The 115,343-nt window shown below is 52.4% G+C and carries 87 protein-coding genes, 1 other RNA gene and 1 pseudogene (1 of these 89 only partly in view); 61 read left to right on the top strand and 28 right to left on the bottom strand.

The annotated features are described in order from the left end of the window. From eno to PCH01S_RS19895, 8 genes are all read left to right on the top strand, one after another. A protein-coding gene (gene eno / locus PCH01S_RS19925; protein ID WP_009674533.1) for a phosphopyruvate hydratase crosses the window boundary here: on the top strand, positions 1-1,121 show its 3' portion. It extends 172 nt beyond the left edge of the window; the window shows 1,121 of its 1,293 coding nt (coding positions 173-1,293); its start codon lies off the left edge, out of view; the stop codon is at positions 1,119-1,121. 58 nt (positions 1,122-1,179) lie between these two features. Next, positions 1,180-1,905 (top strand): M50 family metallopeptidase, encoded by a 726-nt coding sequence (locus PCH01S_RS19920; RefSeq protein ID WP_042232290.1) that lies wholly within the window; start codon positions 1,180-1,182, stop codon positions 1,903-1,905. A gap of 184 nt (positions 1,906-2,089) precedes the next feature. Next, positions 2,090-2,326 (top strand): preprotein translocase subunit SecG, encoded by a 237-nt coding sequence (secG, locus tag PCH01S_RS19915; protein WP_009674538.1) that lies wholly within the window; start codon positions 2,090-2,092, stop codon positions 2,324-2,326. Positions 2,327-2,837: 511 nt separating this feature from the next. Continuing rightward, positions 2,838-5,762 carry a ribonuclease R gene (gene rnr, locus PCH01S_RS19910; RefSeq protein WP_241688877.1) on the top strand — a complete coding sequence of 975 codons (2,925 nt, stop codon included), beginning with the start codon at positions 2,838-2,840 and terminating at the stop codon, positions 5,760-5,762. A gap of 391 nt (positions 5,763-6,153) precedes the next feature. Continuing rightward, positions 6,154-6,633 carry an SsrA-binding protein SmpB gene (gene smpB, locus PCH01S_RS19905; protein ID WP_009674535.1) on the top strand — a complete coding sequence of 160 codons (480 nt, stop codon included), beginning with the start codon at positions 6,154-6,156 and terminating at the stop codon, positions 6,631-6,633. A 162-nt stretch (positions 6,634-6,795) separates the two neighbouring features. Beyond that, positions 6,796-7,161, top strand: a transfer-messenger RNA (tmRNA) gene (gene ssrA / locus PCH01S_RS29930). 358 nt (positions 7,162-7,519) lie between these two features. Beyond that, on the top strand, positions 7,520-8,335 hold the full coding sequence (locus PCH01S_RS19900; protein WP_042232286.1) for a helix-turn-helix domain-containing protein: 816 nt from the start codon (positions 7,520-7,522) through the stop codon (positions 8,333-8,335). Between the two features lie 70 nt (positions 8,336-8,405). Then, on the top strand, positions 8,406-8,795 hold the full coding sequence (locus tag PCH01S_RS19895) for a hypothetical protein (RefSeq protein WP_053228758.1): 390 nt from the start codon (positions 8,406-8,408) through the stop codon (positions 8,793-8,795). Positions 8,796-9,013: 218 nt separating this feature from the next. Here the strand turns inward: PCH01S_RS19895 and PCH01S_RS19890 are convergent, their stop codons facing one another. Continuing rightward, the gene (locus PCH01S_RS19890) at positions 9,014-9,574 is read right to left on the bottom strand and encodes a recombinase zinc ribbon domain-containing protein (RefSeq protein WP_241688781.1); all 561 of its coding nucleotides are present in this window, start codon (positions 9,572-9,574) and stop codon (positions 9,014-9,016) included. A gap of 794 nt (positions 9,575-10,368) precedes the next feature. Here PCH01S_RS19890 and PCH01S_RS19885 point away from each other — a divergent pair. From PCH01S_RS19885 to PCH01S_RS19875, 3 genes are read left to right on the top strand one after another with little or no spacing between them, the layout of a single operon-like run. After that, entirely contained in the window at positions 10,369-13,641 is a 3,273-nt protein-coding gene (locus PCH01S_RS19885; RefSeq protein ID WP_272509853.1) for a non-ribosomal peptide synthetase, read from the top strand. Then, positions 13,628-16,345 carry a type I polyketide synthase gene (locus tag PCH01S_RS19880; RefSeq protein WP_129112449.1) on the top strand — a complete coding sequence of 906 codons (2,718 nt, stop codon included), beginning with the start codon at positions 13,628-13,630 and terminating at the stop codon, positions 16,343-16,345. The genes PCH01S_RS19885 and PCH01S_RS19880 overlap by 14 nt, the downstream gene beginning before the upstream one ends. A 7-nt stretch (positions 16,346-16,352) precedes the next feature. Beyond that, positions 16,353-21,077: a non-ribosomal peptide synthetase gene (locus PCH01S_RS19875; RefSeq protein ID WP_042232284.1), complete on the top strand. Its 4,725-nt coding sequence runs from the start codon at positions 16,353-16,355 to the stop codon at positions 21,075-21,077. Positions 21,078-21,506: 429 nt separating this feature from the next. Here the strand turns inward: PCH01S_RS19875 and PCH01S_RS19870 are convergent, their stop codons facing one another. Continuing rightward, positions 21,507-22,025, bottom strand: a complete 519-nt coding sequence (locus PCH01S_RS19870) for a hypothetical protein (protein ID WP_042232282.1) — start codon at positions 22,023-22,025, stop codon at positions 21,507-21,509. A 496-nt stretch (positions 22,026-22,521) separates the two neighbouring features. On the opposite strand from PCH01S_RS19870, the gene PCH01S_RS19865 reads away from it, so the two are divergent. After that, positions 22,522-22,719, top strand: coding sequence for a hypothetical protein (locus PCH01S_RS19865; protein ID WP_042232280.1), 198 nt, complete (start codon positions 22,522-22,524; stop codon positions 22,717-22,719). A gap of 677 nt (positions 22,720-23,396) precedes the next feature. Beyond that, positions 23,397-25,142 (top strand): GmrSD restriction endonuclease domain-containing protein, encoded by a 1,746-nt coding sequence (locus tag PCH01S_RS19855; RefSeq protein WP_042232278.1) that lies wholly within the window; start codon positions 23,397-23,399, stop codon positions 25,140-25,142. Between the two features lie 579 nt (positions 25,143-25,721). Here the strand turns inward: PCH01S_RS19855 and rbsK are convergent. From rbsK to PCH01S_RS19840, 3 genes are all read right to left on the bottom strand, one after another. After that, positions 25,722-26,651 carry a ribokinase gene (gene rbsK, locus PCH01S_RS19850; RefSeq protein WP_042232275.1) on the bottom strand — a complete coding sequence of 310 codons (930 nt, stop codon included), beginning with the start codon at positions 26,649-26,651 and terminating at the stop codon, positions 25,722-25,724. A gap of 117 nt (positions 26,652-26,768) precedes the next feature. After that, entirely contained in the window at positions 26,769-27,698 is a 930-nt protein-coding gene (locus PCH01S_RS19845) for a nucleoside hydrolase (protein WP_042232274.1), read from the bottom strand. Between the two features lie 22 nt (positions 27,699-27,720). Then, the gene (locus PCH01S_RS19840; protein ID WP_042232271.1) at positions 27,721-28,902 is read right to left on the bottom strand and encodes a NupC/NupG family nucleoside CNT transporter; all 1,182 of its coding nucleotides are present in this window, start codon (positions 28,900-28,902) and stop codon (positions 27,721-27,723) included. A 325-nt stretch (positions 28,903-29,227) separates the two neighbouring features. Here PCH01S_RS19840 and PCH01S_RS19835 point away from each other — a divergent pair, with 325 nt between their 5' ends. Beyond that, entirely contained in the window at positions 29,228-30,322 is a 1,095-nt protein-coding gene (locus tag PCH01S_RS19835; protein WP_042232268.1) for a carbohydrate kinase, read from the top strand. A gap of 458 nt (positions 30,323-30,780) precedes the next feature. Here the strand turns inward: PCH01S_RS19835 and PCH01S_RS30595 are convergent, their stop codons facing one another. Then, complete coding sequence (locus PCH01S_RS30595) at positions 30,781-30,918, bottom strand: hypothetical protein (protein WP_156972847.1); 138 nt, start codon at positions 30,916-30,918, stop codon at positions 30,781-30,783. Positions 30,919-31,247: 329 nt separating this feature from the next. Here PCH01S_RS30595 and PCH01S_RS19830 point away from each other — a divergent pair, with 329 nt between their 5' ends. The 3 genes from PCH01S_RS19830 to PCH01S_RS19820 are packed head-to-tail and all read left to right on the top strand — an operon-like array spanning position 31,248 to position 36,782. Beyond that, positions 31,248-33,206, top strand: a complete 1,959-nt coding sequence (locus PCH01S_RS19830) for a putative thiazole-containing bacteriocin maturation protein (protein ID WP_042232266.1) — start codon at positions 31,248-31,250, stop codon at positions 33,204-33,206. Then, on the top strand, positions 33,203-35,146 hold the full coding sequence (locus PCH01S_RS19825) for a TOMM precursor leader peptide-binding protein (protein ID WP_042232264.1): 1,944 nt from the start codon (positions 33,203-33,205) through the stop codon (positions 35,144-35,146). The genes PCH01S_RS19830 and PCH01S_RS19825 overlap by 4 nt, the downstream gene beginning before the upstream one ends. Positions 35,147-35,201: 55 nt before the next feature. Continuing rightward, complete coding sequence (locus PCH01S_RS19820; protein ID WP_042232262.1) at positions 35,202-36,782, top strand: SagB/ThcOx family dehydrogenase; 1,581 nt, start codon at positions 35,202-35,204, stop codon at positions 36,780-36,782. Between the two features lie 184 nt (positions 36,783-36,966). On the opposite strand, the gene PCH01S_RS19815 is transcribed toward PCH01S_RS19820, so the two are convergent. From PCH01S_RS19815 to PCH01S_RS19805, 3 genes are all read right to left on the bottom strand, one after another. Next, positions 36,967-37,362 (bottom strand): VOC family protein, encoded by a 396-nt coding sequence (locus tag PCH01S_RS19815; protein WP_042232258.1) that lies wholly within the window; start codon positions 37,360-37,362, stop codon positions 36,967-36,969. Between the two features lie 206 nt (positions 37,363-37,568). Further along, positions 37,569-38,210 (bottom strand): NAD(P)H-dependent oxidoreductase, encoded by a 642-nt coding sequence (locus tag PCH01S_RS19810; protein ID WP_042232256.1) that lies wholly within the window; start codon positions 38,208-38,210, stop codon positions 37,569-37,571. A 100-nt stretch (positions 38,211-38,310) separates the two neighbouring features. Continuing rightward, positions 38,311-38,784, bottom strand: a complete 474-nt coding sequence (locus PCH01S_RS19805) for a carboxymuconolactone decarboxylase family protein (RefSeq protein WP_042232255.1) — start codon at positions 38,782-38,784, stop codon at positions 38,311-38,313. 191 nt (positions 38,785-38,975) lie between these two features. On the opposite strand from PCH01S_RS19805, the gene PCH01S_RS19800 reads away from it, so the two are divergent. The 9 genes from PCH01S_RS19800 (at position 38,976) to PCH01S_RS19760 (ending at position 45,853) form a co-directional block, all read left to right on the top strand. Beyond that, positions 38,976-39,866, top strand: coding sequence for a sigma-70 family RNA polymerase sigma factor (locus PCH01S_RS19800; RefSeq protein WP_042232252.1), 891 nt, complete (start codon positions 38,976-38,978; stop codon positions 39,864-39,866). A 266-nt stretch (positions 39,867-40,132) separates the two neighbouring features. Beyond that, positions 40,133-40,672: an RNA polymerase sigma factor gene (locus tag PCH01S_RS19795; RefSeq protein ID WP_042232250.1), complete on the top strand. Its 540-nt coding sequence runs from the start codon at positions 40,133-40,135 to the stop codon at positions 40,670-40,672. After that, positions 40,662-41,588: a hypothetical protein gene (locus PCH01S_RS19790; RefSeq protein ID WP_241688782.1), complete on the top strand. Its 927-nt coding sequence runs from the start codon at positions 40,662-40,664 to the stop codon at positions 41,586-41,588. The genes PCH01S_RS19795 and PCH01S_RS19790 overlap by 11 nt, the downstream gene beginning before the upstream one ends. A 301-nt stretch (positions 41,589-41,889) precedes the next feature. Then, positions 41,890-42,252 (top strand): hypothetical protein, encoded by a 363-nt coding sequence (locus PCH01S_RS19785; RefSeq protein WP_042232248.1) that lies wholly within the window; start codon positions 41,890-41,892, stop codon positions 42,250-42,252. A gap of 155 nt (positions 42,253-42,407) precedes the next feature. After that, positions 42,408-42,767 (top strand): BlaI/MecI/CopY family transcriptional regulator, encoded by a 360-nt coding sequence (locus tag PCH01S_RS19780; protein ID WP_042232246.1) that lies wholly within the window; start codon positions 42,408-42,410, stop codon positions 42,765-42,767. Next, positions 42,764-44,227, top strand: coding sequence for a M56 family metallopeptidase (locus tag PCH01S_RS19775; RefSeq protein WP_042232243.1), 1,464 nt, complete (start codon positions 42,764-42,766; stop codon positions 44,225-44,227). The genes PCH01S_RS19780 and PCH01S_RS19775 overlap by 4 nt, the downstream gene beginning before the upstream one ends. Before the next feature lie 195 nt (positions 44,228-44,422). Beyond that, the gene (locus PCH01S_RS19770) at positions 44,423-45,184 is read left to right on the top strand and encodes a MerR family transcriptional regulator (protein WP_042232240.1); all 762 of its coding nucleotides are present in this window, start codon (positions 44,423-44,425) and stop codon (positions 45,182-45,184) included. A gap of 4 nt (positions 45,185-45,188) precedes the next feature. Further along, positions 45,189-45,539, top strand: coding sequence for a DMT family transporter (locus PCH01S_RS19765; RefSeq protein WP_042232238.1), 351 nt, complete (start codon positions 45,189-45,191; stop codon positions 45,537-45,539). Next, complete coding sequence (locus PCH01S_RS19760) at positions 45,539-45,853, top strand: DMT family transporter (protein ID WP_042232236.1); 315 nt, start codon at positions 45,539-45,541, stop codon at positions 45,851-45,853. The genes PCH01S_RS19765 and PCH01S_RS19760 overlap by 1 nt, the downstream gene beginning before the upstream one ends. Here the strand turns inward: PCH01S_RS19760 and PCH01S_RS19755 are convergent. Beyond that, complete coding sequence (locus PCH01S_RS19755) at positions 45,850-46,203, bottom strand: hypothetical protein (RefSeq protein WP_042232378.1); 354 nt, start codon at positions 46,201-46,203, stop codon at positions 45,850-45,852. The two genes, PCH01S_RS19760 and PCH01S_RS19755, sit on opposite strands and share 4 nt — an antisense overlap. Before the next feature lie 233 nt (positions 46,204-46,436). Here PCH01S_RS19755 and PCH01S_RS19750 point away from each other — a divergent pair, with 233 nt between their 5' ends. From PCH01S_RS19750 to PCH01S_RS19725, 6 genes and pseudogenes are all read left to right on the top strand, one after another. Next, positions 46,437-46,661 carry a MerR family transcriptional regulator gene (locus tag PCH01S_RS19750; protein WP_042232234.1) on the top strand — a complete coding sequence of 75 codons (225 nt, stop codon included), beginning with the start codon at positions 46,437-46,439 and terminating at the stop codon, positions 46,659-46,661. A gap of 93 nt (positions 46,662-46,754) precedes the next feature. Continuing rightward, positions 46,755-47,432 (top strand): peptide-methionine (S)-S-oxide reductase MsrA, encoded by a 678-nt coding sequence (gene msrA, locus PCH01S_RS19745; RefSeq protein WP_042232233.1) that lies wholly within the window; start codon positions 46,755-46,757, stop codon positions 47,430-47,432. A 222-nt stretch (positions 47,433-47,654) separates the two neighbouring features. Continuing rightward, positions 47,655-48,954 (top strand): annotated as a pseudogene (locus PCH01S_RS19740) (arsenic transporter). Between the two features lie 59 nt (positions 48,955-49,013). Next, on the top strand, positions 49,014-49,325 hold the full coding sequence (locus tag PCH01S_RS19735) for an ArsR/SmtB family transcription factor (RefSeq protein WP_042232231.1): 312 nt from the start codon (positions 49,014-49,016) through the stop codon (positions 49,323-49,325). 138 nt (positions 49,326-49,463) lie between these two features. Continuing rightward, entirely contained in the window at positions 49,464-50,651 is a 1,188-nt protein-coding gene (locus tag PCH01S_RS19730) for an MFS transporter (RefSeq protein ID WP_042232229.1), read from the top strand. Positions 50,652-50,856: 205 nt separating this feature from the next. After that, positions 50,857-51,507, top strand: coding sequence for a hypothetical protein (locus tag PCH01S_RS19725; RefSeq protein WP_042232228.1), 651 nt, complete (start codon positions 50,857-50,859; stop codon positions 51,505-51,507). A gap of 135 nt (positions 51,508-51,642) precedes the next feature. On the opposite strand, the gene PCH01S_RS19720 is transcribed toward PCH01S_RS19725, so the two are convergent. Next, entirely contained in the window at positions 51,643-52,617 is a 975-nt protein-coding gene (locus tag PCH01S_RS19720) for a hypothetical protein (RefSeq protein WP_042232225.1), read from the bottom strand. A gap of 435 nt (positions 52,618-53,052) precedes the next feature. On the opposite strand from PCH01S_RS19720, the gene PCH01S_RS19715 reads away from it, so the two are divergent. From PCH01S_RS19715 to PCH01S_RS19700, 4 genes are all read left to right on the top strand, one after another. Then, the gene (locus tag PCH01S_RS19715) at positions 53,053-53,460 is read left to right on the top strand and encodes a GNAT family N-acetyltransferase (protein ID WP_042232223.1); all 408 of its coding nucleotides are present in this window, start codon (positions 53,053-53,055) and stop codon (positions 53,458-53,460) included. Positions 53,461-53,735: 275 nt separating this feature from the next. Then, positions 53,736-56,336, top strand: a complete 2,601-nt coding sequence (locus PCH01S_RS19710; protein WP_042232221.1) for a metallophosphoesterase — start codon at positions 53,736-53,738, stop codon at positions 56,334-56,336. Positions 56,337-56,711: 375 nt separating this feature from the next. Next, complete coding sequence (gene thrS, locus PCH01S_RS19705) at positions 56,712-58,625, top strand: threonine--tRNA ligase (protein WP_042232219.1); 1,914 nt, start codon at positions 56,712-56,714, stop codon at positions 58,623-58,625. A 122-nt stretch (positions 58,626-58,747) separates the two neighbouring features. After that, a complete protein-coding gene (locus PCH01S_RS19700; protein ID WP_042232217.1) occupies positions 58,748-60,028 on the top strand; it encodes a hypothetical protein in 1,281 nt (426 codons plus the stop codon). Between the two features lie 358 nt (positions 60,029-60,386). Here PCH01S_RS19700 and PCH01S_RS19695 read toward each other — a convergent pair whose 3' ends face one another. Together PCH01S_RS19695 and PCH01S_RS19690 are read right to left on the bottom strand one after the other, a co-directional pair. After that, a complete protein-coding gene (locus tag PCH01S_RS19695) occupies positions 60,387-60,815 on the bottom strand; it encodes a hypothetical protein (protein ID WP_042232215.1) in 429 nt (142 codons plus the stop codon). A gap of 488 nt (positions 60,816-61,303) precedes the next feature. Beyond that, on the bottom strand, positions 61,304-63,913 hold the full coding sequence (locus PCH01S_RS19690; protein WP_042232213.1) for a LuxR C-terminal-related transcriptional regulator: 2,610 nt from the start codon (positions 63,911-63,913) through the stop codon (positions 61,304-61,306). Positions 63,914-64,105: 192 nt separating this feature from the next. On the opposite strand from PCH01S_RS19690, the gene PCH01S_RS19685 reads away from it, so the two are divergent. After that, entirely contained in the window at positions 64,106-64,720 is a 615-nt protein-coding gene (locus PCH01S_RS19685; RefSeq protein ID WP_042232208.1) for a hypothetical protein, read from the top strand. A 376-nt stretch (positions 64,721-65,096) separates the two neighbouring features. Here the strand turns inward: PCH01S_RS19685 and PCH01S_RS19680 are convergent, their stop codons facing one another. From PCH01S_RS19680 to PCH01S_RS19670, 3 genes are all read right to left on the bottom strand, one after another. Continuing rightward, positions 65,097-66,410, bottom strand: coding sequence for a GNAT family N-acetyltransferase (locus PCH01S_RS19680; protein ID WP_042232205.1), 1,314 nt, complete (start codon positions 66,408-66,410; stop codon positions 65,097-65,099). A 32-nt stretch (positions 66,411-66,442) separates the two neighbouring features. Beyond that, positions 66,443-67,357 carry an N-acetylmuramic acid 6-phosphate etherase gene (murQ, locus tag PCH01S_RS19675; protein ID WP_009675332.1) on the bottom strand — a complete coding sequence of 305 codons (915 nt, stop codon included), beginning with the start codon at positions 67,355-67,357 and terminating at the stop codon, positions 66,443-66,445. Positions 67,358-67,422: 65 nt separating this feature from the next. Next, entirely contained in the window at positions 67,423-68,364 is a 942-nt protein-coding gene (locus tag PCH01S_RS19670; protein ID WP_042232201.1) for an N-acetylglucosamine kinase, read from the bottom strand. A 513-nt stretch (positions 68,365-68,877) separates the two neighbouring features. On the opposite strand from PCH01S_RS19670, the gene PCH01S_RS19665 reads away from it, so the two are divergent. From PCH01S_RS19665 to PCH01S_RS19630, 8 genes are all read left to right on the top strand, one after another. Beyond that, a complete protein-coding gene (locus PCH01S_RS19665) occupies positions 68,878-70,098 on the top strand; it encodes an exo-beta-N-acetylmuramidase NamZ family protein (protein ID WP_042232199.1) in 1,221 nt (406 codons plus the stop codon). Then, complete coding sequence (locus PCH01S_RS19660) at positions 70,088-71,254, top strand: serine hydrolase domain-containing protein (protein WP_042232197.1); 1,167 nt, start codon at positions 70,088-70,090, stop codon at positions 71,252-71,254. Before PCH01S_RS19665 ends, PCH01S_RS19660 begins: the two co-directional genes overlap by 11 nt. Before the next feature lie 44 nt (positions 71,255-71,298). Then, positions 71,299-72,003, top strand: a complete 705-nt coding sequence (locus PCH01S_RS19655; protein ID WP_009675323.1) for a PIG-L deacetylase family protein — start codon at positions 71,299-71,301, stop codon at positions 72,001-72,003. Positions 72,004-72,033: 30 nt separating this feature from the next. Further along, positions 72,034-72,882 (top strand): MurR/RpiR family transcriptional regulator, encoded by an 849-nt coding sequence (locus tag PCH01S_RS19650; RefSeq protein ID WP_042232194.1) that lies wholly within the window; start codon positions 72,034-72,036, stop codon positions 72,880-72,882. A gap of 117 nt (positions 72,883-72,999) precedes the next feature. Continuing rightward, a complete protein-coding gene (locus tag PCH01S_RS31045; RefSeq protein ID WP_042232191.1) occupies positions 73,000-73,188 on the top strand; it encodes a hypothetical protein in 189 nt (62 codons plus the stop codon). 314 nt (positions 73,189-73,502) lie between these two features. Beyond that, on the top strand, positions 73,503-73,997 hold the full coding sequence (locus tag PCH01S_RS19640) for an RNA polymerase sigma factor (protein ID WP_042232189.1): 495 nt from the start codon (positions 73,503-73,505) through the stop codon (positions 73,995-73,997). Then, complete coding sequence (locus PCH01S_RS19635; protein WP_042232187.1) at positions 73,987-74,574, top strand: anti-sigma factor; 588 nt, start codon at positions 73,987-73,989, stop codon at positions 74,572-74,574. The genes PCH01S_RS19640 and PCH01S_RS19635 overlap by 11 nt, the downstream gene beginning before the upstream one ends. Then, the gene (locus PCH01S_RS19630) at positions 74,571-75,317 is read left to right on the top strand and encodes a YfjL-like protein (protein ID WP_042232185.1); all 747 of its coding nucleotides are present in this window, start codon (positions 74,571-74,573) and stop codon (positions 75,315-75,317) included. The genes PCH01S_RS19635 and PCH01S_RS19630 overlap by 4 nt, the downstream gene beginning before the upstream one ends. 373 nt (positions 75,318-75,690) lie before the next feature. Here the strand turns inward: PCH01S_RS19630 and PCH01S_RS30590 are convergent, their stop codons facing one another. The 4 genes from PCH01S_RS30590 to PCH01S_RS19615 form a co-directional block, all read right to left on the bottom strand. Then, complete coding sequence (locus PCH01S_RS30590; RefSeq protein WP_129112450.1) at positions 75,691-76,032, bottom strand: hypothetical protein; 342 nt, start codon at positions 76,030-76,032, stop codon at positions 75,691-75,693. Between the two features lie 281 nt (positions 76,033-76,313). After that, entirely contained in the window at positions 76,314-77,177 is an 864-nt protein-coding gene (locus PCH01S_RS19625; RefSeq protein WP_009675348.1) for a carbohydrate ABC transporter permease, read from the bottom strand. Positions 77,178-77,197: 20 nt separating this feature from the next. Beyond that, positions 77,198-78,085, bottom strand: coding sequence for a carbohydrate ABC transporter permease (locus tag PCH01S_RS19620; RefSeq protein ID WP_042232183.1), 888 nt, complete (start codon positions 78,083-78,085; stop codon positions 77,198-77,200). 109 nt (positions 78,086-78,194) lie between these two features. Continuing rightward, positions 78,195-79,457: a sugar ABC transporter substrate-binding protein gene (locus PCH01S_RS19615; RefSeq protein WP_042232181.1), complete on the bottom strand. Its 1,263-nt coding sequence runs from the start codon at positions 79,455-79,457 to the stop codon at positions 78,195-78,197. A gap of 348 nt (positions 79,458-79,805) precedes the next feature. Between PCH01S_RS19615 and bglX the strand changes: the two genes are divergently transcribed. The 5 genes from bglX (at position 79,806) to PCH01S_RS19590 (ending at position 89,093) form a co-directional block, all read left to right on the top strand. Beyond that, positions 79,806-81,965, top strand: a complete 2,160-nt coding sequence (gene bglX / locus PCH01S_RS19610; protein WP_042232179.1) for a beta-glucosidase BglX — start codon at positions 79,806-79,808, stop codon at positions 81,963-81,965. Between the two features lie 21 nt (positions 81,966-81,986). After that, the gene (locus PCH01S_RS19605) at positions 81,987-85,418 is read left to right on the top strand and encodes a GH36-type glycosyl hydrolase domain-containing protein (RefSeq protein ID WP_042232177.1); all 3,432 of its coding nucleotides are present in this window, start codon (positions 81,987-81,989) and stop codon (positions 85,416-85,418) included. 160 nt (positions 85,419-85,578) lie between these two features. Continuing rightward, positions 85,579-86,544, top strand: coding sequence for a LacI family DNA-binding transcriptional regulator (locus PCH01S_RS19600; protein ID WP_042232175.1), 966 nt, complete (start codon positions 85,579-85,581; stop codon positions 86,542-86,544). Between the two features lie 160 nt (positions 86,545-86,704). Beyond that, positions 86,705-88,330, top strand: a complete 1,626-nt coding sequence (locus PCH01S_RS19595; protein ID WP_042232172.1) for a copper amine oxidase N-terminal domain-containing protein — start codon at positions 86,705-86,707, stop codon at positions 88,328-88,330. A 184-nt stretch (positions 88,331-88,514) separates the two neighbouring features. Next, positions 88,515-89,093: a TetR/AcrR family transcriptional regulator gene (locus tag PCH01S_RS19590; RefSeq protein WP_042232170.1), complete on the top strand. Its 579-nt coding sequence runs from the start codon at positions 88,515-88,517 to the stop codon at positions 89,091-89,093. Between the two features lie 249 nt (positions 89,094-89,342). Here PCH01S_RS19590 and PCH01S_RS31615 read toward each other — a convergent pair whose 3' ends face one another. Next, a complete protein-coding gene (locus PCH01S_RS31615) occupies positions 89,343-92,615 on the bottom strand; it encodes a S8 family serine peptidase (protein ID WP_042232168.1) in 3,273 nt (1,090 codons plus the stop codon). Between the two features lie 278 nt (positions 92,616-92,893). On the opposite strand from PCH01S_RS31615, the gene PCH01S_RS19580 reads away from it, so the two are divergent. Continuing rightward, a complete protein-coding gene (locus PCH01S_RS19580; protein ID WP_042232166.1) occupies positions 92,894-93,763 on the top strand; it encodes a helix-turn-helix domain-containing protein in 870 nt (289 codons plus the stop codon). A gap of 62 nt (positions 93,764-93,825) precedes the next feature. Next, a complete protein-coding gene (locus PCH01S_RS19575) occupies positions 93,826-94,314 on the top strand; it encodes a DinB family protein (protein ID WP_042232164.1) in 489 nt (162 codons plus the stop codon). Between the two features lie 134 nt (positions 94,315-94,448). Here the strand turns inward: PCH01S_RS19575 and PCH01S_RS30585 are convergent, their stop codons facing one another. Continuing rightward, positions 94,449-94,586, bottom strand: coding sequence for a hypothetical protein (locus tag PCH01S_RS30585; protein WP_241688783.1), 138 nt, complete (start codon positions 94,584-94,586; stop codon positions 94,449-94,451). A gap of 219 nt (positions 94,587-94,805) precedes the next feature. Here PCH01S_RS30585 and PCH01S_RS19570 point away from each other — a divergent pair, with 219 nt between their 5' ends. From PCH01S_RS19570 to PCH01S_RS19560, 3 genes are all read left to right on the top strand, one after another. Next, positions 94,806-100,232, top strand: a complete 5,427-nt coding sequence (locus PCH01S_RS19570) for a glycerophosphodiester phosphodiesterase family protein (protein WP_042232162.1) — start codon at positions 94,806-94,808, stop codon at positions 100,230-100,232. Positions 100,233-100,510: 278 nt separating this feature from the next. Continuing rightward, a complete protein-coding gene (locus PCH01S_RS19565) occupies positions 100,511-101,257 on the top strand; it encodes a hypothetical protein (protein WP_042232160.1) in 747 nt (248 codons plus the stop codon). Positions 101,258-101,300: 43 nt separating this feature from the next. Then, on the top strand, positions 101,301-101,672 hold the full coding sequence (locus PCH01S_RS19560; RefSeq protein ID WP_042232158.1) for a DUF898 family protein: 372 nt from the start codon (positions 101,301-101,303) through the stop codon (positions 101,670-101,672). 174 nt (positions 101,673-101,846) lie between these two features. Here PCH01S_RS19560 and PCH01S_RS19555 read toward each other — a convergent pair whose 3' ends face one another. Further along, positions 101,847-103,424 carry a M4 family metallopeptidase gene (locus tag PCH01S_RS19555; RefSeq protein ID WP_042232156.1) on the bottom strand — a complete coding sequence of 526 codons (1,578 nt, stop codon included), beginning with the start codon at positions 103,422-103,424 and terminating at the stop codon, positions 101,847-101,849. 585 nt (positions 103,425-104,009) lie between these two features. Between PCH01S_RS19555 and PCH01S_RS19550 the strand changes: the two genes are divergently transcribed. Further along, entirely contained in the window at positions 104,010-105,629 is a 1,620-nt protein-coding gene (locus PCH01S_RS19550; protein WP_042232155.1) for a glycoside hydrolase family 13 protein, read from the top strand. 157 nt (positions 105,630-105,786) lie between these two features. After that, positions 105,787-106,650 (top strand): NAD-dependent epimerase/dehydratase family protein, encoded by an 864-nt coding sequence (locus PCH01S_RS19545; protein ID WP_042232153.1) that lies wholly within the window; start codon positions 105,787-105,789, stop codon positions 106,648-106,650. Here PCH01S_RS19545 and PCH01S_RS19540 read toward each other — a convergent pair. Beyond that, complete coding sequence (locus PCH01S_RS19540; RefSeq protein ID WP_129112451.1) at positions 106,647-107,075, bottom strand: hypothetical protein; 429 nt, start codon at positions 107,073-107,075, stop codon at positions 106,647-106,649. The two genes, PCH01S_RS19545 and PCH01S_RS19540, sit on opposite strands and share 4 nt — an antisense overlap. Continuing rightward, a complete protein-coding gene (locus PCH01S_RS19535) occupies positions 107,063-107,479 on the bottom strand; it encodes a hypothetical protein (protein ID WP_042232148.1) in 417 nt (138 codons plus the stop codon). Before PCH01S_RS19535 ends, PCH01S_RS19540 begins: the two co-directional genes overlap by 13 nt. 209 nt (positions 107,480-107,688) lie before the next feature. Here PCH01S_RS19535 and PCH01S_RS19530 point away from each other — a divergent pair, with 209 nt between their 5' ends. After that, the gene (locus tag PCH01S_RS19530) at positions 107,689-108,651 is read left to right on the top strand and encodes a DUF4097 family beta strand repeat-containing protein (protein WP_042232146.1); all 963 of its coding nucleotides are present in this window, start codon (positions 107,689-107,691) and stop codon (positions 108,649-108,651) included. Between the two features lie 63 nt (positions 108,652-108,714). On the opposite strand, the gene PCH01S_RS19525 is transcribed toward PCH01S_RS19530, so the two are convergent. Then, positions 108,715-109,164 (bottom strand): GNAT family N-acetyltransferase, encoded by a 450-nt coding sequence (locus PCH01S_RS19525; protein WP_042232143.1) that lies wholly within the window; start codon positions 109,162-109,164, stop codon positions 108,715-108,717. 108 nt (positions 109,165-109,272) lie between these two features. Between PCH01S_RS19525 and PCH01S_RS19520 the strand changes: the two genes are divergently transcribed. The 3 genes from PCH01S_RS19520 to PCH01S_RS19510 all read left to right on the top strand — a co-directional run bounded on the left by PCH01S_RS19520 (position 109,273) and on the right by PCH01S_RS19510 (position 113,953). Next, entirely contained in the window at positions 109,273-109,557 is a 285-nt protein-coding gene (locus tag PCH01S_RS19520) for a GNAT family N-acetyltransferase (RefSeq protein WP_042232142.1), read from the top strand. 356 nt (positions 109,558-109,913) lie between these two features. Then, positions 109,914-111,671: a fibronectin type III domain-containing protein gene (locus PCH01S_RS19515; RefSeq protein ID WP_042232139.1), complete on the top strand. Its 1,758-nt coding sequence runs from the start codon at positions 109,914-109,916 to the stop codon at positions 111,669-111,671. Between the two features lie 230 nt (positions 111,672-111,901). Next, positions 111,902-113,953 carry a glycerophosphodiester phosphodiesterase family protein gene (locus PCH01S_RS19510; protein WP_241688784.1) on the top strand — a complete coding sequence of 684 codons (2,052 nt, stop codon included), beginning with the start codon at positions 111,902-111,904 and terminating at the stop codon, positions 113,951-113,953. 161 nt (positions 113,954-114,114) lie between these two features. Here PCH01S_RS19510 and PCH01S_RS19505 read toward each other — a convergent pair whose 3' ends face one another. Next, entirely contained in the window at positions 114,115-114,564 is a 450-nt protein-coding gene (locus PCH01S_RS19505; RefSeq protein WP_042232136.1) for a hypothetical protein, read from the bottom strand. A 19-nt stretch (positions 114,565-114,583) separates the two neighbouring features. Then, positions 114,584-115,225 (bottom strand): iron-containing redox enzyme family protein, encoded by a 642-nt coding sequence (locus PCH01S_RS19500; protein WP_042232135.1) that lies wholly within the window; start codon positions 115,223-115,225, stop codon positions 114,584-114,586. Positions 115,226-115,343: the final 118 nt, after the last annotated feature.

Raw genomic sequence — 115,343 nt, 5'->3', positions numbered from 1 at the left:
GTTACCTGGGTAAAGGTGTACTGAAAGCCGTTGACAACGTCAATTCGATCATCGCGCCTGAAATTATCGGTCTGAACTCCTTGGATCAAGTATCCATCGACAAGAAAATGATCGAGCTGGACGGCACGCATAACAAAGGCAAGCTTGGCGCCAACGCGATCCTCGCGGTATCCATGGCTGTTGCCCGCGCTGCGGCTGAAGCAATGGAACTGCCTTTGTACGTATACCTGGGCGGATTCAACGCTAAGACTCTTCCGGTTCCAATGATGAACATCATCAACGGCGGCGAGCATGCCGACAACAACGTTGACGTTCAAGAATTCATGGTACTTCCGGTAGGCGCTCCTACATTCAAAGAAGCTCTCCGCATGGGCGCAGAGATTTTCCATAACCTTAAATCCGTACTTAAAGATAAAGGCCTGAACACGGCTGTCGGCGACGAAGGCGGTTTTGCACCGAACCTGAGCTCCAACGAAGAAGCGATCCAAACGATCATCACCGCTATCGAGCGCGCTGGCTACAAGCCGGGCGTAGACGTATTCCTGGGTATGGACGTAGCTTCCACCGAGTTCTTCAAGAACGGCAAATACGAGCTCGAAGGCGAAGGCAAATCCTTCACACCGGCTGAATTCGTTGACCTGCTCGCTTCCTGGGTAGACAAATACCCGATCCTTACCATCGAAGACGGTTGTTCCGAAGACGATTGGGAAGGTTGGAAGCTGCTGACCGAGAAGCTGGGCGGTAAAGTACAACTCGTTGGCGACGACCTGTTCGTAACGAACACCGAGCGTCTGTCCAAAGGCATCAACGAGAACATCGGTAACTCCATCCTGATCAAAGTAAACCAAATCGGTACGCTGACCGAAACATTCGATGCGATCGAAATGGCGAAACGCGCAGGCTACACGGCTGTTATTTCCCACCGTTCCGGCGAGAGCGAAGACAGCACGATTGCCGACATCTCCGTGGCAACCAACGCAGGCCAAATCAAAACAGGCGCGCCGTCCCGTACGGACCGCGTAGCGAAATACAACCAACTGCTTCGCATCGAAGACCAACTGGAAGGCATTGCTCAATACGCCGGCAAAGAAGCTTTCTATAACTTGAAAAAATTCAAGTAAGAAAACCTTTCACAAAGTTAATGATTTAGCTTTTTAAACGTCGGGGAGGGTCATGAATATGAGTGCTTGGGTAAAAACGATTTTGTTGTTAATCGGGTCGGCCTTATTAACTCAGTTCATCCCTTTCTCGGCCTATTTCCGCAACCTGGACACCATGGTTCATGAGTTCGGGCACGCAGCCGTGACGATGATCCTGTCGGGCAAAGTCATGGCTATCGTGCTCAATGCCGATCACAGCGGGGTTACTTACTCGTCGGTCAGCGGCTCGTGGAAACTCCTGCCGATTTCGATCGCAGGCTATGTGACGGCGTCCTTGTTTGCGGTTTTTCTTTTCTGGGCGAATGCCCGGGGGAAGCAAAGACTGGGACTCCAGGTAACGACGGTGGTCGCCGTGCTGTCTCTGGTGCTGTTCGTACGCAATGAATTCGGCGTCGGGTGGCTGATCGGCTTCATCGCGCTGAACATCATTGTGCTCGCTTTTACGAGCGGGTTTATCCGCAACGCCTATTATTTGCTCGTCGCCTTCCTGTGTCTGGAGGAGTCGGTCTACGGGCCGCTGACGCTAGCTCTCCTGGCGGCTGGTAATCCGAACAAAGCGGGAGACGCAACGAACCTGGCATCCATCACGCCTATACCGGCTCTGATCTGGGGCGTTGTTTTCCTGGTTTTCTCTCTCTGGTGCGCCAAAGCGGCCATTCAGTATTTTCTGGGTGGAGATGCAAACAGACGAAAGAAAGCCCGGAGGTCCGAAAGAGCCTACCCGATGGGACCGGGGGAACGGTAATCCTGTCGTTAAATCGCAATAAACGACCCGCTGGATGGAAGCTCTGTTCCGTCGGCGGGTTTTCTTTTATAAATCGGGGGAAAATAAGTGAGGTTGTTCAACCAGAATCTTGCAGAAAAAGGCCTTTTATGATAGACTTTTTATGCACATTCTAAAAATAAGAACATGCTAATGAGGTGTCGAATTGGTTATCCTGTTAAAAGTTTTGTTGGTTATCGCCTCGCTGGGCTTAATTGTAACGGTATTACTACAAAAGGGTAAAAGTGCGGGACTTTCCGGTGCGATCAGCGGCGGTGCCGAGCATCTGTTCGGCAAAACGAAAGCTAGAGGCATGGACCTGGTTCTGGCCCGGATTACCGTGGTTTTGGCGGCTATTTTTATTGTATTGACGGTCATCGTGGCCTACGTAGTGAAGTATTAACAACTGAACAGACGGTGCACATAAATTGCAAACAGCAGGGGGATGCTACTCCTGCTGTTTTTTCATGGCGTTTTGCCGTTTGCGAATAACGAGGGGCTCGGCGGCTGATGCAATTGATTGGTTTATGTTTTTGTCTTTTCAGGATATACTGGTTAGTAACTTGCACCTGCTTGTCAACCGGTTAATTGTGGGTCTCGCCGGGAACCGTGAGGAATGATAAAGCAGAAGCTTAAACGAATCAACGACCGGAAAGCTGCAAGAAGACCCAACGAAGGCACACCCGTTACCCTTGGCCGTACAGGCCGATAGGGACACTCGCACACAATCATACACCGCCAGACCGAGATGCCCCGGAGGCAGGGGGAAAAGCGGAAGAACAGGACCTGGAGATCCCCTTGATGGCCCGACAACGGGTAGAGGATGCGATTTGCAGCAGCGGCTAAGCCTGTTCAAAGAAATGGTTATCGGGTATGAATACGGAGAAGCTCAACCTAATAAGAAGGTGACAACTATGGTGACAGAGCAGGATATATTAAATTTTATGCACGAGAATGCGTACAAGCCGATGACGTACCAGGAGCTTGAAAAGCATTTCGGCATTGAGAGCGCTTCGGAATTCAAAGATTTCGTCAAGCTGCTTAACGACTTGGAGCAATCTGGACACGTACTGCGCACGCGCAACGACCGTTACGGAGTGCCGGAGCGGATGAATCTCATCCGTGGCCGGCTGCAGGCTCACCCCAAAGGATTCGGATTCTTGATTCCGGACGACAGGGATCACCCCGACGTGTACATTCATGCCAATGACATGAATACGGCGATGAATAATGACATTATTCTCGTCCGCGTTACGAGCAAAGGCGCCGCCGGAGGCAAGCTCGAGGGGGAAGTGGACCGCGTCGTCACACGCGCCAATACGAGAATCGTGGGAACGTTCCAGAATCACGAAAGCTACGGATTCGTCGTTCCGGACGACAAGCGCGTGCAGCGGGATATTTTTATTCCGAAAAACGCTTTCCTCGGTGCGGCAGACGGACAAAAGGTCGTCGTTAACATTGTCCAATATCCCGAGGGCCGTGCGGCTGCCCAAGGCGAAGTGATCGAAATTCTCGGCCACAAGGACGACCCCGGTGTGGACATTTTGTCCATCATCCGCAAGTTCCAGCTTCCGGAAGCGTTCAGCGAAGAAGTGATCGGGGAGGCGGAAAGTGTCCCGGACTCCATCACGGAAGAAGAAATCGTCAGCCAGAAGCGCCGGGATCTGCGCGGCAAACGCATCGTGACCATCGACGGCGAGGATGCGAAGGATCTTGATGATGCCGTAAACGTGGAACGGCTGCCGAACGGCAATTATCTGCTGGGCGTTCACATTGCGGACGTAAGTTACTATGTGACGGAAAATTCCGCACTGGATCGCGAAGCCTACAACCGCGGCTGTTCGGTGTATCTGGTGGACCGGGTCATACCGATGCTGCCGCACCGGTTGTCCAACGGGATCTGCTCGCTCAACCCGCAGGTCGACCGCCTGACTATGTCCTGCGAGATGGAGTTCGATGCCGAGCTTAACGTGGTGAGGCACGACGTTTTTACGAGCGTGATCAAAACAAGTGAAAGAATGACCTACAACAACGTCCGCAAGCTGCTCACCGAGGAAGAACCCGATGCGGACCTTCTGGAGCGTTACGGTTACCTTGTGGACGATTTCAAGCTGATGGAAGAGCTCGCCATGAAGCTGCGCAACCGCCGTATTCAGCGCGGCGCGATTGATTTCGATTTCCAGGAATCGAAAATCATTGTCGACAAGGACGGAACCCCGGTCGATATCGTCAAGCGCGAGCGTTCCATCGCGGAAATGATTATCGAAGAGTTTATGCTCGCGGCCAACGAAACGGTTGCCGAGCACTTCCATTGGTTGAAGGTGCCGTTCCTGTACCGGATTCACGAAGATCCGGATGCGGAGAAGCTGGCTCATTTCATGGAGTTCATTACGAATTTCGGTTACGTGGTACGCGGACGCGGCAACACCGTGCACCCGCGCGCGCTCCAGTCTCTTCTTGAAGAGATCAAAGGGACGAAGGAGGAGACCGTCATCAGTACGGTGATGCTCCGTTCCATGAAGCAGGCCCGTTACGATTCCAACAGCATCGGGCATTTCGGTCTGGCGGCGGAGTTCTACTCCCACTTTACGTCTCCGATCCGGCGTTATCCGGATTTGATCATTCACCGTGTGATCCGGGAAGTGCTTGAGAACGGCGGGGCACTGACCGATAAGCGCAGCGAATATTTGCGCGGCCGGATGGACGATATCGCCGAGCAGTCTTCCCAGCGTGAGCGTGTGGCCGTTGATGCGGAGCGAGAAACCGATGCGCTGAAAAAAGCGGAGTTCATGCTGGATAAAGTCGGCGAGGAATTCGAGGGCATTATTTCGAGCGTGACGAGCTTTGGGATATTCGTGGAGCTGGAGAATACGGTCGAGGGCCTGATCCGCCTGAGCGATATGACGGACGATTACTATCACTATCACGAGATGCAGCATGCCCTTATCGGGGAACGCACGTCGAAAATTTACCGGATCGGCGACGAAGTTAAAGTTCGTGTAGGCCGGGTCAATATGGACGAGAAAACGATTGACTTCGAAATGGTGGATATGAAGCCTCGTTCCAATAAGTTCAGCATGCTCGACCGCAGCAAGTCCGGCGGCCGCGGGGGCCAGAAGAAGCGCGTTGCAGGCGGGCGTCCTGTCAAAGACGGACGCGGTAAAGACCGCGGCCGTGTGCGGGATGTCATCGTGAAACCTGGTTCGCCGGGTGGAGCAGCAGGTGCTGCCGATGCGGCAGGAGCATCCGAAGGCGGCGGAACGAAGCGCCGCAGACGGAAGAAGAAAGGCGCATCGGGTGAAGCGCCGCTCGGAATCACGCCGGCAGCGGCACCGGGCGGTACGCCGTCTGAGGGCGGCAGCTTGTCCCAGGAGGCTCCGGGAGCCGGCAGAGGACGTAAGCGCCGCAAGGGAGGCAATCCGGCTGCAAAGCCCGATACAGGCCGTGAGAACGGACTTGTGACAGAGTCCGGCGAGAATGGCGGCGGGCGTCGCCGGAAGCGCAAGGGCGGCGGAGCCGAAGGAGAAGCGGCCGTAACACCGGCTGCAGGCACCGACGGTGGCGGCAAGCGCCGCAAAGGCGCCGCTCCGGCCCGCGGTGTCTCGCTGCGCGGTGAGTCCGGCGAAGGCGGCGGCCAAGGCGGCCGCGGCCGGAGGGGACGCGATGCGGGCGAGGGAGCGGGCCGCGAGAGCGGAGGCGCGCGGAAGGAGTCGACGTACTCCGGCAACTGGGCGTCGTCCGTGAACGCGCTGACGAAGACGGTCCGCGGCGACCGGCACACGCCGGACGGCCGCGACCCGTTCGAGCCGGGCGGCCGGCGTGGACGTCCGCGCCGGTAGCGGGCGCGGGCGGCAGGGGGTAAGCGGTTTGAAGCCCGCTGATTTGCGATAGGCTTATGGTTCGTGATGATCCGTGGGAATCCCGCGCGCTGACGGCTGCTGTCTGGCATACATTCCGATGGTGGGTCGTACGGAGACAGTGAGGCGTTTATCCTTTGCATAAACAGAGCTTACATGCCTAAAAGTTAAGCCTGTTGAATTTTTACAGCGGCAAATAAATACATGAGAATTAAATAAACGGCCCGACCGTGCGCGCGTCTTTTTAACGGACATGCCATGGTTCGGGCGTTTCTTGATTTTTGGCAGGGAAATTGCTACAATAAAGAACACTCCGCCTTTTCAAAAAGGCACGGATGGGGTATTAATAGCATGGACGACTGGAGGGATGACCGTGACCAAGAAAGCGGACGGCAAGGTGCTGGCACAGAATAAGAAAGCTTCGCATGACTATTTTATTGAAGACACTTACGAGTGCGGGCTTGTGCTGACGGGTACGGAAATCAAATCCCTGCGGAACGGCCGGGCGAATCTTTCGGATTCGTTCGCAACCATCCGCAATGCCGAAGCGTTCGTGCATAATATGCACATCAGTCCTTTTGAACAGGGAAATCGGAACAATCCGACCGATCCGACGAGAGCGAGAAAGCTGCTCTTGAAGAAAGCGGAAATCAACAAGCTGATCGGCGCTTCCAAGCAGGAAGGCTACACGCTGGTCCCGCTTAAGATTTATATCCGCAACGGCTATGCGAAACTGCTGATCGGACTCGGTAAAGGTAAGAAGCAGTACGACAAGCGCGATACAGCGGCTAAACGCGATGCTCAGCGTGATATTCAGCGGGCTCTGCGTGAGAAGCAGAAGGTCGCCAGGTAATGTGGTTTATTAGCTGCTCCTTGCGGGAGCGGGTGGGAAACCGATCCTGGACTTCCATGGATCAGCACCTGCTTTTGGCGGGAAATGTGGTATAATAAATGAGTAAGAAGAACACAGCATCCGGCTCGATGAGCCGTTGCATCCGAGTTCCTTTTCTATTACGGGGGCGTTTTTGGATTCGACGGGGGTAGTTCGAGCATGGGTAGCGGGTAGTGGGGACGCGTCCGCTTCATCAACGCTAAAGCCTATTAAACGGCAAACAACAACAAAACTACGCTTTCGCAGCTTAATAACCTGTGAGCGTGCTCCTCTCCTGTATCGCCCATGTGCCGGATGTAGGGGCTAACCTTTAGTGGGATACGCTGTCACATCTCCGCCTGGGGTGTGCTGAAGAAGACAATCAGGCTGACCTTAGTGAGAGCCGGTTACGGGGCGCTTGCTTGGGTGACATCAAACCCGTGACTACACCCGTAGAAGCTTATGTGTCGTTATCTTCGGACAGGGGTTCGACTCCCCTCGCCTCCATACAACAACAGAAAGGTCCCAGCCGAGAGGCTGGGGCTTTTTTGTTGTTCCGTGGAGGCTGGAGGAGAAGCCTGCGGGTTCAGTCCGCGCGGACGGAGGGAAGCGGAGGAGCACGGGATTGCAATCAACCGCTGGGGTTGTCGACGGAGGGTGCTGCGTGAGCAGGTTAGATGGGAATTGCGATACTCCCCTCGCCACCATCAGAAAAGCGACCTAGTGAGGTCGCTTTTTTGCTTTTCATATTCATGTTATAAAGAGGGTATGACATATTAGACGGAATGGAAGGAGTTATTGGAAGAACGCCTTCAATCGCTAATCACTCTGATGCGTGTGAAACCTGATGTTTAAGGAGATGCTTACGATGATTCGAACTTTTGAACCTGACAATGTCTTACATAAACTTGTGGACTACATCTGGATCGTAGATTTTAACTTTCTTGCCGATGGAAATAGAGGAGATATTATTATGCCGCTGGGGCATATCAATATTATTTTCAATTATGGGTCCGCTTACAGGTTGGTAGGAGAAAAGGAGGAAATGGTGATCCCTGATGTGGCAGTGATTGGTCAAATGAAAGAGGCTAAACATGTTCAATATGGACAACATTTGTATCAAATCGGGATTTCATTAACTCCGTTAGGGTTTATAAAATTGTTTCATGAGCCCGGCCTCGAGTTGACAGAGCGAATTGTAGAGGCCATCGATGTGGACCCCGATCTGGATGAATTGTACTTAATGATGATGATTTCTAAAGATGTGGAGCAGTGTACGAAGGCAATCAATCAATTTTTGATGCATAAATTAGCGTTGAATGAAAAGGATACTGGACGCATAGAGGAAATGCTGACCTATGTGGAGCGAGAGTATGAGAGCCTAAATATTGTGAGTATGGCTAATTTTTTTGGTGTTTCGGTCAGTTCATTGGAGCGTTTTTTCAAAAAATATATCGGGCTGACACCAAAGACCTATGGAAATATTGTGAAATTCAGAAAGCATGTTGAGGATGAAGGGCTGAGGAGGGATATGCAGTATCATTACTATGATCAGTCCCACCTGATCAAAACATCCAAGAAATTTGCAGGTAAAACGATTAAGGAGTTGGAAGAGCTGCCGGATGAATTAACCCTTGGTTACTTATGGCATGGCCAACAACAAGCATCTGAACATAGGTGCTGATTTTTTACAATACCATTTTTCTCCTTCCTGCTAAGCTTGAGACACTACTAGAGGAGAGGAAGGGTTAACGATGCAGGACATGATGATTATTGCAAGTTTGCTGGTATTTTTAAATGTAACATTACTCACGATACTGGTTCCGGGAGGACCGATTGAAAATAGAGATTTTTCAAAATTAACAGGAGTTGTGTTTTGGGGCTTTAATCTGTTTCTGATCTCGCTGGGGGTCGTTTCGTTTATCGCGTGCTATCTCTTATTGATTTCCCATTCTAATGCCATTCTCATCACGCAAATGATCGCCGTTTTATATTTCATCGTATACACCATTGACTTAGCGGGGATGTTTCCAAAATCACCTACTAAGATGTCTAAGCCGCTCATGCTTTTCGAAATTATAAATACAACCATGGCTGTATTTCTCTTCCTCTTCGTAACAGCGATAGGCCATGCTGGATCATGAGGGCGTTGACATCAAACCCGTGACTACACCCGTAGAAGCTTATGTGGGGGTTGTCTTCGGACAGGGGTTCGACTCCCCTCGGCTCCATATGTTAAATCCACAATTTGGAGTTTAAAGATTACCTCTAATGCTCTTTGTAGACGATTACCTTTTCCACGTAACTGCCAATGAACTTTTTGATCTCAGAGAGGTTGTGCTTAGCAACGTGGCACCCGAACTTAAAAAAGCAGTTGTCGCAGAGTATCCTCTGTGATGGCTGCTTTTTCTGTTACACCCTTAGCTTCGAGCAGCTTCTGCCCAAGCTGTAGTTTCTGCTGCTTCAATTCCCAAATCTTACTAGACAAAGCAATGTTGAAAGTGCCACTAGCAATGGCATTTACTATATTTGTAATCTGACGTTCAATACCCTCTAGGCTCTTAGCTAGGCGTTCACGCTTGCCTTTTACGTTTGATTGCTTGGAGTTATGGTAGTCATTCAGTTGCTTGGCAAGCAGTGGGATGGCCTCTTCATTAAAAGTCTTCTCTTGCAATTGAGAAATAATATAGCTCTCGATGTATTCTCGGCGTATCTCGGGGTTATTCCATTCCTTCGTCCGATCACGATTACCACAGCGGTAGGTGACGTATTTGAGCTTGTTACTTCCGCTGAACTTTATATTACCCATCATAGAATACGGGGTGCCAATTTTTTTCGGACACTTACCACAGACGATGAGGCCGCTTAACAGGTAAACTTCTTTAGCCTTATACGCTCCAGACTGACGTTTGTTGTTGTCCATCTTTTCTTGAACCTGTTGGAAGACTTCCTTCGAGATGAGCGCTGGCATGCCACCGAAATTACTCGGAACCAACGATCAGAAGTAATGATACAGCGGGGAAATGGGCATAGCGGAGATAAAAACTGCTATGGCAAGGAACTATATCTACTAAAAATATGAAATAAAACAGAAATCCCCCTTTACCCCTGTATTTTATTTTATTGGGAGGATATAACACTATTTTTGTCGAATAGCTTCAGAAATAGTGTTTGAGCAAGGGGAGGTTGACTGTTGAGCAGAAGTTATCTGATCATCTAAGAAAATCCAATCGGACTCATTCATTTTCATTAGATCGGGCTTTTCGAGAGGATATATTCACTTATAAGATTGGCCGGGACTTCTTCATAAGTCGCTAGTTTTAGCGAAACGGAATATGAGTATTATGCTTCATCGGCTCACGGAGAACTAGATGAAGTTGCCACTAACCAGGTAGAAGCAAACAACTACGCCCCGGTATACAATGCCCTAGCACATTTTAAACGTAAGTATCTTGCAAAAGTTTTGAGAAAAATGAAAGATCGGATTTACGAATTAATTCTGAATAATAAATCTAAAGGGCAACTTCATTCAATGGGATTAAAAAGATGACAAAGCGGTTGAAATTTGACACAGGAAATTCAACGCCGACACCTTAACAGGTTGTTTTCATTTGACGGATCTGACGGCAGGTTCTTCAGTCATAAGGTTTTTGTTTTAAATAACAATATATTACAAAATTATATAACATACTTAAATTTAGTTGGGAGTGAACTGTTCTGAGTAATGATTCCATCCAATGCTATCCTTTAACTGATGCGCAGCGAAGCGTATGGTACACGGACCTGCTGTATCCGAGTACAAAAGTGTCTATCCTTTCCGTGACCGTGAAGATGAAGGGTAAGGTTTACCCCGATCTCTTGGAGGAATCCATTCAATGGGTGATCCAGGAAAACGATGCATTTCGAGTAAAGATCGATTCGAAGGATGGGGAGCCGAGGCAATGCGTCGAACCCTATAAGAAAAAAGAAATTAGAATGATTGATTTCTCCGATTATACAGATTCATCCCATGCAGAGGAATGGTTGAAAAGTCATAACAGAATGCCGGGCGAACAGTTTGCTTCGGAATTATATCAATTTGTCATTCTTAAAATTAGCAATGAGGAGCTCTGGTACAGCCTCCAAATTCATCATATCGTATGCGACGGCATAGCGATAAATTTGACGATTAATCAAATTGACCGGAATTATGCTGCCTTACTAAAAGGAACGAGTTCTTCGGAGCATGTAACGAACGCTTACCTGAATTGTATTCTTGACGAGCTCGACTATGAGAAGTCGGAACGGTACAGCAAAGATCAAGCATTCTGGATGGAAAAATACCGCAATCTTCCAAATATAACAGGGATCAAAAACTATAATCCCTTACTGACAAGCATAGCAGCGGAAAGAAAGAGCTTTACCTTATCCGATGAGCTCTATCGTAATCTGAAGCTATTTTGTCAAAATCATCAGGTCAGCATGTTTACTTTTTTTATGGCTGCTCTGTACATTTACATATATAAAGTAACCAACGAGAGTGACGTCGTCATCGGAGCGCTCTATGGGAACCGGACATCAAAGAAAGTAAAAGAGACGATCGGTATGTTCGCCAGTACGGTTGCAATCAGACTGGACGTGGAGCCGGATTTGAAGCTGAATGCCTTTCTGCAAAAGGTATCGAAAGAGCAGAGCGTCATGCTGCGCCACCAAAAATATCCCTACACTAAGTTGATTCAAGACGTAAGAAGGATGCATCCCAGCAAAGACATTCAACGGCTGTTCGGCATTGCGGTAGAGTATCAGCCGTACAATATATTGAAGTTTGAACACTCTGACATGGAAATTGAAGCTGACTTTTGCGGGGATGAAGTGAACGATTTTATTATTCATATCAAAGATTGTTTGGATACTCAAGAGTTGGTGCTGTTCGTTGATTACCGAAGCCAGTTATATGATGAAAATGAAATTCAAACGATGTTTCAACAGATCGTAACGGTTATAGAACAGATGATTCGGTGTCCTAATGATAAAATAGCGGACGTTTCTCTTGCCGACGAGGACGTAAAAAATACGCTACTTACTTTATTTACCGAAACTCGGGTAGCTTATCCGCAGGAAAAAACAATTCATCGGCTGTTCGAGGAACAGGCGGCGAAGACGCCGGAGCAGATCGCACTCATCTGTGGCGGAGAACGGGTGACGTACGAGGAATTGAACCGAAAGGCAGACCAGCTGGCAGACGTTCTCCGGATGAATGGCGTCGCTCGCGAGGAGATCGTCGCTCTGCTTGCAGACCGCTCGGTTCTACTCGTTGTGGGAATGCTTGCCGTGAACAAGGCTGGAGCAGCGTATCTTCCGCTCGATCCCGATTTTCCGGAAGAGCGGATTCAAGGCATGCTTGAGGAAGGCGGGTGCAGGTTCGTCATAACCGAGTCGGCCTATGCAGGGAAGGGAACGACAGGAAGAAAGACGGTGCTGCTGGACCGGGAAGAGGAATGGCCGCTCCTTTCCTCGCTCTTGCCGGCTGTGGAGGGCGCTTGTCCATCAGATCTTGCTTATGTCATCTACACCTCGGGATCAACGGGGAAGCCCAAAGGAGTCATGGTCGAGCACAGGTCCGTGCATAATTTCCTTCTGGGCATGCTGCAGGAGACTCCAATCGATAGGGTACGTACGGTATTGTCTCTAACGACCGTAACCTTCGATCCGTTCGTGCTCGAAACCTTGCTGCCGTTAATGCTCGGCTGCACGGTGGTCATGGCTACGCGAGGGGAGCAAACGGATCCAGATCAGCTGGCCGATTTGTGCCGGAAGCACGGGGTCGAACTGCTACAAGCGACGCCAGCCCGGTTGCAGATGCTGCTTGGCAGCCAGAAGATGGCAGAAGCAATGGCTGGTCTGAGCTACGTGCTGTTCGGGGGAGAGGTGTTGACCAAGAAGCTGCTTTACCGATTGCGGCAGGCGACACAGGCCCGGCTGTTCAACTTGTACGGCCCGACTGAAGCGACCGTCTGGGCAACGGTAAAAGATGTGACGGACGATACGCGTCTGACGATCGGCCGTCCTATCGTAAACACTAGGATTTACATTGTGGACGTGAGAGGTAGGCTCCAACCTGTCGGGGTACCGGGCGAGCTGTGCATTGCGGGCATGGGGGTAGCCCGTGGTTATTTGGGTCTTCAGGAGTTAACGGCTGAACGGTTCGTGCCGGAACCGGTGGAGGATAAAGCTGACCGCGTTGGCCGGATGTACAGAACCGGCGATAGGGCCCGCTATATGGTCGATGGAACGATCGAGTTTTTGGGGCGCATGGACGATCAGCTTAAGATTCGAGGGTACCGGATCGAGCCCGGTGAAATCGCTGCGGTCTTATCCGGTCATCCGCTCATCCACGCAGTAGCGGTCGTTGACGGACAAGTAGAGCAGGGCGGCGCGTACTTGGCCGCGTACTATGAATCGACGGAACCGATATCCGCAGCCCAGCTTAGGGAACATGTGGGTAGACAGCTTCCGACCTATATGATTCCGTCGTACTTCGTACGACTGGATAGCCTTCCATTGACCTCTAACGGCAAGATCGACAAGAGAGTGCTACCCCGTCCGCAAGCTTTGACCACTTCCGCTTCCAGCGATAGCTTACCCCGAAATGAAGGAGAGAGGTTGTTGTCCGTCTTGTGGAAAGAAGTGCTGGGTTTGACGGAAGTCGGACGCCACGACAATTTTTTTGATCTGGGCGTTCACTCCATGCACGCCGTGCAGCTCGTGGAGAGAATTCGGAAAGAAGGGTACGACGAAATTAAGTTGACTGACTTTTTCATGCATCCGACGATCGCTTCGCTGGCAGACCATTTGTTCGGGCATCGCTTGACAAAGAAATGGGCATCGGCTGCCGAAGAAAGGGCGGAAGTACGCAAAGCGATGATGCGGAAGCAGAGGGAGTCTAGAGGGGCTATGGAAGTAAAAAAATTAGGAAACACTACGGGAGGTGAAGCGTTTGAACCAAGATAAATCGTTGTGGGAACAAGGTATTGCCGTCATCGGTATGTCCGTAAAGTTCCCGGGAGCGGGTAATCCGGAAGCGTACTGGAACCTATTGAGCCGGGGCGTCCATGCCGTCCGGATGTTCTCGGATGAGGAATTGAGGGAAGCAGGGATTCCGGAGAATGTCTTTAATCACCCGCAGTACGTGAAAGCCAAGGGCGTTCTGGAAGATCCGGAGCTTTTCGACGCCGAGTTCTTCGGGATGAGTCCACGCGAAACGGAGTTGACCGATCCGCAGCAACGGCTGTTTCTCGAATGCGGGTACGAAGCGCTGGAGGATGCTGCTTACGTGCCCGATACGTATGCAGGCCGGATCGGCGTGTTCGGCGGATGCACGATCAGCACCTATATGCTGAGCCAAATTGCGAAGCAAGGGCCCCATAGCAATCTGGAGGAGCTTACGGCGCTCATGCTCGGCAACGATAAGGATTTCTTGACGAGTCGATTGTCCTACAAGCTGAACTTAAGAGGGCCAGGCATGACGGTTCAGACTGCTTGTTCCACCTCGCTGGTGGCTGTCCATATGGCCTGTCAGTCGCTGATGAGTGGGGAGAGCGATATTGCGCTGGCAGGAGGAAGCTCTGTGACGTTTCCAAACCACGCTGGTTATAGGTACCAACAAGGGTTGATCTTCTCGCCGGACGGCGTTTGCCGCGCGTTTGATCACAAGGCGCAGGGCACCGTATTCGGCAACGGCGTCGGAGTCGTCGTCCTGAAGCGGCTGGAGAAGGCTGCAGAGGACGGGGACTTCGTCTATGCCGTCATTCGCGGCTCCGCCGTCAATAACGACGGCGGTCTCAAGGCAGGCTTCACTGCGCCAAGCCCGGAAGGACAAGCGGAGGTCATTGCAGATGCAATAGCGGCAGCCGGCGTTCACCCGGATACGATATCGTACGTCGAAGCCCACGGCACGGGAACCGCTGTGGGAGACCCAATCGAAGTTGTTGGGTTGACGATGGCTTATCGGCAGTGGACTGACCGGAGCGGCTTCTGTGCGATCGGATCCGTCAAAACCAATATCGGCCATCTCGACTGCGCCGCCGGTGTGGCCGGATTGATCAAGACGGTGTTGGCACTGCGCCATCGGCAAATTCCGCCTTCTCTTCATTTCCATGAGCAGAACCCGCAGATCGATTTTGTGAACAGTCCGTTTTTCGTCAATACGAAGTTGACTGACTGGAAGGTCGAAAGCTATCCGAGACGGGCCGGAGTCAGTTCCTTCGGCATAGGGGCGACCAATGCCCACGTCGTGCTGGAGGAAGCTCCGAATAGGGAAGAAGTGGCGTACGTTCGGCCTTGGCATGCGCTACTGTTATCCGCCAAGACGGAGACGGCGCTTGAGGCGGCTTGCGAGCGAATGTCTGCTTACTTATCCGAAAATCCGCTCACGCCTTTAGAAGAGATTGCCTATACGACGCAGGTGGGCCGGAAGGCTTATCCTCTGCGCCGGGCGGTCGTCTGCCAGAATGCGGAAGAAGCGGGACGTCTGTTGAGCCGTCGGACGGAAGGGGGGACGGTCCGTCATTCGGATGAGTTTCCGGCAATGGCGTGGATATTCATGCCTTGGAGGGAAGACAGGCTCCCGGGATTGCTCGAGCTGTGCCGAACGGAACCGGTTTTCCGGCGCGAGCTGCAGGAGGCTTTAGCTAGGGCGGAAGCCGTCAGCGGGCTGGCGCTGAACGCGCTTACGTCCGTTCTATGTAGCGATGATACGCACTATACGCAGATGCCGCAGCTTACGTCCCGCATGAGAGTCGTTCTATCTGTAGCCGCTTCGTACAGTCTTGCCGCCGTTTTTGGTCAATTGGGGCTGCAGCCAGCTTTGGTGGGCGGGGAGAAGGAAGGTGGATATGCGGCTGCCTGCATTGCCGGGCTGTATTCCATAGAAGATGCGTTTCGGTTAGCGATTGCCCGCGCGATATTCGAAGAAGGCGGGGAGGAAGAGGCATACACAAGGACAGTCGGCGACATTTTTCATGCAGCCGCCCGGATTCCGTATTTGAATGGGGATCAGGATGATTTTCGGAGTGATCCCGATCAACCAAGCGCCGAGCGATGGCTGCACAATGCCCATAGAGCAGCACTGCAGGACAGTCATATGCGCTTGGTAAGCATCGGCGCACCGCTGGGAGATGAGAGCGAAGGCACTTTGAGCTGTTTTGATGCTTATTCATGGACGGACACCCTGGCCGATCTGTGGGAGGGTGGAGCCGATCTCGACTGGCAAGCGCGAACCTCACTGGAGAAGCGTCGCCGCGTGCCACTGCCGACGTATCCGTTCGAACGTCGGCGGTATGTAATCAGGGGGCCGGAAGGCCATAACGTTGACTGGGAAGCGGAGCGGAAGGCTGCCGTTCATGAGACGCAGGTCGAACCGGCAGACTCGGGCCAGTTTGAAGATGGTAATCCGCGGAGGACTTTAGAACGGAACCTCATCCTGTTTTATCAGGAGGTGCTTGGTCAGCCGTCGATCGACATTCATGTTCCGTTATACCAGCTTGGAGCGGATTCGCTCAGCAAGATGCAGGTCATCTCCCGTATTCAGGAAACGTACCCGATCCTGCTGAACGTGGAGCGGATGTACGGAGCGCAGACCATAGCTGAGCTGGCGGACAGTATCGAGCTTTCATTCATAGAGCTATTGGAACAAGACAATTTGATAAGGGGGTAGAGAAACGATGACCAATGTAGATTCAATGGAAGCCCGCAGGTCTCAATTGTCCGAGGAAAAACGGGCACTGCTTGGTCAACTGCTTCAAAGCGCTGTAGTCCCGGTTAATACGAAACAGGGGATATCCGTGCGCCAGAAGCAAGAGAAGAGCCCGCTTTCCTTTGCGCAACAGCGACTATGGTTCTTATCTTCTCTAGATCCGGCATCAACGGCATATAACTTAGTTTATGCCATAAAGTTGAAGGGCATTCTCCAGGACGGAGCGCTGGAACGGAGCTTGCAGGCCGTTGTGCAGCGGCATGAAATGCTTCGTACCGTGTTTGGTGACGAAGAGGGAAGCGCTTATCAGATCATTCTGGATACGATGAACGTACCGCTGGAGCGAAAGGATCTGCGGGACCTGCCAGGCGGCAAGCAGGAGGAGGCGATCCAGGAGCAAATTTCCCTTATCAACAGGGTGTTCGATCTGAGATGCGGTCCTTTGCTACGGACGGCGCTGCTCTATCTCGCGGAGGAAGAACATGTGCTGCTTCTGGCTTTTCACCATATCGTTACCGACGGCTGGTCTCATCACCGGTTTAGCCGGGAGCTGATGGAATTCTATAACTCCTTTGTTTGCGGGAATGCTGCAACGCTTCCGCCGCTTCGCTTGCAGTATGCCGACTTTGCCAATTGGCAGCGGGAATGGGTTCAGGGGGCCGCAGTTCAAGAGCAGCTGTCTTTCTGGAAGAGGAAGTTGGCAGGAGCGCCTGCACTGCTACAGCTTCCAACCGACTACCCCCGGCCGTTGACCCAGCAGTATATAGGGAGAAAGATTCACTTCACCGTGCCACAGCAGCTTAAGGAAAGGCTGTGTCGTCTTGCCGCCGAGGAGGAGGCGACTTCCTTTATGCTACTGATGGCCGCGCTCCAGTCGTTGCTGTACCGCTATACTGAGGAAGGGGATATATGTGTCGGAACGCCGTTGTCCGGAAGAAACCGTAAGGATGTGGAGTCTCTGATCGGTTTTTTTGTCAACAGCCTGGTAATTCGATCGGAAGTCAACGCGGGTCTTCCTTTTCGGCAGTTGCTCCGGCATGTCCGTAAAAATGCTCTGGATGCCTATGCCAATCAGGATGTTCCGTTCGAAATGCTTGTCGAAGAGACAGCAGGGCAGCGGAGCCTCAGTTATTCTCCGTTGTTTCAAGTCATGTTCTCGATGCAAAATGCGCCGGCCGTTTCGTTCGAGCTGACCGGTCTCACCGCCGAACAGCTCGATGTGGAGACTGAAACGTCGAAGTTCGACCTGAGCCTTGAAATGTTCGAGACGGAAAGTGGATGGAAAGGCGCCTTGGAATACAACCGGAGTCTCTTCGAGGAGGCGACGATACAGAGGTTGACTGGTCATTTCACGATGCTTCTTTCCAGCATTGCCGACAGTCCGGACGCTCAGGTCGGCGCTCTGCCGGTTCTATCAGGGGAAGAGCGGGAGCTGCTGAATGGGTGGAACCGGACGAGCCATGATTACCCGCTCCAGACGACTCTGCATCAGCTGGTGCAGGCCCAGGCCGTCGGTCAGCTGGAGCGGCCGGCCATTGTGAACGCCAGCCACCACATTACTTATGGTCAACTCCTTGGCAATGCAGGGCATCTGGCCGAACGATTGCGCGAGTTCGGTGTAGGCCCTGGGATGATAACAGCGATATGCCTGGAGCGCACCCCGGAGATGGTCGTGGCCCAACTTGCAGTCCTGATGACCGGCGGTGCCTATTTGCCGATCGATCCTATCCTTCCGAAGGAACGGATAACGTACATTCTGAACGATTCGCTTGCTTCAGTGCTGCTGACCACAGAGCAGCTCCGGCCGTTTATCGCAGGTACGATCGTTGCGCAAATCTTATATCTGGATAATGAAACTGACCCATCCGGGGACTTCCCGCTTTGCGATTTCACAGATGCTCACGTGTCTTCGCGCAAGCAGTTCTATGAGGAAACGGCGTATGTCATCTATACTTCCGGTTCTACGGGCCAGCCTAAGGGAACGTTGATTTCGCACGAGTCCATCATCAATTTCTTGCACTGGTATCGGGACGCCACGGCGCTGTCTTCTTCCGACCGGGTCTGCTTTGCATCGGGGGTCGGCTTCGATTTGTCCGTAGCCGAGATCTGGGGGGCGCTGGTCTCCGGCGCATCCTTGTGGCTCCCTTCGGAAGAGACAAGATTGCAGCCTGAGCTACTGCGCGATTGGATGCTGGACAACGGGATCACCTTCGCCTTCCTGCCCACCCCGCTGGCCGAGCAGCTGGTTTCTGTGCGCTGGCCTGCGGAAACGCCTCTCCGCCGTCTGTTTACTGGGGGAGACAAATGGACCGCTAAGCTGCCTTGTGGCCTGCCGTTTGAGGTATACGATCTATATGGCCCCACGGAATGCACGATCGCCAGCACCTTCCGCATGATCGAGCCTGACGGGGAAGCTTATCAGCCACCGCATATTGGAAGGCCGCTGGCCAATATGAAGATCTATATTACGGATCGGGAGCTGCGGTTGATGCCTATCGGGGTACCTGGAGAAATCTGCATAGGCGGTCAAGGGGTCGGCGGCGGTTACCTGCGTAGGGAAGAGCTGACAAGGGAGAAATTTATTCCGGATCCGTTCTCGGCTTGCGAAGGCGCACGGATATACCGGAGCGGAGACATCGGCCGATATTTACCTGACGGGCGCATCCAGTTTCTTGGCAGGGCCGACGACCAGGTCAAAGTCCGGGGATTCCGCATTGAGCTTGCCGAGATCCAAGAGGCGCTTGCTACACATTCTTCTGTGAAGGAAGTGGTTGTTCTCGTCCGCGAGGAGACGCCCGGCGACAAACGAATTACGGCGTATATGGTCGGAAAGTCAGGCTTGACGCTGGACGTTGAATCGCTGCGCCAAAGTCTTAGAGAACAGTTGCCCAGTTACATGATTCCTTCGGCGTTCGTAATTCTGGATCGTCTCCCGGTCACACCCAGCGGTAAAATCGACCGTCAAGCGCTGCCTATGCCGGATACGGATTTGTCCGACGACCGGTTCGAAGAACCGCGGAATTTCGTCGAAGAGCTGCTGTGCGGCATCTGGAAGGAACTGCTCGTTCTCGAGAAGGTAGGGGTCCACCAAAACTATTTTGAGATTGGCGGCGATTCGATCAAGACGATGATGCTGATCTCTAGAGCGAGAAAATTGGGACTCGAGCTTACCACCAAGCAAGTATTCCAATATCAAACGATTGCCGAACTAAGCCAGGCGATCGGCGTAGACAGCAGAAGAATGGAGGAACCGCCAAAAGAAACGGTCGTCGGGCTCAAGTTTGATTTTCCGCTTGTAGGTCTTAATCGAGAAGACTTTGCGAGCATCGAGGGGGTAACTCGCGAAGAGATCGAAGACGTCTATCCTCTTACGCCTCTGCAGGACTACATGCTTGATACGATGCGCCGACGTCCTGAGCCTGCCCAATTTTTCGTCAATATGGTTATGCGTTTCAAGGACAAGCTGGAGCCCGAGCTCATGACGGAAGCATGGCAGCGGGTGGCGAACCATTTTGCGCTAACCAAAACCTCCGTTGTCTATGAAGGGCTTGCCGAGCCGGTGCAGCTGACGCGCAGCAGTATCCGGGTACCTGTTCAATATCTGGATTGGCGCGGATGGGATGCGGAGAGGCAACAGGAAGAGCTGAAGCGCTACCAGGAACGCAATCTGCTTCGGAGCGATCTTACGTATCTCCGCCGGTCGACGACCTATGACGTGATGTTCGCCACCCTCGGAGAGAACAATCACCAATTGGTGATGAGCTGCTCGTATCTGATGATGGACGGCTGGAGTCATTTTATCGTATTGATCCAAGTGATCAAATGTTATTATAGCCTGCTTGAGGAGAAGCCTTACGAGCTCCCACCCGCAGGTCATTATGGAAAATACGCTGCCTGGCTCCGCTCCAGAGCGCTTGAGGAGCCAAGGCGCTATTGGAGCGCAGAGCTGGCGGGCTTTTGCCGAGCGACGCCGCTTGTCGAGCATGCGCCCTTCAATGGACAGCCAAGGGGGAAGGGATTCGCGAAGAAGTCGGTGCAGATCAAACCTGCGGTACCGCATCAAGTGCGTGAGCTTGCACTTCGAAGCCGTGTTACGGTGAACGTGCTGTTTCAATTGGCGTGGTCGCTGCTACTGGCACGGTACACCGACGAACGGGAGGTTCTGTTCGGTGTTATGTCCAATGGCAGACAGCCGGAATATGAAGGGGCGGAAGACATTGTTGGTCCCACTATCAACACACTGCCGATGCGAGTCCGGGTGGACGAAGATGAGACTGCTTTTCAGCTCCTGCAGAAAATTCAGGAGAAACAGCTCTTGCTCACGCAATGGGATTACACTCCGTTGAGGAAAATCAGGGAATGGATCGGGATGTCAGAGGAGAAGGCGCTATTCGAATCGTATATGATTTTCCAAAACCTTCCCTCTTATTTCGAGGTTTCCGGCGGTAAGGATTGGATTCGCGACGTCCCTCTGGAGAACGAGTACGAAAAAGCGCTGGCCATATTCGATTCCGGAACCCCGCTGCGTGTTGATGTCTGTGTCATCCCGGAAGGCTACGAAATATATATGACCTACCTGAAGGCTTGCTTCCGCGACGAAGCCGTTAGTCGGATGCTGGAAGATCTGCAGAAGATGTTCCTTGGTATTTGCGAAGCCTCTGAACAGCCCGTTCGCACATGGCTGAGGTCATAAACTTCTTTTGCTCTGCCGCTTTTGAATAAAAAGCGTTTTATTCACTGTGTCAACAATGCCACATTAGCAGTCCAAAATGTAATTTAAATACCTTAATGATATCTTTTTAACGATTTATAATAAAAGCAACCATTAAATAAATCCAACAAGTGGGGTTGTCGCTGTGATTAAAATCGTTGAGGTGTCGAACGCCTGTATCCCTTGCAGTATATCTAGGACTAAGGCGAGAAGAGATTGCTGGGCTTAGATAAAAGTGCGTATTGTGGATATGCCAAGCCACGGCTCGCCTCCATACAACAACAGAAAGGTCCCAGCCGAGAGGCTGGGGCTTTTTTGTTGTTCCGGGAGGCGGGAGGAGAACCTAGCGGGTTCAGTCCGCGCCGACGGAGCGAAGCGTAGGAGCACGGGATTAAATAGAGCTCGACCGATTTAAATTAACTCATTTTTGTGCAAAACGTTTAAATAAGATTCATATGCGGGATTCCCAATGTAACCTTCTTCTGGTGGAATACCCATAAGTATAATTAATTCATCTAACATTTTTTCGCTTAAACCTTGTAAAGTAAACGAAGAAATATACTCCCTATCTGCACTTTCGAGTACCAGTTGGAGGAACTTTCCTTCTTGAATATTTCTCCAGAGTAACATAGATTCCGTAATCTCAGAATTTGATATGGGCTCATTAGCATTACGTTGCCGAGTCTCAGCGTGCATACTCCGTTCATTATCATTAAAGAGAGCGGAATGAATTTTACTATCATTTACCCTATAACATTTTATAATGTTTTCGTAGTTAACAAGGGGATCTTTCTTCAAATCGTTAACTATTTCTTTATCGATCTCGATTGTGTTATATCTGTCTGTAAGTATTTTCTCCGCATCTTTCACTGAATACCTGAATGGCAATTTGGATTTCTTAAAAAGCTTATCAAGTTCTTCTTTCTGCATAAGACCCCCCTATTAAAAGGAAAAATGTCCGCCCACTCTGTTCCATGTATGACAGTAGTTGTGGAAGTAATTTCCAGGAACTTAATTACATGTTAACTCAAGTTCACCAGGAAATCTATTCCCACCAGCTACTTTCGCTACTTCTGCTGCTATTGTGTAATTTCTAGACCAAACGTACTCTCCGCCACTTACAAAAATAGGGTTAACAAGTCCCTCCAACAGTCTGTGGTAAAGTTAGTGGATTTTCAATCCAAAGGTTTCCTTGCATAATTTTAGCCAGTTGCAATTTCCGAGACTACCAAATAAAATACACTACCAATAGTAACTGCTACGGCTGCTGCTAGCAATTGCGAAAGCAACCATTCACCTATAACTACAACCAAACCAGGGGAAACCTGTAATTTATCTTGTTCGATCAAGTAACCAGTATTCTGGTTGGTGGCACTTCAATTTTTGATATAATAAGCATAATTTTAAAACTGGAGGGGGATTGAAGATGTTTGCAAATCGAGAACAACTCCAAGAAGTTTTAAAAAAAGCGAATCAACATGCACGGGAGCAAGCCAAAGAGTCAGGTGCATCTATCTATTATATAAAGAATAACAAACGTGTTCGTGAAGACGCTGAAGGAAATAAGTTCGAAATCATTTTTGATGCAACCGGAAAACGGCATGAATTTGAATATCATGAGTGACACCAAACCAACCATGACCGTTTTTGCTGGTACCAATGGAGCCGGCAAAAGCACGATCAGCTTGCAAATGATAGAATGGTTAGTTGAACTGATTGACCAGACCAGATTGCACGGGAATTAAAGCCCGATGATCCGAGAGGTGCCGACCTGTCTGCTGGAAGGGAAGCTGTTAGAAGAATCCGGTCTCTCATGCATATAGACCGTGTAGCTTCTCGTGTCGAGCAGGGTGGGCATTGGATCGCAGAAGAGGACATTCGCTTTCGATACGGTCAGCCTTTACAAAATCTAAAACCAGCTTTAGACATCGCATACCAGGTTATTATCATTGATAATACATATGTGCCTTCGATAATTGCGGAAATGGTGCACGGTAAGCTAATTTTTTGTGTAGAGTCAATACCTGCTTGGTCTGAGAATGCTATTATAGAGTACAGATGACCAGGTGACATCAAACCCGTTGACTGAACACGTGGAAGCTTATGTGTCGTTATCTTCGGACAGGGGTTCAACTCCCCTCGTCTCCACCATGTAAATCCACAACCGTAAGAGGTTGTGGATTTTTGCATTGTCCTTAGGCAGCCTTTAATTATGATAAGACCAATCGCTATATACAATCGATTTGTAATTCCTATAATATGGTACAAGGAAAATACTAACTTTTGGGAGGGAGAAACATTTTGTATCGAGTAACTAGCTTTAAAATTCGCCAACTCTACCAGTTGTTCCAGGATGGAAAGTTATTTGTAAACCGGCGTTATCAAAGGAATTTAGTTTGGCCAGAGAAGGATAAAAAGTATTTGGTTGATAGCGTCTTCAGAATGTATCCGATCCCCGCTATTATGCTTAATATGTCGGAAGGTGAAGTATATGAAGTAATAGACGGTATCCAACGACTTCACTCATTATTTGAATATATTGAAGGCAAGTTTGGATTTGAACGTGGAGATGATTTTATTTTCTTTAAAGATTATAGTGATTCATGTGATAGTGATTCTAGCCGAAAATATATTTCTGAAGCGGAATCGCAAATTTTTTTGAATGCGCAGGTACCGATTGCATTGTGTGAATATAAGGATGATTCAGATGTGGATAATATATTTTTGAGAATCAACTCGTATGGAATATCTTTGAATCCTCAGGAAATAAGACAAGCAGGGAAAAAGACCGCCTTCTCAAGCTTAATTAAAAAAATTGGCTTGATTCTGCGAAATGATATGATATCTGATCAGCTATTTTCAAGTGAGAGTATAGGGTTCATAGAAGAAATAAAGAGAAATACGCTCGGTTATGAGACGAATATCGAAAAATCCTTTTGGTGTAACCATCAGTTATTTTCTCTTAACGATATTAAGCGTAGTGAAGACGAAGAAATTATCAGTGATGTTATCCTATCTATTGTTTTGGAAAAGCAGTATCCAGCAGGAAGAGCGGAACTTAACAATTATTACGGAGTTGGGGAAATAGATAAGACAATCAAAATTGATCAAGAAATAAAAAACTATGGTGCGGACAAATTAGTCCAAGAAGTTGTTGGGGTATTTAACCATATTGCTTATATGTGTAGAGAAGAACTTGAACCTCAATCTATCAGTTTAAGAGAATTACTGAATGGCAAAAGTAAGGAAGAGAGCCTCGAGGCATTCTATTCGATCTGCCTTGTGTTTCATGAATTGTTGTATAAGAACGGTAAAAAGCCAAGCGACTATAAAGAAATCTGTATCGCGCTAAAAAACTTAACGAACAGGTTGAGCTATGAAAACGATCTTTCGAAAAGCAGAGAATTGAATGTTAACCAGTGTAAGGGGCTTGTTGAAACATATTTCAGGCCAACTGATCAAACTCCATTTTACACAACTAGCACCGAATTAGAACAGCTAATAAGAAATTCTACATTAGAGAAACCTGAGTATGACTTCAAGCAAGGGATGTACCATTTAGGTCCGAACGAGAGAAAATTTAATAAGGGTATGTATGACACGATATATTGTACCCTTGCGTCACTAGCCAATCTTGGTAAAAACAGAACGGGATATCTATTTGTTGGTATAGCGGACAAGGAGAAAGATACTGCTCAAATAGAAAAACTGGATCGGATATCTGTCTCAAGAATCAACAATTTTGGTGTCGTTGGTCTTGAGAGAGAAGCACTTTTGTACGGTTCATCTTTAGATAACTATGTCTCCATGATCATCCAAGGTATTAGAAATTCTGATCTCCCCGAACGGCTGAAAACTCAGGTTAATTCAACTATTGAACCAATCAAATTTAAGGAGAAAACAGTTTTAAGAATTACGGTTAGATGCGGCGAAAATCCAGTTTGGTATCAGGGGAAACTTTATATTAGAGATGGTTTTAGTAATTATCGAGGGGTTAGTAGCAGCGAGAGCGAGTATATCGATTCCGTTTATTCGCTATTCAAATAAGTAGATGGGTGGCTGCTGGTAACGGCATGGACTGCTCTGAATCAGTAGATGAGGAACAGAGTAGCTGTGTTACATTTGCTTAAATATCAAGAGCATTGCCCGGCGGTGAATTGTGGTTTTTAATCCCCGCGATTAGCCTCCATACACAGCAAAAAGGTCCCAGCCGAGAGGCCGAGGCCTTTTCGCTGTTCCGCGCGGACAGAGCGAAGCGGAGAAGCACGGGATTCCTATCCACCGCTAGGGTTACCGGCGGAGGAGGCTGCGTGAGTAGGTTGGATAGAGATTGCAATATTCCCCCTCGTCTCCATACATAAAATCCACAACCGAAACAGGTTGTGGATTTTGTTATTTTAACAAATAAGTTTTGTGTTATGCAGGTGATGGAAATAAATGAATCTAATGCGAGGCCGAGAGATGCGGTATCTGTATGATGAGTTTGCGCATTTTCCCTACCATTGGCATAAAGAAGTGGAATGTATATCTTGAAATTGTAGTTGGAATATTCGAATCACAGGCAGAAATAGTGTCGGTTATGGGATGATTCGCGATTTCGAATCACACCTTGTCAGCTTCGTAACGTCATCCTTGGACGTTGGACCAGCAGAACGTCTCGACTTCTTCAAGCGAGGGCATTCCGGCTTGAGCACCTAGTTTGGTCACAGCTAGAGCGGAAACCTTAGCAGCAAAACGAACGGCAGCGTCCAGATCATCTCCTACCGCTAAAGCGTAAGCCAATCCGCCGTTAAAAGAGTCTCCTGCCCCGGTCGTATCGATGACGGGAACCCGGTATGCCGGAACGGTCGTTATATGCATATCCGGCTTTATATATGCGGAACCTTGGGATCCCAATGTGGTAATCACATGGCGTGGACCCATTTCCAATAAACGTTTCGCCGCATCCTTCCACTGCTCCCCGGACGTATCCATTCCCGTAAGCAGGGCGAGCTCCAAACGATTCGGGGTAATGTAGTCCGTATGCTTCAACAGTTCTTCCGGCAAGTCCCTGGCGGGGCCTGGATTTAAAATGACCGTTTTGCCATGGCGCTTGGCGACTTCTGCGGCGGCAACCACTGTTTCGAGCGGAATTTCCAATTGCAGAAGAACCACATCGGCTTGTGCAAGGAGAGCTTCATGCCGATATACATCTTCTGGAAGACAGTGGGCATTCGCTCCAGGAACCACCACAATTTGATTATCTTTTTGAGCGAGGAGAATAGAGGCAATCCCAGTCGGAATTCCTTCCGCCGTTTTGATCCCAAGAACGTCAACTCCGCTATTCACAAGAGAATTCCGAAGTTCTGCTCCAAAGTCGTCACTGCCCAACGTGCCGATCATCGTCGTGTGAGCGCCAAGCCTGGAAGTGGCCACGGCTTGATTGGCACCTTTGCCACCGGGAATGAAATGGACGTCTGTGCCCATAACCGTCTCTCCGATAGAAGGAGAACGCTCTGCTTCAACCGCGATATCCATATTTAAACTTCCGATAACTACTATATTTGGTTCTCTCATGACTTCAACTCCTGAAGGTAAAGTGATTTTACATGGAGGTTCTGTGGGCATGATCCATGTCTCTCCATGTATAATCGCTCTCTGATAGCTATCTGCCTATCTTTTCGATATTAGATTCTAGTATTTTTTAAGTGCGTCAATCATTAGTTTCCAAAAACCGTCTACATCAAGCTCTAATCCGAACTTGGCATTAACTTTTCTACCGGTGACCCCGTGAAGATCAACTAAGGTTGTTCCTGCCGTATACTCTCCTTTAGTTTCTACGACAATATTTACATCTTTAGTCTTGAACAATTCCGGTGCAACACAATAGGCCACAGTCAATACATCGTGTACCGGTGCCCCGTCAAAATCGAACATCTCTTTATAGGTCGATGCAAAAAACACTAATAATTCGCCTACTATTTTAGCAACATGATTATCGATTTTGTTCACTTCTTCGATAACTTCTTTGGTCGCTAAGGCTTGATGTGTAATATCAAGTCCCATAACTACTGTGGGAATACCGCTATCGAATACTTTTTTTGCGGCTTCCGGATCAGCCCAAATATTAAATTCGGCAGTTGGCGTCCAGTTACCAAATGTTCCGCCGCCCATTAGTACAATCTCTTCTATATTGTTCTTAATTTCCGGTGCTTTTGTTAATGCTAGCGCAATATTTGTTAATGGTCCTGTCGGAAGAAGGGTAACAGGCTCCGGTGACTCTTTTACAAGTCTTATAATGGTATCAACGCCATGTTCCTCGCTCCAACTGCGGGAAGGTTCCGGCAACTTAGGACCATCTAAGCCTGAATCTCCATGAATGCCAGGTGCAGTTTCACGTATTCGAACCAAAGGCTCACTGGCCCCTTTTGAAACAACGACATCATGTAATGAAATTAAATCACAAACTTTCAACGCATTTTGGGTCGTTTTTTCGATTTCCGCATTTCCAGAGACCGTGGTAATCGCTAATATCTCCAGTTTCGGTTGTACAGCAGCTAAAATAATCGCAATAGCGTCATCATGTCCCGGATCGCAATCCATAATAATTTTTCTTCTAGTCATAATCGTTCACCTCTAACTTTATTTACATAACAAGTCCCATCATTGTGCCTGAAATTACAGATGCTAATGTTGAGCCTAACAACAATTTAAAAGCAAATTTCGCAACATGGTCTCCTTGTTTGTCACTGATCGACTTGATTGATCCGGAAATAATGCCCAGAGTTCCGAAATTTGCGAAACTAACTAAATAGACAGATACAATGGCAACCGTTTTAGAGGAAAGCTGGTTTGTAATTTCACGAAAGTTCAACATAGCTACAAATTCATTTGTAATCAGTTTTGTAGCCATAATTCCCCCTGCTTGTACAGCTTCTGTCCATGGAACCCCCATTAAGAAGGCGATTGGTGCGAAAATGTAACCAAGAACCGTATCGAACGATACTTGAAATGCACTTTGAAAAATAACGTTAACTAGTTGCATGAGAGAGATAAATCCCAATAGCATTGCGGCAACAATAATGGCGATTTTAAAACCGTCCATTACGCTCTCTCCAACCATTCGGAAGAAAGGAAGTCTTTCTTTATCGTCAATTTCAACTAAATCCTCATTCTCATCTAAATCATAAGGGTTAATAATATTGGCAACGATAAGAGCACTAAAAATATTCAATACAACAGCAGTTACAACAAACTTAGGCTCCAGCATATTGGCATATGCCCCAACCATTGCCATACTTATTGCACTCATTGCCGATGTACAAATGGTGTAAAGTCTTTCTTTAGACAAAAGTGGAATTTGTTTGATAATGGTTAAGAACACTTCCGGTTGTCCAAGTGCAGACGTAGATATTGCAAAATAACTTTCAAGCTTTCCCATTCCGGTAATTTTACTTAAAAATAGACCTAAATATTTGATGATGAAAGGCAATACTCTTATATAATTTAGAATCCCAATTAAAACGGACATGAAAACAAGAGGCATTAACACGCCAAGGAAAAACGGAGATTGACCTTCATTCGCCAAACCGCCAAATACGAATTGAATTCCCGAATTAGCAATCTCCATTAACTTTTCAAAAAGCAAGCCCACTTTTGTAATAACAATGATCCCTATACTAGTGTTCGTCATGAAGTAAACTAATAGGATTTGTACGGCTATCATGATCAGAACACGTTTGTATTTTATTTTTTGTCTGTTGTTACTTACTAAAAACCCAATCATAAAAACAAGAAGAAGGCCAGTTATTAAGAAAATAACATTCATGTAAATCACCTCCATGTTAATGCCTATGCCTTATGCAATATTGTCTTGTCCGTCCGTGACATTAGCAGCCATTTCACACCTCCCAAATACTATAAACAAATGTTTGTTATAAAAACATATGTTTAGTATACGCTTTCATTATCATATGTCAAGACAGAAAATCGCATCCTCGTGCCGGATATACATAACGATCCAAAACGAGGGGGGATTTTGCATGGCACAAAAGTAGGAATGGATTGTGAAAGTAATTTTAGTTGTATAATAAATGAGGGGGCAAACACTAGGTTTGTGTTTTTAAGATTATAAGAAGAAATGAGGCTGCTCCATGGATAAAGAAAAACAAATTTTAGACTATATAAAAATGAATCCTTATATTTCCCAACAAGAATTATCAAGTAAGGTTGGTTTGTCCCGTCCGACGGTTGCTAATTATATTGCTAACTTGACAAGACGCGGTGAAATCAAAGGACGCGCCTATATTCTCCGTGAAGAATCGTCGATTATTTGCATCGGGGGAGCTAATATTGACCGGATAGCGCGATCGAATCAGAAGGTGAATTTTCATTCATCCAATCCGGTAAAAATTAATGAATCTTGTGGCGGTGCAGCACGCAACGTTGCTGAAAATTTAAGTCGGCTCCGCTGTAATACTTCCATTATGACTTGTGTCGGAGACGACAAAGAAGGTAACTGGATACTGAATGAAATAAAACGTCAAGGAGTTGATGTTAGTCAAGTTTGGGTGCTGCCAACTGAACGAACAGGGATTTTCACCACCTTACTGGATATAACCGGTGAGAGTGTCGTGTCCATGGACGATATGCATATATACGAACAAATGACAACTTCCATGTTTGAGGAAAAATGGTCCTATATCGTTTCCTCACGAGCTGTTTTTTTGGATACGAATATTCCTAAGGAATGTATAAGTTATTTAATTAAACGCTGCGCCGATGAACAAATTCCTGTGTACATGGACCCGACATCGGCAGCCAAGACACGAAAACTCCCTTTACGTCTTGACGGAGTAGAACTATTGCTCCCAAACCGAGTAGAAGCAGAGATACTTGCTGACATGAAGATCGACTCAATCGAGGATTGTCAGCTAGCCTGCGAAAAAATTAGAGAACGTGGGGTTAAAAAGGTTATTATCACACTCGGTGATCAGGGAGCTTATTATTCTTCCTCGGAGGAATGTGGGCATTTGCCTTCTTTTCTAACGGATATTGTGGATACCACAGGAGTTGGCGATGCGTTTTCTTCTTGTGCAATATATGGAACCATGAACAATGAATCGCTATATAGTGCGTGCCAGTCGGGACTTGCCGGTGCTGCTCTTGCCCTTCAAACTGAACAATCCATTTGCACATCTTTAAGACCTGAAAAAATTTATGAGGTCATACAGGAGTATTCACGATAAGATTTACTTCCTCGCCACATTAATGGGCGCTGTCTATGATCAGTCAAATGATGACCATGTAAAAGGAGCTTTGCCGCTGTGAAGGTGGCAGGCTCCTTTTGTATTTCACAGCATGACTTTGTTCAGCGAAGAAAAATAAAATGTAGGCATCTGGATCAGTAACAAGAGCGGAGCCCGATTCATATGTTGTCATGAAGTATTACAATTGGCGGATCCCGACAGGACAGTTGTTTCTCGCAGAAACACCGTCACCTTTTGAAAAGGACGACGAAGTCGATTATTTTGGTTTCTGTTCTTCTTGCCCAGTGCCGGTTTATGCGCCAATCAAATTGTTTATAAAAAATGGAGGTAATATTATTATGAACGATTTCAAAAATGACTTAGCGAAATTGAATGTTTCCCAATTTACGGCGAGTGAGACGACTCCTTGGAACGCTCAAAACGAACAATCGGCTCGTTTATGCTTCTTCACCTGTTTCAATTGTTTCAGGTGCTTCAATTGTTTCAATTGTTCTAGTTGTTTCAATTGTTCTAATTGCTCCAGTTGCTCCAGTTGCTTCAGGTGTTCCAGCTGCTTCAGATGCTCCAATTGTCATAACTGCTCCAATTGTCACAGCTGTCACCGTGGAGGAAAATAGGGTATTTATTGCCGATAAGTAATAGTTGTATCCACTATTACTTATTTCTCTATGGAAACAGTGGTCGACTAATGAGAAAGAAAAAGCCCTGAATCATCTTGATGTGCGCCCCTAAAATAGATGTTAGAAAAACCTTTTGGTTAATCTAATCTAATTTAGGGGTGTTTTGCGTCGGTAACGAAAAGACAGAAGCTCAACGTTACAGTCATGAGGGACAAATAGCTGTACATAAGATTACTTGTGAAGTGTCGGAGCCGATTGAGAACAGCCTACGGAGGAGGAGTAGAATGGCAAATTTGAACCCTTCGATGCGTCTAAAGGTTAAAAGGGATACCTTTTTTCTTCCTGATTTGAGCGGTGTGTATTTTCGAAATAATGTAAGCTCGTTCCGCATGGAAGGGGAGGCGATCGATCAGTGGATTGAAACACTGATACCGATATTCAATGGGGAGCATAGATTGGAGGATTTGACCGACGGATTGCCGGACCAACACCGGAACCAGGTATACGAAATTGCGGAAGTTTTGTATCGTAACGGCTTTGTTCGGGATGTGAGCCAGGATACCCCGCATCAATTGCCGGAAGAGGTTCTTACGAAGTATGCTTCTCAAATTGAATTTTTGGATCATTTCGGTGATTCGGGCGCGTATCGGTTTCAATGCTATCGTCAGACCAAAGTATTGCTGGTCGGTTCGGGTCCATTTTTGATCTCGGCGATTTCTGCGCTGCTTGAATCCGGGTTATCCAAGTTTTATGTCTTGGTTTCGGGTACGGATTCGACTGATCGGCAACGGATGGCAGAGTTGGTGGCACATGCCCGTATAACGGACTCCGAGGTGGCAGTAGTGGAGGTTGCCTTGCCGAAGGAGGAGGGGAGTTGTTGGCGGGAGGCTGTGAGGCCGTTTGATTCGATTGTTTTTGTGTCACGAGAGGACGATGCCCGGGAACTTCGAGTTCTTCATGCAGCCTGCCGGGAGGAGCAGAAGTTGTTTCTTTCTGCTGTATGCTTGCAGCAGGTGGGTATGGCGGGACCGTTAGTTCATCCGGATTTTGAGGGATGCTGGGAGTCAGCGTGGCGTCGCCTACACCAGTCCGCAATTTCTAAAGACCCGCAGCTGCACACCTTTTCATCAACAGCGGCAGCCATGTTGGCCAATGTGAGCGTGTTTGAGCTGTTTAAAAAGATTACGGGAGCGGACGATTCGGAACAGAATAACCGATTTTTTCTGCTTAATCTGGAAACGTTGGAAGGAAGATGGCATTCGTTCCTGCCCCATCCGCTTGTGACCGAGCTTAGCGGACCTAAATGGATTCATGATTTCGATCTTCAGCTCGAACGGAGATCAAACAAAAGTGAGAATGGATTGATTCCTTATTTTAGCCGGCTGACATCGGCGGAATCAGGGATTTTTCATGTTTGGGAGGAGGGGGATTTAACGCAGCTGCCGCTCTCTCAGTGTCGCGTTCAGGCCATCGATCCGCTGTCGGAAGAACCCGCCGGGCTGCTGCCGGATATAATTTGTGCCGATCTGACGCATGAGGAGGCGCGACGGGAAGCGGGGCTGGCCGGGATTGAAGCATATGTGTCACGAATAGCCGACTTGCTCGTTCCGATGCTTCCTCCCCATCAGGGAGAAGGGGCTGACAGGATAGAACCGCAGGAATTTATCGGTATCGGAACGGGAGAGGCGGTTGCGGAAGGTGTTTGCCGAGGGCTGCAAAGGTGTTTGGAGGACGTGCTGGGCAAGCGGCAGGCGTCTCGGTTGCCTGTGGTCTCCCGGGTACAGCTGCGTACGGTAGAAGATAAACATTGTCTTTTTTATTTGGAAGCATTGACGACGATGAAGGGAGCGCCGTTGATTGCCTTGGGAGAAGAAGTGTCTGGATTTCCTGTGGTGTGGGTCCGTACGAGTGATCGCTGGTATTGCAGCGTAGGCTTAAATGAGACCATGGCGTTGCGAAAGGCACTGCAGCAGGCTCTGTTGGGGGCACAAATCCAACCGGATGGCTTAAAATCGCAAGCATTGGGGTTTTCGTCCGTACTTTTGAAAGAACAGGCACCACTAAATCTCGAGATCCCCGCATGTGAAGCAGCGTCACAACCAGCGGTTCTGCAATCCGCCTTGCAGGTTTTGAATCGAAACCGTAAGAAGCTCCTGGTTTTCGATCTGGCGGCAGAACCGTTCTTGAAAGAGGAAGTGGCAGGGGTGTTTGGTGTAGTGCTGCGAGAGGAGGGATCCCGGTGAGCGCTGCTGTTGTGATTGTTGGAGAAGGGGTGTTGGCGGACTGCGTGTGCGGAGAACTGTCAACCCAATTTGAGGTCGTTCGTCAGAACGATTTCGAGGCAGGAGTACCGGAAGCGGCGGATTTGGTTCTGGTGTTGAACGATGCCTGGAATCCTTACATTCATCAAAAGGCAGAAGAGCTGCTGCAGCCAGTCGGCATCCCTTGGCTGCGCGGCTTCGTTTCATTCGGCGAGGGCGTGATCGGACCGCTGGTTCGGCCGGGTACACAAGGGTGCTCCCAGTGTGCAGACATGCGGCGCCTAATGGCGGGACGCGAACGCAAGGAAATGCGGGGGCTGCAGCAGAGGCTGATGACACGCGGGGGAGTAGATCGTGATGCATGGGCGTCACGTACAGGACTTTTGCAGGTGGGTCACTTGCTGGCCGTGGAGGCGAGGAAGGTATTACAAGGCCAAACGGTTCATTCGGCAGAGAGGATGTTTTTGATCAACCTGAAAACGCTGGAGGGCACACTTCACTTCGTTCTCCCTGATCCGCTGTGTCCGGTTTGCAGTCAATTGCTTGACGATTCATCGGCGGCAGCCCATATCTCGTTGCAGCCAAGTCCGAAGATTAGCGAGGACAGTTACCGCTGCCGCGGGATGGATGAGCTGAATAAAGTTCTGACCCAAGACTATCTGGATTACCGGACCGGCTTTCTGAATGGGAAAATGGTTGACCTCAAGTCGCCGTTCGCTGATGTGAGTGTGAATCTGCCTTTGCTTGCAGAGGACGTGGGAACGGCAGGTCGGACTCATTCCTATGCGGTGAGCGAGTTGACCGCTATATTGGAAGGGTTGGAGCGGTACTGCGGTCTGGCACCCCGAAGCAAACGGACGGTAATCCGTGATAGCTACCGCAATGTGAAGGATCAAGCGCTCGACCCCGTTAAAGTGGGGGAGCACACGAAGGAACAGTATGCTCAGCCGGGGGCTCCGTATACACCGTTTAATCCTGACCACCCAATCGATTGGGTATGGGGTTATTCATTTTTGCAAGAGCGTCCGATTCTAGTTCCGGAACAGCTTGCCTATTACAGTATGGGCTGCGGGCACAGCTTTGTGTTTGAAACTTCCAACGGATGCGCGTTAGGCGGAAGTTTGGAGGAGGCTATTTTTTACGGCATATTGGAAGTGGTGGAGCGGGACTCGTTTCTGATGACTTGGTATGCGCAGCTACCTCTCCCGCGCCTTGACCTTTATTCCGCTAACGACCAAGAATTGCAGTTGATGATCGATCGTTTGCGGGCGGTGGCGGGGTTTGATGTGCATTTCTTTAACTCGACGATGGAGAATGGGATTCCAAGCGTTTGGGGAGTGGCGAAAAACCGGAAGCAGACAGGAGTGAATCTCATCTGTGCGGCCGGGGCTCATCCGGATCCGGTACGGGCCGTGAAAAGTGCGGTTCACGAGTTGGCCGGCATGGTGCAGTCGTTCGACGAGAAATTGGATACGAACCGGGAGACGTATGTTCGAATGTTCCATGATTCATCCCTGGTGCAGCAGATGGAGGATCATTCACTGCTTTACGGACTTCCGCAAGCGCAGGAGCGCCTGCAATTTCTGCTGGATGACAATCGCCCGTTGCGAACGTTTGAAGAGGAGTTCAAGCGGGAGGCAAGACATGCCGATTTAACGGATGATCTGAAGGACATTCTTAAGGCATTCCACCGACTGAATCTCGATGTGATCGTGGTGGATGTGACAGCGCCGGAAATCATGCGTAACGGACTGCATTGCGTGAAGGTGTTGATCCCCGGGATGCTGCCGATGACATTCGGACATCGCTTTACCCGCTTAGCGGGGCTGGAGCGGGTGCTCCGGGTACCTGTGGAACTCGGGTATGCGGAGAAACCGCTGAGGCTAGAAGATCTCAATCCACATCCGCATCCATTTCCATAAGTATAAAAACGTGGCGTGGTGAAAACCACCCTCGTTCATATAAGGAGGGACAAGGATGAGCCTGGAGACGTTTCTGGACAATTTACATTATGACATTGACAAGACCAAACCCCCGGACTTGGCGGTAGACTGGGAAGACGGGCCGCTTGCGTATAAGCTCTATCGCGGTTTGCCTGTGGTTCCGTTATCTCCGGAAATACCGCTGACGCTCGCAGGTGGCGAAGCTCCAGTGAAGCCCGACCTTCGCCGGGTGGGCCATTTTCTCTGGTACGTATTCGGGCTCACTCAATTGTCCCAGTCAGTTCTTGCCTCAAATTCCATGGTACAATCGATGGGTCTGATGCAGATGTACCGACGGTTTGCCCCCTCCGGGGGAGCGTTATATCCGAATGAAGTATACGTGTATCTGAAGATAGAGGATTTGCCTACGGGGGTATATCATTATGATGTGGCACACCACCGCTTGGTGCTGCTGCGCGAAGGCAACTTCGATTCGTATTTAGCCGGGGCTATGGGTAATCGCTATGACGTTTTGGCTTGCTTTGGTACTGTTTTTGTATCGACCCTGTTCTGGAAAAACTTCTTTAAATACAATAACTTTTCCTACCGCCTGCAAGGACTGGATGCGGGTGCGCTGATCGGGCAGCTCTTGGAGGTGGCCAAACGGTTTGGCTATGCGTCGGGAGTGTATTTCCGGTTTCTCGATCGGGCCGTGAATTATCTTCTCGGGATATCCGAACAAGAGGAAAGTGTTTATGCGGTGATTCCGTTGTCGGTGGAGCCAGAGATCTCTTGGTTTGCCAATAGCAATGAGGGAGAGAGGAGTGTCTCCGCTACCGAATTGTGCCGGGAGCTGCCGACGGTTCAGCATGACCATTACGTCCGGTCCCGGAGGGTTAGGGAATTTCCGATGCTGATCAAAATGAACGAAGCATCCCTATTGGAATCGCTTCGATCGATACCGCGAACCGGGGAGAAGAAGATCGCTCACTGCGGGGGGCATGTGGTGGTTCTGCCCTATGTGAAGCGATTGTTGTATGATTTGGCGTCAGTAAGCCGAAGGCGGTATTCACCGGACAGTGATTTTAGGATGAGCAAGGTAAGCCAAGAGCAGCTGGCCTTACTGCTGCGAGAGGCCACGATTCCCTCCAGAGATTGGAATGATTTGAACGGAGTGCGTGGGAACCCCGTTTCCCGCGTCTCACTATACGTTTGTCTGTATAACGTTGAGGGTATTCCGGAAGGTGCCTACCATTATGACAGCGCTGCTCATGCATTACGATTGGTACGTCATGGGGATTATCGGCTTCAACTGCAGCAAGGGATGCCTTCCGATAATGTGAACCTGTTTCAAGTGCCGCTATGTTTTCATATTGCAGGGGACAAGGATCATCTTGCAACAGCGCTGGGGTATAGAGGATACCGTATCCAGCAGATGGAAGCAGGGATCCTTGTACAGCGTCTGCTGTTAGCGGCATCGGCAATCGGGTTAGGGGGACATCCGCTCCTCGGATTTGATGCGCGATTATGTGATGAGATCTACAAGATGACTACACAAGGGTTAACGAGCCTAATCCAAATCCCGATAGGACCCTATCGTCATAGTCCCCGCTTAACGGGAGGATTGCATGGCTAGAGGGGATGGGTAGAGCTTCTGTGAATCTTATAGTCGTTTAGAGACAGCAAATGAGATGCCGTTAGAAAAACATCCGAATCAGCATATTGCGGCGAATTGTGGTTTACAAAGCCGCGGTTCGCCTACACATAGAAAAACCCGACCGCATGAGGTCGGGTTTTTCTATGTGTAAAGAAGAAAAAATCTATTTTGCATTCTTATCTGGCTGATGAATACCAAAAATATTCCCCTCCGTGTCAATATAATACCCTTGCCACGCCATTCCAGGCAGTGCATACTTTGGCAATGCGAGCTTGCCTCCATGATTAAGAATTTTCTCTTCTGTAGAATCATAATCTTCTACTCCCAATGTGCACACATAACCGTTTAAAGGCTGGTCTGGATTTGGGGGAGGACCTTGGCGTTGCATCAAAGCACCGTTAATTCCAGGTTCATTCGCATCACCCGTCATAGCTCCGAAATAGGGCATTCCAGCGTAATGGCTCCAATCCTCAAATGTCCATCCAAATACCTCTCCATAAAATTTCTTAGCACGTTCCATGTCATCTACATGAATTTCGAAATGAACTAATCTGCCCATGATTACCTCCTACGTTTTGGCTTCCTTAAATCTTTTATTATGCACTCTTTTTGATTCTCTTTTTTCATTATTGCAATTACTAAAAAAATTATTCGTTTGCAATCCGGGGGTTCAGTCCGCGCAGATGGAGCGAAGCAGAGGAGCACGGGATTGCAACCTGGCGCTAGGGTTGTCGGCAGAAATAATTGCTTTTATTTAAATCAACGTCAAAATCTAAGTGCAATCTCACGCGCTTGTCGAATAGCCTTTTCTTTTATCGCAGGTTCTTGCTCGGGTTTTGCGGCCATTCCTTCAACGAATATCCCTTCAAAGCTGGGAACCCCCATAAATTCCATGATGGTCTTCAGGTGACGGTGACCCATTTCTAAGTCTGCATCATCCGAGCCCGGTGACAAGAAGCTTCCGCTGGCTTGAATATGCACCGCTTTTTTATCATTCAGTAAGCCAACCCGGCCGATATCGGGTAAATACTTGAAGGTCTTGCCTGCTATACAAATGGAATCGATATATGACTTCATAACAGGCGGATACGAATAGTTCCAAACCGGAGTAACAAATATATACTTGTCTGCGGCAACAAATTGGTCAACTAACTCTCCGAGACGGCCTAGTTTCATTTTCTCCGGGCGGGTTAATTTTTCAAATGAAATACCCGCGTTCAGCTTTCCCCAACCGCTAAAAATATCTTGATCAAGTTGAGGTATTTCCATTTTATACAGATCAAGATGGATCACTTCATCCGATGGATTTGCGGATCGATACGCCTGTACGAACTCTTTACCTACTAGCATGCTGTATGATTTTTCTTCATCCTGTGGATTTGCCGTAATATATAACACTGTTGCCATATTGAAAGCACCTTCTTCCGCTTTTTTTGGAAAACAATCATATCGGAGGAAGGAAGCTGCCGCTCACGCCCTCCATTTATGGCTGTATAATTAGTTTTCATTATTTTCCTGCAGGAACTGAGGCGATCTGTCTTGTAGAAACGTTAAAACGATTCCAGAGGTTGGCCGTTGCGATCCCGGCGATAAGGGTGGCCAAAGCAGCCTCATCAAAGTGTCGGGCCGCTTCATTAAAGATCTTATCCGGCACTGGATCTTCTCGGTCACTGAGTCGGGTAACAGATTCACTAAGCGCAAGGGCAGCGCGTTCGGCGTCATTGAAGTGTTCCGTCTCACGCCATGCCGCCACGGCTAGTAGGCGCTCTGTAGTTTCGCCTGCCGCTAAGGCATTGCGTGAATGAAGTTCGACACATACGCTGTCCCCATTGATCTGGCTTGCCCGAAGATACGAAAGAAAAAGCGTACGGCTCGGGATCGCTGTTTTCTCTGCGGATGCAAACAGGGCTTTGCCTAGGGCTTGTAAAGCTTGTGACACATCGGGCATGATTATAGCGGGACTTTCCATTCTCGATTTCATGCGGGGATCTCCTTTGATTTGGATTAGAACCTGTTTTGGCCCTTTAATAAGCTGACGGAACAACCCTCGGGATATGTGACAACATTATTTTGGAAAAAGAAATCAGCCCATGTTCGTCATCTTGTCACGTTGTTCGGGCTTCATTCGTCAATACTTATAGAGGCTTCTATTTTGCGCGAGGAGTTTGAATGATGAGTAAACAAGTGGGGTTGGCAAATACGTTCGAAGCACACCGGAAACACCTTCAGGCAGTGGCTTATCGAATGCTGGGATCATTGAGTGAAGCGGAGGACGCCGTACAGGAGACTTGGTTGCGTCTTAGCCGTGAGGACGGAAGAGGCATCGAGAATATGGGAGGATGGTTGACCACCGTTGTTTCGCGTATCTGTCTGGATATGTTACGAACGCGAAAATCCAGGCGCGAAGATTCGTTAGAAACTCACTTGCCCCAGTCTTTCACAAGTCAAGAGAATATAATCGATCCCGAACAAGAAGCTGAACTGGCTGATTCTGTCGGTATTGCACTGTTAGTCGTGCTCGGTAATTTGAATCCTGTGGAACGTGTCACATTCGTACTGCATGATGTTTTCACCATTCCCTTCAACGAGATTGCTCCGGTTGTCGGAAAGTCGGAAACCGCAACAAGACAACTTGCGAGCCGGGCACGCCGGCGAATTCGCGGGGCGAAGACAGTGCCGGAAGCCGATTTTGCTCACCAGCGCGACGTTGTTAAAGCATTTCTGGCCGCGGCTCATTTAGGCGATTTCGATACTCTTGTAGCTATGCTTGATCCGGACGTTGTACTTCGCGATGATCGCCAAACAGGATCTTCAAGAGTAACGCGAGGAGCGCTCGCCCTAGCGAAACAAGTTTCGGGACGTGCGCAGAAAGCGGCACAACTGGCCCTTGTGAAAGGACAAGCAGGAATCATAGTGGCGCCACGAGGCAGGTTGCTTTATGTACTCCAATTTACAGTGAATCAAGAAAAAATTGCCGAGGTCGACCTGATCTCCGATCCGGAACGAATAAGTCGGCTCGATCTGGCAGTGTTAAGCGATGGAACTCTGGTCAATCCGGACTAATGTTTTATTTTGTTCGGACAAACTTACAGTTGTTCCGAAGCGAAAAATCCGCCTGGATCCGTTATTGGCCAGGTGTTTTTTTATGCCCCTTAGCAGGTCAGGGGCTCATCCATTAATTGGTGCAGGCAGTACTTTTTCGGTCTTCGTCTCATTTTTTACGACAGCCATCTATCCCTCCATATTCAGAAATATTTTTTCGGCGTCAACAAAATTAAGGGAACTTTGAACACGGTATCTTGTCTAATAGGTTGGGAGGGGGACAAAAATTGGAAACCGAGTACCTGAAATATTTTCAAGAGGTCGATAGTACGGAATTGTACAATTTGATGACTCAATATGGGGACGATGTGTGGAGGTATGCCTATGCATTGACCGGTAATTACGAGCAATCCAATGATATTGCACAGGAAGTATTTCTTAAAGTTCATTTAAAAATGTCTACTTTTCGAGGGCAATCCTCTTTCAAAACCTGGCTTTTTTCCATTACAAGAAATATTGCGATTAATGAAATGAGATCCGGTTATTTCCGAAGGATTCTGTTGTTTGGAAATGTGAAAAGCACTCAAGTAGCGCAGTCAGCCGAGGGTGACTATATGGCGAATCAGGCGGCTGCGGATCTCCGCAAAATTATTATGAGTTTATCCCGAAAACTAAGGGAAGTTCTTATTCTGAATCTGGAACATGAGTTGACTATTCAAGAAATAGCGGAATTGCTTCATATCTCTGAAGGAACGGTAAAGTCAAGAATGAGCAGAGCGCGCAAAGAAGTTGAAAGAAGATGGAGGAATCTAAACCATGAATCCTGAGAAAACGAACTGGGCGGCAATGGTTAAGGAAAGCTCTATTGGAAGGGGCATATTCACGGAACAGATGAAGCAGACGGTCCTTACACGGGTTGAACAGAACCAAAGAAAGAAGCTGAAAAAACCATTCGTCTATATGGCTGCTCCGCTGACAGGTCTTCTGATCTGCCTCCTGCTCTTTCCGGTCTTTGATAATTTACCGGCAGCCTTTCAAACATTGGGGAAGGCGATAACGGGAACCAACGGAGTTTCCAGCGAAGATATCACCCTGCATTACGAACCTGCAAAGGAACTGTCTGCTATCCCTGATACAGATAAGGGAATTAGGGGCTATACTTTGTCGCGGCTGCCGTTAGCGTCTGTGCATGTAAAAGAAACGGTGTCTATTGCGGGAATCGGAACGTATATGGATTACATTAAATCGGACGAGGATCCGATATCTTATTTCGGGTTTCAGCTTTTCAACCATCCTGGCTCGGCCGGGGATGAGTTTTATGAAATTGGTTATGGCAAAATGACCGAAGCGAAACTTCATAAGAGTAATGCCTTTGGCTTGATGGATCTACGGCTGGATGGAAAATGCGGGCCCGAAAGAAGATGTGTGTATTGGATCGCTTTAAAAGAAGGTAAGGTTGTGGCCTACGAACAAATGGATGCATGGACCGTTTACGAGCAGGACTTGGATAAGGATGGAGTAACCGAGGTTGTCGCATCGACCTTTGCAAAAGAAATCTATATTTACAAACCTATAAAAGGCCAGATCCAATCGGTCGATGTTCAAGCGGCGTTGAAGGCCGGATATGGAGATACGGTAACTTATAATCCGGACAATCAAATTTTTCAGATCACCGGTAAGGGTGGAACGAAAAAGTATCGCTATGTTACAGGTGCGGATATGCTCCGTCAAGTGCACGAATAGGGAACGGATGCGGTTGGACACTTGTCGTGGCTGCGGCGAGCTAATGGATTTACCGAGCTGCGGCTCGTTTTAACAGCATGTAAAAGGTCTCGGCGAAAAGCGGGGCCTTTTTTTGTTCTTAAGGAATGTCGAGAGGAGAACGCGCGAGATCAAAATCTTTTAAACTCGAAAAACAGGTCGCATTGAATATAGCTTGAGTGTAAACTGGACTATAAGCCTTGTTAAAATATAGAAATCTTCGGGGAAAGTATTTTCCCGCGCAAGACGGGATAAATAACTCAGCGTATAGGCGGTGACTTTGATGAGTGAAAAAAGTTGGCTGGTCGTGCAGTTTCCTCTAAAAAGCGTAAAAGGCAGCCAGCGTGACCACTGGTTAAAAGATAAAGTGATGGAGTACTTGGAGATTTTTTTAGCGGATGAGGGGCTTGGCCATGTGGACGGATTCGATATGGGAAAGTGTGTTTCCGACCCGACTTCGTATGCTCTTAACATATTTTGCGTCGTTACGGATGAAGCACGCGGGATCGCTTTGATCAAAAAAGTTTTAAGAGAATACAGGCTGGATTATACCCGAATAAAAATTGCATCCATGCCCTATGAGAACGGAGACGCCTACACACTGAAGTATGCTTACAAGAAGGGCGTGACCGATTTTTCGTTATGAGGGGGGGGAGGCATGAGTAATCCCCCCCACATATAAGAGACCCAGCCGACTGGCAGGGTCTTTTTGCTGCCCCCGAATCTTGACAAATGAGGTTTACTGCAATAAACTCATTACATCGAGGTTTATCTTAATAAACCTTCAAGGGGGCGATCTGATTGGAACCGTACAAATTGTTTGATGCCGAATACAAATTTGCCTGTCTGGTTTGGGATCATGAACCGGTCAATTCTACCGATCTTGTAAAGCTAAGCCAAACAAAGCTTGGCTGGAAGAAGTCCACAACCTATACCGTGTTAAGAAAGCTTTGTGAGCGGGGAATCCTGAAAAACGAGGAAGCGACGGTCACTGCAATCATTAAGAAAACGGACGCGCAGAAATACGAAAGCCGGACGGTTGTAGATAAAGCCTTCAACGGATCTTTGCCGCAGTTTTTAACCGCTTTTCTGGGTGAAAAGAAACTGTCGGAGAAGGAGGCTGAGGAGCTGAAGCGGATTATTGAGGAGGCGACCCGATGACGAGCCTATTTCTTACGATCCTTAATATGAGCATTACGGCCAGTTATGTCGCTCTTGCGGTTATGATTGCGAGATTGCTTTTGAAACGGGTCCCCAAAATATTCTCTTACATCCTATGGTCGGCCGTAGCCGTAAGACTGCTTATCCCTGTCAGCTTCACTTCAAGCTTTAGCCTGTTACGGCTAGTACAGCCCCAAGGCAAAGCCGGAACAGGTTTCATGGAGTTTGTGCCGCAGAGTATGGGGATGCAAAAAAATCCTATGGTAGATGCCGGAATAAGCGGAATAAGCCGTTTTATTAACTCGACTCTCCCCGCTGCCGTACCTGCATCAAGCGCAAATCCCATGCAAATCGTCCTGTGGATTGCAAGTATAATCTGGATAACGGGCATCGTCGTTCTCCTCTCTTACAGTGTCCTGTCATATTTGAGAATACGAGCCAGAATCCGAACGGCAACTCTCGTCAGGGACCGACTATTTGAGACGGACCGGATAACCACACCGTTTGTATGCGGTTTTCTGAAGCCGAGAATATACATTCCGACCGGTCTTAGCGAGCAAGAGTTGTCGTACGTTTTACTGCATGAAGAGACGCATATCCGGAGACGGGATTATTGGATAAAACCTCTGGCGTTCGTGATTTTGACTCTCCATTGGTTTAACCCCCTTATGTGGCTGTCTTATGCGCTCATGAGCAAGGACATGGAGATGTCCTGTGACGAGAGTGTGGTGCGCGAGATGGGCGACCGGATTAAAGGAAGCTACTCTACGACCTTGCTTTCACTTGCGGTAAGGAGGAGCGGGGTCGGGACCGGTAGTCCGCTTGCTTTTGGAGAGGGGAATATTAAGGCAAGGATTAAAAATATTCTCGCCTATCGTCAGCCCTCCCCTTGGATGGCCGCAGGCTCTACGCTTGTTATTGCAGCCTTGGTGCTAGGTTGTTCAGCCAATCCCAAGCCTTTAGCGCATCCGCCCCAGCTATCCTCGCAACCGCTCTATTCCGGGTATGATATGGAAAAGCTTATGAACAACAAAACGCTCTACGTCGGCAACCATATAAAAGTAGGCGGCCTCATCGGCGGAATGCCAAGGCCAAACGGCTTGGAAGGCAGGGGCATTGAGCTTCAAACGAAGGCGCAGCCTTACGGAGTTACGGTCTATTATGTCGTGAACGACGATACGGCTGTGTTAAAAGACGGAGCAAGCAGCGGAGAACCTTTTTACCGGAATTCCATTCTGATGTTAAGTCTGATTGATAACGTCGATTGGATCACCTATTCGATTGCGGATCCTGCGGGTCCGGATGATGGCTCGGCGTACACCTTTACGCTCACAAGAGAACAGGCCGAAAAAATGCTCGGTGAGGATGTCAGATCCTACGGCAAGGACCAAACAAGCCTGCGGCAGCTCATTGATCGTTTGGAACGTCTGAACTTCAATGAAACCGGGAGTGCGGTTTAAGCATAAGCCGAAGCCGAAGCGATCTTCTATTTGCTCCTGCGTTTCTTCTCCAGACAACCCGGAAGGTCACGGCCAAGAAGCCGGGGCCTTTTGTTGTTCCGTTTTTTTCAACATAGAGGCTGTATAGATTTCAATCCCTTCTTGACTCTCCACTATACTGGATACTGTATAATTATGGGGGAAGGAGGGACTTAGATGTACAGTATCGGACAGTTGTCCAAGAAGACGAATATATCGATAAGAACGCTAAGATATTACGATGAAATCGGACTGCTGAAGCCCGCCAAGGTAGCGGATTCGGGCTACCGGTACTACTCCGGCAGGGAAATTAAGCTGCTCCAGCATATTGCGGCGATGAAGGAGCTGGGTTTTACGCTGGCCTCGATCAAAAAGATGCTTTCCTCCGGGGAAGAGACAAGCGAGACTAACTGGGGAGCTTATCTGGATTTTGAGCTGGCCACGGTTGCGGAAGAGAGAAGGCGGTTGGATGAGATGGAAAAGCTGCTCCAGATCACACGGCACGCGTTCGAGATGAAGGGAGATGTCGAGTCGGAGGACATTTTTCTATTCATCCGGTCTCTAAGCGATCCATCCGAGGGCAGGGAAACGTTCCTGACTCAACATTTTACGGATAACGAGATTAGGATCATCAAAAGCTTGCCGGACCTGAGCGCAGACGATCCGCGGAATATGGCGTGGGCAAAATTGATTCGGGAGGTCAAGGAGCACCTGCATGAGCCTCCGTCCTCGGCCGTTTCTCAAAAGCTTGCGGCTCGGATCGTAGAAATTTCGATGGATTGGTTTCAGCAGGATGAGCAGCTCATCGAGAAATATTGGTCGCTAATCCGCCCCGAAGAAGGGAAAGAAGCGAAGGTATACGGAATGGAAGCCGACGTGATGGATTATATCGACCGGATTGTCGACTGGTATTTGCATCATTTGGAGGAGGGAGATTAGCAGGATGGAAGCCAAAGCGGAAGCGAGGATGAGTGAAGCAAGAGCATGGGCCTATGTGATCCTGGGAGGGCTGCTGGAGATTGTGTGGGCAAGCGGATTCAAATATGAAAATGTTCCCGGTATTGTCGTTCTCATCGCCCTGTTGACGAGCTTCGAATTAATCATTAAAGCAGCCAAGGTTTTATCGGTGGGAACGGTTTATGCCGTGTTTGCAGGTGTGGGGACGCTCGGGACTACGATTGTGGAAATCGTCATGTCCGGAGGAGCTGTCAGCATGGTACGGATTGTTTTTATCCTTCTTCTGCTGGCGTGTATCATCGGTTTGAAACTGTCGGGTAAAGGAAGTGAGACGTGATGGATTGGCTGCTGCTCATTTCGGCGGGTCTGCTGGAAGTAATCGGGGTGATCGGGATCAAACGGGTCGCTCAAAAAAACAATGTCACCAACAACATTATCCTTATCGGGGGATTTATCGTAAGCTTCCAACTGCTTGTCCGGGCGATGGAAACGATCCCTCTGGCGACGGCTTACGCGGTATGGACGGGAATCGGAACGGTCGGGGCCGCTGTTGTGGGCATGTTATTTTTCAAAGAACCGAGAGGCTGGCTGCGGATCGGTTGTATTATCGGCGTTATATTTTCTGTCGCCGGGTTGAAATTGGCCGGTTAAATGATTAGAGGAGCTGCGGCGGCAGCTCCTTTTGTTGTTTTCTCCGCAAAGCGATCACAGCTGATTGTTGTAAAATTGAGGTCCCGTTTGCTGCCCGGGGTATGTGTAGTGAGAAGCTCCTGTGTAAGGTATGGTTGATTGTCCAGGGAAATACGGGTTAGCTGTTCCTTGATTATTTTCGCGGAAAAAGAAAGGACTAAAGAAGGGGGTTCCAAAGCCTCCAAACCCAAACGGAGTGCCAAAACCCCCGAACCCAAACGGAGTGCCAAAGCCTCCAAATCCGAACGGACTTCCAAACCCGAACGGGCCTCCAAAACCTCCGTGCCCAAAGCCGCCGTGCCCGAAACCACCGGGTCCAAAACCTCCGAAGCCTCCGTGAAAACTCATATGTGCTGCCTCCCTGTCTAATGGTGTAGGTATTTGACCTTGGTATTGTATGGGCTTCTGTCATAAACGGTGCCTAGCTAGAGGCGAAATAGGCTTTGCCAAATTCCGATGAGCTTAGGTAAAGCTTCTTTCTTGTGGTATACTTAAATAATCAGTCAAGAAATGTATTGGCTAAGATTAGGAAGGTTGCCGTCCTATGCAAGTGTTCCAAGATTGGAATCAAAAGGTAAAAAAGACGTTCAATGCGACGAGTAACGAGGTTGTTTTAACGGTCACGGAAGCGGGAAATTTACTGGGGCTCTCCAAAGATCAGATGAAGACTTATGTAGATAAAAGCACGTTGACCAAGGTGCCGATCATGAGAAGCGTTCATAGGTACCTTTTATTGAAAAAGGAAATAGACGAGCTGCTAGAGCGGTAAAAACACCTGGATAGGTGTTTTTTTATTAGTTGCACCTGTGGGTGGGGAACAATAGCACGGATAGGCTTATTCATATGGAGGAGGCGGGATTGAATGAACGATTGTCATGTCGGAAAGGAGACGGCGGGGCTGACGCTTCCGCAAAGCAATCTGCAAACGGCAACGCTCGGAATGGGCTGTTTTTGGAGCCCGGATGCCTTGTTCGGCCATTTGCCCGGTGTAATCCGCACCAGGGTAGGCTATGCCGGGGGAAGGACCGAACAGCCGACTTATCGCGAAATGGGAGACCATTCGGAGACGGTAGAGCTGGAGTTTGACCCGGGGGTTATTACGTTTGAGGATATTCTGGACGTTTTCTGGAATAACCACAATCCCGTCAACATAAACGGGTATAAAGGGCGGCAGTATTTGTCGCTGATTTTGTACCATAATAGGGAGCAGCAGGATGCTGTTCAAGCGGTTATTTCGCGGCGCAAGAAACAGGGAAGCACGGAAACGGAGACGGAAGTGGCTCCCTACTCGATTTTTTATCCGGCAGAAGAACGGCATCAGAAATACTATTTGAAAAGATTTCCGGATGCCGTCGACAAGCTCGGCACCCTGTATCCTTCTAACCACGAGCTGGTGAATTCGACTTTGGCGGCGCGGCTGAACGGACTGGCCAAAGGCTACACGAGCCTGGAGCGGGTTGCCGGAGAGATCAAGCAGTGGCCGGTTGAGCCGGAGGCCCGGCAGAAGGTTCTCGATCTGATCCGTCGGATCCGGTGGTAGGCAGCTTTCAGAGCAGAGATGAAATACTTGCAAAACTCAACTGTATGTCGAAAATCTACTCCGACATATCTGGAATCCGGGAAAATAGGTTGTGTATATAAATATATGGTTATATAATAATATCGATTTGAAATTCTTTTAAAATATTCCGGATTACAGGGCTCTTATAACGAAAAATTAGCGGTATTTCGTGAACGAAGCGTTAAGTTGGAGGTTGGTGCAGTGAGTACTGTAGTGTGGGCGTGTCTCATTTTTTTGATTACGTTGACGCTGATTATTTGGCAGCCCCGAAATTTGTCTATCGGTTGGTCGGCTTGTGCCGGAGCGGCGGCAGCTCTTCTGGCGGGTGTGGTCACCTTTCAGGATGTGTGGGATGTCACGAATATCGTCTGGAACGCAACGCTGACATTCGTGGCGATTATTTTGATCTCGCTGATTCTGGACCGGATCGGTTTTTTTGAGTGGGCGGCGCTGCACATGGCCAAAGCGGCCAAAGGCAGCGGTCTTCGCATGTTTATATATGTATCGGTGCTCGGAGCATTTGTCTCGGCGTTTTTTGCCAATGACGGAGCCGCGTTGATATTGACTCCGATTGTGCTGGCCATGGTACGGGCGCTTCGTTTCGACGAGAAGAAAGTGTTCCCATTCATTATCGCCAGCGGTTTTATTGCGGACACGACGTCCCTGCCGCTGGTCGTCAGCAATCTGGTGAATATCGTTTCGGCAGACTATTTCGGGATCAGTTTCATGGAATACGCCGGGCGGATGATCGTGCCGAATTTATTTTCGCTGGCTGCCAGCATTCTGGTGCTGTATCTTTTCTTCCGGAAAAGTATTCCCAGGCGTTTTGACGCGGAGCAGGTGAAAAGACCGGCGGATGCGCTTAAAGATCCCGCCATGTTCCGATTGTCGTGGGTGGTTCTGGGAGTTCTGCTAGCCGGGTATTTCGTCAGCGAGTATCTGAACATTCCCGTGTCGGTTATCGCCGGTGTTATGGCCTTTTTCTTGCTGCTGATGGCGCGTAAAAGCTCTGCCGTTCCGGTCCGGGAAGTGGTGAAAGGTGCTCCGAGGGGCGATCGTCTTTTTTTCCGTCGGGATGTATGTGGTCGTATACGGGCTGCGCAATGCAGGCTTAACGGATCTGCTGGCCGGTGTTATTCAGGCGGCGGCTGACCGGGGAATGTTCGCGGCGACAATGGGGATGGGTTTTCTTGCCGCTTTGACTTCTTCGCTCATGAACAACTTGCCTACCGTCATGATTGACGCCCTCGCCATTGACGCAACCAGCGCGGCGGGTCCCGCGAAAGAAGCGCTGATCTATGCGAATGTGATCGGCTCCGACCTGGGACCCAAAATTACCCCTATCGGTTCCCTGGCGACGCTGCTCTGGCTCCATGTCCTGAATTCCAAAGGAGTGAAAATCTCCTGGGGTGTTTATTTTAAAACGGGGGTTCTTCTTACCGTTCCTACGTTGTTTATTACTCTGCTGGGCCTGTACTTCTGGTTAAGGATTCTGGCTTGACGCGGGCGGTTAGCGGACCGGTGGTTTACAAATCTATAAATCTAGATATAATAGGGAGCATGGAACCTTTATTGATCTATAAAGCATTGGCCAACGAAACAAGGCGGCAAATTCTCGAATGGCTCAAAGATCCTGCCGAACATTTCGACCCGGCGCCTTATATCCAGCACGGCATCGAATTCAAGACCGGAGTCTGCGTAGCGGATATGCAGGGGAAGACGGGGCTTGCGCAATCGGTAATCTCCAGCTATTTAGCGACTATGCAGAAGGCAGGACTAGTCGAATCGGAACGGATAGGCAAGTGGACGTTTTACAGACGCAATGAAAAAACAATCCGGGAGTTTGCCGATTATATCCGGAATGAACTTTAGGAAGGAGCGCTTTTTTTTACTCAAATAAATCTATATATCTAGATATATAAATAATAATATGAATGATCCTTATTCATGAGAATTCACTTCTCATTCCACATAGATACAAAATACGAGTCAGACAGGAGTGTTTGCTGCATGAAACAGAGAAATACGCTGCTCATTGTGATTCTCGCCTTGGGCGTTTTCGGCATTATTACGACAGAAATAGGAGTGGTCGGAGTACTGCCCCAAATTACGGAGAAATTCGGGGTAACGGCCTCCCAATCGGGCCTGCTGGTCAGCGCGTTTGCTCTCGTGGTGGCTCTGTCCGGACCGTTCCTGACACTGCTTGCCTCGGGAATAAATCGCAAACGGATTTTGCTTCTTTCCGTCCTTGTCTTCGCGATTTCCAACCTCGTTTACATGATGACGGCCAGCTACAACGTGATGCTGCTGTTCCGCATCCTCCCGGCGTTCTTCCACCCGGTGTTTTTCTCGGTAGCGCTGGTGACTGCCGCCAAGCTCGTTCCCCCGGAAAAGAGCGGCCAAGCGGTGACTAAAGTTTTTGCCGGCATTATGGTCGGGTTCGCTTTCGGAGTTCCCCTCACTTCTTATTTGGCGGAGCAGCTTTCGCTGGAAGCGGCGTTTCTGTTCGGGGCCCTTGTGAACGGGGCCGCATTTATGGGCATCCTTTTCTGGCTGCCGTCCATGCCGGTTAAGGAAAGAATGTCGTACGGCAAACAGCTCGGTATTTTGCGGAAACCGGGCTTATGGCTGAATATTGCGGCCGTTATGTGCCTGTTTGCGGCTATGTTCTCGGTGTACAGCTACTTTGCGGAGTATCTGGGCCAAGTGACCCGCATGACAGGCTCGTTAATCAGCGCGATGCTGATGGTGTTCGGTGTCGTTATGATTATGGGAAATTTTCTGTTTGGTGTTTTGCTGCAAAAGAACGTGAAGAAGACGGTACTGCTGTTTCCGCTTCTGTACGCCGTCATTTATTTGATGAACTACTGGCTGGGGTCCTATCTGGTTCCGATGATCGGAATGATTGTCTTGTGGGGGATTGTACACTCAGGCGGGCTCATTATCAGCCAGACATGGCTGATGGAGGAATCGGGGGAAGCTCCCGAGTTCGGCAACAGTCTTTTCGTATCGTTTTCGAATCTGGGGATTACGATAGGAAGCGCGGCGGGAGGCTGGTTTATTTCCCGGCTCGGTGTGCATCAGCTTATCTGGAGCGGGGTTTTGTTTGCAGGACTCGCGTTTGTTCTGATTCTGATTAAAATGAGTGCATTCCGTACTCAAGCGGATTCGATAGAACACCAGGCTGCCACCGAATAACGCTTTTCAAGCGTTAAGTGTGATGTCCGGAGTGCCGCGTTTGAGGTGCGGTAGGACGAGGATACGCAGCAGGATCTCACGACTTGTGCAGGCAGGAACACTTTTGTACGATAAGGAGGATCCGCATAGAGAACGAGGAATAGGATTCGGATAGAAAAGGCTCCCGCGAGGAGCCGGAGAAACCTTGCCGACAGGGGGAGAACGAATGAAAAACTGGGGACAGCCGCTGCCGGAACCGGCTGAGCTGAAAAGGCAGCTGCTGCATATGGCCGCTTTGGATGTAATCATGAACGAGGAAGATTGGCTGAGAGTGTACCGGTACGTGCCGGACTGGAAAGAAGACGCCGCTTTAGGGATCGTCGACAACGGGGCGGGCGATGACGTGTACGTGGTTTTCGCGGAAGAAGGAGTCATCATGAAGGGCTTCGACCACATGTCGCCTCTCAGCCCGCATGCCCGCGAGGAGTATGGCATATGGCCGGGCATGTATGAGACGGCACCCGCCGGACTGTTGGCCTATTTGGACAACGACCTGTTCGAACGGGAGGACGTTACGTTCTGCATCTGGCGGCAGGCCGGCGATTCGGCATGGAAGACCGGAGAGCCCCAAGAGGCCGAAGGGGAGGATGACGGGTCCGATTTTCTGCTCGGCTATCTGAAGCATACACCGGAGGAACATGCGGAGTGGGCCGTGTCCTACTACGAGAAACCGGTCGATCTTGAAGCGGTACGCGGGCTATTCGCCGGTGCGGCTGTTACGGAAGAGCTTATAGCGGCGCTAAATCCGCAGCGGAGCGCGAAAGACGCCCTGACGGAGCTGGAAGGTCTGGGGCTGCGTGCCGACCGGGGCCGATAACGGGCTTGTTCCGCGCGATTATAGACAGAGCAAGGGTACGCAAATGTAAAAGAGGACGGGGCTGTTCCAAGCGATAAGCCCGCGTCCTTTTTTTGTTGAGGGAGAAGTGTTTATCAGTTTCCTTCTTTCCGAAAATTAGAGTGGATTAAATTGTCCCAGCCAGATATAAATGCCCATCAAGCCAAACACGATGATGCAGAAGTTAACGGCAACGAACAAGCATCGCATGACGGGTGTACGGTGGAACTGGTATAACGTTTTGGCGGCACCGCTCCCTTCGATAATGAACAAAATAAGAATCGTATGCATAATGGTGTGGCCCACGATTTCTTTGAACCCGAAAAAGGTGGTCGTCATGAGAAAAACGCTGGTAAGCAGAATAGCCGTGAAGCGGTTCATGATCCCCATGATAAAAGCCCAGGCGAGCCCCATTTCGATAAACGCGCTGATCAGCACGAAATCTTCAACCGTGAAGCCGAGCGTAGGGAGTCCGTACTCGTGCATAAGCGAGCAGGCGAGCTTGGCCAGTGTCATTTTTTCCATGGAAAGCCAAGCGAGGGACAGCCCCGTGCATAGGTAGAGAACGGGTGTAGCCGTTTGCTTCCAGCGGCTCTCGGTGACGAGCAGGTAATAAATAACGCCGGCGTAGAAAAAATAATCAAGCCCGTGGAAGAGCCCGTATGTAACGAGGGAATACCCATACAGCACAGCGAGTGCGGCCCCGCTCACGACCAGCAGCCTGCGGTGGAGAAGCCCCGCGATAGCCAGAATCAGCACGGCGTATACCCAGACATGGTCCGATACGAAAGACGGCGCGAGATACGTGCCCGTAAAAAGCTGCATCAGCAGGCCCAAACCGACACCGACGCGCAGAATAAGCAATTGGTAGCGCTTTAATCCGTTCAAAAACTGATGAACCCGGCGTACAAGATCGATCCGCTCCAACGATTCGCTGAAGAGGACACAGACGAGCAGGGCGGCCAGTGTGACCCCAAGCCACAGCAGAAAAGCGGGCGTGATGACTTTGGCCATGGGCTGCGGGTTCCAGACGTGATCTTCGGTAAACCATTTGACGTGGACGTACAAACCGCTCCATTTTGGAAGGTACATAGTCTGTTTTCACCTCCTTGTTAAAATAAGATGTCCATTCATCCGTTTTCATAGTTAATTTGGGGAAAGAGTCGTGATTTTTAGGTTATCGAAGCGCTTGCAAAAATAGAAAATCCCAAAACTTTAATTAGATAAAGTATTTTACAAATTATAGTACCACAACCAATTAAAAAAGTAATCGACAATTTTTGTTCAGTTTTTGTCCTTATTTGTAGAAATTAGCTCCATTCGACACGGAATGCGGAATAGGCGCGCGAACCCTTCGTTTTTTCGCCAAAAAACCCCTTTCTTTTCGGGAGTTGAAGAGAGGTTTCGGGAAGGCTGTCGCCGGGGAAAATCAGCTTCACAACCCCTCTCTTAGGGTAAAGAGGTTCTATAGCGCGGTTTCATCCGCTTGCCTACGGAACGATAACTCTTTTCAGGAGGTGCGATAAAATGAGTGAATTGAACGAGAACTTGCCGGAGGAAAAGAACTCCGCCCCCCGCGAGACGGGCGAAGAGGGATATGTGGACATCGTGGTCCAGAAGCAGGGAACCAGCTATATCCTGACAGGCATAGGCGGCACGGTGGGAGAAATGACGTACCATATGGTCGACGTAGACACATGGATCGTCAACCATACGTTTATCGATCCCAAGTACCGGGGCCGCAACCTGGGTCGAATGCTGCTGGATTATGTCGTTGCGGAGGCCCGCGAGAACGGCAGAAAAATTATTCCCGCCTGCTCGTACGTATTGGAGCAATTTAAGCAAAATCCGGACGAATTTGCGGATGTGTGGCTGAAGGAAGGCGAGACGCAATACTCGGATACGTACAGTTCCGACAGTGTTATGAAAGGCTGACGAACCGGGCGGCCCGTTCGGTTTACAGGAAAGGCTGAGGAGCCCTACAGCCGCACGGCTTTGTCGAAAGCGCGAGTCCGCGAGGACCCGTGCTTTTTGTGCTGCGTCACTGCGAGGACGGACATGCCGGCGCCCTTTTGTTTGGTTACTCACTTATCTTTGATAATTTACAAAAATTTGGAGTCCGTGATAAGATAAATGGAGCAAAGTTAAAGCGCTTTAATTTTGCGGATGCACCGCTTTACCCATCTGATCACATGAGGAGAGGAAGCAAAATGCGGAAGGAACGATTTTTTCCCGGAAAAAGAATGACGCGTTCCATCAGTCTGTTCGTCGTGTTCCTGCTGCTGGCGCTCGACTTGGCCGGAGCCGTTTCGGCGAGCGGGACGGCGGGAGCGGGCAATGGCGCACAGACGGAAGCGGTGGCGGTTAAAGAAACGCTGGCGCAGTGGATTTTCAAGGACAAAGGCAGTAACGGTGTATTTCCCGCCACGGGCGGTGTGTTCCAATCGGCTTCTTCGATCCGCGACGTAGGCACCAATACCGACCAGTACACATACGAACCCGGCGAAAACAGCGTCCGCAATCAGGGCTGGCACGACGGCAGCGGCAAGAAATACTGGCTCGCGGCACTCTCCACCAAAGGGTATGAAAACATCACCCTATCATCGCAGCAGACTTCCTCAAGCACGGGCCCGCGAGATTTCAAAGTTCAATTCAGCACCGATCAACAGACGTGGACGGACATTCCGAACGGGAAGCTGGTCCTGGCCCAAAATAATTTCAGCTGTCCGAATAGTACCTGCAAATTAACGAACCTCTCTTTGCCGCAAGGGGCTGGCTATCAGGATGTGCTGTACATCCGCTGGGTCGTAAGCTCGAACGCCAGTGTAAGCGGCGGCACAGTATCCAGCTCGGGTTCCAGCCGGATCAAGGATGTGCTTGTGACCGGCGAACGCGGCAGCGGCGAACCCGGGGAACAGCCGACGACGGCTGTAAGCAGAACTCCCGCTCCGGGAGCGGCCGATGCGGCTGTGAACACCGAAATCAGCGTGACCTTCAACAAAGCCGTGGTGCAGGACAACGCGTATAAAGCGGCGATCACGGACAGCGGCGGCGCTTCGCTTTCCGGCGTCTCGTCGGCGGTGAGCGGCAGCACCCTCAAAATCAGCCATCCCGATCTGACGGCCGGAAAAACTTACAAGGTCACCGTTCCCAAGGAACTCGTAAAAGGCGCCCAGGACGGCGCAGCCCCGTCCGCCGACATTACGTGGAGCTTCACGACGAGGCTGCCGGACTCCGGCGTCAAAACGCCGTCTCTGCTGAACATGACGTTCAACGGCGACCCGAAAACAAGCATCTCGTTCGACTGGTATACGGCCGAAACGGTGAAGGGCACGGTTGTCCAGGTGGTGGAAGCATCCAAAGCCCCGGACGGCACGTTCCCGGCTGACTTGGCGCAGAGCTACACGGGCAGTGTCACTGTCATCGACACGCTGATGACCGCGGGTGACAGAAGCTCGAAGAAATACAAGAAATTCGCCAGTCACAAAGCGACTGCAAGCGGGCTTAAGCCGGGCACGAAGTACGTCTACAGGGCCGGCAACGGAGATGCGGACGGCTGGAGCGAGACCGGGTCCTTTACGACGGACCGGGCCGACAATCAGGATTTTCATTTCCTGTACGTGACCGACACGCAGGGCTCCAGCAAATCCAATTTCGAGCTGTGGCAGGATACGTTCAAGAGAGCCATCGAGAAGACGGTAGATCCAAAATTCGTCCTGCTGACGGGCGATTTGACGGATGACGGCGATCTGGAGCAGTTGTGGCAGTGGTTCCTGGGGGTTCCGAAAAAAGAGTTCGCCAACGTGCCGTTCGCCCCGATTATCGGCAATCACGAGGTGGAGGACTATCCCAACAACAATTTTTACAACCACTTTAATCTGCCCAAGGATGTCGGGACCGGTGCCCATGACGGATCGGTTTACGCGTTTGAATACGGCGATGCGCTCTTTATGCAAATCAATTCCCAGTACGAAGGGGAAGTTTCCCCGTATAAAGCCGATCCTCAATTTACGAAGCAGTTGGAATGGATGAGGAATCAGGTGGCCAAATCGGATAAGAAATGGAAATTCGTTTCCATGCATAAAGGACCTTATTCCTCGGGAGACAACGCCACGGCGGAAGACGATCGGGTGAAGTTTTATCGCAAGTATCTGATTCCGGTATTCGACGAGCTGGGCGTTGACATGGTTTTCGAAGGACATGACCATATGTACATGAGATCCTACCAGATGCTGAATAACGTTCCCATCAAAAACGTCATTATCGACGAGCAGGGCAACGTCGTGAATCCGAAAGGCACCGTATACCTGATGGGCAACTCCGGCGCTTCGAAGTTCTACGATCTGAACCCGAAAGCGGATACGTTCTTCGCAGCCAAGAACGAGCAGCCGAATAAGAAGATGTTCGTGGATGTGTCGATCACCGGCGATGTGCTTAAATTCACGTCTTATACGGCCGTAAAAGACAAACCCATCGCTGTTTATGAGTCCTACAGCATCAAGCGGACGGACGGCAAACCCGCCAAGGTGGAAAATGCGAGCGCCGCCAAACAGTCGGGCAAGGCGGTTATTTCCTGGAAAGCTCCCGCCGGCACATCCGAGCCGGTTAGAGGCTACCGTATTTACGAGAAGAACGGCAGGGCGGGCATTAACTGGAGCGCCTACGTTCCGGCCGTCAGCGGGCAAACCGCCTACAGCTATACGCTGAACGGCATCGACTCCGCACAAACCTACGAGTTTGTCGTTAAAGCCGTCGGGGGAAGAAATAATTCCGAACCGGTCGAAATCAGCACGGCAGGCGGCACGAAGTGACCTGGAATGGAGAAAAGTAGAAATTCGCGGCTTGACATCCTTCAAGAGCGATTCTATAATTTCTACCCATACAGGCATTGACCAAAGACACGATTCCCTTCACGGGCTGCTCAGAGAGAGAAGCACATGCTGAAAGCTTCTCCTGCCGACGGATGCGGAATTACCCCTTTGCAGCCGTGGCATCGAACCCGCACAAGATCCGAGCGGCAGTAGATGACACCGGATCATCTCCGTTACCGGATGCCAAATGAGGATTCCGCACGTGTTTTTGCGGCGGATCAAATGAGGGTGGAACCACGAGCTGAACGCACTCGTCCCTTTGTGGATGAGCTGCGTTTTTTTGCGTTCAACAAAACACTCGTGGAGGGATAAGCGATGAACATTCAAGTGAAATTGCCAGACGGATCGGTCCGGGAGTACTCCAGAGGAACGACGATTGAAGAGGTGGCCCAGTCCATCAGTCCGGGACTTCGTAAGAACGCGTTCGGAGGCAAACTAAACGGCAAACCGGTCGATCTGAACACGTCCATCGACCGGGACAGCGCCGTGGAGATTATCACGCCGGATAGCGCCGAAGGCCTGGACATTTACCGGCACAGCACGGCGCATCTCATGGCGCAGGCCATCAAGCGGATTTACGGCAGCAAGGCCGTGAAGCTGGGCATCGGCCCGGTTATCGAGGACGGATTCTATTACGACCTGGATCTCGAAAAGCCCTTGTCGACCGAAGATCTCGCCGCCATCGAGAAGGAGATGGAGAAGATCGCGGGCGAAAACCTGCCGATTGTCCGCCGGGTCGTAAGCCGGGAGGAGGCTCTCCGCATCTTCGGCGACATGGAAGATCCCCTGAAGCTGGAACTGATCCGAGACCTGCCGGAGGAGGCGGAAATTTCGGTCTACGAACAGGGAGAATTTCTCGACTTGTGCCGGGGACCGCATCTGCCTTCGACGGGGCGGATCAAAGCGTTTAAGCTGCTGAACGTGGCAGGCGCTTACTGGCGCGGGGATTCCGCCAACAAGATGCTCCAGCGTATCTACGGCACGTCGTTCCCGAAGAAAGCGCAGCTTGACGAGCATCTGCATCTGCTGGAGGAAGCCAAGAAGCGCGACCACCGCAAGCTGGGCAAGGAACTCGGCCTGTTCATGTTCTCCGAAGAAGCACCCGGCATGCCGTTCTACCTGCCCAAAGGGATGACGATCCGCACGGAGCTGGAAAGCTTCGCCCGGGAACTCCAGCGGCAGCGGGAATATGACGAAGTGCGTACGCCGTTCATGATGAACAGACGCCTCTGGGAGCAGTCGGGCCACTGGGACCATTACAAGGACAACATGTATTTTACCGATGTGGACGATACGAGTTTCGCGCTGAAGCCCATGAACTGTCCGGGCCATATGCTGATTTATAAAAACAGCCTGCATTCCTACCGGGAACTTCCGATCCGCCTTGCGGAGTACGGGCAGGTGCACCGGCACGAGATGTCGGGAGCGCTGAACGGCATGATGCGCGTGCGCACATTCTGCCAGGACGATGCGCATCTGTTCGTACGCCCCGATCAAATCGAAGAAGAAATCGGCCGGGTGATTGAGCTGATCGACCATATTTACGGCGTCTTCGGCTTCGAGTACAAGATCGAGCTGTCCACGCGCCCCGAAGATTCCATGGGCTCCCAAGAGCTGTGGGATCAGGCGGAAGCTTCCCTGAAAAACGTGCTCGATAACCGCGGCATCGAATACCGTGTGAACGAAGGCGACGGCGCGTTCTACGGGCCGAAAATCGACTTCCATATTCTCGACGCGCTCAAGCGCAGCTGGCAGTGCGGGACGATTCAGCTTGATTTTCAAATGCCGGAGAAATTCGACCTCACGTACATTGGCGAGGACAGCCTGAAACACCGTCCGGTCGTTATCCACCGGGCCGTGTACGGTTCGGTCGACCGCTTCATCGGCATCATCACCGAGCATTACAGCGGCGCTTTCCCGCTCTGGCTGGCGCCGGTGCAGGTGAAGCTTCTGCCGGTGTCCGACCATTACGCCGATTACGCCATGCTCGTGAAGAAATCGCTGGACGAAAGGGGCATCCGTGCGGAAGTCGACCTGAGAAACGAGAAACTGGGCTACAAGATCCGCGAAGCGCAGCTTGAAAAAGTGCCGTACATGTTCGTCCTCGGCGAGAACGAGAAAAGTACGGGAACGGCAGCGGTCCGCAAACGCGGGGAAGGGGATCTGGGTCCTCAATCGATCGAGGAGATTTGCGGGCTTATTCTCGAAGAAATCCGCAGTAAAGCTTAGGAGCTCGGGAGAAGAAAGAGGAGCGCGGAAGGCAGGCCTCCTGTTCCCGGGAAGAATTTCAAGCGAAAAATCCGGCGGAGCTCTCCATGCGAGCCTGCCGGAGGGTGAAAGGATGACGTGCGATGACAGAGCGTATTCCATGCAAAAGCGCGGATTGCGGGGCGACGATTCTTCCCCGGACAGCCGAGAAGACAGGCGGTTACTGTATGCCATGCGTACAGTACCGGCAGCGGTTGGAGCGGGAAGAGTTTATCCGCCGGCACCGCAGGGATGTGAATCTCTACGAAGGGATAACGGACCCCGTGGAGATTTTGAAAATCATGTGCGAGCCGAGAGTTTCGGACCCTCTTATCCGCTATACGGCATACGAGAAAACGGCCGAGGAGCTGTATGCCTCTTTGTCCGCGCCCGATGCGGAGAGGATGAAAGCTTACGCGGCTGCGCTGATAGCGGAAGATGAGCCGGATATCGCGGAAGACATTCTGTTATCTCTGGCATGTTTCACGGGAATACCGGTGCAAGATTGTCTGCCCGCGCTTATTCGGAAGGAATGCTACCACCCGGGTATTCTCTACAAGCAGGCTCCCGCCGCTATCCGGGACTTCCTGCTGGATCAAGTGGAAAAAGATGCGGAGAACCGCAATCTCCTGCTGCTCGCGCTGGCCTGGATCGGAGATGAGACGGTGGCGGCCCGCTTTAACCAATGGCGGGAAACTCCGCCTGTCTGGGCCGAAGAACTGTATGTGCCTCCACACCAGTACTCGCTTGAGGCCGGATGGATGCTGAACGGGGAAGGTTTGAGAAGCGACTTGTTTTACAAGGAGTGCCGGACGTTTGAGAAAGGCATACCCTCCGGCGGCGAGCCTGTATCGCTTTTCGGAGAAACCGAGGAGTTTTGCAGAGGCTGCGGTGGCGGAATGACGGTTTTGTTCGATCTGGATCTCAGACATCCTTCGCTTCGGTTCCTGGATATGGAAGGCGAGAGGTTGAAGATCGCGACCTGCTTGAGCTGCACCTGCTATGGCTTTTTGTTTACCGATATAGACGGAAAAGGCGGAAGCGGATGGAGCCGGTACAATCCCGCTCCCGCCGTTTCCCCGGAGCCGGAAGGGGAGGGGCCGCCGGAAGATGGAGAGCGGCCAGCTCTGCGGTTCTCCGGTAAAGAGCGGGGAACGTATTATGCCGCCGTCTGGAGTCAGGAGCCGGCGGTGGCTTCACAAGTGGGAGGCCACCCCACGTGGATTCAGGATGCGGAGTACCCGGATTGTCCCGGGTGCTCGGGGAAGATGAGCTTCCTGGCCCAATTCTCCTGGGAGGATGCGGATGATTACGGCGAAGGGATTACGTATGCGTTCGTATGCAAGGATTGCCAAATCGCGGCGACTCACTTCCAGCAGACATGAGTCTCACGATCAATCTGCTGCGGCAGGCAGGGCCTTGTCGGGCGGTTCCGCCGGCGACAGTCTTGGCCGCGTGCCCACGAGAACTATTAACCGCAAGTGCCGATGAGGCATGCGGCAGATTCAATAAAAAAAGGCGCCCCCGTAAAATCGGGGGCGCCTTTTTCTTTTTTTAACAGCGTGATGCTTGAGGGGGCAGCGGATCAGCGAAGACCGGCAAAGACCGGTCAAACACCGGTCAAACACCGGTCAAACACCGGTCAAACACCGGCAAACACCGGCAAACACCGGCAAACACCGGCAAACACCGGCAAACACCGGCAAACACCGGCAAACACCGGCAAACACCGGCAAACACCGGTCAAGTTGCGTTTGTGACGCTTCGGGTGATGACCTCGACCAGCTCTGCCTTGTGGGCTTCATAAGCTTCCCGGGACAAGCTTCCGCCGGCGAGACGGTCATCCAGTTGCGCGGACAACTGCGACGTCTGCAGGGCTATGACATCCCGCACATCGCGCGAACGGCTGGCCGCTACTTCGGCCAGAGACTGTCCGTTATACAAAGCATCGTAAATCTCTTCGTCGGAAGTGACGCCCAGGGCCTGATGCAGTTCGTCTTGGACAGGCACGGCTGCGGTTTGCGTGGCGACGGTTTTCGTTTTATCGAATGCGGCCGGGTTATCCGGGATCATGATTTGGACTTCCACGGTGCTTTCATCATTCCAGAACCCCGCGCCGATCGTGATGGCAAAAGCGACAGTGCCTGCGATTAAAATATGTTTGGGTCTCATGCGTATTCCTCTTTTCTGTAAACGAATAGGTGGGATCAGACGAGCAACGGTATCTATAAGCGAAAGTAGGCAGATAAGCGAATGGAGTAATTCGTATGTAGTTGAAAAGATGTCCTCTAAGTCTTATACGAAGCAGATAAGTTTCCGTTGCGCGGAGGGAATCATTACCCGGCAAATTCTCTTCTAAAACGGGATAAGGCAAACGTTTGATCCGCTGTCCTAAACCCATTGTAACCGTCAGTTCTTAAAACGGGATTAAATCAGCCTGAATCTGCTCTGAAATCTGAATTGAGAAACTGAAAAGCAAAAAGCAGTACGGAGCAATCGGGAAAGGGAGCAGAACCAAGAGCAGGACCAAGAGCAGGACCAAGGGCCACACAAAAATCCCCTCCGGCTCATATCCGGAGGGGTTAGGCGGCGCAGCGGCCTTGGCGAACAAGCGGGCCGGGAATAGCTAAAACAAGCATAGTTGCAGCCAAACCGGTATGCTATTCCGCATCTAGGAGCTTAAGCTCCTGCGCGGTAACGAGCGCTTGGGTCCGAGAGGAAACGCCCAGCTTCTCGTACAAGCGGGAGAGGTAGACCTTAACCGTCCCCTCGGAAAGTGTCAGCTGTTCCGCCATCTGCCTGTTGGAAGCGCCCCGGCGAATAAGGCGGAGCAGACTGATCTCGCTTCGGCTCAGTTCCTCCACGAGCGGCGGTGCTGGGGTTTTGCGCTGGGGGGAGGCGGGCATGAACAGGCTGAGCAGCTTCAATACGTAATCGTGCAGCCCGCCTCCCTGCCCTGCCACTTCCCGGGTCAAGCGGTATTGTCTGGCATAAGCCCGCAGCAGGGTTTCCATGGCTTTGCCTTCATCGAGGAAGCTCCTGATGTAGCCGTTCCGGGCACCGAGTTCCAGCGCTTCGTGAAGATGGCGGAGAGCCGTCGTACGCTGACCCCGCTGATTTTCCAGGAGCGCCTGCAAAATGCCGATTTCGATGATGCCGGACAGAAGCTGCTCCCGCTCACACTGGGGTTTGAGCAGCTCCAGCAGGCGCAGCGCTTCTTTCTCCTTGCGCTGGCTGCCGAGCGCGCGCGCAAGCGTCACGTATTCGAACTCCTGCCGGAAACCGGGCTTGTCCTTCCCGGACACACCGAGCTGCGGCAGCGCCTTTTTCACGTCTGCGGAGCGGTCTTCTTTAAGATACAGGCGGATTCTGGCCGCCTGCAAAAGCTGACGCCAACGGCTGTCCTTCAGCCCGGAAGATGCCTCGAAGGCTTCGTCGAGAGCGGTATGGGCGAGTTCGAAACGCCCCTGAGCCGCATACAGCTGGGCCTGCGTCAGATGCATCGGCACATACAAGCCGGGCAGCTCCTTAGCCGGGGCTGAACGTGAGACCAGCACCGCCAATTTGCGGCTGTCCTCCAGCCGGTTCCACTCGTAGTAGCCCTCACTGAGCGACTGTATGACATACAAATAGATGTAGGAACCCTGCCAGCCTCGGGCTTCCAGCAGACTGGTGAACAAGGCGCCGATCCTTTCCGTATCGGGCGAGAGCACGCCTTTAAGGCCGAGCGGAGTCCGTCTGACCAGCGGTTCGGTCCGATTATAGTTAAACGTGTAAAAAGCCGGATCGGCCGGTAAAATCTCATGCAGCAAAGTACCGATATGAGCGAACCATTTATCGAAGATGCCTGTAATAAACATCAGATTCGAACGGACGAAGAGCAGCCCGCTCTGGAGTTCTTTCCGTTCTTCCGGCTCCATGGAAGCGTCCAATGACGACTCCACCCGGTCCAATAGCTGCTCGGCCTGCTCCGCATGACCCGCCATGAGCAGGACGAAAGCATGGTGCAAAGACAACGCGGGCGATACGGCATACTCCGGAGGAAAGCTGCGGAACCAGCGCAGGAGGTTGCCCAGTTCTCCGCTTTCCAATACGGCCGGCATGTGGGTCCTCAGGCAGCTCTCCAGCCGGGGATAATCTTCGCCGGCTATGGCGTATTCCACCGCTTCGTTCATAAAACCGCGCGAAATGCAGCCCGCACTTGCCAGCCGGTTCAGTCGTCGCCATTCCTCGGGCTGCTTGCGTTTTAGCAGCTCCTGTAGAAACCCGGCGAACAGATGATGGTACCGGAACCAGGCGCCGCGCTCGTCCAGGGGCACCAGGAAGAGGTTTGATTTTTTGGCCCGCTCGAGCAGTACCTGGGAGTCCGCGCTTTCCGTGACCGCATCGCACAGATCGGCATCCATCTCTTGAAGAACGGATGTTTTCAGCACGAAGGAATAGAGATCCGGCAGCAATTTCGAGGCAACTTCTTCGAATAAATAATCCGAGATAACCCGGTGGTCTCCGTGGAATTCCTCCAGAAAACGGACCGCGTCTGTCCCGGATTGGAGAGACAGCAGCGCCAACTGCAGGCCGGTTACCCAGCCTTCCGTCTGTGCGGCGAGGCGCCGGATCTGTTCATCCGTCAAAGGATGATGGTGGATATGTCGGTAAAATGCCGCGGCTTCATCCGCCGTAAATTGGAGGGTAGCCGTATGCAGTTCGTTTTGTTCCCGCTTGGCGGTCCATTTTACAGTCGAAAAAGGAAGCTCGCTGCGGCTGGCGATCAGCACGTGAAGCGCAGTCGGCAGGTATTCGATAAAATATGCCAGGCTGTCGTGAATCCGTGCGTCTCCGATCAGGTGGTAGTCGTCGAGAACAAGCACCGTTTTTCCCGGAAACTCGTAAAGCTCGTTTAACAGCGCATCCAGAAAAGTGGAGGAGGAAATATCCTGCAGCGATAGCGCAAGCGCGGCAAGCCGCTGTCCGGCCGGGTCTTCGGCCTTGTCGGCCAGGGAACGGATGAGCGTACGCCAGAAGCGGATAAAATCGTTATCTCTGGCGTCCAGGGACAGCCAGGCGCAGGTATGCCCGCAGCTGTGAGCCCACTGGGTAAGCAGCGTCGTTTTGCCGAATCCGGCGGGGGCGCAGACAAGCGTAAGCCGCCCGTTTATTCCCCGGGACAAAGAATCGGTCAGCCGCTCGCGGGCAACCAGATTCGCCTTTGGAAGGGGCGTGGCTATTTTTGTTTTTAAAATAACGGGGGCATCGGGAGTCGTATCAGTCATAAGTCCTCCGGAAGCGGCAGACGGCCGCGGTCGTTTCCAATCTGTTTTGTATCATTATATAAAAAAACAAGCTCCAAGTTAACTTAAGTTAATGGATAATTTCATTCGCTCTTAGTAAACTTGCCGCGAGTTTTTGTGCCGGATGGAGGCATCGAGACTCGACAAGCTATAGTGAAGGGAGAGCAAACTATTGTGCAGGCGAAGCCGGGCGGGGAATATAACGGAGGACAGCCCTCCTCCTTTTCTAACGCTGTATGGGATGTTCATGTGAACCTGCCGCAGCAAGTGGAAAACGCATCCGTGAGCATAGCCGGGGATATGATCGGGCTGCTCCGATTATGGGAAGCATTCATCGAACTGGATACTGGGGCCGGAAGTTTCCGCATTCCCGCCGGTCAAATCGGTATTGGTGCGGCCGCGGGACAGTTTGTTCCGGGAGTCCGGCTGTCGGAGATGACTGTTTCGTTCGAGATTAGCATGGGCCGAAAAGAACGGGATGCCTTATTGACCGGGGAGGCGGGTGCAGGACGATACCTGCTTCTTTCGGAGCCTGTCGGGTTTGCCGTCACCGTTTCCTGTGGGGATCAGAAAATGAAGTCGGAGGACCTGCAGGCTATAGAGCTGGCTCTGCCGCTGCCGGAAGGTCTGGAACCGGACAGGGCTATAAACGTGCTTATGCTGGACAGAAAAGGTTCCGTCCGGCTGCTTCCCGCACGCCGGATAAGCCGGAAGGGCCGGATGATGGCCGCTGCAAACGGAGCGGGCGAGGGCATTTTCGTTCTGGCGTGCACGCGCGGGGAACGTTAGCGTTACGGCAAGCACGGGGTGTGAAAAGCAAGTCGCACGGAAGCGCAAGCAATATAAGCTACGCAAGTAATGCAAGTAATGCAAGTAATGCATACAGAGTAAACGTTACAAACAGTAGTACAAACAGCAGTACAAACAGCAGTTCAAACCGTGCGGGCGGTGTGATCAAAACCGGTGTTCGCGAGAAACCTTTTGCGAACGGAGAGTTTTGTACAAGAAGCATATGTTTGTACGCTTGCGGTGAACATCATAGTTGAATTGGAACGAAAAAAAGCGCCGGCCCGTTAAGGGTTGGCGCTTTTATTGGCTGCACACTGCCGTGTACCCCGCCGGTTAGGCTGAAAGCCGGTATCGACGGGAAAACGGTACGCGCGCGTCAGATATAATTGAGGCCCGAGGTCGACGGAAACGGGACAGGGAACAGATCTGTCAGCGCCTCACGCCATTGTGCCGGTGTACCTTCGGGAAGGACCGGCGCCGCATTTGCGTCCGCCCCCGCTTCCTCTCCCGGCAATAAGAACGGACCGTCGAACAGAAGCGCGATCCAAGCGTCCGCATCCAGCTCCAAGTCGTCCAGACCCGGATAGGACAGCCGGATGCCGCGTTCGGCTGCGCCGGTGCCGGCTTCCAGCAGGGCGGCTTTTTCAGGCTGAAGAGCGGCCAAGTACGGCTTCAGCCGGTGGAAAAGGCTGGCCGCATCGGGTACATAGACGGTGCCCAGGATCCGCTCGTCCGCATGCGGAGCGTGCTTCTGCAGCAAAGCGGCCAGTCCGGCATCGTGCCGGGAAGCGAGCACGTCCAGCTTCTCCGGTGCCGCTGTCTCCAGCGCATGCGCGAGCAGAGCGGCTACGGCCGAAGGCTCGCCCGCCCACTCGATGGCGAACGGCGTCATCTTCGGACGGAGGCCACCCGGCAGCGCGGCGACCAGGAACGCGGCGGGGACGCCTCCGCGTTCCGCAACGTAGACGCGGTGCCCCAGCTTCACGCATCTCGCGTAAGCCTGCGCGTCAATGAGCATGGCCAGGTCCCACTGGCTCTGCTCGAAGGCGACTTCGCGGGAAGAGGCCAGCTTGGCCAGAGCGGGCAGGTCGCTGCGCGTCCATTCCCGGCAGCGGAGCGGTCCGGCCGCATCCGTGCCACGGGAAGCGCCTGCGGCGGCCTGCGAGGCCGCACAGGCAGAGGCATCCGCACCCGTCTGCGAGGACGTGCCGCCATCGCTTACGCCGGCTTGCGCAGCCTCATTGGCTGCTTCCCGAAGCGCCGGAGCCATTTCCGGCGTAAGCGTGTAACGCCGGATCGTCCCGAACTCGCGGCAGCCTGCGCGCGTGTATAGGCTTCTCGTGCCGGACACGAGGATCAGGTCGCCGTCCGATTCGGCGACTTGATCCTTCACGGCATCGAGCAGCTGGCCGGCAACCCCGTGGCCCCGTGCTTCCGGGGCCGTGCAGACCGCGCCGACGGAGAATACGTTCAGCTCCGAGGCGCCGATCCGGACGGCGGACGGGAGCAATCCCATAAAAGCCGTCATGCGGCCGTCTTCTCCATAAGCTCCGAACGAGGAGGAAGTGACGGCGGAGAACAAATAAGGGAAGCCGGCGGCCATCGATACCTGCTCGCCGTCCCGGAAAATCGAGTCGGCAAGCGTCGCGGCTTCGGTCATTTCATCAGGTTTCACTAAGCGGACATTCATGTGCATGCAACCTTTCGCTGAGAAATAAACGCTTATGAGGCACTTTCGGACGATTCAACCGCCATGCGGACTTTACCGCCGGTTTCCTGTAATCGGCGGGAAGCTTCTTCATAGGACATTTTAGCGAGAATCATGACGATGGCGGTTTTGACGTGGCCTTGCGATTCGGCATAAGCCCGGGAAATTTCTTCGCTGTCCGAGCCCGTTGCCATCGCAATGAGGCGTTTGGCGCGTTCGACCAGTTTGTAGTTGGAGGGCTGAACGTCCACCATCAGATTATCATAAACTTTGCCGAGCCGTACCATCGAGGCCGTCGTGAGCATGTTCAGCACCATTTTCTGAGCGGTGCCCGCTTTCATGCGGGTCGACCCGAGGACAACCTCGGGACCGACAACTGGCTCAATGGCCAGATCGGCGATGGCCGCCATCGGGGTGCCGTGGTTGTTGCACAAGGCGATAACTTTAGCCCCTTGTTCGCGGGCGCGCTTCATGGCGCCGATCACGTAGGGCGTTCTGCCGCTTGCCGCGATGCCGACAACGACATCCTTGGAACTGACGCCGCAGGCATCCGCATCGTCGCGTCCGAGCTGTTCGCTGTCTTCCGCTCCCTCGACCGCTTTCAAAATCGCATCGGGTCCCCCCGCAATGATTCCCTGAATCAGCTTGGGATCGGTCCCGTAAGTAGGCGGGCATTCGGATGCGTCAAGAATTCCGAGCCTGCCGCTTGTTCCCGCCCCGAAGTAGAAGAGCCTGCCGCCCGCGGAAAGCCGCTGCGTGATCCAATCAACTGCTTCGGCCACGGCCGGAAGCACCTGCCGGACCGTTTCCGCGACGGTTAAATCCTCCTGGTTGATCAGCGTGACGATATCCAAAGCAGATCTCTGGTCCAGTTGGCGGGTCCGGGGATTTTGCTGCTCGGTCGTGAGACTGTGTATATTTTCTTTCATAAGGTACCTCCGATAGTTAAAAAGGGATATAAAGACGGTCGCAACGCGGCATACGTGGCGGCCGCTTATTTCGCCCCTTGGGAGGCCGCAAGCTCCCTGGCGTAATCGGCGGCGCCTGCAGATGAGCGGCGGCCGGACAAGACGACGTCCGATAAATCGTCTTCCTGCGATACGCTCACCCGGAAAGTATCGTAGAAGAGCGGACAGTACGCGAAAATCGACCCGGCCGCGCCGATTTTCAGACGGTCAAGCTCAGGGTGGCGGTTTCGGAGCGCAACGACGAGGTCGGCGAGATCTTCGGCTGAACGCACGATGATTTGACGAGCGAGCTTATCCCCCGCCGCCGCCGCACGGACTGCGAACTCCGCATGCTCGGCAATCTGGGCCTTCTGCACGCCTGGCTGATAAACGATTCCGCGCAGCTCCGATGCGTCCCGGATGCCGTGTTTTTGAAGAACGGCTTCCGTAAGGATGGTTGCGGGAAGTACGCCGTCGTAGCTTTTCATGACGGTTTGGAGAACGGAGAGCCCGATGTCGTAGCCGCTGCCTTGATCGCCGAGCAGATGCCCCCAGCCTCCGGCACGGTACTTATTCCCTTCGGAATCGAAGGCGTAAATGATGGAACCGGTGCCTGCAATGGCGATGATGCCTTGGCTGGAGCCGAGGGCGGCTTTCAGCGCAATTTCGGCGTCGTTTTTAATCAGTAGAGATACACCCTCGTAAGCACTTCCCGTAAGCGTTTGGGTCAGATACCGCTCCATTGTGCTCCGTTCCTCGGCGGTGTCTACTCCGGCCAGGCCGGCGCAAACGGCCAGGCATCTGCGTCCCGGCAGAGCATCTTTGACCGTGGTGAGGAGCCGACCGAGCTCCGCCGAAGCGGTTGCGAAAGTAACGGCGTGAGGATTTCCCGGGCCGCCCGTCCAGGTGCCGAGCTCTGCGCCGCTCAAGTCGATTGCGAGGGCTTCGGTTTTGGTGCCGCCGCCGTCAAGGCCGATGACATAATCCATGGGAGTCACCTTTTCTTCCGTTAGTTTTGTGGAAAAATGAAGGAATGCCAGCATGATGTATAAAACTAGGCCGATTGCCTGCCGCAGTCAGAGCCGGGCGGGTTCGGGATATTCGCTGTCGAGAACGACTGTAAGGCAAACATAAAAAGAAGTTCCAGGCCGTCAAGGAAAAGTGTGGCGTGGAAACCGGAGGAAAAAAAGGGGAATGCAGTTGAAGTCCCTGACAATAGTATAGCGGAAGCACAGGAAGATTGTAAAATAAAAGTTTATATATTTTTAAAATTTCTGAAATAAAATTTTGATTGAAAAGAGACCGGCGGGTCATTTATCCGAAGGGCCTAAATTACCTGTTTATAAAGGGAAGTTTCTTTAAAATGCACGGGAAACAAAATTTTATATAGTAAAAAATAATTGAAATAAAATTTCGTAAACGGTATAATGGCACATAGAAAGCGGTTACAGATAATTGGAAAAGAAAATCCCATTTTATTATCCAACAGGGGAGGGAACCTCATGCAAGGGAAGGTGAAAACGGGAGCCGACCGGTTTCCGGAAATGGCGCCGGCGTTGCTCAAGGGCCGTAAATTCGGACTGCTGACGAATCCGACGGGAATCAACCGCGACTTTCAGTCCACTATTCAGGTTTGCGCTGCATTGGATGAAGCGGAGCTCGGCGCTTTATTCGCTTGCGAGCACGGTATCCGGGGGGAACGTCAGGCAGGCGTCCGATTCGAGGATGAAATCGATCCGGAGCTCGGGATTCCGGTTTACAGCCTGTATGGCAAGCATAAAAAACCGACGGCTGACATGCTTTCGGGGCTTCAGGCGATGGTTTTCGACATCCAGGATCTCGGCGTCCGGTTTTACACGTATCTCAGCACGCTGATCTATACACTCGAAGCCTGCGCCGAAGCCGGTGTCCGCGTGGTTGTGCTGGACCGTCCCAATCCGCTGGGCGGACTTGAGTGGGAAGGCGGCCTGCTGGACGAAAGCCTGCTGTCGATGGTAGGCGCGTGGATAATGCCCGCCCGCACCGGCATGACCATCGGCGAATTCGCTCTGCTGGCGGCCGATCAAATGAAGACGCCTTGCGAGCTGTATGTCGTCAAGATGGAAGGCTGGGAGCGGGAGATGGAATATCCCGATACCGGGCTGCCGTGGCTTCCGCCGTCCCCGAACATGCCGACCATGGATACGGTCCGGATTTACGCGGGGCACTGTCTGTTCGAAGGAACGAACCTGTCGGAAGGACGGGGAACGACCAAGCCTTTCGAGCAGGTGGGAGCGCCTTGGTTGAAGGCGGAGGAAACCTGCCGCGAGCTGAATGCCTTGAATCTTCCCGGCGTCCGGTTCCACCCGGTCACGTTTACGCCGACCTTCTCGAAGCATGCCGGTCAGTTGTGCAACGGCGTGATGACGTTCGTTACCGACCCGAGCGTGTACAAATCGGCCGTCACCGGCCTTCACTTGCTGAGCTGCATCCAAAGGCTACATCCGGGTGAATTCGAATGGCTGGCGCCTTTCAAGGAAGGCCAGTCCACCTTCATCGACTTGCTGAGCGGGAGCGACCGGATTCGCCTGACCCTGCACGAGCCCGGCGCTCTGGAAGCGATTATCGCTTCCTGGGAACGCGACGGGAAGGAATGGGCCGGCATTCGCAGCAAGTATCTGCTCTATGGACCGGAAGCGGCAGCAGCGGCTTCCGCCGCGGAGGCTCGCGGCAATGGGGTATGAGGCGGCCGCTTCCGGGGCTTCGGCGCTGGGCCTTTCGCCGGAAGGGGTAATCGCCGCATGCCGGGCTGTTGACCGCGAGATCGCGGCAGGCGTTACTCCCGGGGCGGTGCTGGCCGTCGTCCGCGGAGACGAGGAGCTCGTCTACGCGGCGGGTCACGCCGATCCGGACGGCCCCGATCCGGCGCCGGTACATGCGGGCACCCTGTACGACTGCGCCTCGCTCACCAAGGTGACCGTAACGCTGCCGCTGGTGCTCGGGCTCATTGACGAGGGCAGGCTGACCCTGAATACACCGGCGGCTTCCTTGCTGCCGGAGTTTGCCAGCGGCGGCAAAGAAGAAGTCACGGTAGGCCAGCTTCTGACGCATACGTCGGGACTTCCGCCGCTTGTCAATCTGCACGCGTCGCATCTGACGCGGGAAGAGATGTGGCAGACGGTGTACCGCACCCCGCTGCAGGCCAAACCCGGCGCGCGGATGGCATACAGCGACGTCGGCTACATGACCCTCGGCCGCATAGCCGAGGAGATGCTGGGCGTGCCGCTGAACGAGGCGGCACGCGTCAAAATCTTCGGGCCGCTGGGCATGGACAGCGCCGGGTTCTGCCCGCCTGCCGGGCGGGCGGCGGACATAGCGCCGACGGAGTACGACGCCTCCACAGGAGTCCGCCTGCACGGCGTCGTCCACGACGAGAACGCCCGCGCCCTCGGCGGCGTAAGCGGCCACGCCGGGCTGTTCGCAGCGGCCGGCGACCTGGTCCGCTATGCCCGCATGTGGCTGGGCTGCGGGCTTGTGCCCGCTCCGGCAGCCGGAGCGCGTCATGACGCGGCGGGAGCGCCCGGGCCGCGTCTCCTCTCGCGGGCGGCGGCTCTTGCCTCCGTGCGCAGCTTCACGGAGAGCATCCCCGGCGCGAGCCGCGGCCTCGGCTGGGCGCTCAAGGGCGACCCGCTGGATGCCTCGGGAGACTGGATGGGGCCGCGCAGCTTCGGCCATACGGGCTTCACGGGCACCAGCCTGTGGCTGGACCCCGAGCGGGATTTGGCCGTCGTGCTGCTGACCAACCGGGTCTATTACGGACGCGGCCGAACGGTAGCGGCGCTTCGCGCTTGCGTGCATAACGCGATTGCGGGAGCAGTCGTGACGAATGATAAATTTTGACTGGACGGTAAACCGAGCAATCCAACCCAAAGGAGCGATTTGACATGACAGAGCAAAAGCATCATATTTTGGCCATCGGCGGTCATGCCGGTGACTTGGATTTGACGGCGGGCGCCGTGATCGCGAAATATACGCAGGCCGGTCATAAGGCCACCTTCCTGCATCTGACGCCGGGAGAGAAAGGGCATCCCCGCCTGACTCCGGAAGAATATGCGAAGCAGAAAATCGAAGAAGCCCATAAATTCGCCGATATCGTCGGAGCCGACGTCAAGTTTCTGGCTTACAAAGACGCCGAGCTTCCCGTCGACGAAGAAGTGAAATACCAGGTGGCGGATGTGATCCGCGAAGTGAAACCGGATATCATTCTTACCCACTGGAAGGGCAGCATTCATAAAGACCACGCGAATACGCATTATATTGTCAATGACGCGCGTTTTTATGCCGGATTGAAGACGATCGAGCGCGAGCTTCCGTCCCACTATGCGAACCATCTGTACTACGCGGATAACTGGGAAGATCCGTACGATTTCAACCCGGAAATTTTTATTGACATTCCCGATGAAGCATACGAGACTTGGGTTAAAGCGATGAATGTGTATGCCTACGCACGCGGTGAAACTTACGGATTTCCGTTCATCGAATACTATAAAGCGTTGACGATCGTGCGCGGCGCACCGGCTAACTTCAAGCGGGCTCAAGCGTTCGCGGTACCGACGGGCGCGCTTTCGAAACGCGTACAATTTTTCTGAAGCGCGGCACGCAGGCAAAGGAGAGGAATTATGAACGGAGGATTAGTCAGGCTGCGCGAAATTCTGGACGATATCACGCCATCGGAACGTAAGGTAGCGGAATTTGTGCTCAGTCATCCGCATCGAATGCTGGAAATGTCCGTAGCGCAATTAGCGGCCGAAAGCGGCGGCAGCCAGGCGGCGATTATCCGTTTGTGCAAGTCGATGGGCGTGAAAGGCTACCCGGAGCTGAAGCTCAAAGTAGCCGGTGACTTGAACCAGACCGAGGAAAGATACGAGTACCGGGAAATTCGTCCGAACGATTCTATCGACCGGATTATCCACACGGTATCGGCCAACAACATCCAGTCCATTCGCGATACGGTGACCATTCTGGATGCGGATACGGTGAGAAAAGCGGTCGAGGCCCTGAGCCGGGCGAACCGGACGTACTTTTACGGCCTTGGCGCTTCGAATCTGATCGCTCAGGATGCCCAGCACAAGTTTTTGCGGATCAACAAGACCAGCTATTCGTTTACCGATCCGCATCTTGAGCTGACATCCGCCGTGATGCTGAACGAGGACGATGTGGCGGTCGGCATTTCTTATTCCGGCGAAACGGATCATGTCATCGAATGTTTGAAAGAAGCGCGTCTATGCGGGGCAAAAACGATTTCCATCACGAAATACGGCAACAATTCGGTCAGCTCGCATGCGGATTATCCGCTTTACACCTCTTCGACGGAGAACGAAATCCGCAGCGGAGCCATGTCATCACGGATGACGCAGCTGAATGTCATTGATATTTTGTATCTGGGCGTAGCCAGCCGGGAGTACGACAAGTCCGTGGGCTATCTGGAAAAAAGCCGCGATATCATCCGGCGCATGACCGGCCGCTGAATGTCGGCACCTTGCGCGGTGCGCACAGCTCGGAAAAATAGCGGCGGCCGCCGCAAAAATCCCCTTGAGAGCCGATGAAAGCTTCATGCTTCATCGGTCCCTAAGGGGATTTTATTTTTGCTTTCTATTCACTTAGAGCGGCAGGCGCTTGACGCTCTCGCGTTTTACCAGCTCCGTATTGAGGACGATATGGTGGCTCACATTCCGGCCTTCCAGCAAATCTGCGAGGAGCTGCGCGGTCTGATAGCCGGACTCGTATTTGTGCTAGTTGACGGTCGTAAGGGATGGCGAGGTGTACGCTTTTAGAATTTCAAATTGATTCACCAGTAGTAATCTTTCCGTTTTGGTTAACACTTTTCACCGCCTCCTGAGGTCACATTTCGACGCCCGGAATTATTTCCCTATTTTGACGCAAGGCATCCGGTTTTTGTCTCCGTTGTTTATCGCACTTGGATCATTCCCTCTTTAAAAGGGGAGCGGCTTACGCCGCCCCGTTCCCTTTCTGGATGTCTTCCTTCAAGAAATTTTCCGAATCCTGTAACGAACGGACGCTTTCTGGTACAAATAAGAAGAACGGCAAAAGCATGCCCAACGGATGAGGCTTCGAATGAGGAGGGCGCATGGGGCTTGAAGAGCTTTACAAAGAGATTCAACCGAAAATGTATGCATTTTTCTATGTGAAAACGCAAAGCAGAGAGGCTGCAGAAGACCTGACCCAGGAAGTTTTCTACGAGGCGGTCAAAGGGCACGGCTCCTTCCGGGGAGATTCGACCGTCCGGACCTGGCTCTTCGGAATCGCGAAGCATAAGCTGAGCAAATACTACCGGTCCAAAAAATACGGGCAGGAGCTGGCGGCGAAGCTTGCGGCGGAAAGCCGCGAATCCGTCACGCCGGAGAAGCAGGTGCTGGACCGCGAGGACCGCGATATTTTGCTGGAACGGATTTTCCGGCTGGATGAGGGTTCCCAGGAAATCGTCACGCTGCGCATGTATGCCGAGTTGTCTTTCCGGGAGATCGGACACATTATCGGGGCTACGGAAAACAGCGTCCGGGTCAGATTCCACCGGATTAAGCTCCAACTGCACAAAGAGCTGGAGGGATACTATGAACGATAAAAATACGGTGCGGCACATTATCGAGGACCTGTTGCCGTTATATGAAGAAGGCCTGCTCAGCGAAGAGACGGCCAGGTGGCTGGAAGCGCAGACCGCGGACGACGCCGATTACGAGAAGCTCGTCCGCTTGTCGGGACAGAGCTTGCCCAAACCGGAACTGCCGGAGCCGGCCGAGGACTATGCGAAGATGATGGCGAAGATCAACCGGAAGCTGTCTCTTTATCAGCTGCTGTTTATGGCGATTTCGTTTGTGCTGGCCATCCGCACGTCGCTGCTTAACGAAAGCTTCGGCTTTGTTTTGTGGTACGCCGTGCTCGGCTTCGTCACGTATCTGTTTTATAAACAGATGAAGATCGTGTTTTTCCTCTCGTTTGCGCCTGTTTTTCTATGGTCTATAGGAGACAGCATTTATGAGATCGTAAACGGTTCGGGGGACGGGGGAATGGGCGTGTTTGTCTTTTCACCTTTATTGGTAGCTGTTGTGACAGCCTCCATTCACTGCCTGTTTGCCTTTGTAGGGAGCTTGATGGGGCTGTTGGCATTAAAGATCAGAAAGATGGGGGAAGAGTCCGAATGAAGACACGTAAGAAGAAAAAGGGCATGTATATCGCCCTGCTGGTGCTGCTTGGTCTGCTTGGTCTGCTTGTCGGTTCGCTGTATAACTCGCTGAACGGGAATCCACTCAGCAAATGGCTGGCTCAGCGCGAGCTGCAGCAGTTTATGGTGGAGCATTATCCGGAGAAGCGGCTAAGGATTGAGAAAGGGTTTTACGACTTCAAATTTAAGCGTTACGAATTCCGGGTGAAGGAAATCGGGGTAGATGCGGATAAAGGAGAGCCAGCGGAATATGAATTCTCCGTAGGCGGCTGGATTCCCAAGGTGAAAGTGGACGGCATCCGGTCCGCCAACCTCGATATGCCTTTGATGGAACGGTTGAGAGGAGAAGCGGAGGCGGAGCTTCAGGCTGCTTTTGCCCGGCGGGTTCCTGCGGTCCGGGAGGTCAGCGTCCAACTGGAGGTCGTCAAAGGACAACTGGCGGAGAATGCCGCCTGGACTCCGTCCCTGAAGCTGGATGAACCGCTGTACATTCACGTGGTGACGGATGCGGCGGGCGCCTCCAAGCAGCAAGTCGCCGAGGCGGCGGCAGAGATTGCGGCCGTTTTGGATGCCGGAGGGTACGATTACGGGCACGTGACGATTAACTCGAACGTGATGGACGACGAGGCGGGCAAAGACCCGTACGGCTATGTAAAATACGTCGCGCGCTTCGATAAAGGCGGCAAGGTGAGCGCGGGAGACGTGGAGGAAGTGACGAAATAGGGAAAGCCAAAAATGGCCAGAACCACGGGCATAAGCTCTCCAGGTTCTGGCCTTTTTGTCGGTTAAGATTTGAAGTTAGAGCAGTCCGTAACGATTCACCAGCCTCTGCGGTAAATGACTTTACCATCAGCGTCTATACCTTGAACCTCTTTGATCCCGACTGTGCTGTTCATGTTGACCTGTAAAAAAGTTCTTCTGTCCTTATCTAGATGTAATGTTAAAAAACATGTGTCTAACTATCTTAACAAAGTCTCAACTTTGCAATGAGCCTTGGAGAAGCACTTAGAAATGAAAAATCTAGACTAGGATATTAGCCGGAAATAAAATAAGCAGAGGAATTCTCCCCTGCTTATTAAGGCTTATTATTCAATTGTTAATTAGTTACATGAATATAAAATGTCCAATAATGATTTCCATTTGCATCGTAAGCGTCAACCCTTGCGTCTCCAGCTGCCAGACCTGTAGTCCAGCCAGTTGGAGATACTGAAACATAATTTGAGCCATAAACAATTGAAAATGAAGAACCGCCAAGAAGTATTGAATGTCCCTTTTTCAAGTTTGAATAGTCCACTCCGACGAAGGGATTAACCTCATCTTGGGAGGTGATACTGGTGAGTTTTTGATTCTCAGAAGCTAATGCGCCTGTAGTAAACATGGTTAGAGATAATCCTATCGCTAACAAAGACGTTGAAACCTTTTTAATGATTTTTTTCAAACTGTCCATCTCCTTTTTTCTTTAAGTATGGTTCTGGAATTTAATGTATGCTGTTATAGGCAGTAACATAACTGTTTCTCTACCGTTGAACAAGAAACGGCCAATAAAAAGAGGGATAAGATACCCCATTTAATTAATTTCATTTCGGTTCTCGCTTTCCCATAAACGGTCATACCTAATTTTACAACATTAACCAATAAAGTGGTAAAAGAAAAACCGATACTGCAAGCAGTATCGGTAATATCCTCGAACGTATGTGTTTACAATTTCAATCGCTCCGCTTACTTCATCCCCGAAATCGAATAATTGTCGATGATGTACTTCTGGAAGATCGCGAAGATGATCAGAATCGGCACGACCATGAAAGCCGAACCGGCCATCTGCAAGGCGAAGTTGCTGTCATACTGGCCTTTCAGCAGCGACAAGCCGACGGACAGCGTGTACAGCTTCTCGTCGTTGGCGATGATGAGCGGCCAGAGGAAGCTGTTCCAGCCCGCTATGAAGGTCAGGATCGCCTGTACCGACAGGATCGGCTTGGAGATCGGCAGCACGATCTGGGCGAAGGTGCGCAGCTCGCTGGCGCCGTCAAGCCGGGTCGCTTCCAGCAGTTCGTCCGGAATCGTGGACATGAACTGGCGGAACAGGAAGACGCCGAACGCTCCGACGAGGCCGGGCAGCACGACGCCGACCAGAGTGTTCGTCAGCTCGATGGAGTTCAGGATCAGATACACGGGGATCATCGTGACCTGTCCGGGAATCATCATCGTGGCGAGCACGAGGTAGAAAAGGCCCTCGCGTCCCTTGAAGCGGTATTTGGCGAAGCCGAAGCCCGCCATCGCATTCAGGAACAGCCCGACGAAGGAGAACAGCACGACGATCAGGGTGTTTTTCAGGTAGACGCCGAAGTTCATCCGTTCGAACAGGTTTTTGAAATTTTCCATTGTAAACGTCTCGGGAAACAGGGTGGGCGGGATACGCAGCACTTCACTTTCCGGTTTGAACGCCGACAGAATCATCCAAACGAACGGTATGAGGAAGACGATGCCGCCCAAGGCAAGCAGGACAAACACGAGTCCTTGGAAAAAGGGGCTTGATCCCGATGTCCCTGCGCCAGCCGGACGTAATTTTGCAGCTTTTGCAGCCATAAGCTTTTCCTCCGTTCTTTTTACATGTCCGTATCTTTATTCTGAAACCGGAATTGAATGAGCGTAATAATGATGATGGCGACGAACAGGATAAACGAACCCGCCGCGGCGTAGCCGAAGTTGCTCAGTTTGAAGCCGTTGTTATAAATGAATAGGGCCACGGACGTAGTGCCGTCCAGCGGTCCGCCTTGCGTCATGACGAACGGCTCTTCGAAAAATTGCAGCCAGCCGATCATGGTCGTGATGGACACGAAGAAAATGGCGAAACGCAGCATAGGAACCGTAATATGGATCATTTGCTTCCAGGTGCTGGCCCCGTCGAGCTGGGCCGCTTCGTAATACGTTTTCGGAATGCCCTGTAGAGCGGCGACGAAAATAATCATATTCAGACCCACGGCCCGCCACAAGGCGAGGAGGATCAGGGAGATTTTCGCGATCAGGGGATCGGTCAGCCACGGAACCTTATCGAAGCCGGCCGTTTCTAGCACGTAGTTGAACAGACCGAACGCCGGGTTGTACAAATAACTCCAGACGACAGCTACCGCGACTACGTTGGTAACGGAAGGGAGGTAGTAAATGACCCGGAATACTTTGAAAACGCGGGAGGCTCCGTAATTAATCAGCAGCGCGATCCCGAGCGAAAGAATAACGACGCACGGAACCCCGATGATCACGTAAAACAGCGTGTTGGTAATGGATTTAATAAAAATCGGGTCCTGCAGGACACTGATATAGTTTTTGAAGCCGATGAAATTAATGTTGGAGTAATCGGCAAGACCTGCGAGATCCATATCGGTGAAACTGATAATGAGCGCAATAAAGATCGGCAGCAGCGAGAAAACCGTAAGCAGGATCAGAGTCGGCGCAATAAAAAAGTACGGTGCTTTGCTGTTGCTGAAGCCCTTCATCTCATGTCCCTTCTTTCACTGTCGTCCAGCCCGGTAAAGGATGGACCGTTAATAGCCGGACCGGCCCCTGCGGGGCCGGTCAGCTTCGGGTTATTCCCTGTCCGTGCGTTTACTTGTTCAAAATTTGCTGAGCCTGCTTGTTGAAGGCGTCCAGCTCCGGTTTGACTTCCGCTTGACCGCGGTAGATGCGTTCGAAGCTTTTCAGGTAAGCCTGGGCGATTTCTTCCCAAGGTTTGATCATCGGCATCGGCTCGGAAGCTTTCATCTGCTCGCCGATCACTTTATAGTTCGGGTCTTCCTTCAGAACAGGGTCTTCCCAGGCTTTCTTGGCTGCAGGCATCGACTGTGTCATTTCGAGCCATTTCAGCTGGGTTTCCGGCTTGCTCATATAGGCCAGGAATTTCATTGCTTCTTCTTTATGCTCCGTATGCTGGAATACCGACAGGTTGGAGCCGCCCAGCGCGGAAATGTTGTTTTCTTTCTTCGGAAGGACGGCCGTGGCCCACTTGCCTTTCAGATCGGGAGCCTTGTCGTTGATGAGCTTAACCATCCACGGGCCGCTGATGAACATCGGCACGATGCCGTCTCCGCTCAAGCCCTGCACAGCGTCGATACCGAGATCCTTCGGCGCCGAGCCGTTCTTGAAGAAGCTGTTGAGATAATCCACGGCTTCAACGAACTGCGGCTGATCGAACAAAGGCTGTTTGCCGTCCAGCAGCTTGGAGCCGTTTTGACGGGCAAACATGAAGGTCAGGGACTGCTCCTTCGGATCGAGCGAGATGCCGTATTTGCCGCTGCCGCGTTTGGTCAGCTTTTGGGCGGCGTCCTGAAGCTCTTCCCACGTTTTCGGCGCCTCATTATAGCCCGCCTCTTTAAGAAGGTCCGTGCGGTAGTAGAGAACGCGGGTGTCGATGTACCACGGTACGCCTACCGTTTTATCTTCATATTTGGTCGTTTGGATCGAACCCGGATAGAAGTTGTCTTCTTTGATTTCGGGATATTTGTCCGCCATCGGTTTAAGGTCCATCAAAGCGCCCGCCGCCGCGAATTCCGGAATCCAGGTCGTTCCCATCTGCAAAACGTCCGGACCTTTCTTGGAAGCGACCGCCGTCAGCAGCTTGTCGTGAGCCGAGGCCCAAGGCAGCGCCTGCACGTTGATTTTGATATTGGGATTATCTTTCTCGAACTGCTCCGCGATTTTCGGAAGGGATTTCGCTTCTTCACCCATTCCCCATACGTTCAGAGTCACTTTTCCTCCGGACTCTCCGCTGCCTTTATCGCTGCCGCCCGCGTTACTTCCTCCGCAACCCGATAGAACGCTTGTCAAAAGAACCGTAGTCGCAATGCCTGCCGCCCAATTTTTCCGTTTCATACTGTTTGCCTCCCGTAGGAATCCTTATTATGGTGATAGTTTACCCTTAATCGTAAAAGGTTAAATGTTAGCTGAAAACAATCGAAACGTTTCGAAATCATTATAAAACATCCTGGAACCGTATTCAAGTTCTATTTTGGATAAGAGTAAACCGCTTACAAAACCCTGATTTCTTTATAAAATCCGTTTGACTTCATTCGAAAAGGAGGGTTATAATTCAAATCAAAGAAAATCGAAACGTTTCACTTAACGTTCTATGTAAGCATTATGCGGGTGCATCGGCACTCGTCTCCACTAAAACTTCTATAAGCAAAAGCAAGAAAAAAATCTGCGCGAGGAGGCGGCGGAATGACGGAACAACAGCTGCTGGCTAGGATAAAGGAAATGACGCTGGAGGAAAAAGTCGCTCAGCTGCTGCAGTTGGCGGGTCCTTTTTTTGAAGGGGCGGACGGACAGATTACCGGTCCCATGGCTTCCATGGGCATTACCGGCGAGATGACGGCCCATGCGGGCTCCGTCCTGGGCGTAGCCGGCGCCGGGCAGGTCAAAGCCGTCCAGGACGCTCACCTGCGCGGCAGACCGGAAGCGATTCCGCTCTTGTTTATGGCGGACGTCGTGCACGGATACCGGACGATCTTCCCGGTACCGCTGGCGACCGGCTGCTCCTGGGATATGGAGCTGGTCGAGAAAAGCGCGGAAATCGCGGCAAGAGAAGCCGCCGTATCCGGCGTGCACGTGACCTTCGCCCCGATGGTCGACCTGGTGCGCGATCCCCGCTGGGGACGCGTGATGGAATCGACGGGCGAAGACCCGTACCTGAACGGGGAATACGCGCGGGCTTTCGTGCGCGGATTCCAGGGCGCGGACCTGACCGGCGACAAGGAGCGGGTGGCGGCCTGCGTCAAGCATTTCGCCGCCTACGGCGCCGGGGAAGGGGGCCGCGATTACAACACGGTGGACATGTCGGAGCGCCAGCTCCGGGAGCAGTATCTGCCGGCTTACAAGGCCGCTCTGGAGGAAGGCTGCGAGATGGTTATGACGTCCTTTAATACGGTGGACGGCATTCCGGCCAGCGGCAACAAACGCCTCATGCGCGATCTGCTGCGCGGGGAATGGAACTTCGACGGCGTCCTGATCTCCGACTGGGGAGCCGTCAAGGAGCTGATTCCGCACGGGACCGCCGCGGATGAAGCCGAAGCCGCCCGCCGGGCGATCGAGGCGGGCGTCGACATCGAGATGATGACCGCGTGCTACGTGCATCATCTCCCGGCGCTTGTCGCCTCCGGCGAAGTCGACGAAGCGCTCATCGACGAAGGCGTTCTTCGCATTCTGCGGCTCAAACAGAAGCTCGGCTTGTTTGACGATCCGTACCGCGGCGCGGATGAAGAGCGCGAGCGGGAAGTGGTGCTCTGCGCCGATCACCGCCGCGCGGCAAGAGAACTGGCGCAGAAATCGTGCGTTCTGCTCAAGAACGAAGGCGTCCTGCCGCTGAAGCCGGACCGCAGCATCGCCCTGATCGGCCCGTTCGCCGAGAGCGGCGATATTCTCGGGCCGTGGTCGTGGCTCGGCTCGCAGGACGAAGCGGTGCCGCTGTACGACGGCCTGGCCGCGCACGCCGATCCGTCCCGGATCACGGTTGCGGAAGGCTGCGGCATCGAGAGCGGCACGCCGGAGCAAACCGCGGCCGCGCTGGAAGCGGCGCGCGCCGCCGATGTGATCGTGCTGGCGCTGGGCGAGCACTCGGGCATGAGCGGCGAGGCTTGCAGCCGCGGAGACATCCGGCTGCCGGAAGCGCAGCTGAGGCTTGTCGCCGAACTGCGGACGCTCGGCAAGCCGATGGCGGCCGTGCTGTTCAACGGCCGGCCGCTCGACCTGCACGGTCTGATCGATCAGACCGACGCCGTGCTGGAGGCTTGGTTCCCGGGCACCGAAGGCGGCGCGGCGATCGCCGACCTGCTCTTCGGCCGGGTGAACCCGTCCGGACGGCTGTCCATGAGCTTCCCGCACAGCGTGGGGCAGGTGCCGGTCTATTACAATCACTTTAATACGGGACGGCCCAAAGATGCGCTGGACGCCCAAGAGCATTACGTTTCCAAATATCTGGATATTCCCAACGAGCCATTGCTTCCATTCGGGTTCGGTTTAAGCTACACGACCTTCGCCTACGACACTCCGACACTGGACTCGGCAAGCATGTCGGCGGAGCAGCCGCTGACGGTACGTGTCAACGTGGCCAATACGGGAGAGACCGCAGGGGAAGAAGTCGTCCAGCTCTATATACGTGACATGGCAGGTGAGGTCGTCCGTCCGGTCAAGGAATTGAAAGCGTACCGGAAACTGTTCCTGAAGCCGGGTGAAACGGCCGAGGTCCGGTTCGACTTAACCGAAGAACAGCTCCGTTACCATCATTCCGACTTGAGTTTTGCAAGCGATCCGGGAGAATTTGCCGTCTTCGTCGGCCCCAACAGCCGTGACACCGCAGAGCTCCGGTTTCGATTAACGAAGTAAAGAAAGCGAGTGAACATCACCATGACCCAGTTGAAGGATCGGTCGTTACAACTGAAATCGGGCAGCCTGCAGTTCTCCTTCCTGAACAGCGGGGATATTGCGGAGGTGGTATCCGGTTCGACCCTGATCAACCAGTGGATCGGTAATCCGCTGGACGGCTCCATGAACAACCTGTATCTGCGTCTTCACCGTGAGAAAGGCATTCAGGCGTATCCTCTGCTCGGAGTCCGCTCGGCCAGCCTTATAAGCCGGAAGGAGTCCGGCATCGTTTGGAACGGAGAGGTTGAAGGCATTTCCTACGAAGTAACGTTTACGCTGACTCCGCAAAATATCTGGTTTTGGGACGTATTGCTGACGGGAGGAACCGGGGATACCCCGGTTGATATCCTGTACGGCCAGGATCTCGGTCTCGCGGATAAAGGGGCGGTACGGAGCAACGAAGCGTATATGTCCCAATATATCGACCACAGCGTTTATCAGGACGAAAAGCGCGGATATGTCGTCTGTTCCAGACAGAACCAGCCGCAGGGCGGCGCTTTTCCGTACGTGCAGCAGGGATCGCTGACGGGAGCGGATGGATACTCCACGGACGGCTTCCAATTTTACGGGTTGTCCTATAAAGAAACGGATAAGCCCGAAGCGTTAGCCCGTCCTCATCTCGCCAATGAGATTTACCAGTACGAGTTTGCGTATACGGCGCTGCAATCCCGTCGTGTCATTTCGGGTGCGGAGCCGGTCCGGTTCATTTTTTACGGACTGTTCAAAGAAAACCATCCCGAAGCCGTTACTGCTCTTGAGTTCGCTGAGGAAGTTTCTGCCGCCTGGGAGCAGGCCGAGGCTTTGAACGCGGTTGCCGGCGGCAACGGCGACAGTGGCAGCGGCACTGATACTGGCACTGGCATCGGTACCCGTACCGGTACCACGGCTCTTGAGCCGGTGCGTTTGGCGGGCGATATCGGAGCGCCGCTTACCGGACTCACGATGACCGCGGATGAAGTCGCCGGATACTTTCCCGACCGCCGTCTGGAAGAAACGCTGGAAGGCGAGCTGCTTTCCTTTTTCACGGAGACAAATGAGCATGTCGTGCTGAAAGCCAAGGAGCTCCGCGTCGAGCGTCCGCACGGGCATATTCTGATGAGCGGGGATAACGCCCGACTCCGGGAATCCGTTCTGACATCGACCGCATACATGTACGGTTTGTTCAATTCCCAGCTGACCGTGGGCAATACTTCGTTTAACAAAATGCTGACGAACGCCCGGAACGCTCTCAACGTTTCCAAAACGTCGGGACAGCGCATTTATATCGAAACCGGCGGGGAATACCGTCTGCTGACGATGCCGTCCCTGTTCGAGATCGGGTTCAACTATACCCGCTGGTACTATAAACTGGCCGATGACACGGTCGTCGTAACCGGCTTTACGGCAGCGGATGCGCCGGAGGTTCGTCTCCAGCTCCGTTCCGTCCAGGGCAAAACTTACCGTTACCTGGTTACTCATCAGGTTTCGATGAACAACAACGAATACGAAGCTCCGTTTCATCTGTCGGTACAAGAAGACGGTCAAACGCTCTTATTTACGGCGGATGCCGCCTCGGACAGTGCGCAGGTATGGCCGGATCTTACCTACCGCATGCAGGTCGCGGGCGCTCCGCTGCGAGTGACCGACGAAACGCGTCTTGCGGCGGGGGCCGAGCCGGGTTCCGCCTCCCTGGCCGTTCTGGAACTGGGAGAAAGCTCCTCCTGGAGTATGACCGTCCAAGGTCTTTTGCGCGGGGAAGAGCTGTCGTTTACGGACCGGGAAGCGGATCTGGAAGCGGAGCGTTACCGTGCATTCCTCGGTTCCGTCATGAACGGTTTCCACCTGTACCGGGCAGGCGGAGAGGGCGATCCGGAGCTGGCGAAAATGAACGTGCTTGCCTGGTGGTACACTCACAACATGCTCGTTCATTATTCCGTTCCGCACGGTCTGGAACAGTACGGCGGAGCCGCCTGGGGAACGCGTGACGTGTGCCAAGGCCCGTCCGAATACTTCCTGGCGACCGGGAAATACGGCGAGGTCCGGGACATTCTCCGGACTGTGTTTTCCCATCAGTTCGAAGACGATGGCAGCTGGCCGCAGTGGTTCATGTTCGACCGGTATTCCCATATCCAGCAGGAAGAAAGCCACGGGGACGTCATCGTCTGGCCGCTTAAGGTGCTCGCCGATTATTTGAGCGCCACCGGGGATTTATCGATCCTGGACGAGCAGCTTCCGTATACGAGGCGCCACAGAGGGAATTTTACGGAAGAGACCGCTTCCCTGCTGGAGCATGCCGTCAAGGAAATCGGCTACATCCGCAGCCATTTCCTGCACGATACCCATTTGTCCTCCTACGGGGACGGAGACTGGGACGACACCCTTCAGCCGGCTAACGCTCAGCTGAAGCGGTTTATGGTCAGCTCCTGGACCGTGTCGCTGACCTACCAGGTCTTCCGCCGGCTCTCTGTCGTGCTGGCGGACAGCCGCAGCGCGCTGGCGGCGGAGCTGCGCGGCATGGCGGACGGCATCCAGGCCGATTACATGCGCTATATGCTGCCGTCCGAAGCGTCCGTGATTCCCGGTTTCTTGTACATGGAGGAGCCCGGCAAAGCCGAGAAGATGCTCCATCCCGAGGATACGAAAACGGGAATCACCTACCGCCTGCTGCCGATGACGCGCAGCATGATCAGCGAGCTGCTGACGCCGGAGCAGGCAGAGGCCCATTACCGCCTCATCAGGGCGGAAATGTACTGTCCGGACGGCGTCCGGCTCATGAACCGGCCCGCGAATTACGCGGGGGGCGTCAGCACGAACTTCAAGCGCGCGGAGCAGGCCGCGAACTTCGGCCGAGAAGTCGGCCTCCAGTACGTGCACGCCCATATCCGCTACGTCGAAGCGATGGCGAAGCTGGGCAAGACCGGCGAAGTGTGGCGCGGGCTCCAGATGATCAACCCCGTCCGCCTGCAGGACGTGGTTCCGAATGCGGAGCTCCGCCAGAGCAACGCGTACTTCAGCAGCTCCGACGGGAGATTCAGCACCCGCTACGAGGCGCAGGAGCGCTTTAACGAGCTGCGCGACGGCAGCGTGCCGGTCAAAGGCGGCTGGAGAATTTACTCCAGCGGCCCGGGAATTTACATGAACCAGCTCATTTCGAACGGTCTCGGCATCCGGATGGACGCCGGAAGTCTCATTGTGGACCCCGTGCTGGGCGAGGAGTTGGACGGTCTCTGCTTCCAGTTCCGCATTCTGGACCGACCGGTGACTTTCGTGTACCACCTGAGCGGCGGTGAAGTTTCACACGTCACGATAAACGGACGGGAAGCGGCAGCCCGGCGGCTGAATAACCGCTATCGGACCGGAGGGCTACTCCTGAGCGGCGAACAGTTGGAAAGCCTGACCGCGGAAGGGCCGAACGTGATCGAAATTTACAGTTAAAGTCGAGGCGAAAGGCGATCTTCACGGATCGCCCTTTTGCATCTCTTTTACCGGTTCATTTAATGGTATAGTAAATAAATAGAAGCGTGAGTACGGAGTGTGAGAAGGTTAAACGAAACCAGAGAAAACAGCGAATGCAACAAGGTTAGGAGCGAGAATAGTGGTAAGCATTAAAGATATCGCAAAAAAAGCCGGCGTATCCATTTCGACGGTATCTTACGCGCTGAACGGCAGCCCCAAGGTAACCGACGAGACGTGCGCCCGGATTTTGGCGATCGCCAAGGAATTGAACTATACTCCCAATGCGGCGGCCCGCACGCTAAAAAAGCGGGAAAGTAAAATTATCGGCGTCTTTCTGACCGATTTCAGCGGACCTTTCTACGGACATCTTTTGCAGGGAATCAAGGAGTATTTAAACGGGCACGATTACGAGCTTATCGTCTGCAGCGGGTCCCAATCCCACCGCTTCCTGCCGGAACGGATGATCGACGGGGCCATTATCCTGGATGCCGCTTTTACCGACGAAGAACTGCTGCAGCATGCGGACAGGGGGCATAAAATCGTCGTGCTCGACCGCGAGCTGATTCACCCGAACATCAATCAGGTGCTTCTGGACAACAAGGCGGGGGCCAATTTGGCTGCCGATTACGTCCTGGAAAAGGGGCACCGCAAGCTATATGTGGTAGCGGGTCCGCAAGATTCTTACGATTCCGACAAGCGCTTACATGCCGTCCGGCAAACCGTAGGGCGCTACAAGGATGTGGATTGTACCGAGCTGCCGGGCAGCTTCGATAAAGAGTCCGGGGAGAAAGCCGCACGGCGCATCCTGGAGGCCTATAAGGAGCCGGCGGCCGTTCTTTGTCTCAACGACGAGATGGCGGTTGGCGTCTATAATACCGTGGCGGAATCGGAATATCGTATCGGCGAGCATATCCATATTATCGGTTTCGATAATATCGAGCTGTCGGCGTACGTCAGCCCGCGGCTGGCCACGATCGACTATTCCAAGCACAAGTGGGGCGCGTTGGCGGCGGAACAGCTTTTGAAGTTGATCGCCGGCGAGAAGGTCGAGCATGAACGGATCTACGTCACGCTGGTGAAGGGCGAGTCGGTGGGGGACGTATAGGATCGTCTGCTGCAAAAAAACAAGAAAGGCCCGAGAGGAATTTCGGGATCTTTCTTGTTTTTTTAGTTTTGAATAAAGCTTATAAAAACTAAAAAATAGGTAGATACAGGAAGAAAGAAAAATATTATACTGAAAATAACACAAAATCAGGAGGAAATATATGTTAATTAGAAAGTTATTAAAGTTATCCCTATTATTATTATTATTGTTTGGAGTTTCTATAAGTTTTCATTACCAGGGTCATGTGTCGGCGGAGTCTGCGGGAACGAACCGAATTATTACTCTGACGATCGATAATCCTCAAGCGGATATTGACGGGCAGAAAACTCTTATGCCTGCAGCCCCTATATTGATGAAAGATACGAGCATGGTCCCGTTCCGGTTTCTCGGAGAACTGTTGGGAGCGGAAGTGGGCTGGGAAAATTCGACACAGACTGTTACACTGAAAGGTACCGGTCAGACTGTAACCTTGTCAGTCGGCCAGCGCGAGGCCAGCGTAAACGGAGTTTCGACGATCCTGGATCAGCCTGCGGCAATCGTGAATGATACAACCCTAGTGCCTCTGCGCTTTATCGCCGAGAGTTTGAACCGCAACGTTGCTTACGACAATGCTTCCAAGGTGATCACTATCGTACCTAAAGAAGAGACTAAACCGGTTCCCCCAGTCCCTGAAAAAGAAGCTCCAAAGAAGAAGCTGGAGCATCCGACCGTCGATAATCTCTCTCTTAAGATAGGGAAATCCTATTCAAAGATATGTATTAATTATTTAGAGTGCAAAAGTGCCAAAACACGCTTTGTATCCAGTTTTGTGACCGATTCTAACGACAATATTTATATGATTGACTACGATGCGAAACGTCAAATCAAGTACGAGTATCTTATCTCCATGTATAACCAAAAGACGGGGGATAACAGAAAGTTGGAACAAGTTTTGAATGTAAACGAAAAGTTTGACATCGAGTATTTGGATAAAAAAAATCAGCTTCAAAGTCTGTCCTATAGAGACTTGGCTCCCGAGAAAATTTTTTACGATGAGAAGCGCGACAAACTTTATATGATGGCTAGTGTAGAGAAGAAGGATATCAAAATTGTCATTTATGAAATTCTTCCCGAGGTAAAATTGATTACTTATAACGCCGATGAGACTTTGTTCGACGAAGAAAATGACATAATGACAACGTTGGATGGCGTCAATTTAATTTTCAGTAATACTTTCTTTGGAAGTATTTATTCTGTAGAAGCGGGAAAAGAACGATCCCTGAAGGCAGTTATAGCAGCTGAAAAGAAGCCTAAGCTTGTTTCGCTCATTAAGGACAACAAGATCTATTTAATGGATTACATAAATAAAACCATTCACATGATGCGGGAAGACGGCCGTCTTATCGAGGTTGCCAAAGTGAAGATGGAGAAGATCGGCGCAGCCGCCTCCAAAGGCGAATTTTTTTATGCGGCTGATAAAAATGGGTTCTATAAAATCGATGTCACCGGTAAGGTCGAGGATTACGTGAAATTAAGCGAACTGCGTTACAATAGTGGCTTGTATGAGCCTAAAACCAAAACTTACGACCAGTTGGTGCCTGGTAACATGAATTTTGAAGATCTGCCTTACTCTCCGCTTATCCAGCGTGGACCCGGTGGGGAAGTTGTTGTGGGGACTTTAGAAATGGATTTTTTCGATGATACTATTCCTGTAGACTTTGCCGTAGACAGCCAGGGCAATATTATTATTCATGACAATGTACACAAATTGCTTAGGCGCATCAATGTTTATGGATATGAACAATAATGTGATATTTCGGCCTATTTAAAATTCAGGGTGATCGGTTCTCCAGCATTTTGGACTGATCGCCTGTTTTTTATCTTTGAAAACCTATTTCTATGTAAAAATAGTCCTTACATTCGTCACCCCTTTAGGGTTTGTCTGTCTATCCGCGCGGTGATAAGATAGGGGGAGGAAGGGGAAGAGGGTTATGGCGAGACAACGGGCGTTTACTAAATCGGAGCTGCTGGACGCGACCGAGCGCTTACTGATGGAGCGCGGCTATGACGGCTTTCATCTGAAAGCCTTGTCCGAAATGCTGTCGGGCGCAAGAAGCACAATCTACGAATATTACGCCAACAAGGAAGAGATCGTCGCGGCCTGCATGCGCAGAACGATGGAGCAGACGATCGAGGCTTGCGAAGGGATCGAGCAGCTCGAACCGGTAGCGGCCATAAAAAAAGTGCTGCTTATTTTTCTGGAGCTGTCGAACTTCCATACGCTGATGCTTGCGGCCCCAAAAATCGACGAAACGGCCTCGGACAAAGCGAGACGAGACCTTGAATTTTTGAATGAAGGCCATGCGGACTTGAAAAAAAAGCTGACCGCTCTGTTCCAGAAAGCCCAGGAAGCGGGCGCGCTGAGAGCGGATATTCCTCTTCCGGTGATCACGGCGGTTTTTTTTCATGCGATCGACACGCCGAATTGGCTGAATGTGCCGACCGAGGAATGGGCGGACATGCTTTTTGGCCTCTGGTGGAACGGCGGAGGGAATCCTCTGACTAAATGAACCGGGTGACGTGTAAAGGAACCGCGGAGTTCCGGCAGGCCCCTTTTTCATAAGCTAAATTTGACGGCTATGTCGATAAAAGACGTCTGCCGCTAAAGCTGACGTTGCTGAAGCTGTCAGTCGGCGGACATGCCGGACTATAAAAAAAGCCATCTTTCCGGCTGCCCTAAGGCCGCCGGAAGATGGCTTTTTTGCTGACGCCGCTGACGTTACTGCGCGCAGCTTATTCCGTTGAAGCGCCGATCCGCCTTATTCGGCAAGTGCGCTCTCATCGGCTGTCTGGCGCTGCGGAATGGACGATTTGCTCAGCACGACAGGAACTTTGACCGTGGTTTTAACGGCCGGGTTCTTGACGGATGAAAGGGTGACGGTCAGTTCGACGTTGACGATCCCGCTGTTCGGGACGAACTTCAGAACACCGCTGTTGTCGATGTAAGCTTTATTGGAGCTGTTCGTGACCTTGTACACGATTCCGTCCGTTTTAGGGAGCTGCAGAACCGGCTGGTTGATTTTGCGCGTATTGACGATTTTAGCCGTAAAATCGTCTTTCGCTTTGGCGACGCGGTCGTTCTCCAGGTTGGCGATACGCAGGGAGCTGTAAGCCGTGTAGGAGATACCGTCCACGTTGTTGCCGAACTCGTCGATCTTCTGAGCGATTACGGAGAGCTTGTAGGTGCCTTCCGCAAGCTGTTTCACCTTCAGGTTACCGTTCGCATCCAGCTCTCCGTCCACATAAGAACCGTCGATGCCTTCGAACGAGTAAACGCCAGGCTCGATCAGTTTGAGACGGCCGTTAGCGTCGGTCCGGGTGATTTCGTCGAGGATGCCGATTTCTTTGTCATCGAGTCCCACGGCCCAGAGGGAAATCGCGTTCACGTCCTTGGCCGTCAGGCGGAAGGAAAGGTCGGTTGTGGTCGGGGAGCCGTCACGATTATCGGGATAAATGGCATTTTCCGTTTGCTCCAGTTCCTGCAGACCGAATCCGTTTTCCGGCTTATCTTGGCCGACGTGTACGGCGAAAGGCAGGTGCAGCGAAGGCTGTCCGCTTCTTTCCAGAAGCACTTCGCCTTCATAAACGCCTTTAACCGCATTGTTCTTCGGTGTTACGGATAAATAAAATCCTTTGGAAGCGCCGGCCGCAACGGTCAGTTTCCCGTTTTGCAGGCCGAGCAGCTGGGCGGTCAGGTTCGTGACATCCGGAGTTTGGGTCGGAGCGTTAGGGTCCGACGTTACGTTCGGATGCAGCACGACTTTGGCCGAGTAGGTCACGCTTTGCTTCGATACGTTCTTCAGTTGAAGCTCCTTCTGGGCGTTCGTTCCCGGAGCCAGAAGGCCGAAGCTGACGGACGGATTGTAGTTCGTCACGGCTTGCGGCTGCCAGTACTTATCGAGAATCGTGATCGGCTCCACGGATTGGAGCAGCGCCTGCGTCTTCACGGCAGTACCCACGTTCACACGGCCTGCGCCCTGCGAGTAGACGTCGTACAGCTTGCCGTCCAGGTCGCTGATTTTGTCCGACGTGTTAGCCAGCGCAGCGCGGATATCCAGCGGCGACCAGTCCGGATGCTGCTGTTTCAGCAGCAGCGCAAGGCCGGCTACGTGCGGAGTGGCCATGCTGGTACCGCTGATGCGGCTGTAGGCGGTATTGTAGCTCGCATTCGGCTTTTGCTTGCCGTAGGCAGGCCATGTGGACAGAATGCTCACACCCGGCGCGCTGATATCCGGCTTGATGCTCAGGTCGCCGTCCACATTCGGACCGCGGGAGCTGAACGTCGCCATCGTATCGCCCGGGATTTCGCTCTTCGGATAGTTGGCCCCGAAAGCGAGCTTCAGCGTCTGGCCTTGAGCGGCCAGCGCTTTTCTGGCGAGAGCGCGGCCTTCCGTGCCTTTCATGTCGAAGGTCGGAATGTACTCGAAGCCGTCGCCCAGGTAAGCGGCGGAACCGACAAAGCCGTCACGGCCGATGACCGATTCGGAAAGATCGGCTTTAGTCGCGTCCCCGCGTTCGGTGTTGCCGTTGAAAATAATCGCCGCTTTCGCGCCTCTTTGCTTGGCGTTGGCGATTTTGTCCACGAAGGCGAGATTACCGCGGGAAATCAGCACGACTTTGCCGGTTACGTCTTTGCCTTCATAATCCTGAGGCTGACCCAGGTTGACGTACACGACGTCCCTAGGGTTGGTGCCCAGAATGGAGGCGAAGTTTTCCTGGCCGGTTTCCCAGGCCATCACGTTGAGATTGTACCCGGCGGCGGCAGGCGTCACCGGCGGCACTGCAGCGGCGCCTGGGGAAACAAGCGGCGTATAGACCGCTTCCGATACGGATGCCGTGTACTGCGTTTTCGGGCTGGTTACGGCGCCTACGGAGATCGCGAGCTGCGAAGTGGCGGGCGAGCCGAGCGAGTAGTAGTAAGGCCCTTTATCCGCCGCATTGCCGTTCGCGATAACGGCCGTTACGCCGCCGAGCACGGCGTTGTTGATAGCGACGACGTCGGGAGAGTTCGGGTCTTTCTCGGAGTCGGAGCCGAGCGACAGGTTAATGACGTTCATGCCGTCTTTGACCGCATGCTCGATGCCGTCGATAACCTGCGCCGAGGAGCCGGAAGCTCTACCCGTTTCGGGATTTCGGCCGAGCACTTTATATACATACAAATCGGCTTCGTAAGCGACGCCTTTTTGAACGATGTCCGAGCTTGGGTTGGATGCTCTTCCTACGATCGTTCCGGATACGTGGGTGCCGTGGGACGTCCCTTCAAATCCGGTGCCGTAAGGGTCTTCCTCCGGAGTAAGCGGAGGCTCTTCGTAAGGGTCGTTATCCTTCTCGAAGGAATCGTAGCCGCCTTTGTAGGCATCCTTCAAGTCGGGGTGAAGATAGTCGACTCCGGTATCGATAACGCCGACTTTGAGGCCTTTGCCGGTGAGGCCTTTGGCCCAGGCGACATCCGCGCCGATCTGTTTCAGCGGAGTGATGTCATAATTGGGGCTGCTGACATCCAGCCCTTTCGGTTCGTCTACGGGGATCGGGAAATAATTGGCGCTGGGGTGAATCGATTTGACGCCGGCCAGTTTTGCCAGCGCGGGAATTTTATTGGCGGGAACGGTTACTTCCAGCCCGTTTAGGACTGTATTATACTGGTAATTGACCTGGAGGTTAATTCCGCTGTTTTTGGCTACGCTGACCAGAGTGGTCTGCTCCTGCGTAATGGCCGATTCGGTAGATTCGGCTGCCAAAGCGGACATGCCCAGCTTAGCGGCGTATTTGCCTACGGCGACCGGCTGATTTTGCAGCTGGACAATAACACGGACGGAATTCGTGGAGGCCGTATTCAGTTTCGGGGAAATATACCCCTTGACCTGGCCCGGGAGCGAGTTTGTACCGGGATTCAGAGAACCATTGAGCTGGGTACGCGGTTGGATGCTTTTGCCGGACTGGGCTGCGCTGGCATGAGGCAGCGCCGTGCCTGCAACGAATGCAAACGCGAGCGACATCACGGATAGTTTTTGGATGAGATGGCGATTTTTCAACTAGTTCCCTCTTTTCATTCATATTTGAACAATAAACGAGCTAGTGAACGATCCGGAACCTCCCCCCTTTTTCGAGATTAGGCCTGTACAATATGTAAGACAGTTTCTACAGGGAATGTATTCCATAAAAAATGGATAATTTCAGCCTTTTTACAGAAAATATTTTTTTTCATGAAAAATGGGTTGGAATTTGCCTTCGAAATGAGCCTTGATCGGCTTTTCTTGCGGGATTATAGTGGAAGATAGAGGATAAAAGGGATAGGGGGATTTTCGGGACGATGGACGCCAGACTGCACGACCTATTCCGGCCCGTTCAGGCGAACGGAAGAGTTTCTACCTATATATATGAAGAAAAAGGGCCGTCCCCCGCTCTTAAGCCGTACGTATGCTGTTACTGGCAGTCCGAACCGCGCGGATCCGGGAGTGCGCAGCTGCTTCTTCGGCCGGATGCGGTGGACCGGGTTCTTCCCGACGGCTGCACGGATATCATTTTTACGGAGAATTTGAAAACGGGTGAAATGGACGTAAGGTACTGCGGCACTTTCCAGCAAGCTTTTACCCTTTCTTACGAGGAGGGGGCGCCCATGAGAAGTTTCGGAATCCGTTTTATGCCCGGCGGCGCGTATCCGTTCCTGCGGACGGCCTTGTCCGAATTTCACGATCAAGCGGTTGCCGCCAGGCAAATCGGCTCGGTTATCGGGAGAGAAACAGAGGAGCGCGTTCGGGAAGCCCGTTCTTTTGGGGAACGAATCGGAGCGGTCGAAGCGTGTCTGATGCGGCAGTTGAGTGACAAGGGGACGGACGGGGACAATCGGATGAAGAACGTGCTGTACCGCGTTTTTATTTCAGGCGGCGGGGAAACGGTAAGCGAATTGGCGCGGTCCGAAACCGTCAGCACGAGACAGCTTCACCGTTCGTTCAATCAATGGGTGGGCCTCAGCCCGAAAAAGTTCGCCGAAGTGGTGCGGTTTCAAAGGCTTCTCAGGGACATTCAGGCCGGTTCCGTCACTGATTGGGCGGCTGCGGCGGCAGAGCGCGGATTTTTCGATCAGGCTCATATGATCCGCGAGTTCAAGAGATTTTACGGGGCATCGCCGATTAAGGCGGCAGCCGAATACCGGGGCATGTCCGATTTATCCTATCTGTAAGCGGCCGGGTTTGGTTATACTGATAGATATCTCGGATGGAACAAGAAAGGATGGGATTACCTATGAGCGGAGTTTTGCAAATCAGGGATCATCTTCTGGACGAGCTGGAGCTGTCGGTCCGGACAAGCGAGGCGCTGATCCGGCGGATCAGACCGGAGGAGTGGGCGTTCACCCCTGGGGAAAATATGCGGACGCTTCTGCAGCTCGTCCACCATATTGCCGCCCTGCCCGCTTCGGACCTGGCAATTTTGCAGGAAAAATCGCAGCCGGAGGTTGAACTTGTCGAAAACGGCGCGCAGGACATTACGGACCCTGAGCAGTTGGCGAAGCGGCTGCGGACTCACTTCGATACGCTGAAAGCTTATATGGTTTCGCTGAGCGAAGACGAGCTTTTGAACAAAGAGACGAAAGCCTTTTATCTGGAGCACAGCATGCCTCAAATCAAATGGCTGATCGAAATCGTGACGCATCTTTTCCACCACCGTTCGCAGTTGTACAATTATTTGAAGCAGAACGGTCATGAATTGAACTTCTTTATGCTGTACGCTTAAAAATAAAAAAGCAGAAAGGAGCAGCACTCCTTTCAGCTTTCCGGCCGCCGTTAATCCGGCGGAAGGATCGTCATGTCTTATTGCGGAACCCGCCGGTTGACCGGCGGGTTCTTTCTTTTGAGCAGATACGGGGATTAGGAACGGGAGCGGTTCAGGCGTCTTCTCGCCAGGAGCTGTTTGTACGGGAAGTAGACCGTGCAGCAGATGCAGCAGCCGAGCAGAGCCGTTCCGGCGGCTGCCTCCGCCTCCACGCTTACAAAATCTTCAAGCATACTTAACGCAGCGTTGACATAGTACTGGTAAAGTAAGAGACATGCAGGAACAACTGAATATCCAAGGGTAAGAGTCCAGGAGAAAACCCTTTATGCACAAACGAAAAATGTCTTGCTTCGGCATTTTCCGGTTTGATGGATAGAGGGTTTTTTTGTTGTTCTCGCCCATGGCCGTCCGGAACCGATCCGGATATCTCATTCGAAAGGAATGGATCAGAAATGAGAAAATTCTCCCGATTTTTGAGCCTGTTTCTAACCGCCGCTTTACTGTGCGGTACGGCTCCGCTTGGCCTGTTCGACGCGGCGGCATACGCTGCCGACCGGGGGAGGAAAGCGCTGGATGTCCGCAAGACGCTGACTCCGCCCATAATCGACGGCAAGCTCGATGAGTCGCTCTGGAATGTCAGCGAAACGATGAATGTCCGGACAGGCGAAGGCACGTTCAAAAACGCCCGGTTCGGAATGTTGTGGGATAACAAGTACTTGTACATCGGAGTGAAAGCCGAGGACGACACGCTGTTCTCAAGCGGAACGGGGTACTGGTTCGAGCAGGACAATATCAATTTCTTCTTCGATCCGACCCTGCATCAGTCGGCGCCTTTTGCAGCCGACGATATGCAGGCGGGATTCGTGTACAAACCCGGCTCTACGCCGGAATTTCATTTCGGGGCGGCGCTGGGCAACCACAGCGGCAAAGACGAGAAGAAAATCTTGAGGGCAGTCGGCACCGACCAGGGCGGATGGACGCTGGAAACCGCGATACCGTGGGAGATGCTCCGTTTTGACGCGGGCTTGCAGAAGCAGCTCGGCTTTGAGATCGGCGTAACGGACCGTTACGAGGCGGACACGAGCAAGCAGCGGACAAGCTACTGGAGCGCGTATAACTCCAATTCGTTCTGGAACGACACGGCCGGCTACGGAATTCTCAACCTGAAAGACGAGAACCCGGTTTCGGCTCAGCTGGACCCTGTGCTTCTGCAGGATAACTTCGACGGTTATCCGGCAGGGCATACTCCGGCCGGCTGGATTTCCGATACGAACGCGGGAAGCGATCCTTTTACCGTCGTTCAGGATACATACGGCAACGGCCGCATGGCTTTCGACGGCAAAGCCTCCGGCAAGCAGGCCCGCATCTCCGCGCCTGTCCAGTGGGACGATTATATCGTCGAAGCGGACATGCGGTTTGAAGAGGTGCTTAACGATGCGAGGTGGGCGGCCCTCATGTTCAGGGGAGCGGCCGACGGGAAAAATCCGTACAACCAGATGGCGGTCCGCCGCAACGGGACTTTCGAGCTGGCTTACCGGATGCCCAATAACAACTGGGCTTCGCCTACGCCGGTAAGCGGCATGTGGAAACCGCTGGAGTTCAATAAAGACTATACGTTGAAGGTACGCGCAGTCGGAAACAACGTCAAAGAATATATCAAAGCCAAGGACGAGGCGGATTTTACGCTTCTCATGGATCAGAACTTTTCATCCAATCTGCTTGAAAAAGGAAAAGTCGGCTTTCAGGCCGATCAGAGCAAAGTTTCGTTCGATAACCTGAAAGTGACGCGGGTAACGGCCGACCGGCTGGATGTGACGATGCCGGGCACACTGGAGGCTTTGACGGGTCCGGCGACCGTTACGGGCAGCGTTTATTACTCGGACGGGTTAACGGAAACACCTGCCCCGGGAGCTATTCGTCTGTATTCTTCCGATGAGACGATCGTGAAAATCGTGAATAACCAGCTTTATCCGGTAAAAGCGGGCAAAGTGACCGTAAAAGCCGTTTACGCCAACGCGGAAGCGGCGCGTGAAATCACCGTCACCCCTTCGGCGACAGGCGCGCAAGCCGTTAAACTGCAGCATGCGGAAGGGTATGTGCTGACGGATACCGGCGTGAAGCTGGATCTCAATACACTGAGCTTCCAGGCGGAATTCAGCGATTTCTCCAAAGGGACGCTGAAAGGCGGCGAGCTTCAATGGAAGCCTGCCGGTCCAGAGGTTACAGCCGCCAATGGCACCTTGCAGGTGAATAAAAAAGGCGCTTACCCGGTTACGGTCCAGAAGGATAACGCGTCGCTCACCCTGATGGTCATAGCCAAAAATCCGGGGGAGAAGGAATACACCCTCTACGAGGAAAACTTCGATCAAGTGGCCGAAGGCGCTCTTCCGAAGGATTGGACCCGAAAAGAAGGAACGACCGCTTCCGCGGCGGCCGTCAAGTCGGGCGCATTCGAATTGAACGCCTCCGCCGCTCCGGACAATCCTTCCCGCGTACTGCTCCCCGAGTATCTGGGACTGTTCGGGAATTACAAAATCGAAGCGGATATGACGCATTTGTCTGCTAACGATGCAGCCAGATGGCATTCGATCATGTTCCGTATCCAAAACGACAACGTCCCGTATTATCAGATGGCCGTACGGCAAAATGCGGCAGCCGTCAACGGAGTTGAATTTGCGGAACGGACATCCGCTAACGAATGGAATGTTATGGACCGCGGTTCTTACACCGAAGCGATCGATCCTGGGAAAATGTACCATTATACCGTGAAAGCATACGGTGATCGGGTACAGGAATGGATCGGCGACAAGCTTCTCGTCGATACCGATAACGCCGGCGCTTACAAGAAGGGCCGCATCGGTCTCCAGGCGAACGGAAGCCGCATGAAGGTGGACAACATCCGCGTCACCCTGCAGCAGGATGCCCTTCCTCCGCTGCCTTCCGAGCGTTTCGTGCAGGTCGTGGAGCCGGAAACGAAGATTTCCCTGGCCCCTACTGTGGTCACGGAGCTGAAATCCTCCGCCGACCTGGTTAAGCTGCAGGGAACTTCCCTTCCGGCGACAGCCATGATGTACGTGAACGGCAATCTGAAAATCACCGCTCCAGGAGGCGCAGAAATCGCCGGTCTGGACGAAATCTTGGGAGCGTTGAACAACAAAGTGATTCCGGCTTTCTATGTCCGGGATGAGCTAAGCACCGATAAGCTTATCGAAGCGCTGAAAACGAGAGGAATCGAAGACGCGTTCATCGTGTCCGACAAAGGCGAGTTGGTCAAAAAAGCGCGTCTGGCCTATCCGATCATCCGAGGCATTCTGGATTTCCGCCAAGCCAAAGCGGATACGAACGAAGATTTGATGGAAATACGCCGCAAAACGACCGTTAATCTCGCCAAAATCGCGCTGCTTTCCCAAAATGCGGCTACACGCGAGAGTATGGCTTATCTTCAGCAGCGGACTTTAGTGGTGTGGGCGCAGGACCAGTCCGTTCAGGCGGACAAAACCGTGTCCCTGCATAATCTGATTACGGGCGGAGCGAACGGCATCGTGACGGATGCGCCGGAAGCGGCTATCGGGGCACTGAAGCTGTATTCCAACGGAACGACTCTGATCCGTAAACCGTATATTATCGGCCACCGGGGCATTCCTTCCGAGGCTCCGGAGAATACCATCGAAAGCAATGCGCTCTCCCTCGAATACGGAGCCGATTATATCGAAAACGATATGTACTTGACGAAAGACGGCCATCTTGTCATCGTTCACGATTCGGTATTGGAAAATACGACGAACGGTAAAGGAAAAGTCGAAGACTTTACCCTTGCCGAGCTCAAAAAGCTCAACGCGAACAAACCGTTCCCGACCGGGTATCCCGATGTGAAAATACCGACCTTGGATGAACAGATCGACCTGGCCAGATCCAAAGGCCGCATGGTAATGGCCGAAATCAAAACCAGTACGCCCGCGGCGGTCGATGCTTTTGTAAGAATCATCAAGGAAAAGAAAGCCGAAGACATCGTCGACGCGATGTCCTTCGACACGAATCAGTTGAAGAGGCTGGCCGAGCTGATGCCCGAGATGCCTTCGGGTCTGCTTACAAGCGGCTATGCGAACGAAGCCAACGTTAACAAATCGCTGAGGGAAACGCTCAAGGTGCTTCAGCCTTTGAATGCAACCTTCAACACAAGCTACGGCGGACTCGGCAAAAACTTTATGGAAGCCGCCAAACACCGGGGGGTTATCATCTCTCCGTGGACATTTAACAACAAGAACGATTTTATGAAGTTTTTCGGGCTCGGCGCCTTCGGCATTACGACCGACTATGCGTCCTGGGCCGCGGATTGGGCCGCTTTCGTTAAACCGGGGAAGAGCGCGTACACCCTGTCTCCGGGCGAAAACGTGGCGTTGTCCTTGGAAGTGGAGTCCTACAGAGGGACGAAAACGAACGCCGCACCGGATATCGTTCTGCTGGACGGTCAGGATGTCGTGGAAGTAAGCGGCAGCAAAATCACAGGCAAAAAAGCGGGCAAAGCTCATGTTCTCCTGCGTTACACGGCTTCTATGGATGCCAATAACAAATATGACCTCTACACTCAGCCGGTTACCCTGGAAGTAAAAGGCGGCAGCGGCGGCGACAATGGAAGCGGAGGAAACAACGGCAACAACGGCAACAATGGCAACAACGGTGGTAATAACGGTAACAACGGCAACAACGGCGGATCTGCCGGCAAGGTGACGGCGTCCGGAGGTGCCGTAGACGCTTCCGCTCTGCGGGAAGCGCTCAAAACCCACTCGACCGTAGAAATCGCCTACACGGGCGATACGGTCGAAATCCCGGCGTCCGCACTGATGGACGCCCCTCAGGGCAGCCGGACACTCGTCATCGCGGGTCCGGTAGGCAAGTACACCGTACAGCTCGCGGATTTGAAGCTGGACGAAGCTGCGCGCAAGCTGGGAGGCGAAAGCCGCAGCATGACCGTGCGCTACACCCTCCGCTATGCGGCGGGCAGCGATGCGGCCGCGATCGGAGCGGCCGTGAAAGCGGCGGGCTTGCAGACGGCCGGAACACCGGTGCAGCTCGAAATCGCCGCAAAGGCCCAGTCCGGCGGCTCTGCGGCGCTGGAGACACAGGGACAGCTGGAGCTGACCCTGGACGGGACTTTCGACGCGAAGAGAGCGACAGGCGTGCGCGCTTACCCGAATGAGAAGAAAGTCTCATTCGCGCCATCCCTCTTCGCACCGGCAGGCACGGCCAAGACGGCTGTGACGTTTAAGCGCAGCGGTAGCGGCTTCTACGCGGTCGTAAGCGGCGCGCCGGTCTTCGCCGACATGGCCGGCCACTGGGCACAGGCCGATGTCGAGCTGCTCGCGGCGAAGCTCGTCGTGGAAGGCAGCGGCGGCGGACGGTTCGACGCCGAGCGCAGCGTTACGCGCGCCGAGTTCGCGGCGCTGCTTGTCCGGGCGCTCGGCCTGCCGAAAGCGGCCGGGCCGGCAGGCTTCGGCGACGTCGGCTCCGCCGACTGGTTCGCCGGAGATGTGGCCGCTGCGGCGGCTGCGGGTCTGATCGGCGGCTATGAGGACGGCTCGTTCCGTCCGCAGCGCCCGATCACCCGCGAGGAGCAGGCGGCCATGCTCGTCCGCGCCCTGCCTTATGCGGGCGCGGCATCCGCTGCGGCGATCACGAAGCCGCAGCAGGAAGAGATTCTTGCCCGGTATACCGATTCGGGCAAGATCGGCTGGGCGCAGGCGGAAGTAGCCGCAGCCGTTCATGCCGGTCTCATGAACGGCATGACGGACGGCACGCTGGCGCCGGCAAGTGAAGCGACCCGCGCTCAGTCCGCGGTGATGCTGCGGCGGTTCCTTGTCACCGCCGGCTTCATCAACTAACGCAAGCGAAAGCATCCGATCCCAAACCTGCGCAGAACTTCTGCGCAGGTTTTTGGTGTTCACGGTTTTTTCCTCTCCTTAACAGGACTTCGTCCTATACGTTCTAAGTGCTCTCTGAAGGAATTCAGCTAAATGTTTACTTCAAAAAGTAAATAAATTAGGTCTAAAGACTCATAAACGAGAATGGAAAAACCGATAAATACAGGAGAAAGATCCTGTTATAACCACTGCAATGCTTGAGGGGAATATTTTATGAGACGGAGAAAGGGGGTCAAAACGTGTTAAAAAAAACATCTTTTTTGGCGGCGCTTCTTTTGATAATGGCCGTGGTTAGCTTCACGGGGGCGGCAATGGCGAGAGATTATCTTCTGCCTCACAGCGCTTATATCGAGATTTGCGAAGAAGATCCGGGTGATCAGCTGTGCCAAAACTTCTGTGAAGACTTTCCGGACACGCCAGTTTGTTCCGGACAAGAAAGCGAAGGGCAAGAGACGGGGGAGTATGTCGTGGAGGCACGACTCGATGTTCAGTTTAACCGGATGAACATCAAGGTGAACGGCAAAGAGTTCGTGGCGCCTAATATTTTATATGAAGGGACTACTTATCTGCCTATAAGGGATCTGGCTAACCTGCTCGAATTGGACGTGAATTACTATGGAGCCGCCCAGACGGCCTATATCGGCCAACTGCCCGCCGGTGAAGTCCCGGATGAGGTGATCGACGAATGGGAGAAGCAGCTATCGGAAGAGAGCGCGAATGGGGATGCGGCAGCCGGAACGCTCGTGCGAGGCGGCGGAACCATCGACGTTTATCTGGATCGTGTGCAGGTGAAGGTGCATGGGGAGCGTATCGTCGATAGTACGTTTCTATACGACGGGACGACGTATGTTCCGATGAGAGCCGCCTGCGACATTCTTGAGCTTCCGGTCAACTACTACGGACCTACGTCTACCGCTTATATCGGAGAAGTTCCTGCAGGTGAAGTGCCCAAGGCTGAAGTTGACAAGTGGAAGTCCGGCAAATAAACGTTTTTTTAGTTGAAAATAAGAAGGGAAGATCGAAAAAGACATGGCCAATACGACGATCAACGTAACTCTTCCGAAGGATTTGGATTTCGGGTCCAACCCGAAGCCGCAGGGCGGTGCATCTTATTTTGACGGAGGCCTGCTGGAATTGATAGGCCTGTATCTGCTGGGAGCCATCATCACGGCTCTAACCGCAGGGATTTGTTATCCGTGGAGCCTCGTTATCATTTATCGCTGGAAGATTGAGCATACGGTCATTGAAGGACACCGTCTGCGCTTCGAAGGAACGGCGGTCGGGCTTTTCGGCTCGTGGATCAAGTGGTTCCTGCTTGGCATTGTCACGTTCGGCATTTATTTCTTCTGGGCGGGCATCAAGCTGGAACAGTGGAAAACCAAGCACACGTATTTCCGGTAAAAAAGAACAGGTACGCCGGGCGTTATCTATTCGCCGTACGGCAGCATCCGTAAAAAATGAAACCGCAGTCGTCTCCTAAGGAGGACTGCGGTTTCTTTATTGCCGGCGGTGCGGCAGCCGCAAACTTCGCGGTAATGCCCCCGACGGACTAGACTTTGAGGCTAAGCCGCCCGCTTAATTCACGCCGACCGCGTCGTAGGCTTTGCCCACGGATACGGCTTCGGCGGAGCCGGCTCCGTACAGGTCTACCGCGGATTGTACGGCGGCCGCACGGATGTTGGAGAAGTTGGAATATGGGGACAGGTAGTACGTCAGGGCATGGTAGTAAATGTTGATAGCTTTGTCACGGCCGATGCCCGTTACGGAAACATTATAATGAGTGCCGCCTTGCGCGATCAGGTAGAACGCTTTGTTGTTGATGCCGCTGTTCTTGTGAACGCCTCCGTTATCGGAAGTGCCCGTGTACCGGTTGCTGTAGTGGCTAGGCTGGTTGAACTGCTCCGGATTGGACAGGGAGCGGATCGCGTCGCCCGGCGTGCCCGGCGTGTAAATATCGTCTCCGAGCAGCCAGTTGGTCCCTTGGATCGTATTGCCGAAAATATCGGAAATCGATTCGTTCAGGGCGCCGGACTCGCCGTAATACTCAAGGCCCGCCGTGTATTCGGTTACGGCATGCGTCAGCTCGTGGCCGATGATATCCGGATCGCCGGAGAATGGCAGGAAGGTGACGCCGTCGCCGTCTCCGTAAACGATCTGTACGCCGTTCCAGAAGGCGTTGTTATAGTTTTTTCCGTAGTGAACGGTTGATTTGATCAGCTTTCCGTTGCCGTCCAGGCTGTTGCGTCCGAACTTGGTTTTGTAGAAGTCGTAGACTTTCTCCGCGTAAGCGTGAGCGTCTACGGCCGCCCCGTCCGTCCAGTTGGTATTGTTGGTGTTTGTTTTAAGTACGCCAGGCAGAGAGGAACCGTTGTTGGCGCTGTATGTTTCAATGCCGTTGCCGCGCGTGGTGTCCTTCAGCTGGAAAGTTGAGCCGCTCTGTGTCGTAACGAACTGTTTCGTATCACCCAGGACGCCTGTGCCCGTACCGACCGCATGGTCGAGCAGGTCGTACTTCTTCACGATAGAGCCGTCAACCGCATCGATAAAGTAACGGGTACGGATCGGGGATGGCTCCAATACGTTCACCTCTGTCGCATAGGTGAGCACGTTTTTGCCTTCCAGCGGATAGATCGTCAGCTCCGCTTGTGCGGGCTTCTGCTGCTGGCCGAGTTTGCCGACGGCTTTCTCGGTGTCCGCAATAGCGGTTTTGATCGCATCGGAAGCGCTGATTTTGGCTGTAACTCCGTTAGCCACTTCTTGCTCCGAATCCGCCAGCAGGCTTCCGAGGTAAGAAGTCACGTTTCCGTTCTTATCCAGATGCACCGTCTGCTCCGCCCCGTAAACCGGGATGCCCTTGACGTATTGCTTCAGGCGGTAGTGATTCGTTCCGCTCGCAGCGTCGGTCTGCTTGGTGACAATCTTCAGATTGTCTTTCAAGCTGCCGCTAAGGCTTAGCGCTTCTTTCTTGTGATCGAGGAAGCCCCACACTTTCTCATCGTTTGAAAGTCCTGCCGGCGCTTTCCACGTTTCCCCGATAAATTTAGGGGTTACGGATTTCGGCGTTGCAACCTCGGCGGTTGCTGCACTTGCAGGCAGAGCGGATGCAATCAGGAGTGTTCCTCCGAGTACGAGCGAAGTCAGCTTCTTTTTCATAATAAAAAATCCCTCCTAGGAAATGGTTGATGGCCGCTGTGCGGCGCCTGGGCAAAACGCGTTAGCCGGTTAATCTTAGCTGCGACCTTGTAAACAGCCTTACAAACCGAGTGGCATCACCCCTTTCCAAGTGGGTCGGAAAAGCTGCCGTCTGGAACGGCGGGACTATGAAGGGACGGTAAAATTAATATGCAAGTAAACGGGTAGGAAAACTTGTTTTTGTATCTGTAGTATAGAATGGGCTCATGCTCTTGTCAAACATTTTTTATAAAATTTAACTAAAATTAGCAATTTTGAGCGATGGAATACCCTGTTTCAGCGACGAAATACCGTGAGAGGGGGGCGAAAGGGGGCAGTTGGAATTGACCGCAGGTTATTGACCGTGGGTACAATATTGACAGTGCCGTTCACACATCCGTCACGCTTTACGCAATAAATATATTTTTTAATGGTGAATCCGGAAAGACTTGGCTGGGGCGGCGCTTTATCGGATAAGGCATCCGGCGGCTTTTGAAGGGGTGGGGCGTCCCGGCGCCGAATTATAGATTTGGAAACCGACCTTTATTCAGCGAGGAGTGCGAGCGCATGCAAAAAACATGGTGGAAAGAAGCGGTTGTCTATCAAGTGTACTGGAGAAGTTTTTACGATACGGACGGAGACGGGTACGGGGATTTGGAAGGCGTTATCCGGAAACTGGATTATATAAAAGAGCTCGGAGCGGACGTAATCTGGCTCAATCCCATCTACGGATCGCCGGATGTCGATAACGGGTACGATATATCTGATTACCGGACCGTAATGGCCAAGGCCGGCACAATGGAGACGTTCGAGAGACTGCTCGATGAAGTTCATGCCCGGGGCATGAAACTGATTATGGACCTGGTGGTCAACCACACGTCCGATCGGCACCCCTGGTTCACGGAAGCCCGCTCGTCCACAGATAACCCCAAAAGGGATTATTACATCTGGCGCCGGGAAGCGAACAACTGGAGATCCTATTTCACGCCTTCCGCGTGGGAATACGACGAACAGACGGGCGAGTATTATTTTCACTCCTTCGCAACGGAACAGCCGGACTTAAACTGGGAAAATCCTCGGGTGCGCGAGGAAATTTACGAGATGATGCGCTTCTGGCTCGACAAAGGCATCGACGGCTTCCGGATGGACGTCATTAATCTGCTTGCGAAGCAGGCGGGTTTTCCAGATGCGGAGCATCCCGAGAATATTTCCTATCTGGGAAATAATCCGGGAATACACGAGTATTTGCAGGAAATGCACGAGCGGGTCCTGAAGCATTACGACGTTTTTACGGTCGGGGAAATCCCGTTTGTGACGCCGGAGGACGGCCTGCTCTATGTAGGCGAAGAACGCGGCGAGCTCAACACCTTGTTCCATTTCGAGGTTTGCGATTATATGGCTCACTGGGAGATGGACAAGTTCAAGGCGATTCAGAAAAGGTGGTACGACGGCATGTGGGGCCGGGGCTGGAACTCCCAGTTCCTGAACAACCATGACCATACCCGGCTTGTCACCCGGTTTGGCAACGACAAGGAGTACCGCGTACAATCGGCCAAATGTTTTGCCGTGCTGCTCCACACCCTTCCCGGAATGCCTTACGTCTACCAGGGGGAAGAGATCGGCATGACCGGAGTGCGGTTCGATTCGATCGAGGATTACAATGATATCGCGTTAAAGAACAAGTACAAGGAAGAAGTGGAAAAAGGCCGAGATCCGCAGGAGGTTTTCCGGAGCCTGCTGCACCTGGCGAGAGACAATTCGAGAACTCCCGTGCAGTGGGACGGCTCGGCCAACGGCGGCTTTACGGAGGGCACTCCGTGGATCAAGGTGAACCCGAATTTCCGGGAAATCAATGTGGAGCAGGCGCTCGACGATCCGGATTCCGTTTTTTACACGTATCAGAAGCTGATCCGCCTCCGCAAGGAAAACCCGGTGATGATCTACGGGACTTACGAGCCTCTTCTGGAAGAGGATGACCGGATTTACGCTTTCCTGCGCGAGTTGGACGGCGAGAAATGGCTGATCCTGCTGAATATTTCGGACCAGAGTACGGTTTGCACGCTGCCCGGCTCCATAGCTTCGGCGGAAAAAGAGCTGATTCTTGCGAATTACAAGGTGAACGGTCCGGACGGTTCTTCTTGCGAAATGAAGCCGTACGAGGCCCGAGTTTACCGGATAAAGAGCTAACGGAAGGGCTAAAATCACGATAGCGGACGTGCCGCTGATTTTTCACCCCCTCAATGATTGATGGCCTTAAAAGTTTGACCTGTCACGAAAACGATCCTTCCTTTGTTTAATAGGGGAAAAGAATCCTGCTTAGGGAACTCGTACAGGAGGGCTGGAGATGAATGTTTTTGTGGCAGGCGCTACCGGAGCGATAGGACGATTCTTGCTGCCGCTGCTGGTAAAGGAAGGGCATACCGTATACGCGATGGTTCGCAGCGAAGCCGGGAAGGAAGCGGTGCTGGCGCAAGGGGGAGTACCGGTGGAGGCGGATGCCTTCGACCGGGAAGGACTGATTGCGCAGCTTCGGAGGGTGCGGCCCGAGGTCGTGATTCATCAGCTTACGGCGCTTAGCGGCTATAATCTGGAAGAGAACGCCCGGATCAGGAAGCAGGGCACGCGCAATCTGGTGGACGCCGCACGGGAGGCGGGTGTCAGGAAAATGATTGCCCAGAGCATTTCGTGGATGTATGAGCCGGGGGAAGGGCCTGCCGGGGAAGACGTGCCTCTTGATCTGGAGGCGCCGGAGCCGAGAAAGACGACGGTGGACGGCGTAGCCGCACTGGAGCGTGCGGCGGCGGAGATGCCGGAGTCCGTCATTCTGCGTTACGGGCTGCTGTACGGCCCCGGAACCTGGTATGCCCGGGACGGGGCCGTCGCCGGCAAGGTTCGCAGCGGCGAAGTGAAGGCGACCGAAGGCGTCAGCTCCTTGCTTCACGTGGAGGATGCCGCGTTGGCCGCGGTTGCTGCGCTGGGGTGGCCCTCGGGGGCGGTCAACATCGTGGACGACGAGCCGGCCCCGGGCACGCTCTGGCTGCCCGCTTACGCTTCGGCGCTCGGAGCCCCCGAGCCGGAGTTCCAGCCGGGCCAAGGCCGGGGCGAACGAGGGGCGTCCAACGCCAAGGCCCGGCGCGAATACGGCTGGGAGCCCGTGTACCCGAGCTGGCGCGAAGGGTTTAAAGCCAGTCTGGCGCAAGGGAACTAAGCGCGCCAGTTGATAGAAGGACCGGAGGTGTGTTCGCCTCCGGTCCTTTTGGTTTGCGCGGCGGTGCGGTTCGTTTCCGCATCGCGTCCGGCCCGGGGCGCGCAGTGCATGGGGCCGCGTCTCGGTGGTCCGGGCCGGACGCGGAGACCGCCTACAGGCGCGGCATTAGCCCGGGCCGCAAGCTGTGGGGTCGGGCGTCGGTCCAACCGAGAGCTGCCGGGTACGGCGTTGGTCCAGCCGAGAGCTGCGAGGCCCGGGCACCGAGCCGGATTGAAAGCTGCCCGGACCGACCGCGAGCCGCCTGGCCAAAGCCGCAGACGTCCGGACGGGGATGCAAGAGTGGCATCCATGCCCGCAAGCCCGAAGCCTACGGGAACCCTCCGGCCTGCTTTGTCTTCATGCTGCCTGAACCTTACTGTCCCCACTTCAGGGACATCGTAAGGACGCAGCATGCGGGGTCTTGAACGCCGGGAGTCACGGTCACGATAAGTCCGCTCGGGGTGTAGCGGGCAGACAGGACGGAAGAAATGGCGATGTCCTTCATGAGCCGGTCGACCTCCTGCTTGCGGCCGGCCTGTGCCGCTATCATCAGCCGGCGGGCGAACGGCTCGTCGGACAGCCGGGCGAGGACCACATTGCCGTCGGCGAGGAGTTTGCGGAAAGAAGTGGCTGACGAGATCAACTGCTTCGGTTCGACGGGCGGGTATCCGGGTCCGGGATTTTCCGGAAACCGGGGATAAAGGCCCGGTCCGGCAGGCAAACCGTGAACGGCCGATACGAACACGGGGGGACAGAAGGGATACGAGACGGGATAAGGGGGGCTGTACATGCTTACAGACTCCTTTTCGGTCGTTTTTTTGTTCAGTTTATGAAAAATCGGGGGGTTGGTGTCCGGCCGGACCCCTGGACCTCAGACGGGGAAGAATTACCTTCGCAGGTCCAATGCGGACAGTCAATATCTGGTGATATACTTGGAAAGCGAGGTAAGGCTCGGCTGGATTCAAGAACAATGTCGGTTGATTGGAGTGGAATGATTACATGAGAAGAAATATGGGTTTTCTGCTGATTGGCGCGGGGGTGCTGGCGCTGCTGTATTACTTTAATCCGGTGGGTGTGTTCTCCTGGAACGGACTTTCCTTCAAAACGCAGGACATACATCTGGAAAAAACGGCGGAAGCGGCTTCCTTACAAAATATTACCGTAGAGACAGGAAGCGCCGATACCAGAATCGTCAAAGGCGAAGGGGACCAAGTGAACGTACGCCTGGACGGTAATGTCAGCAAAAAGCAGGCGGAGAAATTTCAGCTCAAGGTCGATGCCCAAGGCGATACGTTATCGGTCGGAATCGAGGAACCTAACGAAATCGGAGTAGGCGTGACGATTATCGATGTAGAGCTGGTTGTGGAATTGCCCGAGAAAAACTGGAAGTCCGTCCGGGTACGATCCGGGAGCGGCAATATCGACTTGGATTCTCTGAAAGGAGATTCCGTCGAAACCAAAGCGGGAAGCGGCGACACCTCTCTCCGTGAGATTAAATTCGCCAAGCTGGTTGCGAATGCGGGAAGCGGCAATATTAACGTGTCCGACGTTCAAGGGGACGCTATTACGCTAAAAGCGGACTCCGGCGATATCAGAGCCGAACAGTATGCGGCGAACGACCTGAAATTCGAAGGACACAGCGGCAATGTCGAGCTTAAGCAGGGCAAGGGCTCTCTGCAAGGGGAGACGCATTCCGGCGACATTCGCGTGGAAGCGGGCGAGCTGCTGCGGGACGCGGATTTCAAATCCGGCAGCGGCAACGTGAAGATAGAACTGATCGAGGAGCCCAAATCGCTGGCCGTCGATTTCGAGGGCGGCAGCGGCAACGGAAGCATCGACTCGGAAAACTTCTCCTATGAAGAGAAGAACGAGAAGAAAAACCGGCTGAAAGGTAAATTCGGCAGCGGCGAAGTGAAGCTCAAAGTAAGAACCGGTTCGGGCGATTTTCAGCTGACCAAATAATTTAGAGCATGAACCATTCACGAAAGAAAAGGCCTTGACCCGAAATGGGTTAAGGCTTTTTTGTTAGCAGTCGAACGTTTTTATAAAATTCTTTTGGTCCTTTGTAAACGTATAGCCGCGCTTTTCATAGAATCTGTGAGCCGCTGTCCGGCTCGGATGGGATAATAATTTGATTCCATAAAATCCGTTGGTCTTTCCCCAGGCTTCAAGACTCTCGATCAACATGCTGCCTGCGCCCTGATTTCGGAACGTTTTCTTCACTACAAATCCCAAGACGTTGACTAATGAATCGGAAAAAAGCAGTTCATAGGGGCTTCCATGGATATATCCGATAACTTCCTCATCTTGTTCACAAACGAAAATGATGTCGTTTGTTTTTTGGGTGATGATTTCAATCTTTTCTTTTACTTTTTGTTCAGAAAACGAATGCAGGTTCGGATTGAAGTCTTGGTTTAACAAATAAATGGCCGGATAATCGGGCAATCGGATTTCCCTGACCTTTTTTTCTTTCATTTTTCCACCGCCTCCCGTTCTTATTTGAGTCTGCCAAGATTCTCGGAAAATAGAAAGGCCAAAAAATGGTTAATAATAAAAAGAACAGATCAGGAGGAGGCCAATATCATGAGAGAAACGATCAAACGAGGCAATGGCTACGTGGTGATGGAAAACGGAGAAGCGGTCGCCGAAATTACGTATCAGCCGCTGGGCAGCGAGTCGCTAGTGATCGATCATACTTTCGTATCCGAATCTCTGCGGGGTCAGAAAGTGGGCGAAGAGCTGGTCCGGGCGGTCGTCGATCAGGCGAGGGAAGAGAAGAAAACGGTCGTTCCAGCCTGTTCGTATGCGCACGCCCTTTTCAAGCGGCACAAGGAATACCACGATATTTGGCGGCGTGAAGAAGAATAGACTTTAGCGGTGAAAGCATGTGTACCCGGCGGGTATCTTGAACCGGCGGACGGAATTTGGATCGGGGCGGTCGGGCCGATTCCCGGCAATTTGACGACAAGCGTTCATTCCAGACGGAATGACGCTTTTTTATATGTCTTATTCTGTAATATTCCCCCTATATTCAATAGATTTATCCCTACTTTTGGTTATGTACCCGTGTTTAAATGGAAGTAGGAAAGGGCTTTCATTTCTTTCGCCAACCGTTTTTTAAATCCATGAGGAGGTGGGAATACGTTACGCACTTCGGATGCAGCATGCATTCCATTCCGCGTTCCCCGGAACGCAGATCAACCAATTCAGGAGGGATCTTATTTATGAAAAAAATTTTAACCGGTCCAAAATCGGTTGTGAAGAAAACCGCCGGTTTTCTGCTGACCGCGACTTTGTTCGCCTCTTTAATTCCCGCAATGGCTTCGGCGGCCGATCGTGGAGCATGGGCGGCATCGACTTCCTATGCGGTTGGCGATACGGTCACATACAGCGGAAAATCTTATCAGGTCGTACAGCCGCATACGTCGTTAAACGGCTGGGAGCCGCCTAACGTTCCGGCCCTGTGGAAAGAAGTTCAAGGCGGAGGAACAGTCGACAACCAGGCTCCTACAGCGCCGACAGGCCTGAAGGTTTCCGGAACGACGACTTCCACCAGTATCACGGTTGCCTGGAACCCGTCTACCGATAATGTCGGTGTTACAGGCTACGATATTTACAGAGACGCTACGCTTGTTGGAAGCGTTTCCGGCAGTACGCTGACTTACACGAACACGGGATTGACCCCGAATACGGCTTATTCGTACACAGTGAAAGCGAAAGACGCCGCAGGCAACGTGTCGGCGGCAAGCAGCGCGCTCAGCGTGACTACACTGCCTACGAGCGGAGGCTCCGATACGCAGGCGCCGACTGCACCGGGCAACTTGACTGCGACGGGATCGACTACGTCGAGCGTCTCCCTATCCTGGAGCGCGGCAACGGATAACGTCGGCGTTGCCCAATACGAAGTGTACAGCAACGGCGCCCTGGCGCAGACGGTAACGGGCTTGACCGCTACCGTAACGGGCTTGTCGGCCGACACTTCCTACACGTTCACGGTGAAGGCGAAAGACGCGGCAGGCAACGTATCTCCGGCCAGTGCGGCCGTTACGGCCAGAACCCAGCCGACCGGCGGCGGAGGCGGTCAACTGCCTAAGCACATCGTGACCGGCTACTGGCAGAATTTCGTTAACGGTGCGAAGAACCTCAAGCTGAGCGAAGTGCCGGCCGAGTACGACATCATTGCCGTATCCTTCGCGGAGATGGACCGCTCCAAGCCGGGCGGCGTTACCTTCGGCATTGATCCCGACCTGTCCAAAGCTCTCGGCGGTTATAGCAATGCGGATCTGATTAACGATATCAAAGCGAAAAAGGCGCAGGGCAAGAAAGTCATCTTGTCTATCGGGGGCGAGAAAGGCAACATCGACCTCAGCAGCGCTTCGCCGAACGTGTCCAACTTTGTCAGCACCATGTCCAGCCTTATTACGGAATATGGATTTGACGGCCTCGACGTGGATCTGGAGCACGGCTTCAACGTTCCGAACCTGACCACGGCGGTCCGCCAGATTCAGGCGAAAGTCGGCTCCGGCTTCATCCTGACCATGGCTCCGCAAACGATCGACATGCAGAACAACCAAACGAGCTACATCCAGTTCTACAACAACGTGAAAGACATTACGACAGTCATCAACACGCAGTTCTACAATTCCGGCTGTATGCTCGGCCGTGACGGCAAGTGTTACTCGCAGGGAACCGTCGACTTCCTGACGGCTCTTACGGACCTCGCTATCCAGTGGGTACAACCTAGCCATCTCGGTATCGGCGTTCCGGCAACCTCTTCGGCTGCGGGCGGCGGTTATGTATCCGCATCGGTTGTGAACAACGCGCTGAACTGCCTGGCAACCGGCAACAGCTGCGGAAGCTACAAGCCGGTAGCGAAATATCCGGACATCCGCGGTGCCATGACCTGGTCCATCAACTGGGACGGCATGAACGGCTACAGCTTCGCGAAAACGGTCAAACCTTTCCTTAGCCAACTGCCTTAATGTCCGTCTTCCGGCAAGCTAGGATTTGCTTTAAAGACTTCCCGACGATCCACGTCGGGAAGTCTTTTATTTTTGTAAGAAAAGTTTAAGGAAAATTCAAACATTCTTTATAAAGAATTCGTTACTCACTAATGAGAACTTGATACAATGAGGTGTATCCACCATAATCTTCAAATACACACGGGATTATCGGGTTGGGGAACATTTCACCACATGTAAGGGGGAGAGCCGTGCAACCGGCAAAATTTTTCAAGTACCTGAAACCTTCCACAGGGAAAGAGCGCAAACAGTCGACACGTCGTTGGAACATTTTCTATGTGGGAGTTACGTTGGCTTTGGTGGGCATGGCAGTTCCGTTTCGTGCGGGCATGCCGCAGGCTCACATGGCTGATGCAGGAAGTCAGGCGCTTGGAAGCGGCACGACGATTGCAGGCGGAACCCCGGATCACCCGAACATCTTATCAGATAAAACGAAACAAACCGGAGCCGCAACAGCGGTAGCTTCCGCCGGAAAGGGCGGGACGCCTCCACCCGTCGGGGCAGGCGCCGGTATCGCAGCGCAGCCGGTGAAGCAGCCTCCGGCACCCGGAAGCAAGCTTGTGCAGGTCACGGAGCCGGAGACGGGCATCGCCATCGCGCCGACTATCGTGACGGAGCTGCGCAGCAAGGAGCAGCTGGAGGAGCTGTCCGGTCCGGCAAAGCCCGCTACCGTCATCCTCCATGTGAGCAGTGGACTCCGGATTACGGACCCTTCCGGCAAAACGGAGCTGGGTACGCTCGAGGCCGTCCTGGATGGGCTGGGCCGCCGGATGATCCCGGCTTTCTACGTCCGGGACGGGGAGACGGCGGACAGCGTGGCCGGGCTGCTTAAGAAGAGCGGCATCGAGGACGCTTTCGTCGTGTCCGACCGGGGCGAGCTCGTCAAGCGGGCCAGAACGCTGTATCCGGCCTTGCGCGGCATCGTGGATTTCAGCTCGGCCGGGAATCTGTCGGCGGACGATCTGCTGAACATCCGCCGCAAAACGACGGCCAGTCTGGCCAAGATCGCCATTCTTCCCGGGGCCTCGGCCTCCCGTTCCTCTGTCGCGTACCTTCAGCAGAGACTCATCGTCGTCTGGACGAAGGAGGCGGGGACGAAGGCTGGCCCGGAGCTGGGTCTGCACACGCTGATCACGGCGGGGGTTAACGGGATTGTGACCGATTCGCCCAAAGCGGCCTTCAAAGCCCTGAAAGTGTATTCCCACGGGAATACGCTGATCCGTAAGCCGTACATCATCGGGCACCGGGGAATGCCGTCGAAGGCTCCCGAGAACACGATCGTTTCCAATCGTCTCGGTCTGGAGGCGGGAGCGGATTTTATCGAGAACGATATGTACCTTACCAAAGACGGCCGGCTTGTGATCATTCACGACCCTTTGCTTGAAAGCACGACGAACGGCAAAGGCAAGGTTGAGGACTTTACCCTGGCCCAGCTGAAAAAGCTGAACGCCAACAAACCGTATCCGGCCGGGTTCCCGTACGTCCAGATACCGACGCTCGAAGAGCAGATCGACCTTGCCCGCAGCCAGGGCAAAATGATTATGGCCGAGATGAAATCGAAGAACCCGGCGGCGATGGATGCTTTTGTTAAGGTGGTTAAAGATAAAGGCGCCGAAGATTTGATCAACACGATGGCTTTCAATCCCGACCAATTGAAACGTCTCTCCGAGCTGATGCCCGAAATGCCGATGGGGCTGCTGACCGGGGAAACCGCCAATGAGGCGAATATCGACGGGTCGCTGACCAACACGCTTCGGCTGATGCAGCTGAGAAATACCACGTTCAATACCACTTACAAAGGGCTGGGGCCGAACTTTATGGAAGCCGCCAAGCACCGGGGAGTTCTGATTTCTCCCTGGACGTTTAACGACAAGAGCAATTTTGCGAAATTTTTCTGTTACGGCGCGTTCGGCATTACGACGGACTACGCGTTCTGGGCTTCGGATTGGGCGGCCTCCGTTAAACCGGTGCAGGACCATATCGTCGTCGGCAACTACGAAAGCAAGGACTTGTCCGTGCTGATGGAAACGTTCAAAGGCGACCGGCTGGAGAAGGCGGCCGATGTGATTCTGCTCGACGGCGAAATCAGTGTGGAGGCTTACGGAAGCCGGATCACGGCGAAAAGACCGGGCAAAGCCCACGCTCTTCTGAGATATACGGCGGTCATCGACGGCGGCAGCAAGTACGACTTGTACACGCAGCCCATCACGCTGGAAGTCCGGGATGTTAAAGAACCGGGCTGAACGAAACTTATTCTTTCGTACCCGGCGCCGGGAAATTACGCGACGCGATGCGAAAAGCGCACGATCCTGCGGGATCTGTGCGCTTTTTTTCATCGGAGAAGGAAAAGCGAAAAAGCCCCGGTTTCCTCAGGAGGAAACGCGGGACTCGGGTCGTTCGGCTGTTACTTGTTTTTGACGAGATCGTTGGAGTTTATGCCGAGGAAATCGAAAGCTTCTTTCAGCATAACCTGATCTTCTTTGTTCCAGTAGCTTTTCTGAATATCGGAAATGTTCGAATTTCTGGAGATGCGGTCCATCTGCATCTTCATGATCGAACCGCTGCACAGCACGGCAATGTGGGAAACATGAGGGAATACGGTTCTTTGCGCTTCTTCCCAGATGCTGTTGACCTCCGGTGTGAACACGATCGGACGTCTGTCGCGCTCCATAAAACGGTTGTCGACAAGCAGCTTGACTTTGCCTGATTTGGCGTTGTTTGCCACAGTTTCGGTAATGATGCGAGCCGCCTCTTGGGCTTCCTCGACCGTCAGGTTATCGACGACCTGCCAGGCAAAAACCAGGTTGGCTTTATCCATGTTGGAGCTGAATTTATCTTTAAGTACAACGCTCATTTGGGTACCCCTTCGCGAATTATTTAAACCAGGATGCGAGCATGACGTCCAACGTGTTGCAGGTATACTTAACGAGATGCTCGGCTTCCTGCAGTTGTTTTTCGGTCATGTTCTGGATGAGATGATACACTTGGCTGTGTTCCTCGTCTGCCTCGCAGTGAATCGCCCAGTACTCGAGATCCGTGAAGCCGGTTTCCTGGAGGATTTTGTAGGCGTGAAGATAGACGGCGTGAGCGAAGCCTTCGCTCGTGCTGTTGATGATCAGCAGCGACATATTTTCATCCATGGCCGCAACGGCGCGGTATTGGAGAGAGATAAAGTGTTCCGTCTCGTAATTGGCCGTATGGTTTTCGGGATCGTCCAAGCCGATGCCGATCATCCATTTGCGGAGCATCTCGGCATGGTCTTTCTCTTCGTCATAGTGAGTGGAGAAAACATCGTGGTCCACATCCGGGAACCGTTCCCATCTGAGCTTCAGCAGTTCCCCAAAATGTTTGGACAAATGGTAGAGGTTGTTGCACCAGACGAAATACTGCGGATTTTTTTCCGCCGGGAAGTTCAAAAAGAACGGATTTTCAGTTTTAACACGCTCAAGCTCCGATGAAATGATCCCGCTGATTCTTTCGATAACTTCTTCTTTGGTTGTTGTAACGCTTGTCATTCAGTTATCTCCCCTTTCTACATGTATATCGACAAAATAATGTAAATTCTTAAGACAAATAACGACAAAATTTTGTTAAATTTTCTTCTTTTCTGTTAAATTATCTTTTCTTGAAGTT

It is taken from the genome of Paenibacillus chitinolyticus NBRC 15660, from assembly GCF_000739915.1.
Taxonomy (GTDB): Bacteria; Bacillota; Bacilli; order Paenibacillales; family NBRC-103111; genus Paenibacillus_F; species Paenibacillus_F chitinolyticus.
Note: the sequence above shows the minus strand (reverse complement) of the source record. Positions and strands in the feature narration are given on the sequence as shown.

Coding starts and splice junctions, on each gene's coding strand:
- PCH01S_RS19580 (WP_042232166.1), top strand. CDS start 92,894: ATGGACGCCAGACTGCACGACCTATTCCGGCCCGTTCAGGCGAACGGA.
- PCH01S_RS19520 (WP_042232142.1), top strand. CDS start 109,273: ATGAGAGAAACGATCAAACGAGGCAATGGCTACGTGGTGATGGAAAAC.
- PCH01S_RS19790 (WP_241688782.1), top strand. CDS start 40,662: ATGAATCCTGAGAAAACGAACTGGGCGGCAATGGTTAAGGAAAGCTCT.
- PCH01S_RS19570 (WP_042232162.1), top strand. CDS start 94,806: ATGAGAAAATTCTCCCGATTTTTGAGCCTGTTTCTAACCGCCGCTTTA.
- PCH01S_RS19700 (WP_042232217.1), top strand. CDS start 58,748: ATGACAGAGCGTATTCCATGCAAAAGCGCGGATTGCGGGGCGACGATT.
- PCH01S_RS19690 (WP_042232213.1), bottom strand. CDS start 63,913: ATGACTGATACGACTCCCGATGCCCCCGTTATTTTAAAAACAAAAATA.
- PCH01S_RS19530 (WP_042232146.1), top strand. CDS start 107,689: ATGAGAAGAAATATGGGTTTTCTGCTGATTGGCGCGGGGGTGCTGGCG.
- thrS (WP_042232219.1), top strand. CDS start 56,712: ATGAACATTCAAGTGAAATTGCCAGACGGATCGGTCCGGGAGTACTCC.
- PCH01S_RS19665 (WP_042232199.1), top strand. CDS start 68,878: ATGCAAGGGAAGGTGAAAACGGGAGCCGACCGGTTTCCGGAAATGGCG.
- PCH01S_RS19710 (WP_042232221.1), top strand. CDS start 53,736: ATGCGGAAGGAACGATTTTTTCCCGGAAAAAGAATGACGCGTTCCATC.
- PCH01S_RS19550 (WP_042232155.1), top strand. CDS start 104,010: ATGCAAAAAACATGGTGGAAAGAAGCGGTTGTCTATCAAGTGTACTGG.
- PCH01S_RS19515 (WP_042232139.1), top strand. CDS start 109,914: ATGAAAAAAATTTTAACCGGTCCAAAATCGGTTGTGAAGAAAACCGCC.
- PCH01S_RS19895 (WP_053228758.1), top strand. CDS start 8,406: ATGCAGGACATGATGATTATTGCAAGTTTGCTGGTATTTTTAAATGTA.
- PCH01S_RS19815 (WP_042232258.1), bottom strand. CDS start 37,362: ATGGGCAGATTAGTTCATTTCGAAATTCATGTAGATGACATGGAACGT.
- PCH01S_RS19845 (WP_042232274.1), bottom strand. CDS start 27,698: ATGACTAGAAGAAAAATTATTATGGATTGCGATCCGGGACATGATGAC.
- PCH01S_RS19605 (WP_042232177.1), top strand. CDS start 81,987: ATGACCCAGTTGAAGGATCGGTCGTTACAACTGAAATCGGGCAGCCTG.
- PCH01S_RS19545 (WP_042232153.1), top strand. CDS start 105,787: ATGAATGTTTTTGTGGCAGGCGCTACCGGAGCGATAGGACGATTCTTG.
- bglX (WP_042232179.1), top strand. CDS start 79,806: ATGACGGAACAACAGCTGCTGGCTAGGATAAAGGAAATGACGCTGGAG.
- PCH01S_RS19650 (WP_042232194.1), top strand. CDS start 72,034: ATGAACGGAGGATTAGTCAGGCTGCGCGAAATTCTGGACGATATCACG.
- PCH01S_RS19625 (WP_009675348.1), bottom strand. CDS start 77,177: ATGGCTGCAAAAGCTGCAAAATTACGTCCGGCTGGCGCAGGGACATCG.
- PCH01S_RS19820 (WP_042232262.1), top strand. CDS start 35,202: ATGAGCCTGGAGACGTTTCTGGACAATTTACATTATGACATTGACAAG.
- PCH01S_RS19595 (WP_042232172.1), top strand. CDS start 86,705: ATGTTAATTAGAAAGTTATTAAAGTTATCCCTATTATTATTATTATTG.
- msrA (WP_042232233.1), top strand. CDS start 46,755: ATGAACGATTGTCATGTCGGAAAGGAGACGGCGGGGCTGACGCTTCCG.
- PCH01S_RS19620 (WP_042232183.1), bottom strand. CDS start 78,085: ATGAAGGGCTTCAGCAACAGCAAAGCACCGTACTTTTTTATTGCGCCG.
- PCH01S_RS19500 (WP_042232135.1), bottom strand. CDS start 115,225: ATGACAAGCGTTACAACAACCAAAGAAGAAGTTATCGAAAGAATCAGC.
- PCH01S_RS19805 (WP_042232255.1), bottom strand. CDS start 38,784: ATGAAATCGAGAATGGAAAGTCCCGCTATAATCATGCCCGATGTGTCA.
- PCH01S_RS19870 (WP_042232282.1), bottom strand. CDS start 22,025: ATGCAGAAAGAAGAACTTGATAAGCTTTTTAAGAAATCCAAATTGCCA.
- PCH01S_RS19785 (WP_042232248.1), top strand. CDS start 41,890: ATGAGTGAAAAAAGTTGGCTGGTCGTGCAGTTTCCTCTAAAAAGCGTA.
- rbsK (WP_042232275.1), bottom strand. CDS start 26,651: ATGAGAGAACCAAATATAGTAGTTATCGGAAGTTTAAATATGGATATC.
- PCH01S_RS19535 (WP_042232148.1), bottom strand. CDS start 107,479: ATGTACAGCCCCCCTTATCCCGTCTCGTATCCCTTCTGTCCCCCCGTG.
- PCH01S_RS19735 (WP_042232231.1), top strand. CDS start 49,014: ATGGAACCTTTATTGATCTATAAAGCATTGGCCAACGAAACAAGGCGG.
- PCH01S_RS19920 (WP_042232290.1), top strand. CDS start 1,180: ATGAGTGCTTGGGTAAAAACGATTTTGTTGTTAATCGGGTCGGCCTTA.
- PCH01S_RS19830 (WP_042232266.1), top strand. CDS start 31,248: ATGGCAAATTTGAACCCTTCGATGCGTCTAAAGGTTAAAAGGGATACC.
- PCH01S_RS19900 (WP_042232286.1), top strand. CDS start 7,520: ATGATTCGAACTTTTGAACCTGACAATGTCTTACATAAACTTGTGGAC.
- PCH01S_RS19660 (WP_042232197.1), top strand. CDS start 70,088: ATGGGGTATGAGGCGGCCGCTTCCGGGGCTTCGGCGCTGGGCCTTTCG.
- PCH01S_RS19760 (WP_042232236.1), top strand. CDS start 45,539: ATGGATTGGCTGCTGCTCATTTCGGCGGGTCTGCTGGAAGTAATCGGG.
- PCH01S_RS19730 (WP_042232229.1), top strand. CDS start 49,464: ATGAAACAGAGAAATACGCTGCTCATTGTGATTCTCGCCTTGGGCGTT.
- PCH01S_RS19525 (WP_042232143.1), bottom strand. CDS start 109,164: ATGAAAGAAAAAAAGGTCAGGGAAATCCGATTGCCCGATTATCCGGCC.
- PCH01S_RS19640 (WP_042232189.1), top strand. CDS start 73,503: ATGGGGCTTGAAGAGCTTTACAAAGAGATTCAACCGAAAATGTATGCA.
- PCH01S_RS19835 (WP_042232268.1), top strand. CDS start 29,228: ATGGATAAAGAAAAACAAATTTTAGACTATATAAAAATGAATCCTTAT.
- PCH01S_RS19715 (WP_042232223.1), top strand. CDS start 53,053: ATGAGTGAATTGAACGAGAACTTGCCGGAGGAAAAGAACTCCGCCCCC.
- PCH01S_RS19810 (WP_042232256.1), bottom strand. CDS start 38,210: ATGGCAACAGTGTTATATATTACGGCAAATCCACAGGATGAAGAAAAA.
- PCH01S_RS30595 (WP_156972847.1), bottom strand. CDS start 30,918: ATGACAATTGGAGCATCTGAAGCAGCTGGAACACCTGAAGCAACTGGA.
- PCH01S_RS19555 (WP_042232156.1), bottom strand. CDS start 103,424: ATGAAAAAGAAGCTGACTTCGCTCGTACTCGGAGGAACACTCCTGATT.
- PCH01S_RS19590 (WP_042232170.1), top strand. CDS start 88,515: ATGGCGAGACAACGGGCGTTTACTAAATCGGAGCTGCTGGACGCGACC.
- PCH01S_RS19720 (WP_042232225.1), bottom strand. CDS start 52,617: ATGTACCTTCCAAAATGGAGCGGTTTGTACGTCCACGTCAAATGGTTT.
- PCH01S_RS19670 (WP_042232201.1), bottom strand. CDS start 68,364: ATGGATTATGTCATCGGCCTTGACGGCGGCGGCACCAAAACCGAAGCC.
- PCH01S_RS19680 (WP_042232205.1), bottom strand. CDS start 66,410: ATGAATGTCCGCTTAGTGAAACCTGATGAAATGACCGAAGCCGCGACG.
- PCH01S_RS30585 (WP_241688783.1), bottom strand. CDS start 94,586: ATGCTTGAAGATTTTGTAAGCGTGGAGGCGGAGGCAGCCGCCGGAACG.
- PCH01S_RS19655 (WP_009675323.1), top strand. CDS start 71,299: ATGACAGAGCAAAAGCATCATATTTTGGCCATCGGCGGTCATGCCGGT.
- PCH01S_RS19695 (WP_042232215.1), bottom strand. CDS start 60,815: ATGAGACCCAAACATATTTTAATCGCAGGCACTGTCGCTTTTGCCATC.
- PCH01S_RS19875 (WP_042232284.1), top strand. CDS start 16,353: ATGACCAATGTAGATTCAATGGAAGCCCGCAGGTCTCAATTGTCCGAG.
- PCH01S_RS19865 (WP_042232280.1), top strand. CDS start 22,522: ATGTTTGCAAATCGAGAACAACTCCAAGAAGTTTTAAAAAAAGCGAAT.
- PCH01S_RS19770 (WP_042232240.1), top strand. CDS start 44,423: ATGTACAGTATCGGACAGTTGTCCAAGAAGACGAATATATCGATAAGA.
- PCH01S_RS19765 (WP_042232238.1), top strand. CDS start 45,189: ATGGAAGCCAAAGCGGAAGCGAGGATGAGTGAAGCAAGAGCATGGGCC.
- PCH01S_RS19635 (WP_042232187.1), top strand. CDS start 73,987: ATGAACGATAAAAATACGGTGCGGCACATTATCGAGGACCTGTTGCCG.
- PCH01S_RS19615 (WP_042232181.1), bottom strand. CDS start 79,457: ATGAAACGGAAAAATTGGGCGGCAGGCATTGCGACTACGGTTCTTTTG.
- murQ (WP_009675332.1), bottom strand. CDS start 67,357: ATGAAAGAAAATATACACAGTCTCACGACCGAGCAGCAAAATCCCCGG.
- PCH01S_RS19800 (WP_042232252.1), top strand. CDS start 38,976: ATGAGTAAACAAGTGGGGTTGGCAAATACGTTCGAAGCACACCGGAAA.
- PCH01S_RS19890 (WP_241688781.1), bottom strand. CDS start 9,574: ATGGACAACAACAAACGTCAGTCTGGAGCGTATAAGGCTAAAGAAGTT.
- PCH01S_RS19840 (WP_042232271.1), bottom strand. CDS start 28,902: ATGAATGTTATTTTCTTAATAACTGGCCTTCTTCTTGTTTTTATGATT.
- PCH01S_RS19775 (WP_042232243.1), top strand. CDS start 42,764: ATGACGAGCCTATTTCTTACGATCCTTAATATGAGCATTACGGCCAGT.
- PCH01S_RS19505 (WP_042232136.1), bottom strand. CDS start 114,564: ATGAGCGTTGTACTTAAAGATAAATTCAGCTCCAACATGGATAAAGCC.
- PCH01S_RS19575 (WP_042232164.1), top strand. CDS start 93,826: ATGAGCGGAGTTTTGCAAATCAGGGATCATCTTCTGGACGAGCTGGAG.
- rnr (WP_241688877.1), top strand. CDS start 2,838: ATGGTGACAGAGCAGGATATATTAAATTTTATGCACGAGAATGCGTAC.
- PCH01S_RS19725 (WP_042232228.1), top strand. CDS start 50,857: ATGAAAAACTGGGGACAGCCGCTGCCGGAACCGGCTGAGCTGAAAAGG.
- PCH01S_RS19630 (WP_042232185.1), top strand. CDS start 74,571: ATGAAGACACGTAAGAAGAAAAAGGGCATGTATATCGCCCTGCTGGTG.
- PCH01S_RS19560 (WP_042232158.1), top strand. CDS start 101,301: ATGGCCAATACGACGATCAACGTAACTCTTCCGAAGGATTTGGATTTC.
- PCH01S_RS19750 (WP_042232234.1), top strand. CDS start 46,437: ATGCAAGTGTTCCAAGATTGGAATCAAAAGGTAAAAAAGACGTTCAAT.